Source organism: Enterobacter sp. WPR_3_1 (assembly GCF_003635055.1).
Taxonomy (GTDB): domain Bacteria; phylum Pseudomonadota; class Gammaproteobacteria; order Enterobacterales; family Enterobacteriaceae; genus Enterobacter; species Enterobacter ludwigii.
The window spans coordinates 3,742-115,301 of sequence record NZ_RBXU01000012.1 but is presented as its reverse complement, the minus strand read 5'-3'; the positions used below and the strand labels follow the sequence as shown (position 1 = coordinate 115,301).

The following is a 111,560-nucleotide window of genomic DNA, read 5'->3' as shown; positions in this document are numbered from 1 at the left end:
GGCTCAACACCGTCAACTTCCAGACCCGCCATGGTGATCTGGTTGGAAAGCGCTTCGCTATCAAGCGTGGTGTTCACCCATTCGCGTAACCACAGTTCACTGAATTTCATTGTTCTGTCCTGCCCTTATTTAAACTGTTTGAGGAAACGCAGATCGTTTTCGAAGAATGCACGCAAATCGGTCACGCCATAGCGCAGCATTGTCAGACGCTCCATGCCCATACCGAACGCAAAGCCGGAGTAGACTTCTGGATCGATACCCACGTTGCGCAGAACGTTTGGATGCACCATGCCGCAGCCCAGCACTTCCAGCCATTTGCCGTTTTTACCCATCACGTCAACTTCCGCAGACGGTTCAGTGAACGGGAAGTAGGACGGACGGAAACGAACCTGCAGGTCTTCCTCAAAGAAGTTGTTCAGGAAATCGTGCAGCGTACCTTTCAGGTTGGTAAAGCTGATGTTCTTATCAACAATCAGGCCTTCCATCTGATGGAACATCGGGGTATGGGTCTGATCGTAGTCGTTACGGTACACGCGGCCCGGTGCGATAATGCGGATCGGGGGTTCCTGTTCCTTCATGGTACGGATCTGAACGCCCGAGGTCTGAGTACGCAGCAGACGGGTGGCGTCGAACCAGAAAGTGTCGTGGTCAGCACGTGCCGGATGATGGCCTGGAATGTTGAGGGCGTCGAAGTTGTGGTAATCATCTTCGATTTCCGGGCCAGTCGCCACGGTAAAGCCGAGCTCACCGAAGAAACTTTCAATGCGATCAATGGTGCGGGTAACCGGATGCAGGCCACCGTTTTCAATACGGCGACCCGGCAGGGAGACATCGATAGTCTCTGCCGCCAGACGCGCATTCAGCACCGCGCTTTCCAGCTCAGCTTTGCGCGCGTTCAGTGCCTGTTGCACCTGCTCTTTGGCTTCGTTAATGACCGCACCCGCTGCCGGGCGTTCCTCTGGCGGCAGTTCACGCAGGGTTGTCATTTGAAGGGTCAAATGCCCTTTCTTACCGAGATATTCGACGCGGACATTGTCTAACGCGGCAACATCTGAGGCCTGATTAATGGCGGCTGTTGCACTGGCAACCAGCTCTGCGAGATGTGACATGATTTTCCTCATTATGTCGGTGCAGACACCGATTTGGTGGAGTTATTCTCTCGAATTTAGACACAAAAAAAGCCTCCATCAGGAGGCTTATCTGGCGCTGTTTTTCGTTTCATCTTTCACGCGCTAGCCTCCTGAATTCAGGTGCTAAAGTAAAAGAAGAAGCGGAAAATAGCAGCATTCATGCTTGCGTTACCTTGTGTGGTAAAAAACCGTTAAGACCTTATTGAAAAGGTTGCACGGGTAAAAGTCAATCTTCTGATGGTGTTAAATGAAAAGAGGGAGCGAAGCCCCCTCTTTCAACTGGCTTATGCCAGTGCTGCTTTCGCTTTTTCGACCAGAGCGGTGAACGCTACTTTGTCGAATACTGCGATGTCAGCCAGGATCTTACGGTCGATTTCAACAGAGGCTTTTTTCAGGCCGTTGATGAATTTGCTGTAAGAAATACCGTTCTGACGTGCTGCTGCGTTGATACGCGCAATCCACAGTTGACGGAACTGACGCTTACGTTGACGACGGTCACGGTAAGCGTACTGACCTGCTTTGATAACAGCCTGGAAGGCAACGCGGTATACGCGTGAACGCGCACCGTAGTAGCCTTTAGCTTGTTTCAAAATTTTCTTGTGACGTGCACGTGCAATTACACCACGTTTTACGCGAGCCATATGTGCTCTCCTGTATCTATATTCTTAGTAAAAAATTAAACGTTAACGGCTTATGCGTACGGCAGGCACGCGATAACCAGACCCAGATCGCCTTTAGAAACAAGGCCTTTTGGACGCAGGTGACGTTTACGCTTAGTAGATTTTTTGGTCAGAATATGACGCAGGTTTGCGTGCTTACGCTTAAATCCACCACCACCGGTTTTTTTGAAGCGCTTAGCAGCACCGCGTACGGTCTTAATTTTTGGCATCTTAATTACTTCCACTTCGCATTGTTAAATAAACGAAACATAGGCGAACAAAACCTATGAGACCCGAAGGCTCCACAGGTTTTGCTGCTTGAAGGCCTTACTGTTTCTTCTTAGGAGCGAGCACCATGATCATCTGGCGGCCTTCGATCTTCGTAGGGAAGGATTCGACTACTGCCAGTTCACTCAGATCGTCACGGACGCGGTTAAGCACTTCCATACCAATCTGTTGGTGGGCCATCTCACGACCGCGGAAACGCAGTGTGATCTTGGCCTTATCGCCATCTTCCAGAAAGCGAATCAGGCTGCGGAGTTTTACCTGATAATCGCCATCGTCGGTACCAGGACGGAATTTAATTTCCTTAACCTGGATAACTTTTTGCTTTTTCTTCTGTTCCTTAGAAGACTTACTCTTTTCATAAAGGAACTTGCCGTAGTCCATGATACGACAAACTGGCGGTTCGGCGTTAGGGCTGATTTCAACTAAATCTACTCCAGCTTCTTCAGCCTTTTCGATCGCTTCTCTCAGACTCACAATCCCCAGCTGCTCGCCTTCCAGACCTGTTAAGCGAACTTCCTGGGCGCGAATCTCGCCATTGATACGATTCGGACGTGCCGTTTGAACTCGTTTTCCGCCTTTAATACCTTATTCCTCCAGTTGTTGAAGACTGCGGCTGCGAATCTCTTGTTGCAGCTTCTCAATCACTTCACTTACGTCCAGGCTCCCCAGGTCTTTACCACGGCGGGTGCGAACGGCAACTTTGCCTGCTTCCACCTCTTTATCACCACAGACCAACATATACGGGACACGACGTAAAGTGTGCTCGCGGATTTTAAAGCCAATCTTCTCATTTCTCAAGTCTGCTTTTACGCGAATGCCCGCATTTTGTAGTTTCTGCGTCAATTCTTTAACGTATTCAGCCTGAGAATCGGTAATGTTCATCACCACGACCTGCACTGGCGCAAGCCAGGTTGGGAAGAAGCCGGCAAACTCTTCAGTCAGGATGCCGATGAAGCGCTCCAGAGAACCGAGGATTGCACGGTGAATCATAACCGGTACCTGACGTTCGTTGTCTTCGCCAACATAAGAGGCGCTTAAACGCTGCGGCAGGGAGAAGTCCAGCTGTACAGTACCGCACTGCCATGCGCGATCGAGGCAGTCATACAGGGTAAATTCAATTTTCGGACCGTAGAATGCGCCCTCGCCCAGCTGGTATTCGAACGGAATGCCGTTCTCTTCCAGCGCCACGGCGAGATCCGCTTCTGCGCGATCCCAGGTCTCATCGCTACCGATACGTTTTTCCGGACGCGTTGAGAGTTTGACAACGATCTTCTCGAAGCCAAAGGTGCTGTACATATCGTAGACCATACGAATACAGGCGTTAACTTCATCACGAACCTGATCTTCAGTACAGAAGATATGCGCATCATCCTGAGTAAAGCCACGAACACGCATCAGACCGTGCAATGCACCTGATGGCTCGTTACGGTGGCAGCTACCGAACTCTGCCATACGCAGCGGCAGATCGCGGTAGGATTTCAGACCCTGGTTGAAGATCTGAACGTGGCCAGGGCAGTTCATTGGCTTAATGCAGTATTCACGGTTCTCAGAAGAGGTGGTGAACATCGCATCTTTGTAGTTGTCCCAGTGGCCGGTTTTTTCCCACAGCACACGGTCCATCATGAACGGGCCTTTCACTTCCTGATACTGGTACTCTTTCAGCTTGGAGCGTACAAACGTTTCCAGTTCACGGAAGATAGTCCAGCCGTCATTGTGCCAGAACACCATACCCGGCGCTTCTTCCTGCATGTGGTACAGGTCAAGCTGCTTACCGATTTTACGGTGGTCACGTTTAGCCGCCTCTTCCAGGCGCTGCAGGTAGGCGTTAAGGGCTTTTTTATCGGCCCACGCGGTACCATAGATACGCTGCAACATCTTGTTGTTGCTATCGCCACGCCAGTAGGCGCCCGCGATTTTCATCAGCTTAAAGTGATGACAGAAGCGCATGTTCGGCACGTGCGGACCACGGCACATGTCGACGTATTCTTCGTGATGGTACAAGCCAGGCTTGTCATCATGAGAGATGTTTTCATCAAGAATAGAGACTTTATAGCTCTCGCCACGCTTCACGAAGGTTTCACGCGCTTCGTGCCAGCTGACTTTCTTCTTAATGACGTCATAGTTAGTTTCGGCGAGCTCGTGCATACGTTTTTCGAGCGCGTCGATATCTTCCTGAGTCAGGGTATGGTCAAGATCAACGTCATAGTAGAAACCGTTGTCGATAACCGGACCGATCGCCATTTTGGTGTTCGGCCACAGCTGTTTGATCGCATGACCTAACAGGTGCGCGCAGGAGTGACGAATGATCTCCAGACCTTCTTCGTCTTTCGCTGTGATGATAGACAGCTGCGCATCGCTTTCAATCAGGTCAGATGCATCAACCAGCTCACCATTAACACGGCCAGCGATGGTTGCTTTCGCGAGTCCAGGACCAATGTCCAGGGCAACATCCATTGGGCTTACAGCGTGGTCGTAATGGCGTTGGCTGCCATCAGGAAGAGTAATTACAGGCATTTTATATCCTTATTTGCAGTGATGCCCCACACATAAGAGCATATACAAAGAAAATAATCGTGATTTGACAATAGATTACGACACCATCTGACCAACAATCGTCAAATTGGCTCGCGATCATTCACCCGCCGAAAATCAGATAAATGCGGATTTACGGCAAGCCCTGCAATGGTAACACTAACAAAAGAGAGATTGCACCCTTTGCGGGCAGATTGCTGCGCTGGCACTTTCGCATGAATTTGCAGGGCGCATATCTCCGGTGCTCGCATTCCAGCGATGCTGGGCTACTCTTGAACAAGTCTTTAAACCCAAAGGTGCATACCATGAACGTATCAAGTAGAACGGTTGTGATATTGAACATCCTTTCAGCCACCGGTTTATTGTTGATTCTTGCAGAACGATTCCACTGGTTCTAACCGAAACGGAAGCAGGCATAACCTGATTCACCACTGGAGAAGGGGCATTTCCCCGCCCTGTTTGGTAGACTGTTCGCATCAACTTACAAGGATCAGGTTATGCCAACAAAACGATTTGCCGTAAAACACTGGAAAATGGTACTGGTGCTGATTGCCATCTGCGGCGCGATGCTGCTTCTGCGTTGGGCGGCAATGATTTGGGGCTGAACGTGAATATAAATAACTGCGCAGGGAATAACATCCTTATCCGTAATACCCTTTTGCGGGTATTCACCGCCAGGACGAAATACGGACGATAGGTTTACGTCAAATAGGTTTACCGCGAAAAAACCGGTACCACAAAATCCGGTTTTTTTGGCGCGTTGAATTAGCGTTTAAACGTCAATAACAACTCGGCAAAACCCATCAGGACCATTCACCTGCAACCAGTTTATGGACGTCAAAAGCATCATTCATAGACTGACCGGTGGACTGAGAGGCTGGCGCGATGTTAGACCCGGCTTCAACGTCAGCGGCTTTCGCAATGCCGATTTGGCTGTAGGTGTCACTGGCTGTCGGGGTGGTTTCATCAGCAGCAAATACGCCAAAAGACAGTGCGGAAAGCACCATCGCTGCTGCGGCAGTTTTGATTTTTTTCATAATGTTTTTTCTCTTTCTACATTTAATGCTAATAATGCTAAATACCTTAAGGCCGAATTCTGCCCGTGCTAAGAGTGTAGATCCAGATCACATTTTTGCCTAGCCTGTTACGTTATCAATTCGTGTCAAATAAGCCGCAAATTAATGAAAATGCATTATGAAGAAATTATGAAGATATCAGCAGACCAGATATTTCAAAACAGCGTTTAATATAAAACAGCACAGTTTCAAAAAATAAAAAACGGGCCGATAGCGTAATCGGCCCGAGAATATTACATTTTATAACCCAGTGAAACCGTGGTTCTGCGGTCGGTATGATCCGGAGCAGAATCAGGAGGAGAAGAGTTCCAGGTGACGTTGTAGGCCACTTTCAGGCCAAAGTGTTCGTTGATGGCCACGTTCAGCGCTGTTTCTGAGTTCAGCGTCGTATCGTCGGCACCAAACACAGACACCCCCTGGGTAAATTTGGTGTTGTCAGTCATCTGCCAGGCATAGGTGCCGGAAGCGTAACCGAGCGGTTGAGTTTTGGTTTCGCCGTCGGTGTACTCGTCGTAGCGCACACCTGGACCGAATTCAAAACGTAAACTGTGTACCGGACCGTTCAGGAACTGACGACCGTAACCGGCAGTGAACACATCACGCTGGCGATAGCCGTTGTAACGGTCAGTTAACCAGCTGGCCTGACCAAACAGGTAGTCAAAGTCGGTCATGTTGTAACGGCTACGTCCGCCAACCGCATATTTCTCGGAAGAGCGTTCGTCATTCGCGGAGGTGTTACTGGCATTTCCCCACAGAGACCAGGCGGTGGTATTACCGTACCAGGTCAGCGTACTGTCCGCCGTGAGAGAGGAGCTTTTCGTGTTACCGGATTGTGCAAGATAGCCAGCGTTCAGGTTACCTTCAAACGGTTTTTGCGCGGTGGCTGGATCGTCCATGACAGTAAAAACGGAATCATCTGCGGTCGCGTTCATTGCAGCAAACACGCCACCCGCCAGCATCAGTGCAGCGGGTACTGTCTTCAAAAGCTTCATTTTATTAAGGAGTCCGTACAACAAAAAAAGAGACCACACGGTCCCGGAAACTTTCTTAAGGATCAATGACAAGGCGTCCAGAGAAAGGTAACAAATTATAAAAAGCCGCAAATAACATAGCAATGATTTCTTATTTCATTTTTTGAATAAGAACGATCTCAAAAAGCGTTTTATTTTATATAAGCCGCAGCAGACTTTATGTCAGTATTCATATTTAAAATCATACTGTTATTTACATTGCCTTCCTGACAAATGGTGCCAGACTAAAAGGAACCCACGCTAAAAGGAGGTAATGATGGTTTCTATCTACACCCTGACGCTCTCCCCTTCCCTCGACTCCGCCACCCTGACGCCCCAGATTTACCCGGAAGGTAAATTGCGCTGCAGCGCCCCGGTGTTTGAGCCCGGCGGCGGCGGTATCAATGTGGCGCGAGCCATAACGCACCTCGGTGGAAAGGCGACAGCAATTTTCCCCGCAGGCGGCGCGACCGGTGAGCACCTGGTCTCTCTGCTGGCCGATGAACAGGTGGCCTCGCAGACCGTCGAGGCCAAAGACTGGACGCGGCAAAACCTGCATGTGCACGTGGAGTCCAGCGGCGAGCAATACCGTTTCGTCATGCCGGGTGCAAAACTCAGTGAAGATGAGTTTCGTCAGCTTGAAGAGAAGGTGCTGGCCATTGAGAGCGGTGCTCTGCTGGTGATAAGCGGCAGCCTGCCGCCCGGTGTCAGCACGGAAAAACTGACGGCGCTGATTCGGGCCGCGCAGCAACGCGGTATCCGCTGCATTGTCGACAGTAGCGGCGAGGCGCTGCAGGCAGCCCTGACGCCGGGAAATCTTGAGCTGGTTAAACCCAATCAGAAAGAGTTAAGCGCGCTGGTGAACCGCGAACTGAACCAGCCGGACGATGTCCTCACCGCCGCGCAGGAATTGGTTCACAGCGGCAAAGCGCGACGGGTCGTGGTCTCCCTTGGCCCGCAGGGTGCCCTGGCCGTGGACGAAACGGGGTCCGTTCAGGTTGTCCCGCCGCCGATGAAAAGCCAGAGTACCGTGGGCGCAGGTGATAGCATGGTTGGAGCTATGACCCTGAAACTGGCTCAGGGTGCTTCGCTACTGGAGATGACACGCTACGGCGTCGCAGCGGGTAGCGCTGCCACCATCAACCAGGGCACACGTCTCTGTTCGCTTAGCGACACGCAAAAAATCGTCGATTACCTGTCCCGAAATTAATCCCCCTTTTCCCCTTCTCTGTGAAGGGGAAATACGCGGCATAGTCGCCAAACGCAGCCTATCGACTATGCTAAGAAAACTTCCAAGATAACAATGAGGTGAATTATGAGCAGTGGTGACATCACCCGCTACGTCGTTACCATCAACATTCATCAAGCGTCGCTGACCGAACTTAATGAGCTCAACAACGCCTTTACCCGAGCCAATTTCCTGCTCACACTCACGGATGACGAGGGCAATATCCATGATTTAGGTACCCTGACGTTTGGCCTGATCAGCGCCCTGAGTAAAGAAGAGGTTCACGCTCTGGCGGCCAGTCTGGTCGAAAGCGTGACCGACAAAGCGGCAGAAATTGATCTTGATACCTGGGAAAACTGGCAGAAAAAAGAACAATAAGTGCCCTGCATGAATTTAAACCGCTCAGGTGTGCGTTAGTTCGTATTTTTTTACCGCAATTATGCGCTAACTTTATGATCTGGCAGACAACATGGGAGAGACAACATGTGGCAGGCTATCAGTCATCTTTTAAGTGAGCAACTGGGTGAAGGTGAAATTGAACTGCGGAACGAACTGCCAGGCGGAGAAATCCACGCCGCATGGCACTTACGCTACGCCGGGCGCGATCTCTTTGTTAAATGCGATGAGCGAGAGCTGCTTCCGATTTTCACCGCCGAAGCCGACCAACTGGAACTGTTGTCGCGCAGTAAAACGGTGACGGTCCCGCAGGTCTGGGCCGTGGGCAGCGACCGCGACTACAGTTTTCTGGTCATGGAATTTCTTCCTGCCCGCCCGTTAGACGCCCATAACGCCTTCATTCTCGGCCAACAGTTAGCGCGACTGCATCAATGGAGCGACCAGCCGCAGTTTGGTCTCGATTTTGACAACGACCTCTCCACCACCCCACAACCCAATGCCTGGCAACGACGCTGGTCGACATTCTTTGCTGAGCAACGCATTGGCTGGCAGCTGGAACTGGCTGCGGAGAAAGGTCTGGAGTTTGGCAATATCGATGCCATCGTCGAACACATTCAGCAGCGTCTGGCATCCCACCAGCCTCAGCCGTCTCTGCTGCACGGTGATTTGTGGTCAGATAACTGCGCGCTGGGTCCTGACGGCCCCTATATCTTCGACCCGGCCTGTTACTGGGGCGACAGGGAGTGTGACCTGGCGATGCTGCCACTGCACCCTGAGCAACCGCCGCAAATTTACGATGGTTACCAGTCCGTGCTGCCTCTGCCGCAGGGTTTTCTTGAGCGCCAGCCGGTGTATCAGCTCTACACACTGATGAACCGCGCCATTCTGTTTGGCGGAGAACATCTGGTCAATGCCCAGAGGGCACTTGAACGTGTGCTTGCCGCGTAATGGCGGGACGGGTGGCTATGTCGCCACCCTTATCGGTTACAGGAATCCCAACAGCGAAAAGAAGAAGTACCCCGCCACGATGATAATGACTGGCAGGATATACAGCGGGAAAATTTGCAGGAAAATGGTGTGACGCGGCACAACAATGCGGGACTCAATCTGCTCGCGGCTCATCCCTTCCGGGCCTTTCGCCTGTTCGAGAATCATCTGGTCTTCCACACCTTCGCGTAAAAAGCGCGTCTGACGGCTCATGCGTGCGCCAGAGGCCTGCAACGCCATACCAATAAAGATCAGCGCGTAGATCACCCAAAACCCGAGATTCAACTGCTGATGAAAATTCGGCGTCGGCGAATTGAACCAAAAGACATTCAGAAACGGCGTGTTAAAACGCATCATTTCAATCATGACATGAGCAAAATCAAGCATTACCGCATTAATACCTGGCTGTTTTTCACTGTGATCGTACATAAATTTGAGCACAGAGATCAGCGTCGAAATGACGGCTGGAATAAAAATTACCCAGCCAGCAATGCGTTTTAAGACAGCAATGCGTCCAGCTTGTTGATACGTCATCAGTTCCCCTTCATAAAGACGCGTTATTTCTGCCTAAGTCTACCTGCTGACCATCATTTTCGCCCGCTCTTTAAAGGCAATATGCTAAATTGCAGAGTGCACTTAGCATTTATCGTCTGTCGTACACCCTGGATAAGGAGACGTTGTGATGTCGACACCGCGCCAGATTCTTGCCGCAATTTTTGACATGGATGGATTACTGATCGATTCCGAACCGTTGTGGGATCGCGCCGAACTGGACGTTATCGCCAGCCTGGGCGTTGATATCAGCCGCCGTAATGAACTTCCGGATACGCTTGGTCTGCGCATCGATATGGTGGTGGACCTGTGGTATGCCCAGCAGCCGTGGGTGGGACCCGATCGCGACGAAGTGACCGCGCGCATTATCAGCCGCGCCATCTCACTGGTGGAAGAGAGCAAGCCCCTGCTGCCCGGCGTGCGTGAAGCCGTCGCGCTGTGTAAAGCGCAGGGGTTGAAAGTCGGCCTGGCGTCAGCTTCACCGCTGCATATGCTGGAAAAAGTGCTGACCATGTTTGAGCTGCGCGACAGCTTCGACGCGCTGGCCTCAGCGGAAACGTTGCCATACAGCAAGCCGCACCCGCAGGTCTATCTCGACTGTGCCGCTAAGCTCGGTCTTGATCCCCTCTGCTGTGTCGCGCTGGAAGATTCCGTTAACGGAATGGTGGCCTCGAAGGCCGCGCGGATGCGTTCGATTGTTGTTCCCGCGGAGGAAGGCCGACACGATCCCCGTTTTGCCCTTGCCGACGTAAAGCTGAACTCACTGGTTGAGCTGACGGCGCAGCAGCTGCGCGGCGAGTAACCCGCCCCTTTCAGGCAGCGTCAGGCTGCCTGCTTTAAAAACAAAACATCGTTTCATTTTGTTTGCTTTTCTTATCCCCCGCTTCTATCCTTAGCGTCAGAATGACAATAACCTTACTTCTGAGGCGCGTATGATACTGGATAACTTCACTCTGTCTGGAAAAGTGGCCATCGTCACCGGATGCGATACCGGTTTGGGACAAGCCATGGCCATTGCGCTGGCGCAGGCGGGATGCGACATCGTGGGTGTTAACCGCAAAGCGCCGGAGGAAACGGCTGCCTGCATTAGCGCACTCGGAAGGCGGTTCAGGGCGATTCGGGCCGACCTCAGTCAGCAGGAGAGTCTTCAGAACGTTGTTGACAGCGCGGTTGCTGAGATGGGGCGAGTCGATATTCTGGTGAACAATGCCGGGACCATACGCCGTGAAGATGCTCTCGCGTTCAGCGAAAAGGACTGGGACGACGTCATCAACCTGAATCTGAAATCGCTTTTTTTCCTCTCCCAGGCCGTGGCTAAACAGTTTATAGCGCAGGGCCAGGGCGGGAAAATCATTAATATCGCCTCGATGCTCTCATTCCAGGGTGGCATCCGCGTGCCCTCTTACACCGCGTCCAAAAGCGGCGTGTTGGGGATCACGCGTCTGCTGGCGAATGAATGGGCGACGCACGGCATCAATGTTAACGCCATCGCGCCAGGCTACATGGCGACCAACAACACTCAGCAACTGCGAGATGACCAGCAGCGCAGCCAGGAGATCCTCGACCGGATACCTGCCGGGCGCTGGGGAGTACCGGAAGACCTGCAGGGACCGGTGGTCTTTTTAGCCTCCGCCGCCTCGGATTACGTGAACGGTCATACGTTAGCCGTCGACGGGGGCTGGCTGGCGCGCTAGGCGCGTTTGTGACATACAGTTACACCGTCACCTCTTTCGTCTACTGTATAAAAACCCTATACTGTATGAATTGACAGTTTTGTGGGTTTTATCATGACGGCGGAAGGCCATCTGCTTTTTTCCATTGCGTGCGCAGTTTTTGCCAAAAACGCTGAACTTACCCCTGTGCTCGCACAGGGGGACTGGTGGCATATTGTCCCGTCCGCCGTGTTGACCTGTCTGCTGCCCGATATCGACCATCCAAAATCGTTTCTGGGACAGCGGCTAAAGTGGATATCAAAACCCATCGCCCGCGCGTTTGGTCACCGCGGGTTTACCCACAGCCTGCTGGCCGTATTCGGCCTGCTCACCCTGTTCTATTTAAAAGTCCCTGAGAGCTGGATAGTGCCCGCCGATGCTATCCAGGGAATGGTGCTGGGTTATTTAAGCCATATCCTTGCCGATATGCTGACGCCTGCGGGCGTGCCGCTGCTCTGGCCATGCCGCTGGCGTTTCCGTTTGCCCATTCTTGCGCCGCAGAAAGGTAATCAGCTTGAGCGTGTGTTGTGTATGGCGCTCTTTGCCTACGCCGTCTGGATGCCGCAAACCTTGCCCGAAAACAGTGCAGTGCGCTGGTCATCCCAGATGATCAATTCGCTGCAATTTCAGTTCAATCGTTTCATTAATCACCAGATTGAACACTAAGCACACAAATTATTTCCATTTGTCATAACCCATTCCATTTGGATATAAGCGCCACATCACACTTCTGATAACCTTGCGCCAACAGGATCGGTAAAAATCGACCGTATAATAAATCAGGAGAACGGGGATGAATTTTCCACTCATCGCGAACATTGTGGTGTTCGTTGTATTGCTATTGCTTCTCGCGCAGGCGCGCCACAAACAGTGGAGCCTCGCGAAGAAAGTGCTGGTTGGTCTGGCCATGGGTGTCGTGTTTGGTCTGGCGTTGCAGGCTATTTACGGCTCCGATAATCCAGTTCTGAAAGATTCTATTCAGTGGTTCAACATCGTCGGTAACGGCTATGTCCAGCTGCTGCAGATGATCGTTATGCCGCTGGTGTTTGCCTCTATTCTGAGCGCCGTTGCCCGTCTGCATAACGCCACCCAGTTGGGTAAAATCAGCTTCCTGACCATCGGTACGCTGCTGTTTACCACGCTGATTGCAGCTCTGGTCGGTGTGCTGGTCACCAACCTGTTCGGGCTGACCGCTGAAGGTCTGGTCCAGGGTACGGCTGAAACGGCGCGTCTTACCGCGATTCAGACCAACTACGTGGGTAAAGTCGCTGACCTGACGGTGCCACAGATGGTGCTCTCTTTCGTGCCGAAGAACCCGTTTGCTGACCTGACCGGTGCCAGCCCAACCTCCATTATCAGCGTGGTGATCTTTGCGGCCTTCCTCGGTGTGGCGGCGCTGAAGCTGCTGAAAGACGACGCGCCGAAAGGCGAGCGCGTGCTGGTGGCTATCGATACCCTGCAAAGCTGGGTAATGAAGCTGGTCCGTCTGGTGATGCAGTTGACCCCTTACGGTGTTCTGGCGCTGATGACCAAAGTGGTTGCCGGCTCTAACCTGCAGGACATCATTAAGCTGGGTAGCTTCGTCGTCGCCTCTTATCTGGGTCTGGGCATTATGTTCGTGGTGCACGGTATCCTGCTGGGCGTCAATGGCGTTAGCCCGCTGAAATACTTCCGTAAAGTGTGGCCGGTACTGACCTTTGCGTTCACCAGCCGTTCCAGCGCCGCGTCTATTCCGCTGAACGTTGAAGCGCAGACCCGTCGTCTGGGCGTACCGGAATCTATTGCCAGCTTCTCTGCCTCCTTTGGTGCCACCATTGGTCAGAACGGTTGCGCAGGTCTCTACCCTGCAATGCTGGCGGTAATGGTTGCTCCGACCGTGGGTATTAACCCACTGGATCCCGTTTGGATTGCCACGCTGGTCGGGATTGTTACCATCAGCTCCGCAGGCGTTGCGGGTGTTGGCGGTGGCGCAACCTTCGCCGCGCTGATTGTCCTGCCGGCCCTGGGTCTGCCGGTGACGCTGGTTGCCCTGCTGATCTCCGTTGAGCCGCTGATCGACATGGGTCGTACTGCGCTGAACGTGAGCGGTTCCATGACCGCCGGTACGTTGACCAGCCAGTGGCTGAAGCAGACCGATAAAACCATTCTGGAAAGTGAAGACGACGCTGAACTGGCGCACCGTTAATCACGGATGAATAAAAAAACCGCCTGATGGCGGTTTTTTTTTGGCTGTTATTCTTCAATCTCTTCATCCTGGCGGACCTGGTTCGCCCATCGCTGGGCCGACTCCGGCCCCGAAAACGCGGGCGAACGGCGGAAGTGTTCTCCCATCAGAACAAACGCTACGTATTTACCGCGCAGTTGCCAGACATCACGAAAACCATCCACCTTCAGGGCGTGTTCGGGCGGCGCGGGTTCGACGCGGGGCACGTAGCTAATGACAGGGCGGTTTTGTTGACGAAAAGGTTTCATAAGCGACGGGTTCACTAAAGCACATTCTGGAAGCAGGAAAATTCTATGATAGCCGATCCTCCCCCCACGCGTCGCGCCCTGCATCGCTCTGATAGCGCATTCCTTAACCAGGTCATCTGAAAACTCTTAGTTCGCCCGCCCTTTCGCCACATTGTTCTATAGTTAACAAGGTTTTTAGCAATGGATAAAGGAGAAGCGTGCAATGTCGAACAAAGATAAAACACATCAATCACCCATTCATGGCACTGAAGAATCTCAACCAGGCATGGACTCTCTGGCCCCAGCGGACGGCTCTCACCGCCCATCACCCGGCCCTTCCGCACCTGGCGAACAGCCTACCGCGCCGGGAAGTATGAAATCTCCGGATACCGGAAACGAGAAGCTGAAATCCCTTGAGTCCCACCGTAAAGGCGGCGAAGGTTTTGCACTTACCACCAACCAGGGCGTGCGCATTGCTGACGATCAAAACTCGCTGCGTGCGGGAACGCGCGGACCAACCCTGCTGGAAGACTTTATTCTGCGGGAAAAAATCACCCATTTTGACCATGAACGTATACCTGAGCGCATCGTTCACGCGCGTGGCTCCGCGGCACACGGCTACTTCCAGCCCTACAAAAGCCTCAAAGAGATAACCAAAGCGGATTTCCTTTCCGATCCGGACAAAATCACACCGGTCTTTGTCCGCTTTTCTACCGTGCAGGGCGGCGCGGGTTCGGCAGATACCGTGCGTGATATCCGCGGCTTCGCCACCAAATTTTATACCGAAGAGGGTATTTTCGATCTCGTCGGCAATAACACCCCGGTGTTCTTCATTCAGGATGCGCATAAATTTCCTGACTTTGTCCATGCGGTAAAACCGGAGCCCCACTGGGCCATACCGCAGGGACAAAGTGCGCATGACACCTTCTGGGATTATGTCTCACTGCAACCAGAAACGTTACACAACGTGATGTGGGCGATGTCAGACCGTGGCATTCCGCGCAGCTACCGCACGATGGAAGGGTTTGGTATTCATACCTTCAGGATGATCAACGCGGACGGGAAAGCCACATTCGTACGCTTCCACTGGAAGCCTGTGGCGGGCAAAGCCTCGCTGGTGTGGGATGAAGCCCAGAAGCTGACCGGGCGCGATCCGGACTTCCACCGTCGCGAACTGTGGGAGTCGATTGAAGCCGGTGACTTCCCGGAATATGAACTGGGGTTACAGCTGATCCCGGAAGAGGATGAGTTTAACTTCGATTTCGACCTTCTCGACCCGACAAAGCTGATCCCAGAGGAGCTGGTGCCGGTTCAGCTGGTGGGTAAAATGGTGCTCAACCGTAACCCGGACAATTTCTTTGCCGAAAATGAGCAGGTCGCGTTCCACCCGGGGCATATCGTTCCGGGGCTGGATTTCACGAACGATCCCCTCCTGCAGGGGCGGTTGTTCTCCTATACCGATACGCAGATCAGTCGCCTTGGCGGGCCCAACTTCCACGAAATTCCGATTAACCGTCCAACCTGCCCGTACCACAATTTCCAGCGCGACGGGATGCATCGCCAAGATATCGATACCAATCCGGCTAACTATGAGCCGAACTCCATCAACGATAACTGGCCGCGCGAAACGCCGCCTGGACCGAAACGCGGTGGTTTTGAGTCGTACCAGGAGCGCATCGATGGCAATAAAATCCGCGAGCGTAGCCCGTCATTCGGCGAGTATTATGCCCAACCTCGCCTGTTCTGGAACAGCCAGACGCCGATCGAGCAACAGCACATTATCGGCGGCTTTAGCTTTGAACTGAGCAAAGTGGTGCGGACTTATATCCGCGAGCGCGTGGTCGATCAGCTCGCCCATATCGATATTCAGCTTGCCCAGAGCGTGGCGGATAACCTTGGCATTACGCTGACGGACGAGCAACGCAATGCGGCCCCACCGAAAGACGTTAACGGACTGAAGAAAGATCCGTCCCTGAGTCTGTATGCGGTGCCGGGTGGCTCGATAAAAGGCCGGGTAGTGGCCATTCTGCTGAATGACAAAACCCGTGCCAGCGACGTGCTGGGGATTATGCAGGCGCTGAAAACCAAAGGCGTTCACGCCAAACTGCTCTATTCCCGCATGGGGGAAGTGACCGCCGACGACGGTTCAGTGCTGCCGGTTGCGGCCACCTTTGCCGGAGCACCATCGCTCACCGTTGATGCGGTGATTGTGCCGTGCGGCGACATCGACAGTCTGCTGAACAATGGCGATGCGATTTATTATCTGCTGGAAGCCTATAAGCACCTGAAGCCGATCGCCCTGTCCGGCGATGCGCGACAGTTTAAAGCGCACCTGAAGGTGGCTGAGCAAGGTGAAGATGGCATTGTCGAAGGCGATAACGTCGATGATGCGTTTATGACGAAGCTGTTCGATCTGCTCGCAGCGCACCGTGTGTGGTCACGCAGCAGTAAGATTGATCGTATACCGGCATAAGAAAAGCCGGGTCTGGCTTTGCCCGACCCGGCGCTGATTGGTATCGTTTACTCAGCCCGGCAGGCACCGCGCCTCCGGGCTATTTTCATACATCCTCAAAGGTGCCCAGACGGTACCCACGCTCGGCAATGGCGTATTTCAGCGATGCCGACGTCAGCACATCCAGTTCCGCCAGTCGCGGCCAGCAGTAGGCACTTTTACGCACAATGTTATCGACAAACGCCGGGTGTGCCATCACTTCCAGCGACCGTTCCCCGCGCGTGGCGGACTCATCCAGCACCTGCAGGAACAGCGCTTCGCTAATCTCGTCGCCGTAGAACGCGCTACTGAACCCGTCCGTTGTGGGCACAGAAGACAATGACAGCCCGTGCAGCGCCTGCACCTCACGATCCACGCGCATTGCCACGCCTTTGCGCTGTGCAAATTCCGCCACTGACGGGAAAAGTGCCGGGATCATATGCACGTGATGATGGCTGTCAATATGCGTGGGTTCACGGCCAAAGAGATCGACGAAACGGTTGAACTGACAGTCCAGCTCGCGGGTAATCTCCTCGAGCGGCAGCGTGCCCTGCTCTGCCTGCTCCCAAATCCATTTGCCCAGCTGTCCGTCCCGCGTCAGTCCTGGCATCGGTGAAAGCGGCATCCCGAGCGTCAATACAAAGTGCATGCCGACGCCCAGCGCTGGCACCTCGCGGCTGAGCTGCGCGGCGTGTTCAACCGCGTCACCATTAACCAGTGCCGTTGTTGAGGTCACCACACCCCGGCGGCAGGCTTCAATAATGCCGTAGTTTTGACCTTTTGAGAGACCAAAATCATCAGCATTGACGATCAGCAGGTTTTCCATCACACATCCTCTCAGTGCTGTTTGAATTTCAGCTTCTCAATCGTGGCGGCAAAATTAGGCAACCATTTTTCATGCGCCAGAATCATTTCGCTGGCCAGTTGCTCGGCATCACGATCGGAATGGACCAGCGGGCTGAGATTGAGCGCCAGAAGAACGTCATTGAGTTCACCGCTCAGCGCCGCGTTGCTGGCTGCCACTTCAAACCCTTTGATGGTGTGGATCAACCCCATCACTTTGTCGTCAAAGTGGGTAATCCGTGGATGCGGCCTGGCGCCATCACGTCCCAGAATGCAGGTCATCTCAACGGCCCAGTCAGCCGGGATGTTGTCGATATGACCGTGATGCGGCACATTGACGTAGTGCTCGGCCTGCTTGTCGTTGTAAATGGCGTTGATCACTTCACACGCCGCATCGGAATAATACGCTCCGCCGCGCAGCTCAAGCTCTTTCGGTTTCACGTTCAGGTTCGGATCTTTATACAAATCAAACAGCTGCTTTTCAACTTTCTGCACCACCTGAGCGCGTGCGCCACCCTTATAGTACTCACCCATCTCGATGGCCAGCATCTCTTTCTGTTTGAAGTAGTAAAGCAGGTATGAGCAAGGCAGCAGATTAAGCGAGCGGATCAGCCCTTCGCTGAACGGCAGGTCAAAGATGTTTTTCACTGACGCAGCGGTCAGGCGCCCGGAGGCTACGCCGTCAAGCAGTTCGCTAAAGCGAGACTGACCATTCACGATGACATCTTTGATAAACACCATATGGTTCAGGCCAAAGAGATCGATAGAAAGATCGTCGTTATCGGTCAACTCCAGCACATCGCTGATGAACATCTTCATGCCAATCGGAATATTACAGACGCCGATAAAGCGTTTGAAACCGGTGTGGCGATAGACCGCCTCGGTCACCATCCCGGCCGGGTTGGTGAAGTTAATCACCCACGCGTTGGGGCAGATCGCTTCCACATCGTTGATGATGTCAAAAATGACCGGAATGGTACGCAGCCCTTTGAACAGGCCGCCCGCGCCGTTGGTCTCCTGTCCCAGATAGCCGTGGCTCAGTGGAATACGTTCATCCATTTCACGCGCTTTGAGCTGACCAACGCGCAGCTGAGTCGTCACGAAGTCGGCATCCTGCAGCGCCAGGCGACGGTCGAGGGTTTTATGCACGGTCAATGGCACACCGGCTTTCGCGACCATCCGCTTGCAGAGCTCAAAAATGATATTCAGTTTCTCCTGACCTTCCTCAACGTCCACCAGCCATAATTCGCTGACCGGTAATTCATGATAACGTTTCAGGAAACCTTCGAGTAATTCCGGGGTATAACTGCTGCCGCCGCCAATGGTTACGACTTTTAATTTCTTCTGCATAATATCTCCCTTAGCATATCAGGTTAATCGCCTGCAAGGTGTAGCGTACTCTTCCCGCTCTGTGGGCAAGCAATCAAGGCAATATTTGTGGCGGGTAAATCCGCCGAAATTTAATTAATTACCGTCAGGTTCTTCCGGTAACTGTTCGGTGTGAACGAAGTCAATTTCTTAAAGGTCTTAATAAACAAGCTGGGGCTACTGTAGCCTGACTCATAAGCAATATCGGTAACCGAGTAGTTGGTTATTTCCAGCTGTTTTTTAGCAAAATTAATGCGGATTTCATTAATAATTTGCACTGGCGTTTTACGATAATAACGCTGAGTTGCTCGGGTCAGATATTCCTGTGATTTACCGGACAAAGCGACCATATTTTCCAGCGCATTTTCGCTGAATTGTCCTTTATCGTGCATCAGTTCAACCGTACTGCGCAGCCACTGCGGAATATCATCGCTTACCTGCTGCTCTTCACGATGATGGCGCAGACGGTTCATCACATAAAACGTCACCGTTTCAATAAACTCATCAAATTCATTCTCGCGAAAGTTAAGCGAGGCGATAACCGTTTCAATCCAGGTCATGAACTCGTTTTTGATGCGATAGACCTGCGAGGCCACAAAGCAGAACGGCACCAGCGGCAGATAGTGTTTCTCAAAGAAGCGTCTGCTGACACCTACGTTAAGAATGCGGGTTGCACCAAATTCATAAAAGCTCTGGTGATGGGACCCCATCGGCAGGAAGACGAAATCTCCCCGCTCAAGCAGGACGCGCTTGCCGTTGATTTCCTGGTAGTAGCGACCGGTCAGAACAATCGTGAACTCATAGTAGTCATGCTGATGCAGACCGCTCGCGCTCTCCGTCTTGTTGTAAATAATCACGTGAAAATTTTTGCCATTAAACAGTTGCTGTTCAAGTGCGGTTTTTATTTCCATCGCGCTGACCTCCTGCTGCAAATTCTGCCTTACTGCATCTTCTCGTGAAGCTCAATTAACTCGGCCACCAGTTCACGTGCCAGCATCGACGTCATCAGATGATCCTGCGCATGCACCAGCACCAGACTGACCTTCATCTTGCCTTCACCCTGGTCACTTTCGATAAGCTTTGTCTGCACCAGGTGCGCTTCGTTCAGCGCCGTACGGGACTGTGCCATCATGGTTTTCGCGGCTGCGAAATCACCCTGCTTGGCCTGCTTTAGCGCGGCATACGCCAGGCTACGCGCCTGCCCGGAATTGATGATAAGCCCCATCACCACCTCTTCCAGATCGTTCTCTGCGGTTTCTTCTGCGACAATACTGTCCAAATCTAACATTTTTAAGCTCCTTTTGGCTGGCGCGGGTTGCCCCGCGCCGTGCAATTTTAGAATTTCAGTGCGAGGGCGATATCCTCTTCGCTCTCTTCTTCATCGATAACGGTTGCAGCTTTGTTTGCTATCGCCACGAATGGCATATAGAGCAGTGTTGCAATCCCGAGGTTGAATATCGCCAGCAGGAAGGCAGCCACGCTACCGTTGGTGTTGAAGAACGCCCCCAGACCCGCCGGCATGGTCCACGGCGCAATGTTGGTGACGGGTGGGATAATGCCCAGGTAATAGGCCGTCAGGGTTATGGCCGCCAGCAGTGGCTGAACCAGAATGAACGGAATGAACATTACCGGGTTCATGATGATTGGCAGACCAAACAGAATCGGCTCGTTAATCTGGAAGATGCCTGACGGCAGCGCCAGCTTCGCAACCTGACGATGGTCAGCGCGACGAGAAACAATAAAGACCGCGATGATCAGACCCAGCGTCGCCCCGGTACCCCCCAGGAAGATATAAGAGTCAAGCATCGGCTTCGCCCACACATGGAAGGTTTTACCGGCTGCCAGCGCCGCGTCAACGGAGCCGTACTGCTGGTAAAGTGCAACGTTTTCCAGTGCCCATGGGGTCATGATACCGCTGTCGAGCGCCGCCAGTGCCAGTGAACCATGCACGCCAAAGAACCACAGCAGGGAGGTGAAAATCACATACGCCCAACCGACCACGCTACCCATTGACGCCAGCGGCGTTGAGATAGAGTCCATAATGATCTGGTGGAAGTTAGTGCCGCAATGAGAGAGCGCCCAGGCGATAATCCCCATGATGGAGAGAATAATGAAGCCTGGAATCAACGCGGAAAATGAACGAGAAACGGACGCCGGCACGCTATCCGGTAAACGGATAACCCAGTTGCGACGAATAATAAAGGTGAACATCTCCGCAACCACCAGACCGATTACGATACCGGAGATGATATTAGCGCCTCCCAGCCAGTTGGCCCCTACGGCATAGGCCTCACCGACGCTGTATGGCGTCACGGTCATAAAGGCGGCAATGGATAATAAACCTGCGGCCAGCGGATCCACTTTCCGTTCTTCCGCCAGTGCCATGCCAATAAAGAAAGGAGCCATCAGCGACATAATACCTAACGTACCGTTATATACGTTGCCGCCGATGGCTTTTAAACCATTAAGGGTTTCAATTGTGGAAGCGTCTAATCGAATTCCTAATGAATAAAAAAAGGAACCTTCACCAAAGCTCAGAAAAACGTTGTTAATTAAAACGAACATTGCCCCAGCCAGCGTCAACGGCATTAATCTAATAAAACCGTTTTTGATGGCATTAACGTGAGGCTGCTTTCCTATTTTAACAGCAAAAGGAAGGAGTACCTTTTCAAGTGAAGCGATGACTTTACTCATAGGAAAATACCCTTAAATGCCGCAACGCGGGTTACGGCGTATTGTGTGTGAAATAACTCTTTGACGGGAAAAATAAAAATTAATTAGCAGCTTTTTTAATTGCTGCAACAGCAGCTTTCAATACACCTAAACCATCAATCTTGCCGTACAATCCCGAATCGATCACTTCGACCGGTTTATTGGGTAACAGACGTTGAATTTCGGGCAACATATAGGCAATTTGCGGCCCCAGTAAAACGACGTCGGCTGTCTGGCCCTTTTCGCCCGCCAGCGTCTCCGGAAACGCTTCGATCACCACCGGGACTTCATACTTCTCAGCCTGAGCACGCATCTTTGACACCAGAAGCGAGGTTGACATGCCTGCTGAGCAGAACAGATAGATATGTTTCTTTTCCATAGTAACTTCCCTCTCGTATGACTACCTGCCATCGCGCTATCACTCGACTCGCTATCCTGGCAGACAGGTAGTTTGCTTACTGTTGTTTGTCGTTGGAGTGAGTATACGCAATGGTACAGACAGGAGATAATTCTGCACAGGGGCAAATTGTCTCTCATTGACCTGGCGTGTTGACTACCTTCACATTTCAGGCAAATAATTCGCGAGAAGAAATAAGATTTACGTATGTATAAAAAAACCGGCCCAACGGCCGGTTTGTTAACATACTCAGGCAAGAAGCGTTACTGCGCCTTAGGTGCCTGCGGATCGGTATCGTATTCAGTACAGGTCTGGTAACCGGAGTTGATCACATGACCGGTCTCATCCAACGCAACGAAGTAGGTCTCTGCCTTACCATCACGTTGACCCAGGATATAGGTCTGGCAGGTACCGCGTGCATGAATCATTGTCACTTCAGAAGAAGGCTTGCCGGCAATCGCAGCCACCTGCGAACGGGTCATGCCTTTTTTGACATCTTTCACTACGGGCTGTGTAAACTGATCTTTGGTGCGGTCGTAGGCCGTACACCCTGCCAGCATAGTCAGTACCGCCGCTGCGCTAAGAATTCCTGCTACGTTCTTGTTCATATTCCGTCCTCTTGTTTATCAGCGTGTTATCTAAGCATGGAATAAAAAGTACTATTGTTCAACTTTGTGAATTCCGCCAGACGAATTTCGGAAAATTCTAATAAAACAACGATAACCTGCTAAATCGCCGCAATTTAGCGCACTCGAAACTGTGATCCTTGTCGTTTCTCGTTCAAAGGGTTAGTTTTAACAGTTAACACAATCTGTTTATGTTCTGCATATGGAGGGCGTGATGGCTCTGCAACAAGAGATTATTCAGGCGCTGGGCGCAAAGCCCGCGGTAGACGCACAAGAAGAGATCCGCCGCAGCGTGGATTTTTTAAAGTCTTATTTAAAAACTCACTCGTTCCTGAAATCCCTGGTGCTGGGCATCAGCGGCGGTCAGGACTCTACCCTGGCCGGTAAACTCTGCCAGATGGCAATTTCAGAGCTCCGCGAAGAGACGGGTGATGACGCGCTGCAGTTTATTGCCGTGCGTCTTCCCTATGGCGTGCAGGCCGATGAACAGGATTGCCAGGATGCCATCGCCTTCATCCAGCCCGATCGTGTGCTCACCGTCAATATCAAAGGATCGGTGCTGGCCAGCGAGCAGGCGCTTCGCGAAGCAGGCATTGAGTTGAGCGATTTTGTCCGCGGCAATGAAAAAGCCCGTGAACGTATGAAAGCGCAATACAGCATTGCCGGGATGACCAAAGGCGTTGTGGTCGGTACCGATCATGCGGCAGAAGCCATCACGGGTTTCTTCACCAAGTATGGCGACGGCGGTACCGATATTAACCCGCTCTTCCGTCTGAACAAACGTCAGGGTAAGCAGCTCCTTGCCGCGCTGGGTTGCCCGGAGCACCTTTACAAGAAAGCGCCAACGGCAGATCTGGAAGACGATCGCCCCTCCCTGCCGGATGAAGCGGCCCTGGGTGTCACCTATGACAATATTGATGATTATCTGGAAGGCAAAAAACTGGATGAAGGTACCGCGAAGATCATTGAAAGCTGGTATCTGAAAACCGAGCACAAGCGTCGCCCACCGATCACCGTGTTCGATGATTTCTGGAAAAAGTAACACTCTGGCACCCTCTCTCTGGGGAGGGGGTGTTCGCCCGCACCGTCCGTTGCGCCCTCCGGCTCTTTTTTAACCAAACCGGCTCTGCTACACTGTATGCCTGAACAGTATATGGAGTAGTATGTGAGCAGGCGTCAATCCGCCCCGCGTCTTGAGTTTGAAGCGGCGGCTATCTACGAATATCCCGAACATCTTCGCCCCTGGCTTGAGGAACTGCCTAAACAGCCGGGCGTGTATATCTTTCACGGTGAGAGTGACACCCTTCCGCTCTACATTGGCAAAAGCGTAAATATTCGCAGCCGGGTTATGTCTCATCTGCGCACGCCAGACGAGGCGGCAATGCTGCGCCAGTCGCGACGCATCACCTGGTTTCGTACCGCCGGAGAGATGGGCGCGCTCTTACTGGAAGCGCGGCTGATCAAAGAGCAACAGCCGCTGTTCAATAAGCGCCTGCGCCGCAACCGGCAGCTCTGCTCCCTGCAGATAAACGCCGGTAAGCCGCAGGTTGTCTACGCACGGGAAGTCGATTTTTCTCACGCCCCCAATCTCTACGGGCTGTTCGCTAACAAACGGGCGGCTCTGCAGGCTCTGCAAACGCTGGCCGATGAATTACAGCTGTGCTACAGCCTGCTAGGCCTCGAAGCAACCACCCGCGGGCGGGCCTGTTTCCGCTCAGCGTTAAAGCGCTGCGCAGGGGCCTGCTGTGGGAAAGAAAGCATTGAGGAACACCACGCCCGGCTCCTCGCAGGGCTGGCGGCGCTTAGCGTTAACTGCTGGCCGTGGGAGGGTGCCGTTGCGCTAAAAGAAGTCGGTGACGCGATGACCCAGTATCACATCATCAACAACTGGCTCTGGCTGGGCGCTGTTGACGATGTAAACGATGCGGCAACCTTGCTGCGCACACCCGCCGGTTTCGACCACGATGGCTACAAAATTCTCTGCAAGCCCGTGTTAACCGGCAAGTATGAGGTCATTGAGCTTAGTGCCCCGGCAGCCAGTTAATTTCGCTGAATAATAAGGTGCCCTGAGCCTCCAGCAGGCGGAGAGTATGGACGCCCTCCTCCCAGCTGGCGCCCTGATCGGCCGTCAGCAACTTATCGCCAAGCTGCCACGCCCCGCTTAACACGAACGCGACGCCCCCGCGGGAGCCGAACGTGGTAAAGGTGCGGTCAGCGACACGCACTTTCGCCTGACAACGGTCACGCCGGGTCATGATGTTGAAATCCATCGACATCCGTCCTTCGGAAAGCAGCGCTTTCACCGGCTGATCGCCGGAAAAATGGTATGGCTGATGATGTTTCAGGGTATGGCAGAACGCCTGACCGGCATCCAGCGTTACCTCACCCCCTTCAAGCAAGGTAATCACCCGATCGACACCGGGAAAAGAGGAGAATTCGCCATTGCTGGCGATGGTCGCGATACTGGCACGCCAGTAAAAATCGCGCGTTGCGGGCGGAAAACAACAAATTTCCCGCGTCTCGCCTGCGCCATTGCGCCAGAGGCTGACCGGCATCTTACGGATATCAAAGAACTCCATCACCACTCCTGAAAGGCACAACCTGTGCCAGGGCAAGGATATCGCTATCGTTGCTGTCTTGTTTGTTATCGTTGGGTTTTCACAGACACAGTATCGGCAGCAAAGCGGGCAGGCCTTAGCGGAACGTTAATAAAAATTATAATGCCATGACTCTGCAAACATTCTCTGAAGCGACTACAGGAGAATACCGCTCTGGCGGCGGCAGACAAGAGGGCAGGAAAGAAAAACCGCCGGTCCTGTCCACAGCGTTAGCGCTTTTGTGGACAGGATCCCGGCGGTCTTAAGATGTTGAACCGATTATTCAGTTGGTGCTGGCATTTTACCTTCCATTGCTGGACGTTCTGTCAGACGCTTCTCAAAATTGGCATTAAATTGTTTTTTCTGTTCCGGCGTCAGAATGTTGTAGATCTTGTTCTGGGTTTCCATATGCGCCAGCATGCGGGCTTTATGCTGCTCAGCCATTTTGTCGATCTGCGCTTCGGCTTTTGCTTTATCGAAGCTGTCGCTGGCGATGATGTCATGCATCGCGCGGCGTTCGTCCAGTGACGGACGTTTCATCTGGTCGCGCTGGCTTTTCATGATGTCGCGGACCTGCTGTTTCTGTGCATCCGTCAGGTTCAGATCTTTAAACATCATCATCTCGTGGTGCATACCCGGCTTGCCTTTATGATGCATCATCATTTTGCCTTCGACAGGCGCGGCAGTGGTGGTGGTCGCGGTATCTGCAGCGAACGCCATGCTGGTAGCGCCCAGAGCCAGGGTAGAAGCAACAAACAGTGCAGTAAACTTACGCATAATTTATTTCCTTACTTTCAGTTATTCTTCGGCGCTATGCCGTGTTGACGAGATTAACTTTACGGGGTTTATCGTCAATTAATCAGAGCAACAGTAAAACAATGAAAGTGTAAAAAACAAATTACCGCCAAATGTGGAGGAATTAAGGATAAAGGATGGAGAGTTGCAACGAAAATATTCAAGATGATGATTTTCAAAGCAATTTAAAAAAGTATAGCGAAGTGAAGACCAATAATAAAGCAATTCACCAGGAATATTCTGCAATAGTTGTCATTGCGCTTTAATCGCTAAGAAAAATATTTTGACGTTCCCCTCTCAGGCAATGAGAGGGGAGATGTTCAGGACACTTTTTCCAGCATCAGCCCGGCGCGCAGGCCAAACGCTACTGATGGATTAGGGAACAGAACATATTCAGTGGTTTTCTGCACCTCGTAACGCTCGTCGCCATCTTCCGCCAGCAGAACGCCTTTGCGAAAAGGGGTGAAGTTCAGCGTGTGGGCGGCCATATGCAGCCGGAAGGCCTCGCTGCGGCGAGTGATCTGCTGTACGACCCGATAACGCACGACAGTCTGTTGCGTTGGCTCGGGTGCCAATCCCCCGAGCAGCGCGCGAAGCGCAAGATGTGTTGGCGCGAAGCGCGTGAGATCGTTCTGGCCAAACGGTAGCGCTTTTCCCAGTTCCAGCGTGCAGGCCAGCGCGCCGAAATGCTCACAGGTGAAATGGGTAAATGTGCCCCCCGGCGACTGATGAAACACCAGAGCCTCCAGCCCGGCGTCGCCCAGCCAGCTCAGAAACGCCTCATCCCACGGCTGGTTACGCTGGGGCAGAACACCAAAGCGCACATGATAAGAGGCGCGAATTGCCGTATGCAGGTCGAGATGCCAGCGCACGGGACCGGCCGCGGCGAAAAATGTGGCAACCACGTGCTCAAGCCACTGCGCCCGCGACGTTTCATCGCCCGGCACAAACTGTGACCAGCGGCCGCCAAACATGCGGTTAAGGTCGCTCTCAAGATAACGTTTGTTTTGCGCCAGCGCTGGCGGGTTGCCAAGCACCACCAGCAGACGGCACTGCAGGGTGATATCTCCCCGATACAACGCGCGAAGCAGCAGGTCGACAATTTCAACCGGCGCGGTTTCATTGCCATGGATGCCGGTTGAAAGCAGCAGCGATAACTCACTCTTCGCGGCCGGTGTCAGTTCAAGGACGCCGCGACCCAGCCACCGCCAGTGAAATGAGGGGCCCTCCCCCTCATGCTGTTCGGGGGTTTCATCGGCCAGTGTCAACGCCAGTAAATTTTCCATAGCCACTCCTTTAGCGCTGGAACGGATAAACCGATCCCAACTGCAGGATTGTTGTTAACGCGTCCAGTGCCTCACGCCCTTCACGCAGTAGCTGAGGGTCGACCAGATCGGCCTGCGTTAATCTGTCGCGATAGTAACGATCCACCCAGTCATTCAGGGAGTTAAACAGCGTCTCATTCATCATCACGGCCGGATTAACAGCCTGCATTTCGTTCTGCGTTAGCACTACGCGCAGGCGTAAACAGGCCGGACCGCCGCCGTTGGCCATGCTTTCGCGCAGGTCAAAGACGCGCAGTTCATCGATCGGGTTATCGGCCTTCACCAGTTCAGACAGATAACGCCACACCCCTTTATGGTCCTGCGACTCTTGCGGCAGCACCAGCATCATGCTGCCGTCCTCACGGCTCAACAGCTGGCTATTAAAGAGGTAAGTTTCAACCGCGTCCTGCACGCTGACCGCCTGGGTCGGCACCTGAATAGGCATAAACCCCGGCACCCGCTCATGCAGCGTAGCGAGCAGCTTCTCCTGATGGGCAAACGCCTGTTCATGGCAGAACAGCACCTGACGGTTAGAGACGGCAATGACGTCGTTGTGGAAAACCCCCTGGTCAATCACCTGCGGGTTCTGCTGAGCAAAAATCACCTGTGAGGGATTCACCTGGTTCAGCCGCGCGACGGCCTGGCTTGCCGCCAGCGTCTGGCGGGCGGGATAACGGACAGGTGCCGAATGGCCGCCCTCTTCTCGCCCGTAAATGAACAGCTGCACGCCGGGATCGCCATAATCCCCCCCAAGACGGTTATGGTTTGCCGCTCCTTCATCCCCGAACATGGCCACCTGTGGCAACGCCTGATGAACCTCAAAGTGGGCCTCATCACGGAAAATCGCACGCAGAACGCGCTCGGTCGTCTCCGCTTCAGTGGCACGGTGGAATTTGTTATTCAGGTTCGCCACCGTTAAATGCACTTTGCCATCCAGCGTATCGGCCGACGGTGCAACGGTAGCAGCGTTTGCCACCCACATCGACGAGGCAGAGCTCGCCGCTGAAAGCAGGTGCGGCGTCTGCGTACCCGCTTTTTCGATAACCTGCTCATCGCTGCCGCTAAAGCCGAGCTGACGTAACACCGCCACGTTCGGGCGCTCCTGCGGCGGGATCACCGCCTGCGGGAAACCGGCATCCGACAGGGCTTTCATTTTCAGCAGCCCCTGCTTCGCCGCCAGTTTCGGGTTAGAGACCTGAAAACGGTGCTTTGTCGAGGCTTCATTACCAAACGAGAGGCCGGCATAGTGGTGCGTTAGCCCCACCAGCCCGTCAAAGTTGACTTCACGCGCTTTCATGACGATCCCCCTGAGTAAAATCCAGCCCCGGACTCAGCGTTTCCGGCAGCGTCAGCGCAGGCGTTTCCAGGCTCGCCATCGGCCACGCGCAGTAATCTGCGGCATACCACGCGCTGGCGCGGTGGTTACCCGAAGCGCCTACCCCGCCAAACGGTGCCGTACTCGCCGCACCGGTAAGCGGTTTATTCCAGTTCACAATCCCGGCGCGTGCTTCGAGCAGCAGCTGATCAAATTTCTCACGATGCGGGGAAATCAGACCGCTCGACAGTCCATAGCGGGTGTGATTAGCCATCTCAATGGCGCTGTCAAAATCGTCATAACGCCAGACGCAGAGCAGCGGGCCAAAGACCTCTTCATCCGGCACGTTGCGTGCGCCACTCATCTCAACAATGCCCGGCGTCAGGAGCGATGTTCCGGGCTTGATTTGCTTTGGCTCAAGCAGGGTTTTCGCCCCGCGCGCCACGTGATCCTGCCAGGCTTTCAGCACGTTCAGCGCGGCCTGCTGGGAAATCAGCCCCCCAATAAACGGCTGTGGGTCGGCATCCCACTGCGCAGGCACCAGACGCGCGCTGATTTCCACCAGCCGCGCGAGGAAGGCGTCGCCCTGTGCACCCCGTTTCACCAGCAGACGACGCGCGCAGGTGCAGCGCTGTCCGGCGGTAATAAACGCTGACTGGAGGGTCAAATGCACCGCCGCGTCGATATCATCGGGATCTTCAACGATCAGCGGGTTGTTACCGCCCATCTCCAGCGCGAGAATTTTTTCCGGCTGCCCCGCCAGCTGGCGATGCAGTTGATAGCCTGTTCCGGCGCTGCCGGTAAACAGCAGGCCGTCGATATCACTCAACGCACTCAGCGCCTGGCCGGTTTCACGTCCCCCCTGCACCAGGTTGAGCACCCCGTGCGGCAGACCAGCCTGTTCCCAGAGCTTCACCACCACCTCACCGGTCAGTGGCGTTAACTCACTCGGCTTGAAAATCACGCTATTGCCCGCCAGCAGCGCGGGCACGATATGCCCGTTCGGCAGATGCCCCGGGAAGTTATAGGGGCCAAATACCGCCAGCACGCCGTGCGGACGGTGGCGCAGCGTGGCCGCGCCGTCAGGCATATCGGTATGTTGCTCACCGGTACGGGTATGGTACGCCTTCACCGAAATGGCGATTTTATTGATCATCGCCGTCACTTCCGTGGCCGCCTCCCAGCGCGGCTTGCTGGTTTCCTGAGAGATAACGCGCGTCAATTCGGCTTTATTGGCCTCCAGCAGTGATGCAAATTTCTCGACTATTCCCTGACGTACGGAGAACGGTTGTTTCGCCCATCCCGGGAAAGCGCGACGGGCGGCATGACAGGCCTGTTCGACCTGCCCGGCGCTGGCGTCATTTCCCTTCCAGAGCACTTCTTGTCCGACCGGATTGGTCTTTATGCGCGGCTCGCCTTCGCCCGTGACCCAGTCACCGTTGATCCATAAAGTCATGCTGTTTTCTCCTCAGGGCAGAGACGCACCAGGCGAACCGTGTCGCCGGCGTTACATTTCAGGGCATCCAGTTGCGCGGCCGTCAGCACCAGACGTTCACTTTTCGGGTTGGTTCGCACCAGCATGGCGCGGAAATTGTTGTACTGCTCGTTAGCCACCAGACATGCTGGCCACTCACCCGGTGCAGGCTGGCCTTCGGAAACCTCAACCAGCCGGCTTTTACGGATCGCGCGCACGCGGTCGATATCGCACTCCAGGGTGGGTCCGCCGTCAAAGATGTCCACATAGTTACGGTAGCGGAAACCCTCTTTTTCCAGCACCGCCCGGGCCGGCGCGGTTTGCGGGTGCACTTCGCCAATCACCGCCTGCGCCTGGGGGCTTAAGAAATGGGTATAGATGGGGTGTTTCGGCATCAGTTCGGCGATAAACGCTTTCTGCCCGGTGCCGCACAGATAGTCCGCGCGGCTGAACTCCATCGAGAAGAAGCGCTCGCCGAGGCTCTCCCAGAAAGGTGAATAGCCGGTGTCGTCGATTACGCCGCGCATCTCGGCGACGACCTTTTCGTTAAAACGATCGCGGAACGCGGCCATAAACATGAAGCGCGACTTGGAGAGCAGATAACCGTTGCCCTCTTTTCGCCACGCAGGATCGAGGAACAGCGTGCAAAGCTCGCTGGCTCCCGTGTGGTCATTACAGAGAAAAAGCGTGGGCAGCGCGTTATAGACGTTCAGCTCTTTTGAGGCGTGAACCATCGTACCGACACGGTAGTTGTACCACGGGTCGTTAAGCCCGACGGCCACTTCGATTGCGCAAATGCCGGCCACGGTACCGGTGTCGGTATCTTCGAGAACGAACACATAACCCTGTTCGCTTTTTGGCAACGTCCCCTGCCAGGTTTGCAGGGCGCGCTCAATGCGCGCCGACAGCGTTTTTTCATCGGCAGGAAGCGAGGTCAGCCCGCCTCCCGTCTTACCGGCAAGCTGCATGAGCCCGGCGATATCGCCGCGCTCAACGGGACGGATGACCATCATGATGACACCCCGGACTTCACATGTTCACAGGCCAGTGCAAAACGGTCTAAACCGGTTCTCACCTCTTCCTCGCTGACAATCAGCGCAGGGGCAAAACGCACCACGTTGGCACCGGCAATCAGTACCATCACGCCCATTTTTGCCGCTTCCTGTGAAATAAGTTTAGCTTTTCCGGCAAACTCAGGTGTGAGTTCGCAGCCAATTAACAGACCCAGACCGCGGATCTCTTTAAACAGTCCCGTCTTGCTGTTGATGGCGTTCAGGCGCTCAACAAACCAGTCATGACGTTGTTTAACGCCCTTGAGCACTTCCGGCGTGTTAATGATGTCGAGAACCTGTCCGGCCACGGCGGTAGCCAGCGGGTTACCCCCGTATGTTGTACCATGCGTACCCACGGTCATTACGCTGGCGAATATATCGGTGGTCAGCATGGCGCCAATCGGGAAGCCGCCGCCCAGCGCTTTCGCCGTAGAGAGCACGTCCGGCGTTACGCCGTAGTGCATATAGGCATACAGCTCACCGGTACGCCCCACACCCGTCTGGACTTCATCGAAAATCAGCACCGCGTGATGACGATCGCACAGCTCACGCAGCCCCTGCAGGAACGCTTTTTGCGCCGGAAGGACCCCGCCCTCACCCTGCATAGGTTCGACGATCACCGCACAGGTGGTGTCGTTGATAAGCTCGCTGGCGGACTGCAGATCGTTATACACGCCGTGACGAATATCCGGCGGCAGTGGCGCAAAATCCTGCGAGTATGACGGCTGACCGCCGGCGCTGACGGTAAAGAGCGTGCGGCCGTGGAACGCGTTTTTAAACGCCACAATGCCGCTCTTATGAACGCCAAATTTATCGTGTGCATATTTGCGCGCCAGCTTCAGGGCAGCTTCGTTTGCTTCCGCACCTGAGTTACAGAAAAAGACTTTTTCGGCAAACGTTGCGTCGATCAGTTTTTTCGCCAGTCGCAGAGCGGGCTCGTTGGTAAAACCGTTACCGGTATGCCAGAACTTCGCCGCCTGGTCGTTTAACGCCTGACGCAGTGCCGGGTGCGCGTGGCCCAACGCGTTTACCGCAATCCCGCCTGCAAAGTCGATATACTCTTTGCCCTGTTGATCCCACAGGCGTGAGCCTTCCCCCCGTACCGGAATAAAAGCCGCCGGAGCGTAAACCGGCATCATCCATTCATCGAAATTTTCACGCGTAATTGACAGAGACATAGCGACCTCATCCGGTAAATAAAAGGTTATTTAGATGTTAAATAATTGAGTGTTTGCACTGTGAATGTAGATTGCAGCCTTCGTGCCAGCCAGCGATAAAAATGCATAAAAGGGTTAGGGGTACAGAATATCAATAAGTTACGATATGGAGTTATTCACTGTTATTGCATAAAAAGTGAATATTTTTACGACAAGCGGCGCTTTGCCGCATGAAAATAAGAAAGAGTATGCAGAAGCCAAATATAATTCTGGAATTGTGATCGCTCGCGAAATTTATCGGTTCTTTACGCCCTGTTGGGGGGCAATGCGCGTCAAAATGGTGCAAATATTGCACCGTTGGCATGATCTGTCGCAGTTATTGGTCGAACCCCGTAACAGTTGACGCAAATTCTGCTACCATCCATGCACTATTCACCTTGCATTGGCAGCGACTATGAAATTTGTCTCTTTTAATATCAACGGCCTGCGTGCCCGCCCTCACCAGCTTGAAGCAATTGTTGAGCAACATCAGCCAGATGTGATCGGCCTGCAGGAGACAAAAGTTCACGACGATATGTTCCCCCTCGAAGAGGTGGCGAAGCTCGGTTACAACGTCTTCTATCACGGACAGAAAGGTCACTATGGCGTGGCGCTGCTGACCAAAGAGACGCCGGTTTCCGTACGTCGTGGCTTCCCGGGCGATGATGGCGAAGCGCAGCGTCGCATCATCATGGCGGAAATTCCTTCACCACTTGGCAATATCACGGTGATTAACGGGTATTTCCCGCAGGGTGAGAGCCGCGACCATGAGACAAAATTCCCGGCCAAAGCAAAGTTTTATCAGGATCTGCAGGATTACCTGACCACCGAACTGAAAAAAGAGAATCCGGTGCTGATCATGGGCGACATGAATATCAGCCCGACCGATCTCGATATCGGCATTGGAGAAGAGAACCGCAAACGCTGGTTGCGTACCGGTAAATGTTCTTTCCTGCCGGAAGAACGCGAGTGGATGGAACGCCTGCTCGGCTGGGGCCTGGTTGATACTTTCCGCACCGCCAACCCGGAAACGCAGGATCGCTTCTCGTGGTTTGACTACCGCTCAAAAGGCTTTGATGACAATCGCGGTCTGCGTATAGACCTGCTGCTGGCCAGCCCGCCGCTGGCGGAACGCTGCATCGAAACCGGCATCGACTATGATATCCGCAGCATGGAAAAACCGTCTGACCATGCGCCGGTCTGGGCGAAATTCAAACTGTAACCTCGTGTGAACACGCAAAAAATACTCCTGATGTGCGCCCTTCTGGGCGCATTTGTTCTGACCTTCGTCTTTCTTCCGCCGGGGACGCTCTCCCTGGAAACCATCAAAACGCACCAGCAGTCGCTCCTCTCGCACGTGGAACAGGCACCGTGGCAAAGCGCGTTTTTCTTTTTCGCCCTCTACGTGTTGGTCTCCGCCCTGTCGATACCCGGTGCGGCGATACTGACGCTGCTGGCGGGAGCGCTGTTTACGCTGTGGGAAGGTACCCTGCTGGTCTCGTTTGCTTCTACCCTCGGCGCCACGCTGGCGATGCTTGCCAGCCGTTATCTGCTGCGCGACTGGGTACAGCGGCGATTCACATCGCAGATGAATACGGTGAACGCCGGTATGGCGCGGGACGGTGCAGGGTATCTTTTTGCCCTGCGTCTGATGCCCTTGTTCCCGTTTTTTCTGGTGAATCTGCTCATGGGGCTGACACGTATTGCGGTCAGTCACTACTGGTGGGTGAGCCAGGTCGCCATGCTGCCTGCAACCATTATCTTTCTGAACGCCGGACGCGCGCTGGGGAAAGTGAATTCGCTTCGCGATATTTTATCGCCGGGACTGATATTCGCCTTTACACTACTGGGGTTATTGCCGCTGGCGACGCGCTGGCTGTTTTCCCGTTTTACCCCTTCATCAAAAAAGTGAGGCATTATGCGCCGTGTGCGTTTTTGCACGTTTCTGAGCGGTCTGCTGCTGGCAGCCCCGCTGTTTGCAGCGGACAACTGGCAGGCTATCCAACAACAAGCCAAAGGCCAGACCGTCTGGTTTAACGCCTGGGGCGGCGATCGGGCGGTAAACCGCTATCTCGAGTGGGTAAGCGGTGAGATGAAAACGCATTACGACATAACCCTTAAAATCGTCCCACTGGCGGATGCCGCCGATGCGGTCAAACGTATTCAAACAGAAGCCGCCGCAGGCCGGAAAACGAACGGGTCAGTCGACCTCTTATGGGTCAACGGTGAGAACTTCCGTACCCTGAAAGCCGCTAATCTGCTGCAAACCGGATGGGCGCAGACCTTGCCCAACTGGCGCTATGTCGATACCCGCAAACCGGTTATGGAGGATTTTGCTGTCCCCACCGATGGCGCGGAATCCCCGTGGGGCAGTGCGCAGCTCACCTTTATTGCCCGCCACGCAAGCCTGCCTGCGCCCCCAAACGATCCTCAGGCGTTGCTGGCGTATGCGCAGCAGCATCCGGGCAAAGTCAGCTACCCACGCCCGCCCGATTTTACCGGTACGGCATTTCTGGAACAGTTGCTCCTGAACCTCACCGCTCACCCGGAGGCGTTGCAAAAAGCCCCTGATAACACCTTTGCCCAGGTGACGGCTCCGCTGTGGCACTACCTGGACAAATTACACCCGCTGCTGTGGCGAAAGGGAGAGGACTTTCCTCCCTCGCCCGCCAGAATGGATACCTTGCTTGCCAGCGGTAGTCTCAATCTCTCCCTGACCTTTAACCCGGCACATGCGCAGCAAAAAGTGGCCAGCGGTGAACTGCCTGCCGACAGCTACAGCGTTGGTTTTGACAACGGAATGATAGGCAACGTCCATTTTGTGGCCATTCCGTCGAATGCCAGCGCAAGCGCAGGCGCGAAGGTGGTCGCCAATTTCCTCCTTTCACCGCAGGCGCAAATCCGCAAGGCCGACCCGGCCATCTGGGGAGACCCGAGCGTACTGGATGCGAAAACACTGCCCGAAAAAGAAGCGAAGCAGCTCGCTGCCCATACGCCGGCAGGGCTGCCAAAAATGCTTCCCGAGCCGCACGCTGCCTGGGTTAACGCGCTGGAGCAGGAATGGCTGCGTCGTTACGGCACCCGCTGAGCTGGCTCGTCTGGCTGGCGATGGCGGTCATCTACCTGCCGTTGCTTCCCGCCGCCGCCATACTGTTTGCCCCGGCATTCTCGCTGAACAACTGGCAGTTGCTGCTTAACGACCCGCAGCTGCCACAGGCAACGGTCGCCACGCTGGTCTCAACGCTTATCGCAACGCTGGGGTCGATGTTTATCGCCCTGGTGCTCGTGGCCCTCCTGTGGCCGGGCGAGCGCTGGCGACGGCTCAGCAGCCGGCTGCCGTGGCTGCTCGCCGTTCCTCATGTGGCCTTTGCCACCAGCGCTTTACTGCTGTTTGCCGAAGGAGGCCTGTTGTATCAGGTGTGTAGCGTCTGTACGCCGCCGCTTGACCGATACGGTGCAGGGCTGGGGCTGACGCTTGCGGTAAAAGAGAGCGCGTTTGTGCTGTGGGCCCTTTACGCCGTCCTGCCGGAAAAACGCCTTGCGCAGCAAAAGGTCGTGCTGCATACCTTCGGCTACGGGCGTTTTCAGGCGCTGAACTGGCTCATCCTTCCAACGATCGCGCCGGCTCTTGGCGCGGTGATGCTGGCGGTGCTGGCCTGGTCCCTGTCGGTTGTGGACGTGGCGATGGTGCTCGGGCCCGGCAATCCCCCGACGCTTGCCGTACTGGCGTGGCAGTGGCTCAGTCAGGGCGATGCGCAGCAGCAGACAAAGGGAACGCTGCTGTGCCTGCTTCTCCTTCTGCTGCTGGCCGCGCTTTCTGCACTGGGTTACGGCACATGGAGACTCTGGCGTCGCACGCTGCCGGATCTGAGCGGACGCCGTCGAATGTCGCTTATCGCACCACCAGCGCGTCTGCTCAGCGGATTTCTGCCCGCCTGCGGGGTACTTTGCGCGGTCGTGCTGCTCATGCTGGCGCAGCGGGACGACATCGGTGCGGTTGGCGCCAGCCTCTCCTTTGGCCTGCTCGCCAGCCTGATTTCGCTGGGGGTAATTGTTCTCTGGCTTGAGTGGGGACCGCAGCGAGGCACACAGTGGGTGTGGTTGCCGCTGGCGCTGCCGGCGCTGCCCCTCGTTACCGGACAATATGTTATCGCGTTGCGACTGGGTATCGACGGGCACTATGCCGCCGTGCTGTGGAGCCATCTGCTGTGGGTTTTACCGTGGATGTTGTTGGTCCTCCAGCCAGCCTGGCAGAGGATCGATCCCCGGCTGATCCTTACCGCCAGAACGCTCGGCTGGCGGCGGGGAAAAATCTTCTGCTGGCTGAAATGCCCCTTGCTGGTACGCCCGGCGCTGCTGGCTTTCGCGACCGGGTTTTCCGTCAGCATGGCGCAATACATGCCAACCCTCTGGCTGGGCGCAGGCCGTTTTGCGACGCTGACCACTGAAACCGTGGCGCTCAGCAGTGGAGGCAGCATTCCGCTTCTGGCTAACCGGGCGCTGGGGTTGCTGTTGGTCACGGGGAGCGTGTTTGCCCTCGCCGCCCTGCTATCCCGGCTCGCAAGCCGTTACCGACGAGGATTACGTTAATGCTGCAGGTCAGCAATCTCACCATTGAACCGCTTTTCCGCGAGGTCAATTTTTGTGTGCCACGCGGCGAAATAGTCACGCTGATGGGGCCTTCCGGCAGCGGAAAATCAACCCTTTTTGCCTGGATGGTGGGCGCACTGCCAGACGACTTTCAGGCTCAGGGCGAACTGTGGCTTGATGAACGTCGCTGCGACGGACTGCCCGTGGAGGCCCGCGGGTTGGGGATCCTCTTTCAGGATGCCCTGCTGTTTGACCATTTCAGCGTCGGCCAAAATTTGCTGCTGGCATTACCTGAACGGATTGTCGGACGAGCACGGCGGGAAGCAGTCGAGCAGGCGCTCGGTTCTGCCGGGCTTGCCGGGCATTACGCCAGCGATCCGGCGACCCTTTCCGGCGGCGAACGTGCCCGGGTCAGTCTGCTGCGTGCCCTGCTTGCAGAGCCGCAGGCGTTACTGCTGGATGAACCGTTCAGCCGTCTCGATAATGCGTTACGCGCCTCGTTTCGGGCATGGGTATTTGACACTACCCGCGCACGCAATATTCCGGTGGTTCTGGTCACGCATGACGACGAAGACGTGCCCCCGGGCGGCGAAGTGATTGAGATTTCTCGCTGGCAATAATGTGCTAACGCAATGTTTTACCTTTCAGGAGAGACGACAATGCCCCCCTCTTTTACTGACGTCAGGTTATTCGATGAAACGTGTTTCTCAACTGACCGCGCTGGCCATGCTGTGCGGCCTCGCTTCATTTTCCTCTCTGGCTGCTGATATGCCGCACGCCATGACGCTGTCTCAACTTCAGGCACAACACGGCGCGGTGATCGACACCCGCGCCAGCGCGTTTTACAACGGCTGGCCGCAAACGCTGAGCGCGCCCTCCGGGCATGAGCCCGCCGCACTTAACCTTTCCGCCTCCTGGCTTGGCGCGATGAGCGATGACCAGATTGCCGTCTGGGCCAGACAGCACCAGCTTACGCCGGCCATGACGATCGCGCTCTACGGTCGCGACGCCGATAATCAGGCGGTCAAAGCGCGGCTGGAAAAAGCCGGCTACCACCAGATTTCCGTGCTCAACGATGCCCTGCAGGTACCTGAGCGTCTGCAGCGTTTGCCGCACTTTGAACAACTCGTCTACCCGGAGTGGATCCACCAGCTTCAGCAGGGTAAACCCGTCGCTGCCGCGCCGACGGGCGACTGGAAAGTCATTGAAGCCGCATGGGGCGCGCCGAAGTTTTATCTGCTGAACCATATTCCCGGTGCCGGCTACATTGATACCAACGAAGTGGAAAGCGAACCGCTGTGGAATAAAGTTTCTGACGACACGCTAAAAGCGATGCTGGCGAAGCACGGGATCCGTCACGATACGACCGTCATTCTGTATGGCCGTGACGTATATGCCGCCGCCCGCGTGGCGCAGATCATGCTGTATGCGGGCGTGAAGGACGTCCGCATTCTTGATGGCGGCTGGAAAGCCTGGTCTGACGCGGGTCTGCCGGTTGAACGGGGAATGCCCAAAGACGTGAAGCCCGCCCCCGATTTTGGGGCACCGATCCCCGGCCAGCCGCAGTTGATGGTGGATATGGCGCAAGCACGCGGGATGCTGCATCGCCAGGACGCGTCGCTGGTCAGCATTCGTTCCTGGCCGGAGTTCATCGGCGAAACCAGCGGCTACAGCTACATCAAGCCAAAAGGTGAAATTGCCGGTGCCCGCTGGGGTCATGCCGGTAGCGACGCCACCCATATGGAAGATTTCCATAATCCGGATGGCACCATGCGCAGCGCTGACGACATCGCCGCCATGTGGAAAACCTGGAACATCCTGCCGGAACAGCACGTCGCGTTTTACTGCGGCACCGGCTGGCGTGCGTCCGAGACGTTTATGTACGCACGGGCGATGGGCTGGAAAAATGTCGCCGTCTATGACGGCGGCTGGTACGAGTGGAGCAGTCATCCACAGAACCCCGTCTCCAGCGGAAAACGCGGGCCAGAAAGTACACGCTAACGGGTAAGTGACTTCAGCGTCACATACCCGCTCCAGATGCGCGTTGTGGTGGTCAGCCAGCACAACGCGCCAAATATCCACGCCAGCACGCTGAAGTGCGCCGGAAAGAGGCAGCACAGCACAAACAGGGCGATCGTCTCCGTCCCCTCCGTTAACCCACCAATATAGTAAAACGACTTATGCGCGTAGCCGGGGTTGTCGATGTTGTGTTTCGCTGCCAGCGTGGCAAATGCCAGAAAACTGCTCCCGGTACCGATAAAGGCAAACAACAGCCAGCCAGCGGCAAGCGCATTCTCTGCGGGGGCCGCCAGCGCGAATCCGAAGGGAACCAGCGCGTAAAACAGAAAATCGAGGGCGATATCAAGAAATCCTCCCGCATCCGTCAGCCCGCGCCGGCGCGCCAGCGCACCGTCCAGACCATCCAGTAGGCGATTCAGCACGATGGCGACGAGCGCCGCCGGATACCAGCCGAGGGCCAGAAACGGTAAGGCCAGAACGCCTATGGCAAACCCGGTCAGGGTTAATCCGTCAGGCGTGATCCCCGGCTTATCCACTACTGACACCAGTCGGTTGAGCGTGGGTTTAATCCGCGGGTGCAGATGACGATCAAGCATGGGGATCCTCTTTAAACGTGGCACATAACCCCTGCGCCGGGATGTCCAGCGCGGCATTAAAGCGTGCAGAGAGATTCTGAAACGCAACCAGCGCCGTCATTTCGGCGATCGCGTCCTCGCTGAAATGGCGTGTGATCTCACTTTTGATTTCGTCATTCACACGGGGCGGCGTCGCGGTGACAGCCTCGGCATAGGCCAGCGCCGCACGCTCCTCTTCGCTAAAAAGAGCGGAATCACGCCACGCGTTGACGGCCTGAACCTTATCCAATGCGCCCGAGCGCTCCGCCAGGCGCAAACTGTTGGCATCGATACAAAAAGCACAGTGACAAAGCTGCGATACCCGGGTCATTAACAGCGAACGAAGCACCGGCGACAGGCGCGCGTGACGACGTTCGAGAAAACCGACGAACAATGCCACCAGCCAGAAAAGACGTGGCATCCTTCCCCACCAGCGCGTGGGGTTAAGCACAGCACCAAAGTGTTTTTTCTGCATGGCGGCAATCGGTTTAATGCTGACCGGAAGGGTGGCGATGGGATCTACCCAGGTGGACGTCTCTTTCACCTGATTCTCCTGATGGCTGGACTCTTAGAAAGGGCACGATAATATGGTGTTTTTCGCTAACAAGTATTGACGACCATGCTAAAAACAGTCGATGTCGTTGCGGCAATCATCGAAAAAGACAACAAAATTTTACTGGCCCAGCGCCCGGCTCATGCCGACCAGCCGGGCATGTGGGAATTCGCAGGCGGAAAAGTAGAAGCCGGTGAGACGCAGCCCGAGGCGCTTGTCCGCGAGCTGCACGAAGAGCTCGGCATCCACGCGCAGCCTGGTGAGTATGTGGCAAGCCATCAGCGTGAGGTGTCACAGCGGTTAATCAACCTTCACGCCTGGCACGTTCCGGCGTTCAGCGGCGCGCTGACGGCGCATTACCACAGTGCGCTGGTGTGGTGTACGCCCGAAGATGCATTTGGTTTCAACTTAGCGCCTGCGGACATCCCGCTGCTGGAGGCGTTTATTGTTTTACGCGACGCCAGACCAGCGGATTCGTGCTAATGGTGCGTTCATCACGCTGGCACTGCAACAGAATGCCGTCCGCTTTTACCACTGCCCCTTCCGAATAGTTCTGATCCTGATAGATGCAGCACTGGTTACACGGCTGCGCTCGCTGGCCGTTGGAGCTGAACACCTCCGGCGGCACATTCACGTCCACATCCGGGCGAATGCGGTCTGCCTGCGCGCCTGCGGTAAACATCAAACATAACGCGGCTATCACGTAACGGTTCATAGACTTATCTTCCTGTTGTGCCCTGATAAAGACTATAACGGTAAACCGGCGCAGAACCTTTAATTTATCTCGTCATCGCTTTTGGTTATGACGCAGCCCCGCTGATTAATTTCCCTTTCGGCATGCATTTCTGCTTGCTTCACAAAGCGGTACGGATGGTATAGTCAAAAAAACAACACAATTCGTATAAGCAATATACATAAAATAATATAAGGGGTTCTTATATCTATGGATCAGACACGCTCTCTGGAAACTTTCCTCTCTTATGTTCAACAGCGCGACCCGCATCAAAGTGAGTTTGCGCAGGCCGTACGTGAAGTCATGACCACGTTGTGGCCGTTCCTTGAAGAAAACCCACGTTATCGCCAGATGTCACTGCTTGAGCGCCTCGTGGAGCCGGAGCGCGTGATCCAGTTTCGCGTGACCTGGGTAGATGACCGTAATCAGGTCCAGGTTAACCGCGCGTGGCGCGTGCAGTTTAATTCCGCCATCGGCCCGTTTAAGGGCGGGATGCGTTTCCATCCTTCCGTGAATCTGTCGATTTTAAAATTCCTCGGCTTTGAGCAGACGTTTAAAAACGCCCTTACGACCCTGCCCATGGGCGGCGGGAAAGGCGGCAGTGATTTCGATCCGAAAGGCAAAAGCGAAGGCGAAGTGATGCGTTTCTGTCAGGCGCTGATGACCGAACTCTATCGTCATCTTGGTCCCGATACTGACGTTCCGGCGGGCGATATCGGCGTCGGTGCGCGTGAAGTGGGCTTTATGGCCGGCATGATGAAAAAGCTTTCGAATAATAGCGCCTGTGTCTTTACGGGCAAAGGGCTCTCCTTTGGCGGCAGCCTGATCCGTCCGGAAGCCACCGGCTACGGGCTGGTCTATTTTACCGAGGCGATGCTGAAGCGCCACGGCTTAGGGTTTGAAGGTATGCGCGTGGCGGTGTCCGGCTCCGGTAACGTGGCTCAGTACGCCATTGAGAAGGCGATGCAGTTTGGTGCCCGCGTGGTTACCGCGTCAGATTCACGCGGTACCGTGGTGGATGAAGCCGGTTTTACGGCCGAGAAGCTGTCTCGCCTGTGCGACATTAAAGCCAGCCGCGACGGCCGTCTGGCGGATTATGCCCGTGAATTTGGTCTGACCTGGCTCGAAGGCAAACAGCCGTGGGGCGTGCCGGTCGATATCGCCCTGCCATGTGCGACCCAGAACGAACTGGATACCGAGGCCGCACGCACCCTGATTACCAACGGCGTGAAGGCCGTGGCCGAAGGGGCGAATATGCCAACCACCATCGAAGCGACCGATCTGTTCCTTGAGGCTGGCGTGCTGTTTGCGCCGGGCAAAGCCGCGAACGCCGGTGGCGTGGCGACCTCTGGCCTGGAGATGGCGCAAAACGCCGCGCGCCTCGGCTGGAAGGCAGAGAAAGTGGATGCGCGTCTGCACCACATTATGCTGGATATTCACCACGCCTGCGTCGAGTACGGCGGTGAGGCATCGCAAACCAACTACGTGCGCGGAGCAAATATCGCCGGGTTCGTGAAGGTCGCGGATGCGATGATGGGGCAAGGGGTTATCTAAGCACGCTGTCGCCCTTTCCCGTCGGGAGAGGGCGACAACCGAAAGCACATCAGGCTGCGCTTTTTTTCTTTTTGAACGGTTTCTTCGGCGCACCACCCGGTGCAACCATCCCCCGGAACTGCTTCACCGGCGTATTACGCGCCTGGTTAATCAGCTCGTACAAGGTCCCCACCAGCGGCTGCATAAAGTCCTGATAGCGACACTGCTTTTCACTGATTTGCGTCAGCACAGATTCCCAGTGTGCCGTCATGTCCGGCCTTGCGGCCAGCTCAGGCAGTGAGTGGATCAATGCGCGCCCCGGTTCAGTCGAGTGGATATAGCGCCCTTTTTTCTCCAGAAAACCGCGCTTAAACAGCAGCTCGATAATGCCCGCACGGGTCGCTTCCGTGCCCAGTCCGTCGGTGGCACGCAAGATCTTCTTCAGATCCTTATCCTGAACAAAACGGGCGATCCCGGTCATTGCCGAGAGCAGTGTCGCATCGGTGAAGTGGCGCGGCGGTTGGGTCTGGCGTTCAACCACTTCGCCTTTCTCACACAGCAGCTCGTCATCTTTGGCGACCACCGGCAGCGGCGTGCCGTCATTCTCTTCGTCACGCTCTTTGTTGCCAAGCAGCGTGCGCCAGCCAGCCTCCGCCAGGAAACGCGCCTTGGCGATAAATTTTCCTTTGGCAATTTCCAGCTCAATCACGCATTTGCGGAACACGGCGTCCGGGCAGAACTGCATCAGGTACTGACGAGCAACCAGGTTATACACCTTCGCTTCGTTTTCCGTGAGGTTAACGTTGCTGGCGCGCGCCGTAGGGATAATCGCATGGTGGGCATCCACCTTTTTATCATCCCAGCAGCGGTTATGAATGTCCGGATTCACAACCGGTTGTGGCAGCAGATCCGGCGCGTGAACGGCAATGGCGTTCATCACCGAGTGACGGCCGGCAAAGTGCTCTTCCGGCAGATACCGGCTGTCCGAACGCGGATAGGTAATGAGTTTGTGGGTTTCGTAGAGCTTCTGGCAGATATCAAGGACGTTCTGCGCGCTCAGACCGAAGCGTTTCGCCGCTTCAATCTGCAGCGCGGAAAGCGAGAACGGCAGCGGCGCGGGTTCTGATTCCCGTTTATCGTTATAGCTGGTGACAATAGCAGGCTGACCGGTAATCCGGTTGACCACGTGCTCCGCCAGCGGACGGTGCAGCAACCGCCCCTCTTCATCCTGATACGATTCGCAGGCATCGCTTGGCTGCCAGACGGCGGTAAAGCGCTCGTCTTTTGGCGTGACGATATGCGCTTTAACCTCAAAGAAATCTTTAGCGACGAAATTCTCAATCTCTTCGTCACGACGCACCACCAGCCCCAGCACCGGCGTTTGCACACGCCCGACGGAGAGGACGCCCTGATAACCGGCATTACGCCCCAGAATGGTGTAGGCGCGGGTCATGTTGATCCCGTAAAGCCAGTCCGCACGAGCGCGGGCCAGCGCGGAAACGCACAGCGGAATAAATTCGCTGTTCGCGCGCAGACGTGAAATGGCCCGCTCCACGGCCTGCGGATTGAGGTCGTTAATCAGGCAGCGTTGGACCTGCTGGCGTTTTTCCGGCGCCAGCTCCAGATAGTCCAGCACCTCATCCACCAGCAGTTGCCCTTCCCTGTCCGGGTCACCTGCGTGGATGACTTCCGTCGCGTCATGCAAAAAACGTTTAATCACGTTGAGCTGTTTGGTGACGGAAGGCCGTGGCTGCAGGCGCCATTTTTCAGGGACGATGGGCAGGTCATTGAGGTTCCAGCGGGCATAGCGGCTGTCGTAGACATCCGGCTGCGCCTGCTCAAGCAGGTGACCGATACACCAGGTGACCACCTGCCCGTTACCGCATTCGATAAAGCCGTCGCCCTTGCGATGCGGCTTCGGCAGCACATCGGCAATGGCACGGGCCAGGCTCGGCTTTTCGGCAATAAACAACCGCATTGAATTAACGGATCTCAATCATCGGTCGGCCACCGCGCGCGGTCACCAGTTCACCGATCGCCGTCAGGGTAATACCAAACTCTGCGGCCGTCGCCTGAACGTCGGCTTCAGCGTCTGGCGTGACCGCCAGCAGCAAACCACCGGACGTTTGTGGATCGCACAGCAGATTGCGCCACGCTTCAGGCATTTCGCCCATCAGATGACCATAGCTGGCAAAGTTACGCTGGGTACCGCCCGGAACGGCGCCCGCTGCAATGTACTCCTCCACACCCGGCAGCTTCGGCACGTCCTGATACCAGACCTGCGCCTGTACGCCCGCGCCCTGACACACTTCGGAGAGGTGTCCGAGAAGGCCAAAACCGGTCACGTCGGTCATGGCTTTCACGCCGTCGATATTCGCAAAGGCCGCACCCGCGAGATTCATCTGGCACATGACCTCGGTTGCCAGCCCCTGGTGTTCCGGCTTCAGCAGCGATTTTTTCTCCGCAGTAGTGAGGACACCAATGCCCAGCGGTTTGGTGAGGAACAGCTTGCAGCCCGCCTGCGCGGTGCTGTTGCGTTTCACGCGCTCGGTGGGCACCACGCCCGTGACCGCGAGACCGAAGATCGGCTCCGGCGCATCGATAGAATGTCCCCCGGCCAGCGCGATCCCCGCCTGCTGGCAGGCAAAACGTCCCCCTTCGATCACCTCACGAGCAATTTCAGGAGCAAGGGTGTTAATCGGCCAGCCCAGAATGGCAATCGCCATAATCGGTTTGCCCCCCATGGCGAAAATATCGCTGATGGCGTTGGTGGCCGCAATACGCCCGAAATCGAACGGGTTGTCGACAATCGGCATAAAGAAGTCGGTGGTACTGATAATGCTGGTGCCGTTACCCAGATCATAAACTGCCGCATCGTCACGCGTTTCGTTACCGACAAGCAGGTTCGGGTCGACAAACTTCGCCTGTTCACTGTGGAGAATGGTCTCCAGCACTTTCGGGGAAATTTTACAACCGCAACCGGCTCCGTGGCTGTATTGCGTTAAACGAATGGTTTGCTCGCTCATGGACGTCTCCTGTCATCTCAATCGCGCTATGGTAGCGCTCATTCCATAAAGAGGTAAGTATGACTGTCTGAATTCTGCGGCAGATGCTCAGAATCCAGACAGTTTAGCGCGCGTTATCAGAAACGGCTGACGAAAGGCGTGGTGTCCGGCACATTAATGGTGGCGGAGGCTTTAAGCTGAGGCGTGCCGAGATAGAGGAAGCCGACAATTTTATCATGTTCACCACAGGCGAATCCGTCGCGAACCGGCTGGCTGTTGGTCAGCGGCCCTGTGCGCCAGATACCGTTAAACCCTTGCGCCACGGCGGCCATTTGCATTGCCATGACGGCACAGCCGGCAGACATTTCCTGCTCCCAGACCGGCACTTTGTGGTCGGCCTGACATTTCGCCACGACAGCGATGATCATCGGCGCACGGAATGGCGCACTGCGGGCTTTCTCAATACCCTTCTCATCCTGACCTGCGGCAACCGCCCCCTGCTCCAGTATCTGACTGAAACGATCGCGGCCTTCACCTTCAATCACAAAGAAGTGCCATGGCTGCAGCGTACCATGATCCGGTGCACGCAGGCCGGCACGCAGAATATTCTCCAGTTGCTCCCCAGCCGGCGCCGGCTCGGTGAGACGTGAAGCGCTACGGCGGTTAACAAGCAGTTCAAGTGCGTCCATTGGTTAACTCCTTTCTTGAAATTTACTCACAAAATTAACACGGCGGCAGATTTTGTTACAGCGTAGCAGGCGATTCCTGCTGACAAGTGACGGTTGGGTCATTACGATAACCGCACATTGCCGTCCCGTGGCGACGGAAACAGTCATTTTCTGGTTAGGGAGAATACATGCGAACCCTTTGGCGAATCATTGCCGGTTTCTTTAAATGGACGTGGCGACTGCTCAACTTCGTCCGCAACCTGGTGATGAATATCTTCTTCATCCTCCTGGTTCTGGTTTGCGCAGGCGTCTGGATGCATATCAGCAACGCAAATCAGGCGCAGCATTCGACTCGCGGGGCGCTGTTACTTGATATCACGGGCGTCATCGTCGATAAGCCGTCCACCAGCAATCGTCTGGGCGTTATTGGCCGTCAGCTGTTTGGCGCGACATCAGACCGTCTTCAGGAAAACTCCCTGTTCGATATCGTCGACACCATTCGTCAGGCAAAAGATGACCGCAACATTACCGGCATCGTGCTGGATCTGAAAGATTTTGCCGGCGGCGACCAGCCTTCAATGCAATACATTGGTAAAGCACTGCGCGAATTCCGCGACAGCGGCAAGCCGGTGATTGCGGTCGGGGACAGCTACAGCCAGGGGCAATATTATCTGGCCAGCTTCGCCAATAAAATCTGGCTCTCCCCGCAGGGTACGGTCGATCTGCATGGCTTTGCCACTAACGGTCTGTATTACAAATCGCTGCTCGACAAACTGAAAGTCACCACCCACGTCTTCCGCGTCGGAACCTATAAATCCGCCGTGGAGCCGTTTATTCGTGATGATATGTCCCCTGCGGCCCGTGAAGCGGACAGCCGCTGGATTGGTGAGCTGTGGCAGAACTATCTGAGCGCCGTGGCCGCTAACCGCCAGATAACCGCTGAACAGGTGTTCCCTGGCGCGCAGGGCGTGCTGGAGGGCCTGCGCAAGGTTGATGGTGATACCGCAAAATATGCGCTGGATAACAAACTGGTCGATGCGCTGGGCACCAGCGCGGATATCGAAAAATCACTGAGCAAACAGTTTGGCTGGAGCAAAGAGGATAAAAACTTCAGCGCTATCAGCATGTACGATTATGCGACCAAAAAGCCGGATGACAGCGGTGACAGTGTCGCAGTGGTCTTTGCTAATGGTGCCATCATGGACGGCGAGGAAACGCCGGGTAACGTGGGTGGCGATACCACCGCATCGCAAATCCGTGATGCTCGCCTTGATCCGAAAGTGAAGGCGATTGTACTGCGCGTAAACAGCCCTGGCGGCAGCGTCAGCGCTTCTGAAGTGATCCGCGCTGAACTTGCCGCGGCACGTGCAGCTGGCAAGCCGGTAGTGGTATCGATGGGTGGAATGGCGGCCTCGGGCGGTTACTGGATTTCAACCCCGGCTAACTACATCGTCGCCAACCCGAGCACGCTGACCGGCTCGATTGGCATCTTTGGGGTGATTAACACCGTGGAAAACAGCCTGGATTATCTGGGCGTCCATACCGATGGCGTTGCCACTTCACCGCTGGCGGATGTGTCGGTCACCAAATCGCTGCCGCCTGAAGTCTCTGAGATGATGCAGCTCAGTATCGAGAACGGCTATAAGCGCTTTATTACGCTGGTGGCAGAGTCCCGTAAAAAGACACCGCAACAGATCGACGACATTGCGCAGGGCCACGTCTGGACCGGCCAGGATGCGAAGAATAATGGTCTGGTAGACAGCCTGGGCGACTTTGATGACGCGGTGAAGAAAGCCGCCGAACTGGCGAAGCTCAAGCAGTGGCACGTTGAGTATTACCAGGACGAGCCGTCGTTCTTTGACCTGGTGATGAACAGCATGTCCGGCTCCGTGCGCGCCATGTTGCCTGAGGCGCTGCAGGCGTATCTGCCTGCGCCAGTCGCGACGGCGGCTAAAGCGATGAAAGCGGAAAGCGACAAACTGGCGGCCTTTAACGATCCACAAAGCCGTTACGCGTTTTGTCTGACCTGCGCAAACGTCCGTTAAACACCGTCCCCTCTTCCCGTGAAGAGGGGATTTTTTTCTTTTGAAGAACAAGAACTCACTACCATGCAGAAGAAATCGATTTATGTAGCCTACACTGGCGGTACCATCGGTATGCAGCGCTCTGAAAACGGCTATATCCCGGTCTCCGGCCACCTTCAGCGCCAGCTCGCGCTGATGCCTGAATTCCACCGTCCGGAAATGCCTGACTTCACCATCCACGAATACGAGCCGCTGATGGACTCCTCCGATATGACGCCGGAAGACTGGCAGCATATCGCGGACGACATTAAAGCCCATTACGACCAGTACGACGGCTTTGTGATCCTGCATGGTACCGACACAATGGCGTTTACCGCCTCGGCACTCTCCTTCATGCTGGAGAATCTGGGCAAACCCGTCATCGTCACCGGCTCGCAAATTCCGCTGGCGGAGCTGCGTTCTGACGGGCAGATCAACCTGCTCAACTCCCTGTATGTGGCAGCGAATTACCCGATTAACGAAGTGTCGCTGTTCTTCAACAACCGACTGTATCGCGGCAACCGGACCACGAAGGCGCACGCCGATGGCTTTGACGCTTTCGCCTCACCGAACCTGCAGCCGCTGCTGGAGGCGGGCATCCATATTCGTCGTCTGGGCACCCCGCCTGCGCCGAGCACGGCGGGCGAACTGATTGTTCATCCGATCACGCCGCAACCGATTGGCGTGGTAACGATTTACCCGGGTATCTCTGCAGATGTGGTGCGTAACTTCCTGCGCCAGCCGGTAAAAGCGCTGATCCTGCGCTCATACGGCGTGGGCAATGCCCCGCAGAACGGCGAGTTCCTGAAAGAGCTGCAGGAAGCGAGCGAGCGCGGGATCGTGGTGGTTAACCTGACGCAATGCATGTCCGGTAAAGTCAACATGGGCGGTTACGCCACCGGTAACGCCCTCGCGCATGCAGGCGTTATCAGCGGATTCGATATGACCGTTGAAGCCACGCTGACTAAACTTCACTATTTACTGAGTCAGGATCTGGACATTCAGTCCATCCGCAGCGCGATGATGCAAAACCTGCGCGGCGAACTGACGCCGGACGAATAAGGAGGCACCATGACGCAACGCGCCCTGTTACTGGTCGATTTGCAAAATGATTTCTGTGCGGGCGGCGCACTGGCCGTCGCTGAAGGTGACAGCACCGTAGACGTGGCGAATACGCTGATTGAGTGGTGCAAAACGCGGGGTGAGGCGGTTGTCGCAAGCCAGGACTGGCACCCGGCTGATCACGGCAGTTTTGCCAGCCAGCACGGCGTTGAGCCCTTCACTCAGGGTGAACTTGACGGCCTGGCACAAACCTTCTGGCCGGATCACTGCGTGCAGCAGACGGAAGGTGCGCAGCTGCATCCGCTGCTGAATCAGAAGGCCATCGACGCGGTGTTTCATAAAGGGGAAAACCCGTCTATCGACAGCTACAGCGCCTTCTTTGATAACGGACATCGCCAGAAAACGGCGCTGGACGGGTGGTTACGCCATCACGAAATCACCGAACTGATTGTGCTGGGTCTGGCGACGGATTACTGCGTGAAGTTCACCGTGCTGGACGCCCTCCAGCTAGGCTATACCGTCAGCGTCATCACCGACGGCTGTCGCGGGGTGAACATTCAACCGCAGGACAGCGCACAGGCGTTTATGGATATGGCCGCGGAAGGCGCCACCCTGTATACCCTGGAAGACTGGCTGGAAACGCACGCCTGACCTTCTCGCCGGGCAAGCCACAGTGCTGCCCGGCACGCCCCGTCTCATTCCCCATAAAGTGAACTCCCTCGCATCACCAGCGAAGCGGCAATGCTATTCTCTTCAGGCTGTTTTTTCGCCACGCCTTTTCCGTGGCGTGGTTATTTTTGTTAAGTCAAAGAGGAACTTGTATGAAACGTTTGCCTTTGCTGGCAGCATTACCCCTGCTTTGCGCGTCAGTTGCTTCCGCCACTCCCCTGATGTCTGTGGGATATTTTAACGGCGGTGGCGATGTCACCGCCGGTCCCGGTGGCGATATCAATACGCTCGACGTTCGTCAGATTACCCACCTGAACTACTCATTTGGTCTGGTCTATAACGATGAGAAAGACGAAACCCATGCTGCACTGAAAGATCCAGCGAAACTTCATCAGATCTGGCTGTCGCCAAAAGTCGCCGCCGATCTGGCGCTAATCCCGACGCTGCGTAAGCAAAATCCAAACCTGAAAGTGCTGCTCTCCGTGGGCGGATGGGGTGCGCGTGGCTTCTCCGGCGCAGCCGCGACCCAAGAGAGCCGTGCGGTGTTTATCCGCTCGGCTCAGGAGATTGTCGAAAAATATGCACTCGACGGCATCGATCTTGACTGGGAATACCCGGTAAATGGCGCATGGGGGCTGGTGGCCAGCACGCCAGCCGATCGCGATAACTTCACCGCACTGCTGAAAGAATTGCGCGCCGCCTTCGGCCATAAAAAGCTGGTCACCATCGCGGTGGGGGCAAATGCAGAAAGTCCGAAAAGCTGGGTGGATGTTAAGGCCATTGCCCCGCTGCTCGACTACATCAACCTGATGACCTACGACATGGCGTATGGCACACAGTATTTCAACGCCAATCTGTATGACTCCAGCGACTGGCCAACGGTGGCCGCCGCAGACAAATACAGCGTGGATTTTGTGGTGAACAACTATCTGGCGGCCGGGCTGAAGCCGCAGCAGATGAACCTCGGGATTGGTTTTTACGGCCGCGTGCCGAAACGCGCCGTGGAGCCCGGTATTGACTGGACAAAACCCGATGCGCAAAACCATCCGGTGACCCAGCCCTACTTTGGGCCTCAGGAAACCGGCTTGTTCGCGTCACTGGGTTACGACCTGACCAAAGATACGTATGTGAAGTACAACGATATTGTGAAAAAGCTCTTAAACGACCCGCAGAAGCGTTTTACCGAACACTGGGACGAACGGGCGCAAGTGCCGTGGCTTTCAGTGAATGCGGCGGACGGCAAGGCACTGTTTGCCCTTTCCTATGAGAACCCGCGTTCCGTCGCCATCAAAGCGGATTACATCAAGGAGAAAGGTCTCGCCGGGGCGATGTTCTGGGAGTACGGCGCGGATGACAATAACCAGTTAGCGAAACAGCTGGCGGAGTCGCTGGGAATTAAACCCAAAGAGTAAGGTAAGCACGCCCTCTCTCCAGAGAGAGGGCGCTGGCAGGACTGCCGCCCACCGTTACTGCATTTTTATCGTCGCGATCGGCTTTGGCGTGATACCAAAGTCCTCTTTCAGCTCGCGCTTGCTCTTCATCACCATCTGGCCTTGAGTGTCGATAGTCATGTGTTGCGCGTCGGTATTGTTACGCGCCTGCCAGAGCATCACCAGTTGCAGACTGTTCTCTTTTTGCTCCGGCGTGAGCGCGACACCGTCCGGCCATTTTCCCAGTTCAACAGCAGTCACCAGGCGTTGATACACCTCCGGCGTCATACCGCTAATCATGTCATCAATATTCACGATCTCTCCCTTTCAAAGGAATAATTTGCTGAATCGTTTTTTCAACCTTTGATCTGGTCACCGTTTTCATCATCGGTGAAGCTCATCGACGCTGAATTCACACAGAAACGCTCACCCGTCGGCTGAGGGCCATCCGGGAAGACGTGTCCAAGGTGAGCGTCACAGGTTCCGCAACGAATTTCAGTTCGCACCATGCCGTGCGACGTGTCGCTCAGGTAGCGGATCGCATCGTCGCTGACCGGCTCATAAAAGCTTGGCCAGCCACAGCCAGAATCGAACTTCGTTTGGGAATTGAACAACGGGGCATCACATACCAGACAGTGGTAGACACCGTCGCGCTTGTTGTGCAGTAAACGGCCGGTAAAAGGCGGTTCGGTTCCGTGATTTTGCGTCACGTAAAACTGCATTTCGGTGAGGTTTTTTTTCAAATCGTCAGGGTTACGTTGGTTCGACATATGCTTACATCTCGCTGTAGAAACAGACACCTTTTAACCCGGATTCTAACAAAACATTAACACCCTTGCGTGCACTTTTGTTCTAAACTTATGTGTCGCGAAAAGGCGGTCAGGCAATTGTGATCATGTTCACATTTTTATCCTGCGAGGACTTTAAAATGCCGCGCGCAGCCCCCATGTGGTTGCTAGCTCAAAGGGAAAGTGAGGCGAGTCAGTCGCACAAACGTTAGTCACAGGATTGATTTGTCGCAATGATTGACACGATTCCGCTTGACGCTGCGTAAGGTTTTTGTAATTTTACAGGCAACCTTTTATTCACTAACAAATAGCTGGTGGAATATATGACTATCAAAGTAGGTATCAACGGTTTTGGCCGTATCGGCCGTATTGTTTTCCGTGCTGCTCAGAAACGTTCTGACATCGAAATCGTTGGTATCAACGATCTCCTGGACGCTGAATACATGGCGTACATGCTGAAGTACGACTCAACTCACGGTCGTTTCGACGGCACCGTTGAAGTGAAAGACGGCCACCTGGTTGTTAATGGCAAAACCATCCGCGTTACTGCTGAGAAAGACCCAGCTAACCTGAAATGGAACGAAATCGGTGTTGATGTTGTAGCTGAAGCTACCGGTATCTTCCTGACCGACGAAACTGCGCGTAAACACATCACCGCGGGTGCGAAAAAAGTTGTTCTGACCGGTCCTTCTAAAGACAACACCCCAATGTTCGTTCGTGGTGCAAACTTCGAAACTTACGCTGGCCAGGACATCGTTTCTAACGCATCCTGCACCACCAACTGCCTGGCACCGCTGGCTAAAGTAATCAACGACAACTTCGGCATCGTCGAAGGTCTGATGACTACCGTTCACGCGACCACAGCGACTCAGAAAACTGTTGACGGCCCGTCTCACAAAGACTGGCGTGGCGGCCGTGGCGCGGCTCAGAACATCATCCCATCCTCTACCGGTGCAGCTAAAGCTGTAGGTAAAGTACTGCCAGAACTGAATGGCAAACTGACTGGTATGGCGTTCCGCGTTCCAACTCCTAACGTATCCGTTGTTGACCTGACCGTTCGTCTGGAAAAAGCTGCTTCTTATGAAGAAATTAAGAAAGCAATCAAAGCTGCTTCCGAAGGCGCAATGAAAGGCGTTCTGGGCTACACCGAAGACGACGTTGTATCTACCGATTTCAACGGCGAAGTGTGCACTTCCGTGTTCGATGCTAAAGCAGGTATCGCACTGAACGACAACTTCGTGAAACTGGTTTCCTGGTACGACAACGAAACCGGCTACTCCAACAAAGTACTGGATCTGATCGCTCACATCTCCAAATAAGTTGAGATGAGTTCTTGATCCAAAAAGGCGACTTCGGTCGCCTTTTTTATTGTTTTTAGACAGAGGATTGCTTAATGATTAATAAAATTTTTGCACTTCCGGTAGTCGAACAACTTACCCCTGTGCTCTCCCGCCGCCAGATTGATGGTGCGGATATCATCGTCGTTGACCACCCGCGCGTAAAAGCCTCCGTGGCGCTGAACGGCGCACACCTGCTCTCCTGGAAACCGGAAGGCGAAACGGAAGCACTGTGGCTGAGCGACGCGACCTCCTTTAAAAAAGGGGATGCGATTCGCGGCGGCGTGCCTATTTGCTGGCCGTGGTTTGGTCCTTCCGCTGAGAAAGGCCTGCCTTCTCACGGTTTTGCCCGTAACCAGCAGTGGACGCTGAAAGCGCACAATGAAGACGATAACGGTGCGGTACTGACCTTTGAGCTGCAGGCGAATGAGGAAACCCACGCCCTGTGGCCGCATGATTTCACCCTGTACGCACGCTTCAAGCTGGGCAAAACCTGCGAAATCGAACTGGAAGCGCACGGTGAATTTGAAACCACCTCCGCCCTGCACACCTATTTCAACGTTGGTGACATCAGCGCCGTGAAGGTGAGCGGCCTTGGCGATACCTTTATCGACAAAGTGGATAACGCGAAAGAAGGAAAACTGAGCGACGGCATTCAGACGTTCCCGGACCGTACTGACCGCGTTTACCTGCATCCGGAAGCGTGCAACGTGATCCACGACAGCGCCCTGAACCGTGGTATCGAAGTGGTACACCACCATCACAGCAACGTGGTGGGCTGGAACCCAGGCCCGGCACTTTCTGTCAGTATGGCCGACGTGCGTGATGACGGTTACAAAACCTTCGTCTGTGTGGAAACGGCGTGCGTCACTGCGCCACAAAAAACCAGCGAAGAAAAACCGTCTCGCTTAGGGCAGACAATCAGTATTGTGAAGCGCTAATACGCTACCGCCCCTCTTCCTGTAAAGGAGAGGGGCATGCGTCAGGATTAAACGACATCCAGCGGGCGTTTATGGGTGGGTGGCGGGAAAGCATTATCCAGTTTGTGACGTTCTTCCGCGGTGAGGGTTATCTCCAGCGCTCCAGCGTTGGCGTTAACATGCTCAATCGAGGCCGCTTTCGGTATGGCAATAACACCCTGATGGCGGATAACCCACGCCAGCAGAATTTGGGCGGCAGTGGCGCGGTGGTTATGCGCGATGGCATTCACGACCGGATGGTTCATCAGCCCCGAACGCAGGCGACCGGCCTGAGCCAGCGGGCAGTAAGCCATCACCGGCATCGCTTGTTGCTGACACCAGGGAAGCAGATCAAATTCAATTCCCCGTGACGCCAGATGATAAAGCACCTGATTAGTGGCACAGGCGGAACCGCCCTCTTCGCGCCACAGCGCCTGCATATCTTCATAATCCAGGTTTGAGACGCCCCAGCGGCCAATTTTTCCCTGCTGCTGGAGTCTTTCCATCAGCGTAATGGTTTCATCCAGGCCATAGTTACCGCGCCAGTGCAGAAGGTAGAGATCGGTATGGTCTGTCCCGAGACGTCGCAGACTGGCATCACACGCCGCCTGGCCTTTCAGACCGCCAGCGTTCCACGGGTAGACTTTTGATACCAGAAAAACGTTGTCGCGCTGGCCCTTAATGGCCTCCCCGACCACCTCTTCCGCTCCGCCTTCGGCATACATTTCAGCGGTATCAATTAACGTTAACCCCAGATCAATGCCCGCCCGCAGTGCATTCACTTCGGATTTACGCTGGCTGGCTTTTTCTCCCATATACCAGGTACCCTGTCCAATAGCCGGAAGTGGACGCCCTGCGGAAAAGGTCACGGTTTTTACGCTCATATCATCCCCTCTTTTTCGTTGCACCACACCAATGCAAACGGGGCGCAAGCGCCCCGTTTTGATGCAATGACTGCACTGTTTTAATGCACAATCAGAACTTGTAGGACACACCGACTGAGAATATGCCCGCCCAGGACTTATCAACCATCGGGCTGTCTTTCACTTCATCGCTCAGACGCTCATAGCGCCCGGTACCGTAGACGTTCCAGTCACCGAGGAAGTTATAGCTCGCCGTCAGCTCAAGGTACGGATCCCAGCCGTCGTCCGCACTGTAGCTCTTCAGACCGCTACGACGGGATTCGTTCTTAGAAACACCATAGTAGTAGTCGTTGTAGTTCTCACTGTTATATTGCACACCGATACCCGGGGTTAGCGTTAACGCACCGTTGGTGTAGCGATAGAGCCAGGCCAGATCCCAGATAAAACCGTTGCTGTTATCCAGCGTATCCCCCGCAAGTGCGGTACGCAGGAAGCCATATTCGGTGTTATGCACATAAGAGAGTCCCGCCATCATGGTGCTCTTACGCTTGTCGAGCTGGCGAAGCGCATGGCTGTCGCTGTCACCCGGCTTGAAGTGCGTAGGATCGTAGTAAGCCATGATGGAGAGCTTGTCGGCCGTATCATTCCAGAGATAGTAGCCACCGCCCAGACCGCGGAACCAGAAGTTATCGCCTTCATAGGTGACAACCGGAACTGGATAAACATCACGATCATACTGTTTGTATGGGCTGTTAATCACGCCAACGCCCGCGCCAACAGTCCACTGACTTTCCGCCGCCTGTGCGGTGCTAGCAGCGGTTGCGGCAAGTACGCCCAATGCCAGAAGTTTGAGTTTGGTCACAATCCATTCTTTCCTGTAGTCAAATAATCAGCGAGAGAAGTTTAACCGCCATTGTCGTACATCCCAAAATTTTTTGCCTGCTAATCAGTCTGATTAACCCGTTATTTTCAACTTTTCAGGTGACAGCCTGCTTTCATTTATATGACTACTGAATGAAAAACGTGCTTTTACCCTAAAACAGCAGGGGAAATTTTTGGATGAGTTATTGATATGTCATTGAAATTAGATTTTATCGGCATGCAAGTTTTGCAAATGCCATCTACGCTTTAAATTAAGAAGAGTTTTTTCTGAACACCCTGCGGTTCTTAGCGTCTGACCTGGCACACAGGTTGCTGCTCTGGCAGTGAGGTGCGAGAGATTCTCTTCCGGGAGCCTCCACTACTCATACGAACGGCTCTTATCCTGTGCTAAAAAACGAAAGGACGGCATGCCATGAATATATTCGATCACTATCGCCAGCGTTATGAAGCTGCCAAGGACGAAGAGTTCACACTGCAGGAGTTTCTTACCATTTGTCGGCAAGATCGCAGTGCCTATGCCAATGCGGCAGAACGGCTATTAATGGCTATTGGTGAGCCAAACATGGTTGATACTGCCCTGGAACCTCGGCTTTCCCGTCTCTTTTCGAATCGGGTGGTCGCCCGATACCCGGCGTTTGAAGAGTTCTATGGTATGGAAGATGCCATCGAACAGATTGTCTCCTACCTGAAGCATGCCGCCCAGGGTCTGGAAGAGAAGAAACAGATCCTTTATTTACTCGGCCCTGTGGGTGGGGGTAAATCATCACTGGCTGAACGTCTGAAATCACTGATGCAGCGCGTCCCTATCTATGTGCTGAGCGCTAACGGTGAACGCAGCCCGGTGAATGACCATCCGCTGTGCCTGTTTAATCCGCAGGAAGATGCGCAAATTCTGGATAAAGAGTTTGGTATTCCGCGGCGCTATCTTGGCACCATCATGTCGCCATGGGCGGCAAAACGCCTGCACGAGTTTGGTGGGGATATCACCAAATTCCGCGTCGTCAAGGTGTGGCCATCCATTCTGGAACAGATTGCTATCGCCAAAACTGAACCGGGGGATGAGAACAACCAGGATATCTCCGCCCTGGTGGGTAAAGTCGATATTCGTAAGCTGGAAAACTACGCGCAAAACGACCCGGATGCCTACGGTTACTCGGGTGCGCTGTGCCGCGCCAACCAGGGGATTATGGAGTTCGTCGAGATGTTTAAAGCACCGATTAAAGTGCTGCATCCGCTGCTGACGGCCACCCAGGAAGGGAACTACAACGGTACGGAAGGTATTTCCGCCCTGCCGTTTAACGGCATTATCCTCGCGCACTCAAACGAATCTGAGTGGGTCTCCTTCCGTAATAACAAAAACAATGAGGCGTTCCTTGACCGTGTCTACATCGTCAAAGTGCCTTATTGCCTGCGGATCTCCGAAGAGATCAAAATTTACGAGAAACTGCTTAACCACAGTGAGCTGGTACACGCACCTTGCGCACCAGGCACTCTGGAAACGCTGTCACGCTTCTCCATTCTTTCGCGCCTGAAAGAGCCGGAAAACTCCAGCATCTACTCGAAAATGCGTGTGTATGACGGGGAAAGCCTGAAAGATACCGACCCGAAAGCGAAGTCTTATCAGGAGTACCGCGACTACGCCGGTGTGGACGAAGGGATGAACGGTCTGTCCACGCGTTTCGCCTTTAAGATCCTCTCCCGCGTGTTTAACTTCGACCATGCGGAAGTGGCGGCCAACCCGGTTCATCTGTTCTACGTGCTGGAGCAGCAAATTGAACGCGAGCAGTTCCCGCAGGAACAGGCTGAACGCTACCTTGAGTTCCTGAAAGGCTACCTGATCCCGAAATATGCGGAGTTCATCGGCAAAGAGATCCAGACCGCCTACCTGGAGTCTTATTCAGAGTACGGGCAGAACATTTTTGACCGTTATGTCACCTATGCTGACTTCTGGATCCAGGATCAGGAGTACCGCGACCCGGATACCGGCCAGCTGTTCGACCGGGAATCCCTGAACGCAGAGCTGGAAAAAATCGAGAAGCCGGCCGGGATCAGTAACCCGAAAGACTTCCGTAACGAGATTGTGAACTTCGTCCTGCGCGCCAGAGCGCATAACAACGGACGTAATCCAAACTGGACCAGCTACGAGAAACTGCGCACGGTAATCGAGAAGAAAATGTTCTCCAATACCGAAGAGCTGTTGCCGGTGATTTCGTTTAACACCAAAACGTCAACCGATGAGCAGAAAAAGCACGACGATTTTGTCGACCGTATGATGGAGAAAGGCTACACCCGCAAACAGGTTCGCCTGCTCTGCGAATGGTATCTGCGCGTACGTAAATCGTCTTAATACAAGTACAAGTGCCCGGTAGCGCATACGCCTGCCGGGCTACAAAAATGTCCGGCACGTCCGGACACTGCAAGTTGGCAAATGCAGTACGGGGGATATATGACCTGGTTTATTGACCGTCGTCTTAACGGCAAAAACAAGAGCACGGTAAATCGCCAGCGCTTCTTGCGCCGTTATAAAGCGCAAATTAAACAGTCGATCTCCGAGGCCATCAATAAACGCTCGGTGACCGACGTCGACAGCGGCGAATCTGTCTCCATCCCCACCGATGACATCAGCGAACCGATGTTTCATCAGGGACGTGGCGGCCTGCGCCATCGCGTACACCCAGGTAATGACCACTTCGTGCAGAACGACAGAATCGAGCGCCCGCAAGGCGGCGGGGGCGGTTCAGGAAGCGGTCAGGGACAGGCCAGCCAGGACGGTGAAGGACAGGATGAGTTTGTCTTCCAGATTTCAAAAGATGAGTATCTCGACCTGCTGTTTGAGGATCTGGCGCTGCCGAATCTGAAAAAGAACCAGCATCGTCAGCTTAACGAGTACAAAACCCATCGCGCGGGATATACCGCAAACGGCGTGCCCGCCAACATCAGCGTGGTCCGTTCGCTGCAGAACTCTCTGGCGCGACGCACGGCCATGACGGCAGGTAAACGGCGCGAACTCCGCGAGCTGGAGAGCAGCCTGAAGGTGGTGGAAAATACTGAACCAGCGCAACTGCTGGAAGAGGAACGCCTGCGCAAAGAGATAGCCGAACTCCGGGCTAAAATAGACCGGGTACCGTTTATCGACACCTTCGACCTGCGCTACAAGAATTACGAAAAACGCCCCGAACCGTCGAGCCAGGCGGTCATGTTCTGTCTGATGGATGTCTCCGGCTCGATGGACCAGGCCACCAAGGATATGGCGAAGCGTTTTTATATCCTGCTCTATCTGTTCCTGAGCAGAACCTATAAGAACGTGGAAGTGGTCTATATTCGCCACCACACTCAGGCGAAAGAGGTGGATGAACATGAGTTCTTCTACTCGCAGGAGACCGGTGGCACCATCGTGTCGAGCGCTCTGAAACTGATGGATGAAGTGGTGAAAGAGCGTTACGACCCTGCGCAGTGGAACATCTATGCCGCGCAGGCATCAGATGGCGATAACTGGGCAGATGACTCCCCGCTGTGTCACGATATTCTGGCGAAGAAAATTCTGCCGGTGGTGCGTTACTACAGCTATATCGAAATTACCCGCCGTGCTCACCAGACGCTGTGGCGTGAGTATGAACATCTGCAATCGATGTTTGATAACTTTGCCATGCAGCATATCCGCGATCAGGATGATATCTATCCGGTGTTCAGGGAATTGTTCCATAAACAAAGTTCAACAACAAGTTAATCATCATTAATCAGCCAGTTATTTATACTAACTGGCTGATCTTTTGGCTTTCAGGGTAATTTGCCTGTAAAGGGCAAGCGGATTATTTAATACCTCAACAATCCCATGTTTGACTAAAATTCTTTCTTCCGATATTGGCACACCCCTACCAGGGTTATATGTTTGTTGGATAAGCTATACGATAAACTAAGGATAAGCATATCCGGAGAAGGAAGAACAACAGGCGAATAAAAATTGCCCAAAGCAGGAACGTATTGCTGACCTACCAAAACCGAACATTGAATCCACCTTACCTCCAGTGTTAGAGTCATCAACTCGCGGCCATTTACACATAATTTTAAGCGTTAAGCCCCGTAGGGCCTTTTCACAGATGCGTTATGCAGCCATTGAAAATATTTCTCCACCGACGGCAGAACAACTTACCCAACTCCAGGGCGCGCCAGAGTTTACTGACGCACAGGTGGCCTACCTCGCAGTACTGAGTGGTAGCAATCACTACAGGTAATATACGGGTGGAGAGCCTCCTCGTGGATGGGAATGCATATACTATTTTTATGGATGTCGCGCTGACTTTTAGCCAAAATGAAAAGAAATTGGTACCACGCTAACTAACACCAGATAAGTATTCAAGGAGTCTTTAATGTTTCGATGGATAAAAAAAGCAAACAGATCTAAAAACTATTTTTTGAAAAGGATCAAACTTAAGTTAAAACTTAACTTATTGAGTATGATTGCCGCTCAGGGGCGTACTTCTCGAACGAGACATGGGTCGGGCACAAACCATCTGATTATCCCCTTCATTGGTAAAGGGATTGGTGATGCTATTGTCATTGGTGGTGTGATTGAGACTCTGGTAAGAAACAATTTTCAGGTCTCTGTTATTGCAGATAAAAGGACGCACTTTCTCTTCAAAGAATGGCACAATTTAGAAGCTCTTTACTTTTATGAACCTAACAACAAAAAAATGCTAATCAAGGTGTTAAGGGAACTTCCACCTTTTGTATTTGTTGACTCGCATGAAATAACTCATTCAAATGTCGAAACATTTAATTTAATCAGACTAATAAAACCACACAAAACAATCGGTTTTACCAGGAAGTATCGTATCTATGACGAAGTAATTAACATTAGCTGCCCTTTGTCACATATAAGCACAAGATACATTGATTTCCTGAAGCATCTGGGGATATCGGCACAGAACTATGATTACACAGTGATCATACCTGACGACGATGTACAAAAAGCAAAGGATTTTCTTAAGAAAACCACTGATAAAAAAACGGTTGCGTTCATTCCTTACGGCAGTGTGAGTGAACGTTTCTTCTCAACAGGGCAGATTGAGGCCATTACCAGTCACATGGCTAAATATAAAGATACTTTTCACTTAATCATTCTTGGCGAACAACATAAAATAAAGCCTATTCCCGATTCAGATCATGTCACTAAGAGCTCATTGCCCTCATTCTTTTCGGCTGCACAAATTATAAAAGAGAGTGCACTCGTCATTTCTCCAGATACATCATTCGTGCATGTATCCAGAGCATTTAAGAAAAAACTAATTTGCCTCTATCCATTTAAAATGCTTGTCGCTCAGGCAGATAATGCTGATGTCTGGGGACCAAACTATGAATCAGCTATCCAGGTTAGACTGAAAGAGCGCCGCGTGATGGATACCGATGTTCGGCCTATACTGAATATTATTGACGAGCAATTGAAGAGTATCGCCGATAATAGTTCGAGATAAAGAAATCACATCTGTAATTTTTCTCGCTTCTCAGGACTTTCACTTTATGAAACCTGAGAAGCTTCATGCCTGTTAAGCGTTTTTAAATCTTTCTCCGATCTCACCAGCAAATTGCAGCTGGATATAATCTCTTCTGATGCCGACACTAATCAGCGGGAAAAACAATCGCCCAACAGCAACGTCTATCCCAACGGCGAAATATTCTGTGCTAAGGTTAAACGCTGCGTATTGGTATTTAACAGGTAAATCGCTATGTCTGATGACGTTAAGGGAACAACAACCCACCAGCAACTCATTACGTTGTTAACCCAGCAGGGCGCACGATTTCGCGTCATGGAGCATGACGCCGTGGGGAAATGCGAAGCGGTGAGTGAGATCCGCGGAACCGATCTGGGGCAAGGGGCAAAAGCACTGGTCTGTAAGGTGAAGGGAAACGGCGTAAAAAAACACGTTCTGGCGATCCTCGCCGCCGATCTGCAGGCCGATTTAAGCCAGCTTGCCAGCCATTTTGGGGGGATAAAAGCGTCTCTCGCAAGCCCTGCCGAAGTCGATACCCTGACCGCCTGCGTTTTTGGCGCCATTCCGCCTTTTAGCTTCCATCCCGATCTGGCACTGGTGGCCGACCCGCTCCTGTTCGAGCGTTTCGATGAAATCGCGTTTAACGCCGGTCTGCTGGAAAAATCCGTGATTATGGATACGCAGGATTATTTGCGTATCGCCCGTCCTGAGCTGGTGACGTTCCATAAAGCGTAATCGTGTAGGCTGGCATCACGTCAGCCTTTTTTTTCCAGAAAAATAACTGACGCGACCAGGATAATGGCAACAGCGAAAAACGATGAAGAGATGATCAGCGTTTCGACAAACATGTGATCGTACATTTTTGCGCCCCTTTTTCGATGCCTGCCCCTGTTTTATCCCCCGTAAATGACAGGGTTATGACAGCAGTAAAATCTTTTTAAAAACTGTCTTCAGCCGTGTTTCCGCGTAAAGTAAGCAGGCTTACTCTTTTGGCAAGGATTCCTTATGTTTGACCCGACTCTGCTCATTCTTCTGGCCCTCGCTGCGCTGGGCTTTGTCAGCCATAACACCACCGTCGCTATCTCAATTCTGGTGCTGATCATTGTGCGCGTGACCCCATTAAACACCTTTTTCCCGTGGATAGAAAAACAAGGTCTCACCATCGGGATCATCATTCTGACCATTGGGGTGATGGCACCTATCGCCAGCGGTACGCTGCCTGCCTCGACGCTGCTGCACTCGTTTGTAAACTGGAAATCGCTGATAGCGATAGCGGTAGGCGTTTTTGTCTCGTGGCTGGGCGGGCGTGGCGTTACGCTGATGAGCAGCCAGCCCTCGCTGGTGGCCGGTCTGCTGGTGGGAACCGTGCTCGGTGTGGCGCTCTTTCGTGGCGTTCCGGTGGGTCCGCTGATTGCGGCCGGGCTGGTCTCACTGTTTATCGGGAAGTCATAGTCAGGCTGGCTATATACCGCGCTGGCGTCTGCCCCAGCCCCTTCTTAAACATCGTGATAAACGCGGTGGTGGAGTCGTACCCCAGCGACTGTGCCACCTGCTGTACCGACTTTCCCCCAATCAACAGCTGTAACGCCACAATAAGCTGCAGCTGATGCCGCCAACGGCGAAAGCTCAGGCCCGTCTCTTTCACCACCAGGCGCGCCAGATTGCGCTCACTCATGGCAAAGTGGCTCGCCCATTGCGCCAGCGTCTGCCAGGCGGCAGGCTCTTCCGCCATCTTCTCGCTCATCAGCCGGATTTTTGGATGAGGCGAAACGGGCAGTTGCAAATGTTCCTGACGCTGCAGCGGTAGCTCGTCAAAAAGAACATCCACCAGACGCGATGTGGCAGCAAGCGAAAGCGCTTCACGTGATTTTTCCGCCAGCGATAAGATCAGTTCCCGCACCAGAGGGGAGATCTTCAGGGTGCAGCAGCGATCGGGCAAACTTACCGCTCCAGGTTCAATAAACAAAAAGCAAAGCTGGGCACCCGGCGTGGCCTTATTGCTGTGCGGCATCTGGCCAGGGATCCACACGGCATACTGGGGCGGTACCATCAGCATGGCGTTTTCCACTTCGCAGGTAATGGCTCCCCCCAGCGCCAGAATCAGCTGTCCCTTACGGTGTTGGTGTCGCGGAATATATTGTTCCTCCGCCACCACGCGGATGCGAAACGCGACAGCCGCATCATGCTGGCTATCGGGATCGTAGCCGTCCAGTCCGAGACCAATCATCAGGTTGTCCGATATTAGCGATAAACTGTCATTTTAGCCTGATTTCAACCGTGGAGAAAATCGGTATTGTGTGCGCTCGCTTGAACGTATGAGAACACAATGACTACTGCAATTCGGGTTTCAGGAAAACAGGGCGCGCTGCTGATCGCAGGTATCCTGATGATTGCCACTACGCTTCGCGTCACCTTTACCGGAGCAGCACCGCTGCTCGATACCATTCGTCTCGATTATGGCTTGAGTACGGCGCAAACCGGTCTGCTGACCACCCTGCCTCTGCTGGCTTTCGCCCTTATCTCCCCGCTCGCCGCAGGTGTTGCCCGGCGTATCGGCATGGAGCGCAGCCTGTTTATCGCCCTGCTGCTGATTTGCGTCGGCATTGCTGTGCGCTCCCTGCCTTCCGCCCCCCTGCTTTTCATCGGTACGGCGGTGATTGGTTGCGGTATCGCACTGGGCAATGTGCTTTTGCCTGGGTTAATTAAACGTGACTTCCCGGGACAGGTTGCCAGACTCACCGGTGCGTATTCCCTGACGATGGGGATCTCCGCGGCGTTAGGTTCCGCACTGATTGTTCCGCTGGCGCAGGGGGAAGCCGGCTGGCATGGCGCCCTGCTAATGCTGATGGCCTTTCCGTTGGCTGCACTACTGCTCTGGCTGCCACAGTGGCGTCAGAAACACGTTGCGACGGTGACCGGTGCAGGCGCGTTACATAACCGCGCCATCTGGCGCTCTGCCCTCGCCTGGCAGGTCACCCTTTTTCTGGGGATTAACTCGCTGATTTACTATGTCATCATCGGCTGGCTACCGGCGATCCTGCTCAGCCACGGGTATAGCGAAGCCCAGGCGGGTTCTGTGCACGGACTCTTACAGCTGGCCACCGCCGTTCCGGGTCTCGCTGTGCCGCTGATCCTCCATCGTCTGAAGGATCAGCGAGCAATCGCCGGCGTCGTGGCGCTGTTGTGCGCGATAAGCGCAGCAGGATTGTGGTTTGCGCCGGGAATGGCGGTCATGTGGACGCTGGTGTTTGGTTTTGGTACCGGGGCAACGATGATCCTTGGCCTGACCTTCATCGGGCTGCGCGCCAGCTCTGCGCATCAGGCCGCGGCCTTGTCCGGCATGGCACAGTCGGTTGGCTATCTGCTGGCCGCCTGTGGCCCGCCGTTGATGGGCAAAATTCACGATGCTGCCGGTGACTGGCGGTATCCGCTTCTGGCCTGTGCACTGGCCGCCGTGATCATGGCCGTTTGCGGTATGCTTGCCGGGCGTGACCGGGAGGTCACGCCCCGTTAGTAGAATGGCAGACCACCAGGTCTGCCTTTTTTATCCGCGCGCCGCGCGCAGCATTGCCTGTACCAGCACCACCGGTCGACCTTCCAGCGCGGCACGTTCATGCTGGAATAAAGTGATCACGAAGAACGGATGGGTCAGTAGCTCCGCGGCGCGAATTTCACCCTGCTCGTCCCAGCCGGTGACGCGCATTTCGCCGCTCTCCAGCTCCCGTGCAAATTCCGGCGACACACCGTAATTGCAGTGATATCCCTCCACGATTTCCGGTTTGCCATAGGCTTTGGCGATGAGCGTATTGTTGCGCAGCTCAATTGCATCGGTTTTTTCCACCAGCGAGCAGGTTAATGGCGCAATCACCATTGTGCCTTCGGTATCCGTTTCGGCGTGCGCCGCATCGTGCCAGCCCAGCACATTACGGGCGTACTCAATCAGCGCATGCTGGAACCCGCCGCAGGTGCCGAGGAAGGGAATGCTGTTTTCGCGTGCGTAGCGTGCAGCGATAAAGGCCGCCGCTGTGTTTTTGTACGGGCTTGCGGGAACCAGCCAGATAGCGTCATAACCTACCAGATCTTCCGGGCTGGTCAGTTCCGTGGTCGCGAGCCAGTCATAATCAGCGGTGAGGTCAAGAACGGCAGCGGCGTCGTCAATTGCCAGCGGGATCGCCTGGTGCGCAATAACATCGGGATTGTAATCGCCAACCAGCGCAATGCGCAGTGTGGTTTTAGCCGGGAGGTGTTCCATGAAAGGTTCCTTATGCCTGAGTATTAGCAGATAACATAAGGAACCTCAGACTACCGATCTTCTGCAATTATCACAATACCTTAAATTGGGTGGGTAAAGACAAAGTGCTAGAGTAATACGCAGAACGTTTTGCCGCAGCTGAGGAGAAAAGATGATCCAGTGTAAACGCGTATACGAACAGGCAAGCCCGGACGATGGTTATCGGGTGCTGGTAGACAGACTCTGGCCGCGTGGCGTGAAGAAAACCGATCTCGCGTATGATGAATGGTGTAAAACGCTCACCCCGTCCAACGATTTACGCAAGGCGTTTCATAGCGAAACCCTTGATTTCAACGCCTTCAGCAAGGCGTACCGGGAAGAGCTGGCGCAGCACAAGGACGAGGGGTTGCGTCTTGCGGCGCTGGCCAGCAAGCAGACCTTAACCCTTCTCTATGGCGCGAAAGATAAGGAACACAATCACGCCCTGGTGTTAGCCGACTGGCTGCGTAATGTCTAGTCAGTCGATCATCAGTTCATCAAGGATTTGCGGCGCCGTATCCGGGGTAAGCGGCATCAGATGTTCGGCGCGAATAAACGCAAAGCCGTGCTGATTGTCAAACGCGAAGACATCACCAGTCACCAGCCAAAGCGCGCGATCCGAGGTGGTGGGTAACTGCGTCATGACGCCATTGACCGGGTTAACGAAACGCTGACCGGGCTGACACAGGCCAAACAGTTCAACAGATTTACCAATATTACGACGGCCGGACGCCGTGCGGGCACCGATGATCATCGCCATGCTGCCCGGTTTAAGCTGAAACATACTTCTCTCACGATAACGGTAGCCATCGAAAGGCTAAGAATAATCCTAAAGAGAAGTGTACCGCAGCCACTATCCCGCTGTCACCTGGCAGGTTGCGGATGATCGCGACGATAAAGCGCCCATTCATCGATCACTTCGCCGCCAGGCAACTTGCACTCCGTGCGAACCCCTTGCGGGCTCTGAACCGGGACCTGTTCCCCGCCTTTATTCAGGCAGTAGACGGAGGCGGGATTAGCCATCCCGATAACATGGGGCGGTTTCGGGGCATCAGGCGGGGATGTTTTGGAGGTACAGGCGGCCAGCGGTAACGCCAGTGCCAGAAGCAGTAATCTCATCTCATTGATCCTTTTAACTTCATCAGATTTTAAGGGTAACGGGTCATCGCCGCTTTCTCCACGATTTCTCCATCTTAACTGCACTTTTCCACACTACAGTGGCACGTGTTCTCAATGACCAGAGAACATCATTCCGTAATCAAGATGTCTTTGCCCCGGTCTCAACATCGGGGCTTTTTTTCTCCCCCGCTCCCCTGTGATGAATATTAATATTTTTATATTCATGTTTTACTATGCCCGAAGTCGAAAAATTCAGCATAACATGCAGATGCAGACGTCTTCTGCATGGGAGTGAGCCTACGTCATGTCGGATATTATCCTTGCCCGTGTTTCAGAAACGCTCTCCACTGAGCAGTCCCTTGAAAGTCTCGTCCGCCAGCTGCTGGAGATGCTGGAGATTGTGACTGAGATGGAGTCCACCTACCTGACGAAGGTCGATATCAATGCGCGGCTGCAGCATATCCTCTACGCCCGCAACAGCAAGCAGATGCAGATCCCAGAGGGGCTGAGCGTTCCCTGGGGCGACACGTTGTGTAAGCGCGCCATTGAGAGTGGTACGTTGTTCAGTAACGAGGTGGCTGAGCGCTGGCCGGATTGCGATGCCGCGAAAGCCCTTGGCATTACAACCTACATGAGTATCCCTATTCATCTTGCGGATGGTTCACTCTATGGCACGCTCTGCGCCACCAGCACGGAAAAGAAACATCCCAGCGATCGCGGTGAACAAGTTCTGAAATTATTCGCCGGGTTGATTGCCCAGTATATTCAGAAAGAGTCACTGGTGATCCAGCTTCGGGAAGCCAATGCGGCACTCATTGCGCACTCTTATACCGATGCCCTTACCGGATTACCAAACCGCCGCGCCATCTTCGAAGAGCTGACGACCCTGTTTTCGCTGGCAAAGCACCTTAAACGCAACGCCATCATCGCGTTTATCGACCTTGATGATTTCAAGCTGATTAACGACCGTTACGGGCATGAATCAGGCGATCGGTTCCTGATTGAAGTGGGTAAACGTCTGACTGAAGAAAAACAGGCGGACGAAATAATTGGCAGGCTGGGCGGTGATGAGTTTCTGGTGGCCTCGCTTAGCCAAACCAACAGTACGGGTGAGAGCACACAGATTAACCTGCTTAAAACGCGCCTCGACGCCCGTATTGCAGGAGAATACTGGCTGGGGAGCGTGAACATTATTTATCCTGGCGCCAGCTTCGGTGTGATTGAAGTTGACCCCACCGTGACCGATCCGGACAGTGCGTTACGCGCGGCTGATGTCGCGATGTATCAGCATAAGAAAGGAAAAAGCAAAACGCGCTTTCTCGCGATGGATTAACCCCGTACACTCTACGGCGTTATAAAAACCGAAACAGGTGATGGTATGAGAATAGGGATCCTCTTCCCGGTCGTTATTTTTATAACGGCGGTAGTGTTTTTGGCCTGGTTTTTTGTCGGTGGTTACGCTGCTCCGGGGGCATAAATGAGAAAAACAACCCTCATTATGCTGATCGTGGCAATCGTGGCTGTTGCAGGCTCGCAGCTAGGCTGGTGGTAAACCCACCACGTAAAAAGGCCGCCATATGGCAGCCTTTTTCAACATTTATCAGGCTTAGCTTTTGATTTTTCTGTAGATAAACAGAACAACCAGCGCACCGATCACCGCGACAGCGAAGCTGCCGAAGTTAAAGCCATCGACCTTACCAAAGCCGAACAGCGTACTGATCCAACCGCCCACCACTGCACCGATAATCCCCAGTATTACGGTGACGATAAACCCACCGCCATCTTTGCCCGGCATAATCCACTTCGCCAGAATACCTGCAATAAGCCCAAAGATAATCCAGGATAAAATTCCCATAAGTTTCCTCTCCGTATGGTTTTTGTCATTAAATCAACGACACAAGAAAGGATAGCACAGGATTTCAGAAAGGAAATTTGTGATAAGCATCACAGTGAGAGAGTGCGCGTTTATTCATCAACAGCACCACAAGAAATGTGGGGTTGCATCTTTTGTTGAGAAAGATTATCTTTCTCAACACTGAATAGTTGAACGAAACACTCAGGTATTCAGTACGACATTGCTCACATTGCTTCCAGTATTTCTTGCCCACTCTAGAGTGGGCTTTTTTTTGCCTACACCGCGACAAAAGCGTGCCGGTTTCGCCCTGCACGTTTTGCCTGATAGAGCGCCTGGTCGGCGGCTATAATGATGTTCTGCTGGCTGCCCGCGATCTCCACGGCACGCGCAGTGGAGATCCCGACGCTAACCGTGACCCGCCCGAAGGGACTGAAAGCATGTTCAATATGCAGCGAAAAGACATTGCGAATGATCGTCTGACCGAGGCGGAGCGCTTCCTGGATATCCGTGTCAGGCAGGATCAGTGCAAACTCTTCCCCGCCATAGCGCGCCACAACCTGGTTGTCCCGGTTGAGGCTCTCCCTGAGGCTATTTCCCAGCAGGGTTAAACAGCGGTCCCCTTCGGGATGACCATAGTTATCGTTGTATTTTTTGAAGTAGTCCACATCGACAATCAACACCGAAATCGGGGCGTCGCTGGCCGCACAGGCCGCAATTTCTGACAGAATTTTTTCATCAAAAATGCGTCGGTTGAAAAGCCCTGTTAGCGCATCTTCAGACGCAATAATCTTCAGCGCCCTGTTATCCCGTGTTTTTCTGGATAAATCGGAATAGAGGAAACAGGACGCCGCAATGAGTATCGCGGTAAAAACCAAAATGAGTACAGAAAGCTGGAGAGCCTGCTTGCGCCAGGGGGCGAGCGCTTCTTGCGTACTGACCGCCACGGTGGTGACGAGCCCGTAGCGCTTGTTCTTCTCGAAAGCATAAATGCGTTCGATTTTATCAAACCGTGAGACAGAGCTGGCGATACCCGCGTTTTGTACCTTGAGGTATGTCCTGAAGAGAGGCGAATCCGAAACAATCGCGCCAATGTAATTATTTTTAAACGGATGACGTACCAGCAACACGCCTGACTGGGTTGTTAAGCCGATCACGCCTGAGTGACCAATATTGATCTGCCCGTATAACGCCAGAAAATTTTCGATACCCAGCGTAACCACAACGACACCGTTAAACGCGCCGGTAGGGGTTTCCAGCCGACGACTAATGGTTATGACCCATTTACCATTCGTTCTGCTGACCACCGGCTGGCCAATAAAAATCTGCTGGCTCTTATTTTCTTTGTGGTAGATAAAAAACGACCTGTCCACCCCTTTACGGGGCCCGGAAAAACTTTCATGCAGTGCCGTAAAAATATTCCCTTGCGCATCGTAAACAACCACATTATTTATCTGGATAAGAAGATTATCCTGATTGCTTATCATCCGCTGGATATTTTTGGCCTGTTGTGGGGTCATGCCATAAATTTTGATTATGTCGGAAACCGAAGTAATCAACATTTCACTTTGGCGCATGATCCCTTCGCTGTACACGTCTAAGGTATGGCTCAGGTTGGCAACGCTGGTGTTTATTTGCTGGATTGACTGCTGCCTGGACGTGGTAATTTGGACGGCAAGCGACAGCGAAATGATCAATGAGACAATGATGACGGTAATAGTTGTTGTGTAAAAAGTATTTTTCACATGCACGAGCTCTTCCACCTTATCACGCCTGACATCCCTGGCTGACAACTAGAGTCACTGTAACAAAGCTCAGGATAAGAGGAAAATGAATTGCACTTAAGCATACAACAGAAATCTGATGATATTTCGCTTTTCGCAAACGGGCATCAGATATTATTACTGGGGCCCCTTTCACAGAAAAAAATCTCTTACAGACTGACCTTCTCCAGGGGCTTAGATAAGATGACTTTAATAAATTCTTTATACGAGACCGGTTTACCAAAATAGTATCCCTGCAACAGGGTAATCTGATTACGGTTGAGGTAGTCCAGTTGCTCCTTCGTTTCTACCCCTTCAGCCACGATATGCAGTGAGAGTTTTTTCGCCAGGTCAATCACACAGTCCAGCAGGATCGTAGAGTCTTTCGCCTCTGATACCCGGTTCACGAAACTTTTATCGATTTTAATATAATCAATCGCCAGCGCGTGCAGACAGGAGAGTCCGGAATACCCGGTCCCAAAGTCATCAAGCGCAATGACGAAACCGGCGTTATGTAACGCATTGAGATTTTCCACCAGATGAGGATTATCGATCAGCGGTTCACGCTCGGTCACTTCGAGAACCAGTTTGACCTCTTTACCATAAAAGCCTTTTCCAAAGACCCGGCAGTCAGCGATAAAAGAAGGCGCATTGATGTGTCTGGCGCTGATGTTCACCCCGATGTGAAATCCGTCCGGCAACTTAGGCAAAAGCGGCTTAAGCTCGGTCACCACTTTCGCCATTAAACTTTTGGTCAGCGGAATTATCAGACCGCTGCGCTCGGCAATCGGAATAAAAACATCCGGTGGGATAAAGCCTGATTTTGGGTGCTTCCACCTTGCCAGCACTTCCACGCCATACAAACCGCCGGTATCGCCATTCACGATCGGCTGATAGTACGGAACGATCTCGCCGTGGATGATGGCTTTACGCAGATCGTCTTCAAACGAGCTGCTTTTCCCCCTGTAGCGACGGATAAGAATGCCAACAGCTACAGATAACGCAAGGATAAGCAGTATGAGGCTCCATCCCTGATGCAGTAAACGCGTCAGGCTGAAAAAGGCGGGAGGCTGCCAGGCCATGCTAAACGGAAAATGTGCCGATGCTGTTAAGGAACCCGCCCACTTCACGGGGGGCCAGCCGGTCACATCGCCCGCGCCGGCTATTGCTTTATCGCCAACAACCAGCCTCAGTCCCGTGTTGTTTGCTGCACTCGCAATAACATCCCGCAAATGCGCGTCGCTAACGCTTACGATAACGCGCCCTTTCGCGACGGGCATCTGAAAAAGTAACACCGGAATGCCGTTCACCAGGCGATTACCGGGGAGCAGCATCAATCCTTTGTTGGGCAGCGTCTGCGGGCGAAGAATCAATACGCCGTTTCCGGGAAGGGAGGTACAGACGATCCTACCCTGCTGCTCAATCATAATGGCGCGAAGATGCGGTTTCAGCGCAGCTTCCGAACCCAGTTCACGCTGTCCGGTGTCGGTACACCCTGCAGCGGCGACCCGTTTTGCGGTATCTGCAGCACTGACAGCCTCAGCAAGAATGGCCTCAATTTTACGCGTGCTTGCGGCGGCGGTTTCGGCATAATTTGACCGGGCCATATGCCACAACTGCCAGTTAATGATCAGCATGCCACTCAGAAACACAAATAAGGCACACAGAATGGGGAGCATAACGTTGCGCACGATTTTTTCCTTAAGAGAAAAACGCTCATTTATGACCTGTATAAGGCGATCGCCTGGCAAACTCTGCGCTGCTTAAAGCAATGTGAAAAGTTTAGTTAAGATTTATCTTAAAAAACTGGTACTTCCGCATGAGTTACTCTGACTGAATAAGATAAACCTCCGTTATTATCAGGCTTGTGCCTTGCCCTGGCTGTGTTAAGATTTGTGCAATCAGGGAGCGAACGGGACCACTGGAAAATGAAAAAGATCATTGCCGTTGCTATCATTTCAACGTTGCTGGTCGCCCTCTCTCTCTACGCGGTTAATGCGGTTATCGTGGCCCAGCAAAAGAGCAAACAGCTCGAGGTTTCCCATTCCCTTTTGCAATATTCAGAAGTCCTCTCTCAAAGTGTGGCGCAGGCGCTCAAAAGCATTACGACACAGGGTTGTGATAAAAACAGTCTCGATAGTTACAGGCAGATAAAGTTAGATAGCCTCTATTTCGGGGATATCGGTTTTATTGAAAAGGGGAAAATAGCCTGTACTGCTTTTTGGGGTAAACTCGCCACTCCCGTTGCCCTTCCTGCAGAGCTGCATAAAACGCCACGGGGTTTTCTTCTGGCACAGTTTTCCAGAAAAGATTTTTTTACAGGCAATGCGGCAATTTATAATAACGTGATTATATTCACCTCCCGCTATGCTTACGATAAGTTCACGCCGATTACGGCGAACTATTCACTGAGTACGACGACCAAAGATTTCGGCAGAACATTTTTCTCAGCCTCCCCGGTGATAAAAGAACAGAGCTGGCTGCATTCGAATCTGTTTACCTTAACCCTGACGCAGTGCAGCGCCGTATGGGATTTGTGTGTGATCGTGAAGCATCACAACGCAGGGCTGGCTTCGTTGTCGCTGGTGGTGTTTACCCTTCTCACGGCAATTTCGGCTTTCATCTGGATAGCGATCACGCTGTTTTTCTTCCGCATCTATGAAGATCGGTTCTCACTGGAGCGCACGCTGGTTAACGCGGTAAAAGCCAATACCATCAGCGTTAACTACCAACCCATTATTCGAATCCAGGATAAAAAAATGGTGGGCGTTGAAGTTCTGTCGAGATGGCGCGATAACAATCATGGAGAGGTCTCGCCTGAGCTCTTTATTCCCTTAATTAAGAAAATTGGCCTGTATCAAAAGTATTATATCAATATCATCGAAAAATCCCTGGCAGAAATCGCCTCGCTGGCGATTAAACATCAGCTGGTGATTTCATTAAACATTGGTCGAACCGAGATTGAGGACGGGCAATTCATTAAGATTCTGTGTCGTGAGTGTTTAGTGAACAGCATTCCACTCTCCTTGATAAAAGTCGAACTCTCTGAAAAGGCGGTTTCCACTGCGGATGTTCTCGAAGGGTTCTGTCAGGCGTTAAAATCACTGGGTGTGAGAATATCAATTGACGATTTTGGAGTACAAAACTCTAACCTCGCCCGCATATCGCTTCTGGAATACGATGAGATCAAAATAGACAAATCGCTGGTAGATGGTATTAATGAGCATTATAAACAGAATATATTCGTCATCTTTAGTGACGCCCTCGCCAGACTGAATAAAACGCTCGTCTTTGAAGGTGTGGAAAGCGAAACGCAATATCGCTTTATCGCAGACCGGTATCCTGATGCCCTGATTCAGGGATGGTATTTCTCTAAATCACTGACCATTGATGAACTGACGCAGCAACTTAACAACGATAAGCAAAAACCAGCGCGTTAACGTGTCAACATTGACGACGTGACGGCTCTGCATAGCGTCCAGTTATAATTCACGACGTTGAGTTTTAGTTCTTCGCAAACCTCACCGTAACGCTGCATGCGGCGCTCACGGAAAAACGCCCTCAGCGATTCAGGCAGACAGTCTGCCTGGTAGCGCAACAGCGTAGTGTGCCAGAACGGCGCTGGTAAAGGGGTATTGCCATGGCGTAAGCGCAACGCCTCTTGCCAGTCCGTGGTTAACAGACGTTCACAAAACGCCTGCCGCTGCTTCACGGCAAGTGTATCGGGTATGCCTGCAAGCAAGAGCTGGTTGGGCAATGCCACCAGCCTGAGTTCCCGAACCGTGATACCCAGACCGGCAAAAGGGATCCATGCGTCGATAAGCTGATGCGTCTTCGCCGGTAACGGTGCATTCTCGTCGTAGAAAGGGAGCGTTATGGGTACGAAGGTGAAATGGAAGCCGGATGGCGGCTGGAGGTCTACTAACGAGTCGTGGCGGGTCAACGCCCGCAGTTCCCGAAACAACATGTCGACAGACGCGGCCATTTCCGGCTGGAAACCTGTTGCCAGTGCGAGCTTTTGCGTAGCATAAAACGGCTCCCTTACCGCTCCGATACCGTCCCGCTTTTCCCAGAGTGCCAGCGTCTTAGCGTTGGTGTCGTGGTAATGTTTTTCCAGATCAGACGTTTCCATTTCTTTCCTAAAAACATATAGTCGTCACATTCAGACCGTAGATTACCCTGAAGCACACTCTCATTTGGTTAAAACGTGAAAAATTCTCTGTTGTTTCCGCTGGTACTCTTTTTCCTGATCGTTATTTTCGCCCTGCTCATCGGTAAACCCTCAACGCACATCCCGGATAAAAAATGCATGTGGTCCGATAGCGTGATGCTGAGCTGTTTAGCAAAGCATCAGCACAACGGTTTTTGAGGCGGACTATTCATTTCCCCACTGATTGAGGAAGTTCGCAATATCATCAATGCGCGCGCTACGGATGCCGGCTTCACTCGCCATCTCTTGCTGGGCTTCCTCGCTGATCTCTTCATTGTTCGATAAACGGGTGAGCAGCAACTGGAAATAACAGGCAAGAGGATCGCGCTCTGCCTCACTTACCGGCTCCGCGGCTTCCGACGCGTATTCATCGACGATGTCATAATATTTAAGTGGAATTTCATTGTGCATAAACAGTCTCTTCTATGACCTTTAAGGGTAATGCCTGAGTATATCGGACGGCACTCTTAGACCAAAGCCTTGTTAATCAACGCAACCACAATGCAATCAATGCAGCCAGCGCCGGTAAAGCCTGAACATAGAGTATTTTTCGGCTGGCGGTCATGGCACCGTAAATGCCCGCAATCAACACGCAGGTCAAAAAGAAGAAGACCACAGGAACACCGCTTTCACCAAGCCACAGTCCCCAGAGCAGTCCCGCTGCCAGAAAACCGTTATACAACCCCTGATTTGCGGCCAGCACACGGGTGTCGCGTGCAAAATCAGGGCTGAGATTAAATGCCTTGTGGCCTGTTTTTGTGTTCCACAGGAACATTTCCAGCACAAGTATGTAGAGATGAATTAATGCAACAATAGCGACAAGGATCGTAGCTAACATCTTGCAGTCTCCCGCAGGCAGAGGAAAAAAACGGGGACCTTCTGGCCCCCGTTCACGTTTAACCCAGAATCTGGATGACATATTCGCGATGATCGTGTCGCCAGACTCTGAACATTTTAGCATCTTCTATAGCGTTAACGATCGGGCCAGCGACTTCAACCATTTATATGGTGCATCAACGTGACACCGGAACGTACATTAACTCAAAACGCTGCCGTTCCATACATCTCCGAGATTTATTACCCGGTCATTATTGTATGCACCAGAGGCATTCAGGTTTTTCAGCGGGCTCCAGTCATTGTTCCAGGGGATAAACATGGTTGCTTTAGGGTATTTCTGAAGAATAACACTCACTAAGTTTGCATAATCAAACTGGCCGTTAATTGTTGATGGCCCCACTTCTGCAAAGGCAAACGGCTTATTCAATGCCACCATTTCATCGTAACCGTTTACAGTGGCAGGATTGTCTGTATACAAGTCCAGGCCAGTAATATCAACATACTCTGCGCCAGGGTAATAAGATGTCTTATAATCCCGGTTTGCATCAGGAGAGAAGACCCAGAGTAAATTGTTTAACCCTTTCGTTTTAACGAAATAGTTAAAGATATCCTGATACAGGCGTCGATACAGATCCATACGTACAGTATCGTTTGTATTCTCACCGGTTGCCCCCCACCAGAACCACTCGCCATTCATCTCATGCAAGGGTCGATAAAAGACGGTGACACCTTTCTCATTCAGTTGCTGTAGGCCCTGAGCGACCTTATCAAGCATTGCCAGCCAGCGCCCACGCGCCGGTGTTCCAGACTGTAAGATTGCAGAAAATTCATCATTACTCACAGGATGCTTGAGAGCCCCCTTTCCATCACCAGGATTATTCCCCGCAAAACAAGGGTTTGGTAAATGGTGACTGATCGCAACCAGTCCGCCTTTTTTCCAGTGGTCGATCAGATCGGCATTACAACCAAAATCGATCAAACTGGCTTCCTCTCCAGGGGTACAGGCATCCCAGCCACGGGCATAGTCAGCGCTATAAATAGCCGGGAATTTCCCGGTCAGGGCCTGCAGGTCTTTTCCTTGTTGCAGGGAAAAAGCATCGACGCCGCCGATATTGCTATAGCCACCAAAAATACCTGAAATGAGCTTTTTACCCTGTCGATCGGACAGACCACTCAACCACTGATAAATCATTTTCGCATTATTATCTGCAGACTGATTTGCGGGTACTACAGTAAAAGTACTCATTTATAGAATATCCTTACGTCTCGATTGGAAAATACATGGCAATGAATGACCATGCGTGTTTGCTACGTACACAATAAAACCGACATTACCCGGCTTTATTTTTTCGTACAGTTTGTCTGGCTTTTCCCACTACCGCGGAAAGTGCCAGCACAGCAATACCGTTTGATTAAATAACTTGCTGCGACAGGGATATTTATATCAGCCGCCTGCTTAAAATGATGCTAATTCACGTTGTGCTATCTCCCGTAATACGAGTGATATTCCGCACACCAGAAAGTTATGCTGACAACAGAATTAATGAGGGTTTCACCGTAATCGTCGTACCCGATAAGTTAGATCAGGTATTCATGAGCGCGGCACCGGGTGAGGCCGGACACCATAACAATGAATTTAGTGAGACGTGGAATTAAGATATACAAGAAATTTTGGGGCATACATCGCCGAATCAGACGACGAAAGCGCATGATGGCCCGGTAAAGCGTGGACGGTAAATGCTATTGAAGGGAGGGGTTTTGATAACCGTACGAAGTCGAATAATAAAAAACGGGAACCCATCGGCTCCCGTTCTTGTTTAACCCAGCAAGTGGATTACATGTTCGCGATAATCGCGTCGCCAAACTCTGAGCATTTCAGCAGCTTAGCGCCTTCCATCAAACGTTCGAAATCGTACGTTACGGTTTTGGCGTTAATCGCGCCTTCCATACCTTTAACGATCAGGTCTGCCGCTTCGAACCATTCCATATGACGGAGCAGTATTTCACGAAATAATTAATAATGCATTGATTTTTAAGTAAAAAAAATTTAAAGCAATGCTTTCGCCATACATTTTTAGCCACAGGCTAACCAGTTGATTGTATTCAATTATTTTTGGGTTTTGATAACTACTTTTCGGTTGAAGTAATTATTCTCCTCTTAATTACGGGAAATCAAAAAGGTTTTTTAAACCCCTCATGTGACTCATAAAAATCAGATGGTTAGAGTATTTTTTTCCTAACATATCCATTTGTTTCACGTCAGGTATTACGGGGATGGTGAGTGTTTATGTAAGGAACGAAATTGCTTACCAATCGCCCATAGTCCGCACTTAAAGTTATATTGAAAACTTTGCTTAGCTCCTTCCAGTTTCGCAACTCACCGCTTTACGCCTCTCTACCCGATCAGCATAATCGTCACGAATCCATCGTAAGACTTAACCAGCGCGCTGATTTTTCTCCCTGCCCTATACTTTCAGTCTGATATCTAGCTGGAGGTTTCTATGTGTGGACGTTTTGCACAAGCCCAAACCCGTGAAGAATATCTGATGTACTTGGCCGATGAAGCCGATCGCGACATCGCATACGACCCTGAGCCTATTGGACGTTACAACGTGGCGCCAGGTACCAAAGTTCTGCTGCTGAGCGAGCGAGACGAGCAGTTGCATCTTGATCCGGTCCTGTGGTCATACGCACCCGGGTGGTGGGATAAGCCGCCACTGATTAACGCGCGCGTCGAGACGGCGGCCACCAGCAGAATGTTCAAGCCTCTCTGGCAACATGGCCGGGCTATCTGCTTTGCGGATGGATGGTTTGAATGGAAGAAGGAAGGCGACAAGAAACAGCCCTACTTCATTCACCGGGCCGACGGTCAGCCGATATTCATGGCGGCGATCGGCAGCACGCCATTCGAACGCGGTGATGAAGCGGAGGGTTTTCTAATCGTAACGTCTGCAGCTGACAAAGGCCTACTCGATATTCACGACCGCCGGCCACTAGTGCTGTCGCCGGAAGCAGCACGCGAATGGATGCGCCAGGATATAACCGGGAAAGACGCTGAAGAGATAGTCGCCGACGGTGTAGTGCCGGCTGAGAAATTTATCTGGCACGCCGTGACGCGTGACGTGGGTAATGTCAAGAACCAAGGGCCGGAGCTAATCGAGGCAATAAGATAAAAGGTCAAAATAGACAAGGAACGCCCGAAATGAGCGAAAAACGGTTGTTTACGACACACTATAGGTCAGGTTGATTTCTTGACTCTCATTAGCCATATGAAGCATCATTTATTGTATAGAAAGTCACAGAAAATCTGCTCCCAATAACTGCTTAGTAAAGATATAGTATCAAAGCTAGGCACAGCTTAATCTGTGCTGAAGGTAAAACGACAAATAAATGGAGAGAATGTTTAACCCAAACCTTCACTTCTTTAGCCATGGAAATAAATTTACGTTAGGGGAAGAGATATGTCAGAAGGGTATATCCAGAGTTTTAAGCTTAAAGTTCATGAAAGCAACGGAATAGAATATGAAAATTTGTTTTCAAAAGTTATGTCGTATTATCGCCCAGGATTCGATAAAGTAAAACCTCATGGTAACATAGGTGACAGAGGTAATGATGGGTGGGTGTCTGATTCTGGCATTTACTATCAAGTATACGCCCCAGAGGATCTACCTAACAATGAAAAGAAATCCCTTGATAAAATGAAGGATGATTTCAAAAAGCTTTACTTGTATTGGAATACTATTTCTACCGTCAGGGAGTTTTATTTTGTTATCAATGATAAATATAACGGCATTCCACCATACTTAAACAAGGCAATCGCCGAGATAAAAAGTGAATATGGTTTAATTAATGCGATGGTGATTGGTGCAACGATCCTTGAGGGATTTTTTTTAACGCTCAGTAATGAGCAAAAAAATTATATATGTGGACAATCGACTCGTAATCAGTTCTCAACAGAGCAATACCTTGTTGAGCGTGTTACAAGACAAATGTATCTTCAAGATTGGTATAACATTAGCGATAACCTTATTGCTAACGCTATGCAATCAGAAGTTGTAGATGGATTTTATGATGCCTGCCAAACCGTTCTTGCAACACAAATGCCAGGCCGACTTCCCAATCTTGATTTCTCAATGAATGAGCTTGCTAACCATGCGCATAACCTTTGCGAACATATAACTGATATGAATTTTGCAAGTAACATAAATGGTTTTTGGAGAAGGGATATGAGTTGGAAGAAGATCAGAATAGATCAAGATAAATTTCATGAAAAGGATGCAAAATACGAATGTTGGAGAAGAGAATTATTTCGCCTACACTATAATTTAGCTCACGCTTTAAATCTTTTCTCTCTAGAGGTCAGAAAGTCAATTAACCCTGATTTCTTTTATGGTTTCAAATTCGGAATAAACGATAGCATGGGCACCTATAATAATTTACAATCTATGTACCTTATTCCTAACTCGTACTGCTCAAATTATCAAGAGTTATTTGGCAGCGATTAATATTTAATTAACGCCACCCTCCGGGGTGGCTTTATTAAAAATCACTTCATTAATAAAAATAAACAATTAGCACAACAATATCATCATGGAACTCGAATAATTTTGATAAAAAATAATTATCCGACTCCTTTCTCGCTCAATATTATCAAAAATTACTTTCCTTAACTAAATTACTGCAATGATCGCCTGCTTTTTACAGAAAGCTGACCAAGAAATCAGGAAAATTTATCGAACTCTAAGCAGATCTGAATATCTCGTCGTATATCGAGGCGACAGCATTTCTCGCTTCATCTGCCACTGTTGCTGAATGCCCTGGCCTGCAAAGTACAGCGTTCCTTTACCGTCTTTCGCATTCAGATGATCCAGCACCTCCATCAACCTTTCGCTACCTGCCCTCGGGGCGTTCTCGTCGAACAGGTTGAGCTGAGCTACACCTTGGCTGAAAAAGTCCCCAAGCATGATTCCTGCCTTCTGGTACCGGTGACCATCCTTCCAGATTCTGTCCAGGCACTTTACCGCAGCGTTGATGATATCGCGTGAATCCTGAGTTGGTGTAAGAAGCTTCATTGATGCGCTATTACCGTAATACGGTTCATTCAACGCAAAGGGAGAGGTCTTAACGAACGCCGAGATAAACCGGCAATACTGATGCTCACCGCGTAGCTTTTCAGCACCACGTGCCGCATAACTACAAATAGCCTGGCGCATCTGTTCGTACTCGGTGACGCGTTCGCCAAATGATCGGCTGCATACGATTTCCTGCTTTGCTGGCGCAAACTCTTCCAGCTCAAGACAAGGCTCGCCGCGCAACTCCCGGACGGTTCGCTCAAGTACTACGTTAAAGTGTTTACGGATAATCCATGTGCTTTGTTCTGAGAGGTCCATAGCTGTTTTAATGCCCATGGCGTTAAGCTTCTTACTGATGCGGCGGCCAACGCCCCAGACGTCCTCGACTGGAACCAGCGAAAGCAGTCGTCGCTGGCGGTCGATGTTCGATAAATCAACTACTCCGCCAGTCTGGTGCTGCCATTTCTTGGCGGCGTGGTTTGCCAGCTTTGCGAGTGTTTTTGTCTGCGCAATGCCAACCCCGACAGTCAGATGCGTACGCTTCAGAACTGTCGCGCGGATCTCTTTGCCGAAGTCAGTCAGGTTCCGGCAGTTCCTAACGCCCGTCAGGTCACAAAAAGCTTCATCGATACTGTAAATTTCGACGCGGGGGCTCATTTCCTCAAGCGTCGACATTACCCGGTTCGACATATCAGCATACAGCTCATAGTTGCTGCTGAAGCAGACAACGCCAGCGCGCCGGAAAAGATCCTTTTGCTTGAAGAACGGCTCCCCCATAGTAATTCCAGCCGCCTTGGCCTCAGCGCTTCGGGCTATCACGCAGCCATCGTTATTCGAGAGAACAACAACCGGCCGGCCTCTTAAATCGGGCCTGAACACCGTCTCGCATGATGCGTAGAACGAATTCACATCACAGAGCGCGAACATGTTCAGCTCGCCGATTTAACGATGAAAGTTACGACGCCGAACACATCGAGCGTGTCCTCGCTGCCGACGATAATCGGCGAATAAGCGCTGTTCATCGGATTGAGTTGAACGGTCGGGCGGAGCTGCAAACGCTTGACTGTGAACTCCCCTTCTACCGCGGCGATTACGATATCTCCGTGTTCAGCAGTACGAGAGCTATCCACCACCAGCAGATCACCGTCGCTAATACCGGCCTCGATCATTGAGTCGCCTGCGGCTTTTACGAAATACGTCGAGCTCGGGTGTGAAACCAGTAACTCATTGAGATCGATACGCTGTTCTACGTAGTCAGCTGCCGGGCTGGGAAAGCCGCATTGCACTAAGTCGCTGAAAAGTGGAAGCGCGATAATTTCTCGCAATTCTGCAGGCCTGATAAATTCCATTACGCGTACCTCAAATACTGTTTTTATATACAGTAGTTTTCTTTTTGAGGGTTCGCAATACACCGGATTCCATATGGCTGTACAAAGCTTCACCGCTTCGTTTCTAAGTTTCTCTCACGATTCGATTTGTTGCTTTTGTAAATTTTACAGCACTGGGTCTAAATGAGCAGAATTAAGACGACTTTGAAGCGGGAAACCTTTTATACAAGGTGCAGACAGCCAAAGCGTAAATGATTGCAACCTTTTTCCGATCCACTCCGTTGGCGATCAATCTGCCAGCCTGAGACCATTGATCTGGGGTTAATTTTGCACGCCTTCCGCCTATTCACCCTTTTCTCTTGCCACTTCTAACACCGCACGGGTTCGCTCCACAATAAACTCTCTTTCCATTTCCGCCAGTGCTGACATGATGTGAAATATAAAACGCCCCATTGGGCTGGATGTATCCATGCTGTCTGTGAGGCTCTTGAAGTGAATGCCACGCTGACGGAGTTCGCCCATCAGTTGTTCTAATTTCCGCTAATGCGAACCTCCAGACCATATTCCTACACAACTAACGCATCTTTTCACGGAGGATTTTCATCAGCTTTTTGAGTGCAGCCTATGCGCCATCGCCCCGCTCGTTCTTTATTCAAAAGTTCGCTCACATTCTTTGCGTACGATAACATGTTGCTAGAAAGTCAGTTTTTTTTCATTTCAAGTTATCTTTGCATAATTAGTTTCAGTATTAACCACACGTTGACTTCTGATAAAAAACATAATAACTCCGGACAGCTTAAAATTAATCAACTTTCAGATCCGAAATTAAGTTGAAATCTTGGGTCATCAAAAAAAACAACCATTAAACCGAAGGCAAACACATTTAAAATATGCGGTTTAGAAAATAAAGTAACTTTAAAGCACACACCACAACATTTAATTCTCCCAGTATATTACTGGCAATAATCATCATAAGCAGTTAAAAGAGCCTGCATCGATTTTATATACTTCATATATTCAATGACAATAGGGAACCTATCGGCTCCCAATCTCATTACACTCTGTTCCCAAATTTTATATTCGAGATATTAGGGATATTTTCTCCATTTATTCCACACAACTATTTTATTTATAACTCGTTATTTTCAAGCTTCCTCGCCAAGAACCTGATCTGTTTAGCCATTTCTTTTAGATAAGCAACATCTAAAGGAACTTCAAGTTTAGAATAACTTTCTGCAGCTTGCGTTCCTGCATAGTTAATGAAAACTCTACTATCTGACTTTTGCCAAGTCAGATAAAGTGCAGACGCATCCATTTTAAAAGCATGCCCTTTATTGTTTCTGGATGTTACATTGAAATTCCCATCCGGAAATTCTATATAAATTCCTTTTTGAGTCTTCATCTTTTTGCTCTCCTATGAATGTAGCAATACAAAAAATTATGATTACAGACCTATATATGGTTAAGCAGTAACAATCAATAAATCCAAGTATGCAAAAACCCTTGTTCCTCGATATCAGTGTACTGTCATTCCTACTATACGGGCGGTAGGAACGTTAGTTGGTAACATACCAACGCAGGTTTTACTAAGTTTACCTTTATTCATTCCTTCCAGCATGCATTTCTTGTTCTACCCGACGTGTTTTGGATTTGTATAAAGAATCGGCAGGCATCTCGACGCGAACGGAGACAAATTGGTCGCGGGGAATATCGACAGGATCGCCATTGCTAATACCCTTCAGTTCGTTCCTGGCGAACGCTGGCGCTTGCGGGTGTGTGCGGTGATAGGTTTTCACCAACACAGAACCGTCAGCATTAACCTCATAATCAAGCCATAGCAGAGGCTGCTTGTTACGGTCGGTAGGAATATCAAAACCACCATCGATACCGCCCCAGGCAGCGTCCGAATTGAGAGCCTCACATCCTTCGACAAGGTATTGCCCAATGCCCAGACGGGTGACTTTAACGCCTTCTGATTCGTCGTTAGTTTCGAAAGAACCGTCAGCAAATAACTTCACCACTGGCGATGCTGCCTTCAGCGTGCCATCGCTGGTCTTTGTGGTGTTCTGCGTTGAGTAAAGGGTGTGTGTTGTGGAAAAACCAACGTTCGAAAGCCCCGCAACAGTCCCTGTCCCCTGGCGATACTTAAGCCCCTGAGACGTTGAAGCTAATTGCCATGCCGTATAGCCACCACCGGTCGCATCATGCCAGCCACGAAGAGTTAACATGCTGGTGTATGTATCTGCACCGCTGCCACCTCCCCATCCATTTCCACCCGCCTGGATACCAAAGGACATACCCAGCGGGTATTGACTAATCAAATCATACGAAGCGAGGGGCCTGAAATCGCGATGGTATTGAGCCATCACTGGCGCAATATCTATGCTCGATGCTAACGGTGCAAACTTATTATCAACGTCTCGTGTTGCGCTGTTTCCTAAGCCGAGGTTTGTGCGAACGTCTTCTGGCTTCGTTGCCCCGGTCCCGCCGTCAGCGATTGCAAGCGCACCGTTACTCCCTTTCTGCGCCAGTTTGCCGATGCCGGGGATCGTTACAGGGGTGCCGTTGATGGTAACGGTGATGCTCTGGTTTGCTGAGGTGGTGGCGAACGTCTCCCACGCGCCAATGTTCTCGTCATACTCTTTAATGAGCTGTGACATGGCCTGTGCCAGGCCGTCGACCGAGATATTGTCTGACACAAGGATTCCATACTTCTGGCCGCTCAGCGCCGGGGAAGCAGCTGGCGTAACCGTCAATGACGTGGCGCTGTTCACGGCTGAAATCTGGAACATCTGGACCGGGTTAGACATGACGATAATCGTCTGGCCAGCGCGAACCTGGCTGGCCGGTGCCGTCCAGTTTGTGCCAGTGCCGGTTGCGGTATTTCCGTTAATAGCGATAGTGCCAGTATTATAAAGCATAGGTACCTCTTAATTAATTGATCGCTATAAACGATCAATAACTAAATATTGATTCGCACAAACGATCTGAATAATTAATGTTTATTTGTGAATATGTGCATTCCACTAATTAATGGAATGTAAAAATGAAAAAGAACTATTTATCGATGCTTATAGGCGTGACGTTATTGTCAATATCATCACTGTCTGTAGCTTCAGAAGCGGGACACACATCCAATCCTGGATATGGCGATGGTGGAACAGCACAGAAACGCCAGATTGACGCCTGTGTTAACGCGAATACATCCACTGTCACGTCTTACGATAATGTCTCACACGTTAAGCCATGTACTGGTGGCGTCTCTTACAAAGACAGAGAACTCCCGGCCCAAAAAATTAAAGCACCATTCAAGTAAAATAAATAAAGCCCCATCAGGGGCTTTATTTTTATGACGAGGAAAATGAACCTGAACCACGTGCAATCTGCAACACCGGCGATAGAATCTCTTTCTTCGATGCGTTAGTTCCTCCCGACATATCATTTACGCTTATTGATGCAGTCACTACCTGTTTCGTAATACCGCTTTTCGCAAAAATCACCGGGACCGCTACAGCGTTGGTTGTATTCCGGGTTGAACAGGTTACCCACTGATAATCCTTTGTGGTTCCGTCGATGGTCACTGATATCCGCGCAGTGGCATCGTCGCCAGATACGCCATATATCAATACAACCGCTGATACAATTACTGTCTTGGGCTTGCTGGTTCCGGTTGTATCCGTATAAGTCAGATTGGTCGTTACACCTCCTGAGCCTGATTTGGATTTATCCAGACCGACACCTGCGTTAACCACATCACCGACAAAATTCTCAGCCTCCACTGTCCCCCTGAAGGAACCACTGGTTGCCGTCACTTTCCCGGTAAACTCCCCGTTCGTGGCGTATACCGTTCCACGCACGGTGACATTATTGAACACGGCATAACCGGATTTGTTTATGTGCCAGCCAACGTTTCCGGTTCCATCCCAGGTTGTCGACTGGATGTAGTTGCCGAGTTTGAGGTTGCCGATTGTCCCGTCACCAATGAGCGTTTCCCGGATGATGGTCTGCCCGTTCTGAATAACAAACGGAAGCGTAACCGTGGCTCCGGCGTACTGGGTCACAGCAAAACGGTCAGCCAGAAAAACAACCTGCGACTGCATGCCACCAGGGGTATTCTCAACCCCGATCCCCATCCCTGCTGCGTAATACTGACCATTGCTCGATAACCCGACCTTGATGGTGTACATCGCTTTCAGATCGCCGTTGACGTTGGCAATTGCCTCGGCGTTGGTGGTGATAGCTGCTGTATGCCCGTTGACGGTCGCCGTGATGCTGTTTACCTGCGTGGCCATAGCCTGCTGGTAATCCGAAAACGTCTGGTTCAGGCTGTTGATGGAAGCCTTATTGCCGTTCACGTCCGTCTGCAGGTTCAGCAGCGAGCGGGATGTTGCCTCCCTGTCGTTGACAATCACCTCATCAATACGGTCCAGCTGCGCGCTGTTACCGGCGACCGTTGCGGATAGCCTTTTGCGTGTGGCGACCTGCGCCAGCCCGTTCTGGATAATGGCAATAGCTGAGTTCTTGACCCCGCCCGTCATGCCATCCATAGACACACTGATGCTGTCGATTCGCTGGCCCAGCGCGGTATCAGCCGTCGCAACGGTCTGCTCAAGCTGACTGAGTGAAGACGAAACATTCCCGACCGTGCTGGAAAGCTCATTAACGCTGGTCTGAACCTTCCCGACATCCTGGGCATTTTTGGCGATATCCTTCGCCTGCTGCTCCAGTTCGTCGTTGGCCTGTTTGATATCGTTAGCCATGTCAGCAATTTTTTCATTGCTGTCCACCGCGTTCTCGATCAGGTCCTTGAACGTATCCGACTCTTTCATATCCTCCAGAATGTCATTGGTTATTTCGCTGACATCTATCGAGGACGTGCCCATGACCCAGTCGGTCCAGTCCCCGGCGTTACCGATACGGTCAATCAGGCGCGCGCGGTACCACTGGCGAACGCCGGACGGCATGGGGCCATGCTGATAATCTGCAGCCGGGTACGGCACCAGGACCAGCAGTTCAGGATTGGCGTAGTCGGCAGTTGTGGCGCGCTGAATCTCTGTATAGGCCGTGTCGCCAGAGCCATCCGGAAATTTCCAGGTCAGGTCGATATGCCAGACTACATCTTCGGTCGCCAGAAAGTTGAGCGGAGTACCCGGTTTTCCCGTTTTACCGGAGAGATAAGTTGTTTCACCGTACCCCCATGGTGACGACGTATCCTGCGCATTCAGCGCCCGGACGCGCACGTCATAGCTGCCCGAATAAATGCCCTGAACCGAGAAACCCTGCGCGCTGGTAACCGGAACGTTTATCCAGTCCCCGTTGTCCTTACGCCACTGGGCAACGTACCGGATTGCGCCCTCTACCTTATCCCATGACACGTCCAGGCTTGCTACCGTCAGCCCCTGTGAAACATGATCGCTCTCAGTCACCACGATATTCTTCGGCGCTGACAGGACGCTTATCGGCGTGACGGTGATCGGGGGCGACTCGACCCGAACGCCGTCATCGATGTAACGGTATTTGTTTGGATCGTGCTGAACGGCCGTAATAGTGAAACCGCCTGTGCTGTCGTCGTTAGCTGCAATTGAAGTGACCCGGAAATACTGTATTGCGAGGTTATCACTGTCTATCGCCCAGACAGCACCCGCCACAGGTGCCTGACTAAATGCGGTGGCCACCGTCACCGTTTTTTTATCTGCGCTCACCGCGCTGATTGTGCGCGTCTGGGCTTTTCCGTCAGGCAGGTTAACCACCAGTCGGTCTTTCGCCGCGTAGTCTATTTCTCGATCCAGCGTAATCTGGCGGCCATTGACCGCCCTGATGCGTCCCCCGTTCTCCTTGCCGGAACGGAAAGGATCGGCGACACCGATAATTTCAGCAGGCAGCGGGATGTAGCCATCCAGCCCCACGCCAAATGATACGGTACCGTCTTTGGCATTGGAGAGTAGTACCCAGCGCCCGCGCCGGTGCGCTTCACTTTGCGAGGTGCAGCCGATTGCGGTCAGGGACGTCTGCCGGACGTCATAACGCTCTACAAGCGCCGAATCGTAGACCCCCTCAACGGTATCGCTGTAATGGTTCTGCGGATCGGACCAGGACACCAGGCAGGAGCTGTAGCGATTCTTGTATGAGCCGCCCGCATAAGTAAACAGCCCATCGATAACGTTTGAGGCGTTATAAACCCAGTCAACATCGTCCTGCGGGACGTCTGCCTGGACATAAATCTGATCGTTGCCCCAGAACGTTATGCCACGAAATACCGCGGCGAGATCGTTAAGTACCTGCCAGGCGTCCTCCTGGCTCTGAATGAAAACGTTGCAGGTGAAACGCGGTTCGGTGCCACCGGCACCGTCGGAAACCATTTCGTCGCAATACTGGGCTATTGAGTACAGCGCCCACTTATCCACCATGGATGCATCCACGCGCGTGCCCATGCCGTAAATTTCATCCAGAACCAGATCGTAAAATATCCAGGCGGGGTTATTGGACCAGGCCATTTTAAACCCGCCTGACCATGAGCCAGAATAGGTTCGGGTTATCGGATCATAGTTATCCGGAACCTTTATCAGCTTGCCCTTTATCTTACAGGTCACCTTCGGTGCGCTGCCGTTGAACTGGCTGCTGTCCACTTCGACATACAGTAGCGCCGTCAGAGGATAACGAAGCTTGCTGTCGATGACTTCCGCATACGAAAACACCTTGAAGGCGTTAACCAGTTTCGAATTTGATCCGCTGGCATCAGCCGTAATACGTCTGACCCTGACAGACCAGCCGGATGTGGATTTTGGCAGATCGATACGGTGGTCACGCTGATATTCCGTCGTGGTCTTTCCGTCAAACTTGCCGTTTACAACCGTTTTCCAGGCGCCACCGTCTGTTGATAAATCGATCGCATACTCGGTGACCGTGCCCACCATATCGCCGTTATCTTTATAGAGATACTGGACCGGAACGCTTAGCTTAATACGAATGGCATCCAGGGAAAGATTGGTAAACTGGCGTGTCCAGGGCGACGTGGTGGTGACAGTGGTGCCCACCGCCAGCTCGTTATCTACCTGGGGCATCCCGGCGATGTAAGTCTGGTCCTGTGTGCCCTTGCGGAACTCCCATTTCACGCCGCTGAAGTTGTACTCCCCGCTGTCGTTTGCCAGCGGCGTATCGTTGAGAAAAATGTTCTGTGCGGTCAGGTCGCCCTGTATTTCTCCCTCAGAAACGGCAATGAGCATTTTTAATTTTGCGACCGACAGCAGATCGTCAGGCTGCTCAACTGGAGTATGCGCGCTACCCCCGCCCCCTTTGGCACCCTGCAGGATGGTTTCTTGTTCAAGAAGCTGCATTTTTTCACCCATAAAAAAAGGTGCCGAAGCACCTTTAAGTTAATGGCCGCTGGCCTACTGCTGATCGCTCGAGTACATACCAGCGCTGACTATCGCTCCCCCTGCCTCGATCAGACCGTAAGCCAGGGGGACAGGATGCCCCATAGCGACGGTATTGACCGGCGCCCCGAAGGCATAGTTAGGCGTGTTATCCGTGCTTGAGGATTTACCCGCGCCGAAGGATGGCTGGGGCGTGAGCATCTGGACAACGCCGCCCAGCATCATTGATACCCCGACCCCGGTCAAAATTGACGTGGCGCTGATGGCTGTTGCACTCATCGCCGCCCCCCAGGCTGCCATACTCGCACCAGCGGTAAAGAATGCAGCGACCAGCGCAACGGCACCAACAACTATCTGAAGGACGCCAGAGTTTTTGGCCCCCTCATAAATGGGCACGATCCGGTATACGCTTCCCCCGCAGGTCATATCGAACTCTTCCAGCCCGATATTGTTATCCCCGTTGAAAAAGGCGAAACGGATCCCCTTCATATGGGCTTCCGACATGTATTTTTTGAAGCCGGGAACCTGCGAACATACTGCCCTGAGCATTTCACGCAGATCGGCAACATCAAACTGAACGCGGGCCCCGAATTTTTTAGCCATCTTACCGTCGAGAATAAGCGTTTTAAGCATTCATGTTGTCCTTATGCCTGACCACCCGGACCGTTCTGTCGCGATAATATTTCCCATACGGCGTACGCGAAGAAAGGTGCCCGAACAGATGATGAAGAATGATGTTGTCACCCAGATATACAGCGGCGTGATTGGTCACCGATGCCTGCACACTCATCATGATGATGTCCCCGGGCTGCATAGCACCGGCGTCAATCTCAACGAACCCCTCACGCTCCCAGTTGTCATCGTAGAGCCGCTCTTTGCCGCTCTCCCACCATTCGTAAGGCACTGAATAGTTCCCGAGGCCAATATCATATTCACGCTGATAATATTCCCGGATCAGCGACCAGCAGTCCGCGTAACCCAGCAACCATTGCCGCCCGGCATAATCCCGGTCTTCACGCGGGGAAATCGTACAAAAATCACCGTCCGGCCAGGACATGATCCCCCACTCAATACCCGACCAGTCACACTGGATGCGGTCCAGCTCGGAGGGCACCAGCCGGACCACATCCGGATGGGAGTGAATGACCATAATGATTTCACCGAGCGCGCGGGCAGCAAGCTGGTCTTCCGGAGAGAGCGTGAATGTTTCCTCCGGTTTATCCGCGATGTTGCGACAGGGAATAAAGATTTGCTGCTGCCCTGACTGAACAATCAGGCCACAGGCTTCTTTGGGGTATTCACCAGCGACGTGCTGACGGATAGCATCCAGCAATTTTTCACGCATTATCATTTCCCCTGCAGGTTGGCGGCCGGAAAGCCCCCGAATGGCAGCGGCGCGTCCGGACCGTGACGATCCTGACAATCCTGCCGGCGGCCGCCACAAACGTCTTTCGACGGGTCATCGGTCGGCGTACCGTCTTTGGTAAAGTATTTCGTGCCGTTGTAATCGCATCCAGTCCCGCTTCGGTACCAGCCCCGCATACACCAGGTGCAGACAGGCGTAATCTGCCGTGTCGGCAGCTGCAGGCTCTGAATATCGAAAGGAGAGCACAGCTCGAAATCAACCTGTACACGCGTCTCTGCGGTTTTGGCATTGACGTAAAAGAGCTGTACGCGCTCATCGGCAGGGCTGGCCCCCGGATTACCGTTTTTCCAGTTGGCGGCATCGAGATACTTCGAAAGCGTGGTATGGATTTTTACTTTCGCCCGGACCATGTCGTCATACTCCAGGCATAGCGCCGTGACATAGTTCCCGACGTTCCCGACTGAGAGCGTGGGCGTCGGCTGGGACCCGGTACTTGATAACTCCATACCCTTCAGTTCATAAGGATGAGGATCGTACTGGTTGCCCTGCCAGATTATGGCGGGCAGGTTCTCAGCGGCGAAGGCTGCCCACCCCTCCTCCTGGATATTGTGCGCATGAAACCGCAGCACCTGATCCATACCGAATTCGGTGCCGTCGATCTCAATCAGCTGAATAACGCTGCCGGGCTCAAGCTGTTGTATATCTCCGGTAAAACTCATATTACCCCCATAAAAAAAGCCGCCCGGAGGCAGCTTTCAATGTTCTCGATATTCTCAGGGCGCAAACGCCTGTTCAAAAGTGAAGGCCACCGTGGCTTTTTTCCCGGTAGGGAATGAAACGCTGAACGAATCGGCCTTCATTCTGAACAGCTTTTTTTCACCCCATGGCGTGGTCCACCAGAACGATTTAGTAACGTGAGACATCAGAAAAGCACGCAGCGCAGCCGCCTCATGTCTGGTGCCCGTCCAGTCCAGGTTCCACGTTTCCTGTTTGTCGTTGATCCCCATCCCCGCTATCTGTTTGTAGCCATCCCCGAACTGGGCCTGCAGCGTTCGGGCCGTTTCAGTGCCCTGCGCGGTTTTTCGCGTGCGCCAGGTAAACGTGTCTGTCACGGTGTCCTCCTCGAATAAAGCACGCCGCCTGCGGACATTTCTTTTTTCAGTCGCTCGGTGATTGTCTGTTGAACAATCGCCTGCAGCTGTTTCGCCGTCCCCGTGGCGTTCGCCTGATTTATGCTCCCGTCACTCCCCTGCTGGCTGATGTTCACAGGGGCATAAACACTGATCCCGCCCATGCCAGCCCCGGCTGCGCTCCCGCCGCCGACCAGACCACCCGAGGCATACCCGCGCATCAGGCGATAGAGATTCGCCACGCCGATGCGACTGGTTGACTCTTTGGTGAAGACGAATTCCCCGCGGTGAACGATACCGGCTGGCTCGTACTTGCCGCCGTGCCCGGTAAAACCTCCCACGTCAAAACCCTGTGGCCGGTATGACGGGACCGCGAATGACTGACCTGCAGAGGAGGCTTTCGCCCCGCCGCTCACCCAGCCCATTGCGCTCTGGATGGTGTAAGCCACCAGCAGCTGGTTGATAACGGACACAATCATTTTGAGGATCGAGCTGGTGAAGTCCCGGAAACTCGCCTTCCCGGTTGTTGTCAGGCTGGTAAGCTGGCCCGCCAGCCCGCTGAACGTTGCCTGCGAAATCTGCTGAACGGAGCTGAAAACGTTTGTCGCTGAATCCTGATATTCGGCCCAGCCCTGTTTCGCACCGGCCAGCCAGTTTGCGCGCAGGGCATCTTCAGCCTCGAACGTCGCCCTTTGCTCTTCCAGAACCTTTTGCTGCGCCTGAGGGTTATATGAATAGCTCTCGCTGAGACGTTGCAGGGTGGTTTGTCGCCCGGCCTCGCGGGTAGATAGCCCATCAGACTGAGCCTGTAAACCCGCCCTGGCGGCTTTTTGCTGCTGCTCAAACTTCACGGCCTGGTCGGTCAGCTGGTTGAGCTTTTGCTGCCTGGCAACCTTATCCCCCAGGTCGGCCAGCTGCCGCTTGTACTCGAGCGTTTCTTCCTTGTGCGCAAGCAGGGATTTTTCCTGCGCCGTAAGCTGACGACGACCAGCCGCCTCCTGCAGAACGGCGAACTGATTTTCAGTCTGCCAGAGATCCTGCCGCTGTTTGCTTATGACGTCGTTTACGCTGGTATGCTGCTCGAGCGTTTTAAGCTGGGCCTGAAGGGTGAGAAGTTCAGCCTGCGCTTTTTCTTCAGCTTTGTCCCCGGCTGGCGTTGAATAGCTTTTGCCTTTCGGCGTTTTGGGATCCTTCCACTGCTTTTCAATCCCGACGCGTGCTGCCGCTATGTCCTTTTCAGTCCACAACGTGGCGATGCCGTCTTTCGCATCCTGGCGGTTTTTAGCAATAAGCTGATTGAGTTTTTTCTCCGCAAGGGCACGTTTTTCTGCCGCCGTCGCCCCGGATTCAACCATCTGATTAAATTGCTGCTGGGTCCGGACGGCCTGTGTCTGCTGTTCCGTCCGCATTTTTTCCCTGGCAGCTGCCAGCCCTTCCTGGGCATATTGCTTATCGGCAAGATCGTAAGCCTGCTTCTTAAACTCTACCTGCTGGCGCGCGTTTCTCAGCCTTTCCGCATCTGCCTTTTGCAGAACGTTGTTACCGGCATAGTCCGGATCAACCTTGAGATTGCCGGACAGTGCACGGTATTCTTTCTCAGCTGCCTGCCATTCAGCAAAAGAGTCCTGGCGCTTCATCGCGGTGTCAGGATTACGCCCTATGCCCAGCATCGCATCCCACGCGCCTGAGGCCGCATTCTTCACCCAGTTCCAGGCTTTTTCGAGGGAGCCAAGATTTTCCTCAACCGCCCCGGCCCGCTGAATGACCGCATCAGAATATGCGCGCATGGCAAGCTCTGATGCTTTCTGCGTATCTCCCATCGCCTGAGCAGAGGCAATCTGTTCATACTGCGTGGCCGTCAGAAAATGCAGCGAATCGTTGAGCGTTGTGACTGCATTAACCGGATCATCCTTCAGGCGTTTAAACTGGTTGATGGTTTCGTCGACGGCCTGCCCGGTGGCCTGCTGCAGCCTGGCAGCAACATTGCTCACCATGCTGACATCATTACCGCTAAACGCACCACTTCCGACAACCTGCGCCAGCACACCTGCCGCAGCATGCTGTGTGATGCCATTACCTGCCAGTGAGCGCGCCAGTGCCTGTAGCTGTCCGGACGTTTTCCCGGCGTAATTCCCGGTCAGGATCAGCTGCCTGTTAAATTCCTCGGACTCTTTGCTGCCGTCATACCAGGCTTTACCCAGCCCGTAAACCGCCGCGGCAATACCACCAACCATGCCGGCGATCCCAAGCCCGCGCAGCGACAGCAGCTGGTCTATCCATCCTGCCCGGTTCGCCAGCGTGATCCCGGAGCCGCGCAGTGCACCGAAGTTACCGCGCATGACCTCGCCGATCAGTATCCCCAGTTCCTGCCGCGCTGCGGCACTTTGCAGGCCCAGACCGTGCGTGGCCACTTTGGCAGCCTCGAGCTTGCGGATATAGACCTCAGCCGCATCGCTTGCACCAACCTGCGCCGCCTTCATGCGCAGCAACTCGGTACCGGAGAGTTTTTGCTCTGCGACCTGTTGCTTCAGCTGACTGAGGAATCGGGTACGCGCGGCGGCCGATTTTTCCTCTACGATCTGCAGCTCTTTTTGCCTGGCCGTGGTGCGGGAAATCAGGGCGAGATAATCCTGCTGGGTGATATTGCCCTGTGCCCTTGCCGCACGAAAGCGCGCCTGCACGTTCGCAAGCGACTGCGTTTCACCATTGAGCTGGCGAACGCCGTCAATCTGGCGGAAAAAGGATGCCGCCAGTTCATCCTGACGGCGGGCAAGCGCTGCGGCCTGTCCGTCATTTTCCCGCATACGCTGATTAAGCTCGGTCACGCGGCGGTGAGTTTCATCAACGGACTTAGAAACGTTCTGCCAGTCTTTGGCCAGCCCTTCCGTTGCAGCAGACTGTCGGGCTTTCATATCTGCGGCAGCCGCCGCGCCAGCGTCGCCCACGCTCTTTAATGCCGCGCTCTGACGGTCCGCTGCACGCTGCATTCGCGCCTGAACTTTATCAGACTCATCCGCCATTCCTGTCAGTTGCCCTTTGATTCGGGCGACCTGCTCGCTGAAGGTGGCGCGGTCAACATCCAGCTTAATAACCAGATCGCTAATCTGCTGGGCCATATCGGATACCTCCTGTGATCCCCTCGGCGGCGGTCATCAGCGTGTCATCATCCGGCTCATCATCGCTGATGACGCTATCCGAAGGAGAAAGCAGGCTGAAATGTGCGGGGGTAAGTTCCGGATCGCGGAAGAAAAGAGTGGAGATGGAATAAAGCAGCTCTGAGAAATGCGCATCGAGCTGCGCGTCCTGAAAATAATGATCCCGGTAGAACTGGTGCCAGTCGCCCAGCTCACTGGAGGTCATTCCAGCCAGCATGGCGCGCCAGTCGGGTCGCCCGAACTCGCGCGCCAGATTCAGGACAAACTTCAGCTCGCTGGCAAGGGCTTTTCCGCCGTAACGGTTTCTGCGCTTTCGGCCTCCGTTGAGCCATCTGGATCTGCAGCGTTGTCTTCATCAACCGGAACGAGCATGCCGGAGAGCAGCTTTATTTCCATTTCTGCTTTACCGATCGCCTCCGGTGGCCAGCCGCTCAGCACCTGCTGATATAACGTTTCCACATCCGTGCCGGCCGGATCGTTATGCCACAAAGACATCGCGATCAAACGCGCACCGCAGCGAATATTTGAGCCAATCAGCCTGGCCGTCATTTCCTGATCGCTGATGCCCTCGCTGTCAGCACTGACGGCCCTTTCCTCTGCGGCCATAAACGTCAGGAACTCAATACGCTGAAGCGCCGACAGCTCGAAGATGGTCAGGGATTCTGTTTGCCAGGTGAACTTCTCTTTTTTCAGAAACATGCGTCCTTCCTTACGCTGCAGTTACGGTGACTTTGCAGACCGCAACGAAATTACCGTCGCTGGTCATTACAATAATGTCAGCGGTGCCTGCCGCCACGCCGGTGACGGTGATCGCGTTGCCGCTAACGGTGACCGTTGCTTTTGCCCCGTCAGAGGTTGCCACGCGGAACGAGGTATCAGAGGCGCTGGCAGGATTAACCGTCACATTGAGCGTTGTGGTTGCACCGACGGCCACGCTTGCCGTGGCTTTATCGAGCGTGACGCCGGTGACGGGGATATTCGGGCTCCCGCTTTCTTCAGCCAGCTCCGGCTTGCCGGTGTTGGTGATTTTCGCTGTGCGGGTAATAACCTCTTTTGCCGGGATGGCTTTACCCAGGCTGCTGCACCAGCCGCGGAAAACGTCGACGGTACCGTTCGGGTATTTGATTTTGTAATAGCGTACTGAGCCATCAATAAACCATGCGACCAGGTCTTTTTGCCCTTCTTCACCCGGCTTCCAGGCGAGGGTGAAAGAGGTGTCGCCAGCAGATTTTGCCCCCTGAGCGGTCGCGTTCCAGTCGGCGTCCTCGTCGTCGAGGTAGGTGTCGTCATACGATTCGGCGGTCATTTCGCCAGGCGTGAGTTCTTTGATTTTCGCCAGGCGATTCCAGTCGATATCAGAGAGTGGGTTGGCGAAAGCGTTACCCGTTCCGGTGTACAGCCAGAGCGTGGTACCGGCACCTTTTACAGGAGAGAGTGGATTAGGTGTTGGCATGTTTTCCTCACATTTCGTAAGTGATTGAATATTTCATATCGGCGGAAGTCCACAACCCCATCGCATCATCGCGCTGATAATCGAAGCCTTGTGGAACCATGAGCGTTAACAGTGAATCGAGACCGGGTACGTCAGCGAGGGCAGGATAAATATGGCTTTCCATCCATTCATCCAGTTCGGAATCTGGTACCTGCGAGGACAGGAAGATCTCAATATGTAACGTTGCCGCCCACATATCGGCATCAAGTTCTTCGCCGGTATACTCCGCATCGGTCAGATAGACCGCAACGGCAGGAAAATCCTCCTCCTCAATGACAGCAGGACGCCCGTCAAAAAACATGACGTCGTTCCCGATGGCCTCTTCAAGCACATCAATAATTTTCTGGCGAATGAGAGTGTGTTTCATCGTGTCAGATGCAACCTCAGTTGTTGCCTGAGGGCATAGCCAAGTTGTTTTGGCATTTCCTCTTCAAGCATGCGTTTCTTTTCTGCTTCGAAAGCAGTTGTGAGGGGCGCGGACAATGGAATTTTGACCACGTCGATGGGATAACGACTTTTTCCTGCAATTCGCTTCATGACGTGCCAGCGGCCGTTCGCCAGGCGCTGGATAAAGGCGTCACGAAAAACATAACGGCCAATTCTTAACACGCTACTTTTTCGAACCAGCGGGCCCTTTCGATTCGTCGCCCTGACCTGCGCGGCACCGAGTTTGATGGCGGGAAGATTGCCCCGGTTAACCTTAATTCGGGCCGCTGAGTGCCCTGACGCCGAGGCTTTGTTGATTCGCACCCTTTGTCGGACCAGCTTTACGGGTATCCCCGAAACGCGGTTATCACCGGCTACCGTTTCTTTCGCCACCCTTCGGACGGCAACCGAGACGCCATTAGCAGCAACCCGGTTCACAGCCCATGCGCTGGCATTGGGAACCATATTTCTGTCCAGGCTATCCAGGTTAGCGATAGCCTGCTCAAGACCTTTTATCGGCATGAATGCTCCTTAACGACGCCGCGAACCGCCGGGAGGTGATCCACTACCCAGCCAAACATGGCAGGACCCGCAATCATCCGGACCAACGCGATCAACCCAAAATTCACGCCCGTTAACCTTCAGCGTATCCAGCCTTTCCAGCCCGCTAACATCCGATGTGTTCACAAACAACGTCGGCCTGGTTCCATCAATTCGGATCCCCACTTCGGCGTAACCAATGTTCTCTGGATCGTCAAAGACCCCCCGGAGCGTGACGCCGGATAAAGATCCTGAGGTTATCCTTGCCTCTGCGCCCATCACTCCACGTATAGTGGTATCCGCGCGCGCCATCGCTTCATCAAAAAGATTGTCGAAATCAGCCATTAGGCCCCCTGTCAGATTTCCCGGGCCAGCTCCCGAGATATCAGGTCGTTAGCCTCTACGTCAGTCACGCGGATAACGACACCAGGCTCGACAATAGACACAGACTCGTTACGCGTGGCGTGAAGCGCGTTTATGTGCAAGGTCACCAGCGTTTCAACCGCCACCAGCGCGCCGATCTCTGTTGATGCAGGATTTTCGGTAATCGAGCCAGAAGTGTTATCCGCGCCAGGCTGGCTCGACGTGCTGGTAACAGCACTACTGGCCGCTTCCGCTCCCTCTTCTCCGTCTTCGTCGAGTTCCTCTTCGAGCTCAGAAATACGTAACGTAAGCTCCTGGATCGTGCCTGTGACGTTGACCTCACGATCAAGCTTTACGCCCAGCTCTTTCAGTCGGGCGATAAGGGTTTCTTTTTCTGTCATGGGAAATACTCCAGAAATGTGGCCCGACAGGGCCACTTGGGAAAGTTATGCCAGCTTGACTGAAACGAACGCGTCAGGATCTGGCAGCAGCATCAGCGGAGCTGACTGAATCATGGTGAACTCACGTGCCGGGTCGCCCGTTTGCACCCAGTTTTTCGGGTAGCGCGTTGAAGCATTAATGCCTTCGCGCTGGGCATCTGCATCCAGAATGCAGCCATAGGTACGCAGGCCGCGCGCCTGGGTATTTCCCAGCACCATTGTCAGGTCTGGCAGAGCGTTCTTTTTGACGTCATTTTCAACAAGCTGGCCTGCGTAAACGACAATGGCCACATCTCCGTACATGCCCTTATAAGAAACGGCTTCACCCAGGTCTTTCAGAGCGGTTTCCAGTTCGGAGTTAGAGCCGCGACGTGTATCCAATTTTTCCTTCACCGCGTCGAAAGAGCGGAACAATGCCCAGCCCTTCGGATCGAACACAATAATGTTGATTGTGCCGCTGGCGTTGAGCGCGTACGCCTCAATATCATCGGTCGGGTCGTACGTTTTTTTGTCGCGAGAGGACCAGGCAGCTGCACCCGCCTGGATGATGTTGTTACCGGCACTGCGGCCCATATCGACTTCTACTGGCTCAAATGCTTCTCCGCTCATGGTGTATTTCCCATAGAGCACAGCTTCAATTGCTTGCTTCTCTTCCACCTGTGCAATCGCCAGCTCTTCATCTTTCATGTTTTGAAGGATGATGCGGCGGCGGCGATAGGCAGGGTCAGCCAGATTTTGTGGGTCTTCATCAGGCAGGCGGCGAAGAGTCATCAGCGGGTTAACTTCATGCTTAGGCTATATGAGTCAACCTTGAAAGAATGTGAATGATTTATATAGAGATTTCATTCATAATTTATGGATGAATTTATGAAGTGCAATACAAGGTGCAATACACAAACGAATGCGTGCTTTTGAGACTGAAATATTGCTACATTCAAACTCACTCTTGATGAATGGTTGAAAAATGGCCAAGATGACAAATAATGCGATAAACAACTTAGCAGACATCATTGAATTTCTGTTCAAAAACAAAAATGAGTCTTCAACATATTGGTTTCGTGGGCATAGTGACTATAGATATGAGTTACAACCTGCCTTATTTAGAACCATTCACAAGGGTAGAAAAGTTTATTACGAAGAGGCTACAATCATTGAAGAAATGGTAAGGCGTTTTCCTTCTATTAGGAATGAGCACACATCTACTTTAGAACTTTTGACATATGCGCAGCATTATGGTCTTCCAACACGACTTCTTGATTGGTCCGAAAACCTTTTAGTGGCGCTTTATTTTTGTTGTAAAGAAAAAAGTAAAATTGATGGCGAAATATTCATACTTAATGTTGATGACATTCATAAATATAGAAATTCATCACTCAATGATATTGAGCAACTTGTGAATGCAAGTTTCGAAATCGAAGCCTATAAGATTATGTTAGAAAGATGTTCGAAGTATCATAAATACTTCTTAGCAAAAGTACCTCCTAAATTAAAAGGTACTCCTTATACAGATCTAACAGAACTGACTGACGTAGAGTTACTATTACACTTCTCGCAAGAAGATGAATCACCTATAGAGATGGACCTAGGTTCCGAGCATATTAAAGCAGTAGATTTATACACCTATTATGCCCCGATGTTGAATAGCCGTCTAGTTGCTCAAAAGGGATGCTTTACCGTTCATGGCGGAAAAATAATAAATAATAAAGAAATAATTAAGACATCCGACCTTACAAGTTTACTAAGAACTGGCGCATTACAAAAAATCCGTATACCTTCAGAAACGAAGGGAACCATCTTAAAAGAATTGGATTTATGTGGCATCAACGAGCACACTTTATTCCCCGAAATAGAACATCAGATTGAGCATATTAAAAGTCGTTCATTACTTCTCAATTCAAAATAAGCGACAGCCGCCTTTAAAAGATAAGATAATCGAAAATATTTTAAAGGCGACACAGCAATCTTCGTATATTTATTAGCCTTACCCCCCAACAAATATATTCTTCCTGAAATCCCTCAATATACTTGGAAGCCGTGTCAGGTATCTCATCTGCAATAATACATGCACGATTTATCGCTTTACTGACCTCCCTTTTAATGGAGTCCAGATACCGCTTTTCCATACCAGAAAACTGTCGACTAATAGCAAGTGGGAGACTATCCATGATTGCTCCAACTTCTCCAGCTAATTTCGACAAGGCATAAGTCGCGAATGCGGTGTCAATCACCTCCCCTTTTTCACGCGCATCTTAAAGCTGATCTTCGACGTAGATCCCGGCTGAAATAATAGCACCGCCAATCCGGCGCTTTCCGTAAAGCAGAGGTACCGGGTAACCCTGGGCAGCTGTGTTCGTTACACCTCCAAACGCATACGAGGCTTTGTTATCGGCACTCTGCTTACTGGATAGGCCAGCCGGTTGTGGAGAAAGCATCTGGGCCACACCACCTAATGTCATTGCTGCACCGGCCGAAAACATCAGGTTACTGGCTGCTATGCTCAGTCCCGGCATCCAGATAGAAGCAATCACCAGCACCGCCCCCAGAATTGTCTGTACCAGACCCGCTTTCTTACTCCCAATCACAACGGGAACAATTCGAATCTCTCTCCCCATGTGCTGGAAACTGAGATCCTGTTCTCCAATGTTCCGCTCACCGACATAAACCGCGTAGGTGAGTCCTCGGGATTTGCTACTGTTCAGGTATTTTTCGAACCCCGGGATGGTGGCATTTAAAGCTCTGACAGCTTCTCTCGTATTCCGGATGACTCGGTGGTGTATTTTCCCAAACAGTTTTCCAAGAGCGCCTCCCAGACTGATGGTTGTCATGACTTCTGCACATGGATTCATAGTCGCCTCACTAATTTTTGAAGAAAGGAAACGGTTAAGCTGTTTTTAGATCAAAATAGCACTTACCATTTCCTTTCTTTTTGGGTGGCATTTTCATTAAAAACAAATAGTTACACCGAAGAAGAACAGAAACAGCAAATCGCATAAAATTTTCTTAAATAGCAAGAATCTGCGAGGTCGCCGCCCCGTATTAAGCCAAACTGCCCGAAAGGACCCGCGCACCTTCCCGGGCCAATCGGGCTAGCTCAACTAGCCGACAAGTTTGCTTTTGCCGTCCAGGGCCTGTCGGCGAATTCGTTCAGCCTTAAGGCGAAGTGATGCATCTGGTTTAACGGGCACAGGGACCTGACATGTTTCAGAGCTGCGAGGAATGTTATTGATCCACTCGATAACTTCGCTCAGATACCATGCCTTACGCCCTTCAGTGACCTGTACACGCACCGGAAACTCGCCTCGGGTTTCGAGGTTGAGCAATGTACGGCGGCTTAGTGTGGTGAGTTCTATCACCTGATTCATATCAACCAGGCGCTCACTGACTTTCATCTTGTCTGCAAGCTCCTGCAGCTCGTTCACTACCGGATCCGGATAGAGAGCATCGGCGGTTGCCATGAGACTATTGTCTTTAACTTTCATCTTTTTCTCCTCACACGTGCGCCAGAGGTTGCACAGAAATACCCGAACCAACAAAGGCGGCAATCTTTGCCGAGAGAGTTGTAACCTCTTCCGGCCAGTTGAGTGCATCGACATTCAGCACACCAGTCTTGTAGACCTGCGCCTGCGTCTGGCTTGCAGTATCAACAGCGAAGCACGACACATAGACCGCCTGCCCTACATGAGCCCCGTCCCAAACAACAAGAGCGCCGTCAGTGGCATCCTGCATAAGGGGTGTCAGCGCTGGGATCACGCCCTTGCCACCAGCGAAGATACCCAAGGTTGATACCAGCGCCTCAGTGCCGGCCACCAGCTCAGTATAATTTGTAGTCATGATTGCTCCTCAGGCCACACGAACGGTGACAAATCGGTTAATACGGGCAGGAATTGGCTGCGGCGCGGAATGGGTCTGGACATATTCAATTGCCGGATCACCAGGTACGATGTAATTCTTGGGCGCAAGTTCTGCTTTGGTGATGCCCATGCGGATGAGTTCGGGATCCTGAATTCCACCATAAGCCACAATGCCCTGTAGCGCAGTGTTACCCAGCACCATCAAATCAGGGTCAAGGAAATATTTCTCTGTGCCGTCTTCGTCGGTATATCGACCGCTGTAAACGACGATTGCAACATCGCCCATATAGCCCTTAAAGCTCACTGAATCGCCCAGGTCTTTCAGTGCTGTTTCAAGCTGGGCATTAGAGCCGCGACGTGTATCGAGTACATCTTTGATCGCTTTGAATGAGCGGTATTTCTTCCAGACATTCCCGCCCATAATGATGATATTAGTAACGCCTTCGCTCAGTTCTGAGTAGGTTTCAATGTCGTCATTTGGGTCAAATGTCGCTTTGTCTTTACCTGACCATGCAGCGCCACCTGCCTGAGTGATCATGTTCTGGGATTTGATATTCCAATCCAGTTCGTAGCGTTCGATCCCTTCTCCTTCAATGATATTTTTCCCGGTAGTAACTGCCTGAACAGCCAGCCATTCAATACGCGCCCGGATAGAAATGGATTGCTTCAGAATAGCCTGTTTGACTTTAATATTTCGGGCATCGAGCGAGCTGTATTGCTCAGGGGTTACTCCCGCCGGACGAACGGCCAGTTTATTCGGATCAATGCTGCTTTTGGGCTTCATGTAACCCGGACGGATAGATTTCGATTCATAACCCTCATCGCGTGCCACTTTACTGCCTACCATTGGCGAACAGAATGCTGCGATCGGAATATTAGGGTCGTCAATAGTGTCCAGTATGATATCGCGGGTTTCGAACGTTACCGCACGGGTAAAGAATAAATCTGTGAACAGTGTTTTGAGTTGCTTCTGAATATCCTCGGCACCAACAACCCGAACAAGTGCCGCTGGCGTGTATAAACCTGACATATATTACCTCATAAAAAATTCAGATAGGGTCCGTTGCAGGGATAATGCTATCACTGAAAAAGTTGTATTAGATGTATGCAATGGTGTGCAAGAGAGTGCAATAGTGTATAAAGTTAACGTGATACAATTTCACAACACATTAAATCTGTTATCGTAAACCTCGTTATTCCCTCCAGATAACACCATGTATAAAAATCGGTAATTGCCAAAGCGGGCCTGAGTGCGGCCCGCTTTTTTATGCATTTATTTAATCTGATTTTTAGTCTCAAATTCATTAATTGCATGTAACCAGTAACTCAGTGTAGATGAGGTATCGCAAATGTAGCCATTAACGCTATTGCTTGGTTTTGAACCTCGTCTGATTTTATCGAGCGATGACAGATACACATCGTTAATGGCTGGCTCAATGAAGGCTGATTCAACCTCTGACAATTCCCCCCGCGCCTTCTGTTTCTGAATCCTCTTACGTTCCTCCTGAACATAGTCCTTCAGGTGTGTTATCTGCCCTGTGATTTCTGGGTCTGATTTAAAGCGCGGATACTGTTCGTTAAGCGCCTGTTCGATTACTTCGAGGCGGTTTTTGATCTCTATTAGCCGATTCATAAAATATTACCCATTCAGTGAAATTATTGTTGCTATAGCGGATAGTAACGTTCCTATATAGGCAGATATGTATAATAAAAAGATCAGGGATTTAATCCATTTTCCACAATTGTCTTGTTTTGCAATCACATTGATTATGGAAAGAAAGCATACAAAAAACCCCAGAGTAGAAATTACGGCAACAAATGTTAAGCCCCAATACATTAACCCATGCACTTGTTCTTTTTTTACTACAGCAGCCGCCATTACCAAACACTGAATAATGGCTAATGCCAAAGTGCCAGAAGATTTTTCAGCTACCGAATGGAAGCTATTAAAAAACCGAACAAATGATTCATCAACTACAGTTCGTGTTGTTCCTTCCTTCATAATCCCCACTTCCTCCCCACTTTGTTAGCTTCCCACTTACAACCCACCAGCTTTTTTGGCTACCCCTACCAAAACCAGTACTGACGCGGGTTAGAGCGTTTTTACCCACTTTGTCCAAGTATATAGGCGCAAAGTGGGGAAAACATAGGGACTCCCCCAGCCCTCCCCACTTACTACCCACTTTCTAACCCACTTCTCTTAACGATTGTATAGTTAATACGTCACCATTCGGGATAATCAATCCATCATCAACCAACTTTTGAACCCAGCGGCTAAAGTGCTTAGTATCACTGCCCATCGCTTTCAAATCATCGCGCAGAACAGCCCTGGTACAAGGCTCACCTTGCATTGTTCTACTTCGGATAGCTTGCCATAGAGCCATATGATTACCTGTTAACTTCGCTATCCCTACCAACTCAGGATCTACTCCTTTTGCCTCTCTAGGAACATCATTAACCACCAGCGAAGAAATAAGTTCGCCATCACGATCCGTAAACAGTTCCACCGGGCGCAAATCGAATGCGGCCTGTTTAGGCTCCTCCGCATCCTTCATCTTCGTACAGGTCAGAATTATCGCTCCGCCGTCACCTTCGCGGCGAATGTTAAATTCTGCATCCAGAGCTGCCCTGAAAGCACTGGAACCTCGTGCGCCTTTGGTATCGTCTTTTCCTGAATGATGTACCACCAGCAACGTGGCGCCAGTCTCACGCTTGATGACGTCGCAGCCTTCGATAAACGCCCCCATATCACGAGCATCGTTTTCATCATTACCACCGAAGCACCGTGCCAGCGTATCGACGACAATCAGGCGAATCGGCTGGCCCGTTCTGGACTTAACATCACGCGCAGCTTTGATCATCTCCTGCATTTCCTCACGGCGAACCGGGAAAACCGGACGGTTGACCAGATAGAGGTTATTCAGTTTCACACCATGCTTTTTCTCCCACGCCTTTATTCTCCGCGGGACGCCAATACCACCTTCACCCACTACGTACATCACGGCGCCAGCTGATACTGACTTTCCAGCCCACTTCATTCCGGCTGCAACGTGGCAAGCCCAGGACACCGCCAGAAAACTTTTATACGAACCGCTAGGGCCGTATATGCTGCTCAGGCTATTAGAGGGGAGATAACTCTTTAACGTATAATCCTGCTCCTGATCGTACCCATCAGATCCCACGCTTAACGGTAAACTGTGCCGCAATGACACCTCCCTCGCAGAGACTTCAATTTGTTCGCGCAGACGGGAAAGATATTCTCTCCAGTCCTCCGGCTCCTGGTCGGGAATACCTTTGTACAATTTGGCATCCTGCACACCAGCCAGAGCCAGTTTATCGGCAATATTATTAATCTGGATAGACTCAATATTCCCGGCCAGATATATGCGCGCGGCACGACGGCCGTCATCCACAATGCGCAGGTTATCGAGCTCTGCCAGCTGTTTTGGCCCAAGGTAAACGGGAGGGACAGTGTCTTCGGCGATCTGTTTACCAAGCCCCTCTTCCCATCCCCTAGCATGTGCGTATGCATCAGACCCGGCAAAGATAACTGCCTCAGTGAATTTTTCCTTTGGCTGATGTTTCAGGTTCGGTGCGTTTTTCATTTCAGCCCCTTGTCCCATCCGTCAGATCCAACACTCAGCGGCAGAGAAGATCGCAGAGCAGCGATTTTTTTACGCCCATTTTCTTTTACGGCCTCCTGCCACTCTCGGCTTTCCTCAGGGAGGTAGATAAATTCATTTCGGAACCGGTACTCAGAAAAAACACACTCATGGGAGTATCCATCCCGGACATACGTAATTCGGCTATCCGTTACGTCTGTGACAGTAATTTTTTCCCCGCGAGAATCTTTCCAGCGGCTGTTAAGCTCGATTTTTGGTTGAGCGATGCCCTCAGGCTGTGCCCGATTGAATTTTTTCACCATGAAATTTATTCCTTGTTGGTAGCAGTTAAACCGTATGCACCAGCTGCCTGACGAACTGCCTGGATAAAACCTTCCGCTGTGGCCACGATTTCATTCGGACGAAGGCGGCGCTCTGTAACCTGACCGTTTTTGACCGTCACCAGTACGCGGATCTCGTAATCTGCGGGTAAGTCGGACTTATGCATGACGCACCTCCACTGGCACGGCATCCGCGCTGTAAGGATCGCTACCCAGAATGCTCCAAAGGATTTGGTTTTCAGGGTCCATAAACGACACAGAAAGCGGGCTTTCGGTTCGGATTTTTGCGGCAAAGGTTAACTTCCAGCCGCAGAAGGCTTTACGGGCAGTATCTTCGGTCTCGGCGACGGTGCGCAAAACTACGGGTGTGCAGGCGTGGCCATTTGGAGTGCCAAGGAATAGCCATGTAAATTTGGGGTGAGTTTGGGTATGCTGTGTTCCAGCCATAATCGTTACTCCAGTTAACGGTTTGGTTAGACGCCTCGGTACTGCTCCAACAGACCGAGGCGTTGTCTTAAGTCACATCATCATGCTAATGTATGTACCTATTCATCCAATGCTATGTAATAGGTACACACATGTCAACAGCTATTCAACGCGATAAACAGCCAAAGGGAACAGGTAAGGCACCTGCATTTCAGATCCGAATAAATCCTGAACTTAAAGAACAAATGAATGAAGTTGCATTAAGATCGGGAATGAGTTTAGGCAATTGGCTAAAAGAACTTGCTAGAAAAGAACTTCGTGAACAAGGGATAGAACCGAAAGGATAACAAAGATGGTTACTTTAGATTCAATAAGAAAATCTCTTTTAAAAATAGAACAACAACCCATTGAAGATGGTATTCGTGGAGAATCCATTGCGTTAATACATTTTGAGGAAATTGGTCAACCTTTCATACATGTTCATCAGGAAGATTGGTCAAAACCACAAAAGCTGGTTGCTATAAATGGTAAACGACCTGATTTTTATTTATTACCACTTGATGTGAATTTTATAATGGTTGATGTTAAATATCATTCAATCGGTGTAGACCAACGATTCACGTTAGAGCATGATGAAATCGAGAAATACAATAACCTCTTAGACTATACAGTCAACACCCAAAAAATAGCCCGTGAGAAAGTCCAACTAAAGTTATTCATAATACCCAAAGAACATAATGGTCAATCATATTCTGTAATTGATTTTCAAGAATATTTGTCTGACACACACTTACATGACATCAATATTAAATATGATAATAAAACACATAAAGTGCGATATGTTGATTTAAAAAACAAGTTAACAAAAATAATGACGATAAATGACCCTTATTGACTTGAATGAAAAAGAAGGGGAACCCCCTTCTTACTCTATTACCGAGAGTTTATGAAGCCTTTCACGGATAACTTCGCATACATTATCCATATTCTTTAAAACTTCGTTAATATTCACCTCTGCATCTTTCCAATAGCGCATGCCATCTTCATTGAGGCATGCATGCTCATACTCAATCGACTCTTTTCGGCAACATCGTTGAAATTCGCGAATGAAAGTGTAAATCCCCACAGGTATAAACGGTCTATTTGATTCAACATGTGTCACCAATAAATTAAATGCTTCTTTAAATTTTTGCAAACGTCTTAACTTTCTCGCCTCTAATGTTTCTTGTTTGTCAATGTAATCTAGAGGTGGTCGTAAATTCACTACACTTTCTTTTAATTCAAACATTGCCCCCCATATATTACTATAGGCTGAAAACTCTTTATCAAATTGATTTTTTGTCACATAAACAGAATTCTCAAGTTTGCTTTTCAAGCCCGCATTTGTTGCATCTATATTAGCTTGCAGCTCTTTATTCCTTGCATCCTGGGTCGCTTTATACCTCTCGAAATATAATTTACCAACATAAGCCACAACACCTGTAATAACAACTGACACCCCACCTAACATGTTGATGATTTTATCGAAGAAATCCATAATCCCCCCATTAAAATTTCTAGATCCTGTATTGTATTTTATCGTCTCTTCAACTGTAATATGTTTAGCTATTCCACTCTCCTCGAATCCATTCTTGAATCTCGGATAGCCGGTAAGCAACAGCTGTAGCTCCAATCTTGATTCGTTTAGGGAACTTTCCTTCCTTCTCCAGTTTCCAGCGAGTGCTGTTCGCAAGAGTAGTTAGTTCCCGACACTCTTTCTCACGAATCATACGGTCAATGTTAGGAATGTACTCGAGACCCTTTTTATCAACAACTGCCATTTTTTTCATGTTAACCAGCCTTTTGTTTGAGGATTGTCACTTTTGACTCAGCACCTGAGATGCTATTGAGGTATGTCGCCCAGAGATCTAACGCATCCAGTTTCTTCGCCATGAATTTACTTCGGTTGTAAATACCCGCCACACCAGGTAATACATGGCCTAATAGCTGCTCCACGACATGAAACTCAACGCCCAAATCATTCAGATGTGTTGAAAGCGTTCTCCTGAGGTCATGTAGAGACCATTGCTTTTCGTGGCCCAGCCGCTTACCAATTTTTCCACCAATTTTGCTTACGCTTTCCCTGATACGCAGACTACCCAGCACATAGCCGGAATGCTTTGTTTCCTCGTAGACGTCCGTTATCCACTGCCTCAGACCTTCGGGTACTGGCCTTACGATTTCCATTCCATTTTTTGAATGCTCTTTTGGAACGGACCATACCCAGTTTTTTTGATCCCATTCCTTCCATTCTGATAACCGGGCCTCACTCATGCGGCATCCGAAAACCGTGCACAGAACAAACATTTTCCTGGCATATTCGGACATCAACTTGATATCAGGTTCAACAAAGATAGCTTTCCAGAGCTGCCCTAACTCGGCCTCATTAAGAACCCGATCACGCTTACCTGCCGCCTGGCCAACATCGGTCATGCGCAAGTCCTTTAGTGCATCGCAGGTTGCGTACTGGCGAACCCGGCAAAAACGAAGTGCCAGTTTTGTGTCAGAAAATACATACGCCGCCATAACTGGCGCATTACGTTTAATCCGGTCAAAACAGTCGAGCCATTCATAGAGGTGTGTGTCGTTCACAGGCAGATGACCGATAAAGGGAAAAACGTGTTTACGAAATCGCCCCAGAGTTACAGCATGGGTTTTGCGACGAACCTTGCAGTAATTTTCGTACCAGTAACAGAGAGCGTCCTGAACAGTAACCGGCTTAAGACGCTCCTCGGACTGAATCTTTATCTGTATACGTGGATCTCGTTTCTCTGCAAGCCACGCCCGGCACTCATCCCGCTTCTCCCTGGCTTGTTTTAGCGACATATCAGGATACTTACCTAGCGTTAACCAGACCGGGGCAGTCAGACCACCAGCTAACCTGTAGAAGAAAACAAAACTCACAGCCCCCTTCTTACTCACACGAACGGAAAGACCCTTCCCATCCGCTACAGTGATCTGCTTTTCTCTGGATTTTCCCAGATACCCCTTAAGCGCCTTGTCGCTCAATTTGTTCTCACCAGCCATTTTTTGCCCCCAAAAAGCAATACAAGCTGCAATACAGAGGTGATTGCAACGCACAGAAAACGAGGAAAATCCAGTGAAAGCGCAAGAAATATTTAACCATATTTATCAAACAATTAAGTGCAAAAACCAGCAACTATACGAAAGCCTCAGAAAGCCATGCTAAGTGCTTAGGCTTCACATAGCCAGGCGTAAATTCCGACGTGCTGCCGCCACGGGAACGGATCACTTTCCCGGAGACAATCGGCGACACGTAAAGAGCCATGTTGACCAGGCCAGGAATTTGCGACAGGTAGACTTTTTCTGTACTGAAGGGATAAGTTTCGCGAAAGAAGATGCGCAGGAAGAGCGGATCGAACTTGAATTTCTTCTCATTGACCGCCAGAAGCTGGGCTGTTGTGTACACTGACATAGAATTTTCCCGTAAAAAAAGCCGCATATGCGGCTTTTATGAAAGTTGAGGGTGATTAAACGATGCTGATCGCAGTACCGGCGAACGCGTTACGCTTGATATTTTCGTCGGTAACGGCAGATGGCCAGAGCACATCTTCGATGCGGAACGAACCGGATTTATAAAATGCCAGTTCTGCACTGCTCTGGTCAGCAGTAACCGCCAGAATGCCGGTTGCTGCACCTGCATTCTCGCCGTCCCAGACAGTGAGCTTGCCTGACGTAGCATCGAGCATGAGCGGGGTCATTGCCGGGGTGGATGCTGTCAGTTCGCCCGGTGCATACGCAGTGTGTGCCGGATCGCTGTTACCGAGCGGCTGGTGATGAGTAAATACTTCAGTGTTTGCCATGTTAGCCTCTTAAACGGGGGTGTTTAACAAATCGTCGCCGGCTTCAGCAGAGACATTCCCTGCAGAAAGAGCGCCTGGTGCGGTTTCCATCAGACGATCCAGCGCCGTATCGGTACGCGCCTGGGCGCTTTGCGGCGCCGCGGCCAGAATACGCTGTGCACTCTCGACCGTCATGCCCGGCGTTTCGGCCAGCGCGCGGGCCTGTGATTCGCGACCTTTTGCCTCTTCGCAGTTCAGAATACCCATGATGCGACCGTTCTCGGCGGCTACGGCTGCCGAAACCTGAGCGCTGAGGTCTGCCGGGGCCGTTAAAGCCGCGGTTGTTGTGTCAACGGTGGTGACCTGCTCAGTTGGTGCAGAAGTCTGTGTAGCTGTCTGGTCAGCTGGCTGATTGGTCGCTGCAGATGCAGAAGGTGATGGCATAGTTCCTCCAGTGGTTGTTTTTTTGCGTCTGTCGAGTGCTTCACGCATCACGCCGAGCGCATCGGTATTGTTAACAAGTTCATCCGCCAGACCGTTATCCACGGACTCCTGGCCTGAGAAGACAGCCGCTTCGGTGTCCAGTACGGCCTGCACTGACATGCCGGTATAAGCGGAAACCTTTTCGGCAAACATCTGACGAGTGGCATCGATACGCGTCTGAAAATCAGCGCGAACGTCCTTCGGTAGTTTTTCGTAAGGATTGCCGTCGACTTTGTGATCGCCGCTGTAAATCAGCGTGACCTCAACGCCGTTAGTTTTCAGTGCAGCGCCATAATTACTGTGCGCCATCATGACGCCGATAGATCCGGTTCTGGCCGTTTGTGTGACAAGCCGTCGTGATGCAGAACTGGCAATAAGCTGCCCTGCGCTGCAGTTCATATCGTTCGCCAGCGCCCAGACGGGCTTGATATCCCGCATCCGGGCAATAATATCGGCACAGTCAAAAGCCCCGGACACCATCCCGCCCGGTGTGTCCATATCCAGCAGGATACCGTCCACGCCGGGATCGCTGATTGCCTGCTGCAGGCGGGCAATGATCCCGTTATAGCCCGTCATACCGGAATAAGGCTGCAGTGACCGGGTTTTGCTGACCAGCGTGCCGGAAACGGGAAGCACCGCGATCCCGTTTGTTACCTGATAGCTCCGCGCTGGCCGGGGCCCCATTTCCTCATCATCGCCAAACAGCGCCAGCGGCTCTGCAATTTGTTCTGCACCGAGCGTGACGCCAGAAGCGGGATCCGTCAGACGGGTGATACCCAGCTGGCCTGCCAGCGCGCAAAAGAAAACCCG

The 111,560-nt window shown here is 52.4% G+C and carries 122 protein-coding genes, 5 pseudogenes and 1 other annotated feature (1 of these 128 running past the window's edge); of the genes and pseudogenes, 43 read left to right on the top strand and 84 right to left on the bottom strand.

Annotation, left to right across the window (positions count from 1 at the left end):
- The 7 genes from pheT to thrS form a co-directional block, all read right to left on the bottom strand.
- Window positions 1-110 carry the 5' portion of a phenylalanine--tRNA ligase subunit beta gene (gene pheT, locus BJ887_RS17170; RefSeq protein WP_121340185.1) on the bottom strand. Its footprint begins 2,278 nt before the window's first position, so 110 of the gene's 2,388 nt are visible here — the first part of the coding sequence; the start codon lies at window positions 108-110; its stop codon lies off the left edge, out of view.
- A 15-nt stretch (window positions 111-125) separates the two neighbouring features.
- Window positions 126-1,109, bottom strand: a complete 984-nt coding sequence (gene pheS, locus BJ887_RS17165; protein ID WP_020884406.1) for a phenylalanine--tRNA ligase subunit alpha — start codon at window positions 1,107-1,109, stop codon at window positions 126-128.
- Between the two features lie 62 nt (window positions 1,110-1,171).
- Window positions 1,172-1,296: a sequence feature (Phe leader region), on the bottom strand.
- Window positions 1,247-1,291: a pheST operon leader peptide PheM gene (gene pheM / locus BJ887_RS17160; RefSeq protein ID WP_001386830.1), complete on the bottom strand. Its 45-nt coding sequence runs from the start codon at window positions 1,289-1,291 to the stop codon at window positions 1,247-1,249. It overlaps the preceding feature by 45 nt.
- Window positions 1,297-1,414: 118 nt before the next feature.
- Window positions 1,415-1,771: a 50S ribosomal protein L20 gene (gene rplT, locus BJ887_RS17155; RefSeq protein ID WP_000124850.1), complete on the bottom strand. Its 357-nt coding sequence runs from the start codon at window positions 1,769-1,771 to the stop codon at window positions 1,415-1,417.
- Window positions 1,772-1,821: 50 nt separating this feature from the next.
- Window positions 1,822-2,019, bottom strand: a complete 198-nt coding sequence (gene rpmI, locus BJ887_RS17150; protein ID WP_003030583.1) for a 50S ribosomal protein L35 — start codon at window positions 2,017-2,019, stop codon at window positions 1,822-1,824.
- Window positions 2,020-2,116: 97 nt separating this feature from the next.
- Entirely contained in the window at window positions 2,117-2,659 is a 543-nt protein-coding gene (infC, locus tag BJ887_RS17145) for a translation initiation factor IF-3 (RefSeq protein ID WP_023616141.1), read from the bottom strand.
- A 3-nt stretch (window positions 2,660-2,662) separates the two neighbouring features.
- A complete protein-coding gene (gene thrS, locus BJ887_RS17140) occupies window positions 2,663-4,591 on the bottom strand; it encodes a threonine--tRNA ligase (protein ID WP_014169692.1) in 1,929 nt (642 codons plus the stop codon).
- Window positions 4,592-4,734: 143 nt separating this feature from the next.
- Here thrS and yncL point away from each other — a divergent pair, with 143 nt between their 5' ends.
- Together yncL and yniD are read left to right on the top strand one after the other, a co-directional pair.
- Window positions 4,735-5,007, top strand: a complete 273-nt coding sequence (gene yncL / locus BJ887_RS23365) for a stress response membrane protein YncL (RefSeq protein WP_071820427.1) — start codon at window positions 4,735-4,737, stop codon at window positions 5,005-5,007.
- A gap of 99 nt (window positions 5,008-5,106) precedes the next feature.
- Window positions 5,107-5,214, top strand: a complete 108-nt coding sequence (gene yniD / locus BJ887_RS17130) for a small membrane protein YniD (RefSeq protein WP_008500658.1) — start codon at window positions 5,107-5,109, stop codon at window positions 5,212-5,214.
- 198 nt (window positions 5,215-5,412) lie between these two features.
- Here the strand turns inward: yniD and BJ887_RS17125 are convergent, their stop codons facing one another.
- Window positions 5,413-5,646 carry a hypothetical protein gene (locus tag BJ887_RS17125; RefSeq protein ID WP_121340184.1) on the bottom strand — a complete coding sequence of 78 codons (234 nt, stop codon included), beginning with the start codon at window positions 5,644-5,646 and terminating at the stop codon, window positions 5,413-5,415.
- Window positions 5,647-5,918: 272 nt separating this feature from the next.
- Window positions 5,919-6,677 carry a YdiY family protein gene (locus BJ887_RS17120; protein ID WP_025204400.1) on the bottom strand — a complete coding sequence of 253 codons (759 nt, stop codon included), beginning with the start codon at window positions 6,675-6,677 and terminating at the stop codon, window positions 5,919-5,921.
- Between the two features lie 295 nt (window positions 6,678-6,972).
- On the opposite strand from BJ887_RS17120, the gene pfkB reads away from it, so the two are divergent.
- From pfkB to BJ887_RS17105, 3 genes are all read left to right on the top strand, one after another.
- The gene (gene pfkB / locus BJ887_RS17115; RefSeq protein WP_032681207.1) at window positions 6,973-7,905 is read left to right on the top strand and encodes a 6-phosphofructokinase II; all 933 of its coding nucleotides are present in this window, start codon (window positions 6,973-6,975) and stop codon (window positions 7,903-7,905) included.
- Window positions 7,906-8,010: 105 nt separating this feature from the next.
- On the top strand, window positions 8,011-8,301 hold the full coding sequence (ghoS, locus tag BJ887_RS17110; RefSeq protein WP_050736661.1) for a type V toxin-antitoxin system endoribonuclease antitoxin GhoS: 291 nt from the start codon (window positions 8,011-8,013) through the stop codon (window positions 8,299-8,301).
- A gap of 105 nt (window positions 8,302-8,406) precedes the next feature.
- The gene (locus BJ887_RS17105; RefSeq protein ID WP_014169687.1) at window positions 8,407-9,267 is read left to right on the top strand and encodes a fructosamine kinase family protein; all 861 of its coding nucleotides are present in this window, start codon (window positions 8,407-8,409) and stop codon (window positions 9,265-9,267) included.
- A gap of 36 nt (window positions 9,268-9,303) precedes the next feature.
- Here BJ887_RS17105 and BJ887_RS17100 read toward each other — a convergent pair whose 3' ends face one another.
- Entirely contained in the window at window positions 9,304-9,840 is a 537-nt protein-coding gene (locus tag BJ887_RS17100; protein WP_014169686.1) for a YniB family protein, read from the bottom strand.
- A gap of 148 nt (window positions 9,841-9,988) precedes the next feature.
- Between BJ887_RS17100 and hxpB the strand changes: the two genes are divergently transcribed.
- From hxpB to BJ887_RS17080, 4 genes are all read left to right on the top strand, one after another.
- On the top strand, window positions 9,989-10,660 hold the full coding sequence (gene hxpB / locus BJ887_RS17095) for a hexitol phosphatase HxpB (RefSeq protein WP_044867678.1): 672 nt from the start codon (window positions 9,989-9,991) through the stop codon (window positions 10,658-10,660).
- Window positions 10,661-10,790: 130 nt separating this feature from the next.
- On the top strand, window positions 10,791-11,552 hold the full coding sequence (gene kduD / locus BJ887_RS17090; RefSeq protein WP_014169683.1) for a 2-dehydro-3-deoxy-D-gluconate 5-dehydrogenase KduD: 762 nt from the start codon (window positions 10,791-10,793) through the stop codon (window positions 11,550-11,552).
- A 93-nt stretch (window positions 11,553-11,645) separates the two neighbouring features.
- Complete coding sequence (locus BJ887_RS17085) at window positions 11,646-12,236, top strand: metal-dependent hydrolase (RefSeq protein WP_020884412.1); 591 nt, start codon at window positions 11,646-11,648, stop codon at window positions 12,234-12,236.
- Window positions 12,237-12,363: 127 nt separating this feature from the next.
- Window positions 12,364-13,755 (top strand): L-cystine transporter, encoded by a 1,392-nt coding sequence (locus tag BJ887_RS17080; protein ID WP_014169681.1) that lies wholly within the window; start codon window positions 12,364-12,366, stop codon window positions 13,753-13,755.
- A 47-nt stretch (window positions 13,756-13,802) separates the two neighbouring features.
- Here the strand turns inward: BJ887_RS17080 and cedA are convergent, their stop codons facing one another.
- Entirely contained in the window at window positions 13,803-14,057 is a 255-nt protein-coding gene (gene cedA / locus BJ887_RS17075) for a cell division activator CedA (RefSeq protein WP_071605472.1), read from the bottom strand.
- A gap of 187 nt (window positions 14,058-14,244) precedes the next feature.
- Here cedA and katE point away from each other — a divergent pair, with 187 nt between their 5' ends.
- Complete coding sequence (gene katE / locus BJ887_RS17070; protein WP_020884413.1) at window positions 14,245-16,494, top strand: catalase HPII; 2,250 nt, start codon at window positions 14,245-14,247, stop codon at window positions 16,492-16,494.
- 85 nt (window positions 16,495-16,579) lie between these two features.
- On the opposite strand, the gene chbG is transcribed toward katE, so the two are convergent.
- The 7 genes from chbG to osmE form a co-directional block, all read right to left on the bottom strand.
- Entirely contained in the window at window positions 16,580-17,338 is a 759-nt protein-coding gene (gene chbG / locus BJ887_RS17065) for a chitin disaccharide deacetylase (protein ID WP_059305970.1), read from the bottom strand.
- Between the two features lie 11 nt (window positions 17,339-17,349).
- The gene (locus BJ887_RS17060; protein WP_106503955.1) at window positions 17,350-18,705 is read right to left on the bottom strand and encodes a 6-phospho-beta-glucosidase; all 1,356 of its coding nucleotides are present in this window, start codon (window positions 18,703-18,705) and stop codon (window positions 17,350-17,352) included.
- Window positions 18,706-18,815: 110 nt separating this feature from the next.
- On the bottom strand, window positions 18,816-19,655 hold the full coding sequence (gene chbR / locus BJ887_RS17055; protein WP_014169676.1) for a transcriptional regulator ChbR: 840 nt from the start codon (window positions 19,653-19,655) through the stop codon (window positions 18,816-18,818).
- A gap of 8 nt (window positions 19,656-19,663) precedes the next feature.
- Window positions 19,664-20,011: a PTS N,N'-diacetylchitobiose transporter subunit IIA gene (gene chbA / locus BJ887_RS17050; protein ID WP_032681213.1), complete on the bottom strand. Its 348-nt coding sequence runs from the start codon at window positions 20,009-20,011 to the stop codon at window positions 19,664-19,666.
- Window positions 20,012-20,058: 47 nt separating this feature from the next.
- Window positions 20,059-21,417, bottom strand: coding sequence for a PTS N,N'-diacetylchitobiose transporter subunit IIC (gene chbC / locus BJ887_RS17045; protein ID WP_121340183.1), 1,359 nt, complete (start codon window positions 21,415-21,417; stop codon window positions 20,059-20,061).
- Between the two features lie 79 nt (window positions 21,418-21,496).
- The gene (chbB, locus tag BJ887_RS17040) at window positions 21,497-21,814 is read right to left on the bottom strand and encodes a PTS N,N'-diacetylchitobiose transporter subunit IIB (protein WP_008500676.1); all 318 of its coding nucleotides are present in this window, start codon (window positions 21,812-21,814) and stop codon (window positions 21,497-21,499) included.
- A gap of 281 nt (window positions 21,815-22,095) precedes the next feature.
- The gene (gene osmE, locus BJ887_RS17035; protein ID WP_014169673.1) at window positions 22,096-22,440 is read right to left on the bottom strand and encodes an osmotically-inducible lipoprotein OsmE; all 345 of its coding nucleotides are present in this window, start codon (window positions 22,438-22,440) and stop codon (window positions 22,096-22,098) included.
- 232 nt (window positions 22,441-22,672) lie between these two features.
- Here osmE and nadE point away from each other — a divergent pair, with 232 nt between their 5' ends.
- Both nadE and cho read left to right on the top strand, forming a co-directional pair.
- Window positions 22,673-23,500, top strand: a complete 828-nt coding sequence (gene nadE / locus BJ887_RS17030) for an ammonia-dependent NAD(+) synthetase (protein ID WP_020884418.1) — start codon at window positions 22,673-22,675, stop codon at window positions 23,498-23,500.
- Window positions 23,501-23,623: 123 nt separating this feature from the next.
- Window positions 23,624-24,502: an excinuclease Cho gene (gene cho / locus BJ887_RS17025; RefSeq protein ID WP_014169671.1), complete on the top strand. Its 879-nt coding sequence runs from the start codon at window positions 23,624-23,626 to the stop codon at window positions 24,500-24,502.
- On the opposite strand, the gene ves is transcribed toward cho, so the two are convergent.
- From ves to BJ887_RS16990, 7 genes are all read right to left on the bottom strand, one after another.
- Window positions 24,480-25,037: an environmental stress-induced protein Ves gene (gene ves / locus BJ887_RS17020; RefSeq protein WP_020884419.1), complete on the bottom strand. Its 558-nt coding sequence runs from the start codon at window positions 25,035-25,037 to the stop codon at window positions 24,480-24,482. The genes cho and ves overlap by 23 nt on opposite strands.
- Window positions 25,038-25,334: 297 nt before the next feature.
- A complete protein-coding gene (spy, locus tag BJ887_RS17015; RefSeq protein WP_020884420.1) occupies window positions 25,335-25,832 on the bottom strand; it encodes an ATP-independent periplasmic protein-refolding chaperone Spy in 498 nt (165 codons plus the stop codon).
- A 338-nt stretch (window positions 25,833-26,170) separates the two neighbouring features.
- On the bottom strand, window positions 26,171-27,136 hold the full coding sequence (astE, locus tag BJ887_RS17010; RefSeq protein WP_059305971.1) for a succinylglutamate desuccinylase: 966 nt from the start codon (window positions 27,134-27,136) through the stop codon (window positions 26,171-26,173).
- Window positions 27,137-27,146: 10 nt separating this feature from the next.
- Complete coding sequence (gene astB / locus BJ887_RS17005) at window positions 27,147-28,472, bottom strand: N-succinylarginine dihydrolase (RefSeq protein WP_025204409.1); 1,326 nt, start codon at window positions 28,470-28,472, stop codon at window positions 27,147-27,149.
- The gene (astD, locus tag BJ887_RS17000) at window positions 28,459-29,946 is read right to left on the bottom strand and encodes a succinylglutamate-semialdehyde dehydrogenase (RefSeq protein ID WP_121340182.1); all 1,488 of its coding nucleotides are present in this window, start codon (window positions 29,944-29,946) and stop codon (window positions 28,459-28,461) included. The genes astB and astD overlap by 14 nt, the downstream gene beginning before the upstream one ends.
- On the bottom strand, window positions 29,943-30,977 hold the full coding sequence (astA, locus tag BJ887_RS16995) for an arginine N-succinyltransferase (RefSeq protein ID WP_014169664.1): 1,035 nt from the start codon (window positions 30,975-30,977) through the stop codon (window positions 29,943-29,945). The genes astD and astA overlap by 4 nt, the downstream gene beginning before the upstream one ends.
- Window positions 30,974-32,194, bottom strand: coding sequence for an aspartate aminotransferase family protein (locus BJ887_RS16990; protein ID WP_121340181.1), 1,221 nt, complete (start codon window positions 32,192-32,194; stop codon window positions 30,974-30,976). Before BJ887_RS16990 ends, astA begins: the two co-directional genes overlap by 4 nt.
- A gap of 433 nt (window positions 32,195-32,627) precedes the next feature.
- Here BJ887_RS16990 and xthA point away from each other — a divergent pair, with 433 nt between their 5' ends.
- From xthA to BJ887_RS16960, 6 genes are all read left to right on the top strand, one after another.
- Window positions 32,628-33,434 carry an exodeoxyribonuclease III gene (gene xthA / locus BJ887_RS16985; RefSeq protein WP_020884424.1) on the top strand — a complete coding sequence of 269 codons (807 nt, stop codon included), beginning with the start codon at window positions 32,628-32,630 and terminating at the stop codon, window positions 33,432-33,434.
- Between the two features lie 6 nt (window positions 33,435-33,440).
- Entirely contained in the window at window positions 33,441-34,124 is a 684-nt protein-coding gene (locus BJ887_RS16980; RefSeq protein ID WP_121340180.1) for a TVP38/TMEM64 family protein, read from the top strand.
- 15 nt (window positions 34,125-34,139) lie between these two features.
- Window positions 34,140-35,300 carry an ABC transporter substrate-binding protein gene (locus BJ887_RS16975; RefSeq protein ID WP_380025843.1) on the top strand — a complete coding sequence of 387 codons (1,161 nt, stop codon included), beginning with the start codon at window positions 34,140-34,142 and terminating at the stop codon, window positions 35,298-35,300.
- Window positions 35,273-36,802: a thiamine ABC transporter permease gene (locus BJ887_RS16970; protein ID WP_121340178.1), complete on the top strand. Its 1,530-nt coding sequence runs from the start codon at window positions 35,273-35,275 to the stop codon at window positions 36,800-36,802. The genes BJ887_RS16975 and BJ887_RS16970 overlap by 28 nt, the downstream gene beginning before the upstream one ends.
- Window positions 36,802-37,422: an ATP-binding cassette domain-containing protein gene (locus tag BJ887_RS16965; RefSeq protein ID WP_032681219.1), complete on the top strand. Its 621-nt coding sequence runs from the start codon at window positions 36,802-36,804 to the stop codon at window positions 37,420-37,422. The genes BJ887_RS16970 and BJ887_RS16965 overlap by 1 nt, the downstream gene beginning before the upstream one ends.
- Before the next feature lie 73 nt (window positions 37,423-37,495).
- Window positions 37,496-38,803: a rhodanese-like domain-containing protein gene (locus tag BJ887_RS16960; protein WP_121340177.1), complete on the top strand. Its 1,308-nt coding sequence runs from the start codon at window positions 37,496-37,498 to the stop codon at window positions 38,801-38,803.
- Here BJ887_RS16960 and BJ887_RS16955 read toward each other — a convergent pair.
- Both BJ887_RS16955 and BJ887_RS16950 read right to left on the bottom strand, forming a co-directional pair.
- Window positions 38,800-39,417 carry a CDP-alcohol phosphatidyltransferase family protein gene (locus BJ887_RS16955; RefSeq protein ID WP_121340176.1) on the bottom strand — a complete coding sequence of 206 codons (618 nt, stop codon included), beginning with the start codon at window positions 39,415-39,417 and terminating at the stop codon, window positions 38,800-38,802. The two genes, BJ887_RS16960 and BJ887_RS16955, sit on opposite strands and share 4 nt — an antisense overlap.
- Window positions 39,410-39,979, bottom strand: a complete 570-nt coding sequence (locus BJ887_RS16950; protein ID WP_121340175.1) for a carboxymuconolactone decarboxylase family protein — start codon at window positions 39,977-39,979, stop codon at window positions 39,410-39,412. The genes BJ887_RS16955 and BJ887_RS16950 overlap by 8 nt, the downstream gene beginning before the upstream one ends.
- A 75-nt stretch (window positions 39,980-40,054) precedes the next feature.
- Here BJ887_RS16950 and BJ887_RS16945 point away from each other — a divergent pair, with 75 nt between their 5' ends.
- The gene (locus BJ887_RS16945; protein WP_025204417.1) at window positions 40,055-40,471 is read left to right on the top strand and encodes a pyrimidine (deoxy)nucleoside triphosphate diphosphatase; all 417 of its coding nucleotides are present in this window, start codon (window positions 40,055-40,057) and stop codon (window positions 40,469-40,471) included.
- On the opposite strand, the gene BJ887_RS16940 is transcribed toward BJ887_RS16945, so the two are convergent.
- Entirely contained in the window at window positions 40,431-40,703 is a 273-nt protein-coding gene (locus BJ887_RS16940; RefSeq protein ID WP_020884433.1) for a YnjH family protein, read from the bottom strand. The two genes, BJ887_RS16945 and BJ887_RS16940, sit on opposite strands and share 41 nt — an antisense overlap.
- 228 nt (window positions 40,704-40,931) lie before the next feature.
- Between BJ887_RS16940 and gdhA the strand changes: the two genes are divergently transcribed.
- Window positions 40,932-42,275 (top strand): NADP-specific glutamate dehydrogenase, encoded by a 1,344-nt coding sequence (gdhA, locus tag BJ887_RS16935; RefSeq protein WP_121340174.1) that lies wholly within the window; start codon window positions 40,932-40,934, stop codon window positions 42,273-42,275.
- 49 nt (window positions 42,276-42,324) lie between these two features.
- Here gdhA and BJ887_RS16930 read toward each other — a convergent pair whose 3' ends face one another.
- The 3 genes from BJ887_RS16930 to BJ887_RS16920 form a co-directional block, all read right to left on the bottom strand.
- Entirely contained in the window at window positions 42,325-44,232 is a 1,908-nt protein-coding gene (locus BJ887_RS16930; RefSeq protein WP_020884435.1) for a DNA topoisomerase III, read from the bottom strand.
- Between the two features lie 4 nt (window positions 44,233-44,236).
- Window positions 44,237-45,280 (bottom strand): selenide, water dikinase SelD, encoded by a 1,044-nt coding sequence (gene selD / locus BJ887_RS16925; RefSeq protein ID WP_020884436.1) that lies wholly within the window; start codon window positions 45,278-45,280, stop codon window positions 44,237-44,239.
- 116 nt (window positions 45,281-45,396) lie between these two features.
- A complete protein-coding gene (locus BJ887_RS16920; protein WP_014169648.1) occupies window positions 45,397-45,948 on the bottom strand; it encodes an NAD(P)H nitroreductase in 552 nt (183 codons plus the stop codon).
- Window positions 45,949-46,115: 167 nt separating this feature from the next.
- Between BJ887_RS16920 and sppA the strand changes: the two genes are divergently transcribed.
- The 4 genes from sppA (at window position 46,116) to BJ887_RS16895 (ending at window position 51,133) form a co-directional block, all read left to right on the top strand.
- Window positions 46,116-47,972: a signal peptide peptidase SppA gene (gene sppA / locus BJ887_RS16910; RefSeq protein WP_121340173.1), complete on the top strand. Its 1,857-nt coding sequence runs from the start codon at window positions 46,116-46,118 to the stop codon at window positions 47,970-47,972.
- Window positions 47,973-48,035: 63 nt separating this feature from the next.
- On the top strand, window positions 48,036-49,052 hold the full coding sequence (gene ansA / locus BJ887_RS16905; protein WP_020884438.1) for an asparaginase: 1,017 nt from the start codon (window positions 48,036-48,038) through the stop codon (window positions 49,050-49,052).
- A gap of 9 nt (window positions 49,053-49,061) precedes the next feature.
- Window positions 49,062-49,703, top strand: coding sequence for a bifunctional nicotinamidase/pyrazinamidase (gene pncA / locus BJ887_RS16900; protein WP_020884439.1), 642 nt, complete (start codon window positions 49,062-49,064; stop codon window positions 49,701-49,703).
- 170 nt (window positions 49,704-49,873) lie between these two features.
- Window positions 49,874-51,133, top strand: coding sequence for a glycoside hydrolase family 18 protein (locus BJ887_RS16895; RefSeq protein ID WP_020884440.1), 1,260 nt, complete (start codon window positions 49,874-49,876; stop codon window positions 51,131-51,133).
- 54 nt (window positions 51,134-51,187) lie between these two features.
- On the opposite strand, the gene BJ887_RS16890 is transcribed toward BJ887_RS16895, so the two are convergent.
- On the bottom strand, window positions 51,188-51,451 hold the full coding sequence (locus tag BJ887_RS16890; protein ID WP_153852331.1) for a YeaC family protein: 264 nt from the start codon (window positions 51,449-51,451) through the stop codon (window positions 51,188-51,190).
- A gap of 56 nt (window positions 51,452-51,507) precedes the next feature.
- Window positions 51,508-51,921, bottom strand: a complete 414-nt coding sequence (msrB, locus tag BJ887_RS16885) for a peptide-methionine (R)-S-oxide reductase MsrB (RefSeq protein WP_020884441.1) — start codon at window positions 51,919-51,921, stop codon at window positions 51,508-51,510.
- A gap of 341 nt (window positions 51,922-52,262) precedes the next feature.
- Here msrB and gapA point away from each other — a divergent pair, with 341 nt between their 5' ends.
- Complete coding sequence (gene gapA / locus BJ887_RS16880; RefSeq protein ID WP_020884442.1) at window positions 52,263-53,258, top strand: glyceraldehyde-3-phosphate dehydrogenase; 996 nt, start codon at window positions 52,263-52,265, stop codon at window positions 53,256-53,258.
- 74 nt (window positions 53,259-53,332) lie between these two features.
- Window positions 53,333-54,217: a D-hexose-6-phosphate mutarotase gene (locus tag BJ887_RS16875; RefSeq protein WP_121340172.1), complete on the top strand. Its 885-nt coding sequence runs from the start codon at window positions 53,333-53,335 to the stop codon at window positions 54,215-54,217.
- 47 nt (window positions 54,218-54,264) lie between these two features.
- Here BJ887_RS16875 and BJ887_RS16870 read toward each other — a convergent pair whose 3' ends face one another.
- Together BJ887_RS16870 and BJ887_RS16865 are read right to left on the bottom strand one after the other, a co-directional pair.
- Window positions 54,265-55,119 carry an aldo/keto reductase gene (locus tag BJ887_RS16870; protein WP_121340171.1) on the bottom strand — a complete coding sequence of 285 codons (855 nt, stop codon included), beginning with the start codon at window positions 55,117-55,119 and terminating at the stop codon, window positions 54,265-54,267.
- A 91-nt stretch (window positions 55,120-55,210) separates the two neighbouring features.
- Window positions 55,211-55,960, bottom strand: coding sequence for a MipA/OmpV family protein (locus BJ887_RS16865; RefSeq protein WP_121340170.1), 750 nt, complete (start codon window positions 55,958-55,960; stop codon window positions 55,211-55,213).
- Between the two features lie 432 nt (window positions 55,961-56,392).
- Here BJ887_RS16865 and yeaG point away from each other — a divergent pair, with 432 nt between their 5' ends.
- The 4 genes from yeaG to BJ887_RS16845 all read left to right on the top strand — a co-directional run bounded on the left by yeaG (window position 56,393) and on the right by BJ887_RS16845 (window position 62,204).
- Window positions 56,393-58,327 carry a protein kinase YeaG gene (yeaG, locus tag BJ887_RS16860; protein ID WP_014169637.1) on the top strand — a complete coding sequence of 645 codons (1,935 nt, stop codon included), beginning with the start codon at window positions 56,393-56,395 and terminating at the stop codon, window positions 58,325-58,327.
- Between the two features lie 99 nt (window positions 58,328-58,426).
- Complete coding sequence (locus tag BJ887_RS16855) at window positions 58,427-59,707, top strand: YeaH/YhbH family protein (protein WP_049022945.1); 1,281 nt, start codon at window positions 58,427-58,429, stop codon at window positions 59,705-59,707.
- Window positions 59,708-60,347: 640 nt separating this feature from the next.
- Entirely contained in the window at window positions 60,348-61,451 is a 1,104-nt protein-coding gene (locus BJ887_RS16850) for a glycosyltransferase family 9 protein (RefSeq protein ID WP_121340169.1), read from the top strand.
- Window positions 61,452-61,703: 252 nt separating this feature from the next.
- Window positions 61,704-62,204 carry a YbaK/prolyl-tRNA synthetase associated domain-containing protein gene (locus tag BJ887_RS16845; protein WP_014169635.1) on the top strand — a complete coding sequence of 167 codons (501 nt, stop codon included), beginning with the start codon at window positions 61,704-61,706 and terminating at the stop codon, window positions 62,202-62,204.
- Window positions 62,205-62,224: 20 nt separating this feature from the next.
- Here BJ887_RS16845 and yoaI read toward each other — a convergent pair whose 3' ends face one another.
- Entirely contained in the window at window positions 62,225-62,329 is a 105-nt protein-coding gene (gene yoaI, locus BJ887_RS23195) for a small membrane protein YoaI (RefSeq protein ID WP_014169634.1), read from the bottom strand.
- A gap of 145 nt (window positions 62,330-62,474) precedes the next feature.
- Between yoaI and BJ887_RS16840 the strand changes: the two genes are divergently transcribed.
- Window positions 62,475-62,921, top strand: coding sequence for a DUF441 domain-containing protein (locus tag BJ887_RS16840; protein ID WP_014169633.1), 447 nt, complete (start codon window positions 62,475-62,477; stop codon window positions 62,919-62,921).
- On the opposite strand, the gene BJ887_RS16835 is transcribed toward BJ887_RS16840, so the two are convergent.
- Window positions 62,905-63,696, bottom strand: coding sequence for a helix-turn-helix transcriptional regulator (locus tag BJ887_RS16835; protein WP_020884444.1), 792 nt, complete (start codon window positions 63,694-63,696; stop codon window positions 62,905-62,907). The two genes, BJ887_RS16840 and BJ887_RS16835, sit on opposite strands and share 17 nt — an antisense overlap.
- 99 nt (window positions 63,697-63,795) lie before the next feature.
- Between BJ887_RS16835 and BJ887_RS16830 the strand changes: the two genes are divergently transcribed.
- The gene (locus BJ887_RS16830) at window positions 63,796-64,983 is read left to right on the top strand and encodes a CynX/NimT family MFS transporter (protein ID WP_014169631.1); all 1,188 of its coding nucleotides are present in this window, start codon (window positions 63,796-63,798) and stop codon (window positions 64,981-64,983) included.
- A 30-nt stretch (window positions 64,984-65,013) separates the two neighbouring features.
- Here BJ887_RS16830 and BJ887_RS16825 read toward each other — a convergent pair whose 3' ends face one another.
- Entirely contained in the window at window positions 65,014-65,721 is a 708-nt protein-coding gene (locus tag BJ887_RS16825) for a CTP synthase (RefSeq protein WP_014169630.1), read from the bottom strand.
- A gap of 151 nt (window positions 65,722-65,872) precedes the next feature.
- Between BJ887_RS16825 and BJ887_RS16820 the strand changes: the two genes are divergently transcribed.
- Window positions 65,873-66,217 carry a DUF488 domain-containing protein gene (locus tag BJ887_RS16820; protein WP_014169629.1) on the top strand — a complete coding sequence of 115 codons (345 nt, stop codon included), beginning with the start codon at window positions 65,873-65,875 and terminating at the stop codon, window positions 66,215-66,217.
- Here BJ887_RS16820 and BJ887_RS16815 read toward each other — a convergent pair whose 3' ends face one another.
- Together BJ887_RS16815 and BJ887_RS16810 are read right to left on the bottom strand one after the other, a co-directional pair.
- On the bottom strand, window positions 66,218-66,523 hold the full coding sequence (locus BJ887_RS16815) for a hypothetical protein (RefSeq protein WP_020884446.1): 306 nt from the start codon (window positions 66,521-66,523) through the stop codon (window positions 66,218-66,220). It lies immediately after the preceding gene.
- 80 nt (window positions 66,524-66,603) lie between these two features.
- Window positions 66,604-66,858, bottom strand: a complete 255-nt coding sequence (locus BJ887_RS16810; RefSeq protein WP_020884447.1) for a DUF333 domain-containing protein — start codon at window positions 66,856-66,858, stop codon at window positions 66,604-66,606.
- A 304-nt stretch (window positions 66,859-67,162) separates the two neighbouring features.
- On the opposite strand from BJ887_RS16810, the gene BJ887_RS16805 reads away from it, so the two are divergent.
- The 3 genes from BJ887_RS16805 to yoaJ are packed head-to-tail and all read left to right on the top strand — an operon-like array spanning window position 67,163 to window position 68,410.
- Window positions 67,163-68,191: a sensor domain-containing diguanylate cyclase gene (locus BJ887_RS16805; RefSeq protein WP_121340168.1), complete on the top strand. Its 1,029-nt coding sequence runs from the start codon at window positions 67,163-67,165 to the stop codon at window positions 68,189-68,191.
- Between the two features lie 45 nt (window positions 68,192-68,236).
- On the top strand, window positions 68,237-68,335 hold the full coding sequence (locus BJ887_RS16800; protein ID WP_014883431.1) for a YoaK family small membrane protein: 99 nt from the start codon (window positions 68,237-68,239) through the stop codon (window positions 68,333-68,335).
- On the top strand, window positions 68,336-68,410 hold the full coding sequence (gene yoaJ, locus BJ887_RS23360) for a protein YoaJ (protein WP_071605476.1): 75 nt from the start codon (window positions 68,336-68,338) through the stop codon (window positions 68,408-68,410).
- A gap of 54 nt (window positions 68,411-68,464) precedes the next feature.
- On the opposite strand, the gene BJ887_RS16790 is transcribed toward yoaJ, so the two are convergent.
- From BJ887_RS16790 to BJ887_RS16775, 3 genes are all read right to left on the bottom strand, one after another.
- Window positions 68,465-68,713, bottom strand: coding sequence for a GlsB/YeaQ/YmgE family stress response membrane protein (locus tag BJ887_RS16790; protein ID WP_006174788.1), 249 nt, complete (start codon window positions 68,711-68,713; stop codon window positions 68,465-68,467).
- A 275-nt stretch (window positions 68,714-68,988) separates the two neighbouring features.
- Window positions 68,989-70,461: a sensor domain-containing diguanylate cyclase gene (locus tag BJ887_RS16780; RefSeq protein WP_121340239.1), complete on the bottom strand. Its 1,473-nt coding sequence runs from the start codon at window positions 70,459-70,461 to the stop codon at window positions 68,989-68,991.
- Window positions 70,462-70,643: 182 nt separating this feature from the next.
- Entirely contained in the window at window positions 70,644-72,164 is a 1,521-nt protein-coding gene (locus BJ887_RS16775) for a cyclic diguanylate phosphodiesterase (protein ID WP_121340166.1), read from the bottom strand.
- Window positions 72,165-72,401: 237 nt separating this feature from the next.
- Here BJ887_RS16775 and BJ887_RS16770 point away from each other — a divergent pair, with 237 nt between their 5' ends.
- Window positions 72,402-73,913: a cyclic diguanylate phosphodiesterase gene (locus BJ887_RS16770; RefSeq protein WP_121340165.1), complete on the top strand. Its 1,512-nt coding sequence runs from the start codon at window positions 72,402-72,404 to the stop codon at window positions 73,911-73,913.
- On the opposite strand, the gene BJ887_RS16765 is transcribed toward BJ887_RS16770, so the two are convergent.
- The 5 genes and pseudogenes from BJ887_RS16765 to BJ887_RS16740 all read right to left on the bottom strand — a co-directional run.
- Entirely contained in the window at window positions 73,910-74,605 is a 696-nt protein-coding gene (locus tag BJ887_RS16765) for a hypothetical protein (protein ID WP_121340164.1), read from the bottom strand. The two genes, BJ887_RS16770 and BJ887_RS16765, sit on opposite strands and share 4 nt — an antisense overlap.
- A gap of 243 nt (window positions 74,606-74,848) precedes the next feature.
- Complete coding sequence (locus BJ887_RS16760) at window positions 74,849-75,094, bottom strand: YmjA family protein (protein ID WP_014169620.1); 246 nt, start codon at window positions 75,092-75,094, stop codon at window positions 74,849-74,851.
- 76 nt (window positions 75,095-75,170) lie between these two features.
- Window positions 75,171-75,521, bottom strand: a complete 351-nt coding sequence (locus BJ887_RS16755) for a DUF1304 domain-containing protein (RefSeq protein ID WP_020884453.1) — start codon at window positions 75,519-75,521, stop codon at window positions 75,171-75,173.
- A 198-nt stretch (window positions 75,522-75,719) separates the two neighbouring features.
- Window positions 75,720-76,766 carry a glycosyl hydrolase gene (locus BJ887_RS16750; RefSeq protein WP_121340163.1) on the bottom strand — a complete coding sequence of 349 codons (1,047 nt, stop codon included), beginning with the start codon at window positions 76,764-76,766 and terminating at the stop codon, window positions 75,720-75,722.
- A gap of 588 nt (window positions 76,767-77,354) precedes the next feature.
- A pseudogene (locus BJ887_RS16740) lies at window positions 77,355-77,534 on the bottom strand (NADP-dependent isocitrate dehydrogenase); the annotation flags it as partial.
- Between the two features lie 487 nt (window positions 77,535-78,021).
- Here BJ887_RS16740 and BJ887_RS16735 point away from each other — a divergent pair.
- Both BJ887_RS16735 and BJ887_RS16730 read left to right on the top strand, forming a co-directional pair.
- Window positions 78,022-78,693, top strand: coding sequence for an SOS response-associated peptidase (locus BJ887_RS16735; protein ID WP_121340161.1), 672 nt, complete (start codon window positions 78,022-78,024; stop codon window positions 78,691-78,693).
- A 288-nt stretch (window positions 78,694-78,981) separates the two neighbouring features.
- The gene (locus BJ887_RS16730; protein ID WP_121340160.1) at window positions 78,982-80,025 is read left to right on the top strand and encodes a hypothetical protein; all 1,044 of its coding nucleotides are present in this window, start codon (window positions 78,982-78,984) and stop codon (window positions 80,023-80,025) included.
- 225 nt (window positions 80,026-80,250) lie between these two features.
- On the opposite strand, the gene BJ887_RS16725 is transcribed toward BJ887_RS16730, so the two are convergent.
- The 5 genes and pseudogenes from BJ887_RS16725 to BJ887_RS16705 all read right to left on the bottom strand — a co-directional run bounded on the left by BJ887_RS16725 (window position 80,251) and on the right by BJ887_RS16705 (window position 84,841).
- On the bottom strand, window positions 80,251-81,519 hold the full coding sequence (locus tag BJ887_RS16725; protein WP_121340159.1) for a Y-family DNA polymerase: 1,269 nt from the start codon (window positions 81,517-81,519) through the stop codon (window positions 80,251-80,253).
- 2 nt (window positions 81,520-81,521) lie between these two features.
- The gene (locus BJ887_RS16720) at window positions 81,522-81,941 is read right to left on the bottom strand and encodes a translesion error-prone DNA polymerase V autoproteolytic subunit (RefSeq protein ID WP_062935978.1); all 420 of its coding nucleotides are present in this window, start codon (window positions 81,939-81,941) and stop codon (window positions 81,522-81,524) included.
- Between the two features lie 172 nt (window positions 81,942-82,113).
- Window positions 82,114-82,445, bottom strand: a pseudogene (locus BJ887_RS16715) (recombinase family protein); the annotation flags it as partial.
- A 604-nt stretch (window positions 82,446-83,049) separates the two neighbouring features.
- Window positions 83,050-83,322: a hypothetical protein gene (locus tag BJ887_RS16710; RefSeq protein WP_121340158.1), complete on the bottom strand. Its 273-nt coding sequence runs from the start codon at window positions 83,320-83,322 to the stop codon at window positions 83,050-83,052.
- Window positions 83,323-83,518: 196 nt separating this feature from the next.
- The gene (locus BJ887_RS16705) at window positions 83,519-84,841 is read right to left on the bottom strand and encodes a phage tail protein (protein ID WP_121340157.1); all 1,323 of its coding nucleotides are present in this window, start codon (window positions 84,839-84,841) and stop codon (window positions 83,519-83,521) included.
- A gap of 125 nt (window positions 84,842-84,966) precedes the next feature.
- Here BJ887_RS16705 and BJ887_RS23190 point away from each other — a divergent pair, with 125 nt between their 5' ends.
- On the top strand, window positions 84,967-85,236 hold the full coding sequence (locus tag BJ887_RS23190) for a hypothetical protein (protein ID WP_176261259.1): 270 nt from the start codon (window positions 84,967-84,969) through the stop codon (window positions 85,234-85,236).
- Window positions 85,237-85,267: 31 nt separating this feature from the next.
- On the opposite strand, the gene BJ887_RS16700 is transcribed toward BJ887_RS23190, so the two are convergent.
- The 14 genes and pseudogenes from BJ887_RS16700 to BJ887_RS16635 all read right to left on the bottom strand — a co-directional run.
- The gene (locus tag BJ887_RS16700; RefSeq protein ID WP_121340156.1) at window positions 85,268-89,266 is read right to left on the bottom strand and encodes a DUF1983 domain-containing protein; all 3,999 of its coding nucleotides are present in this window, start codon (window positions 89,264-89,266) and stop codon (window positions 85,268-85,270) included.
- 42 nt (window positions 89,267-89,308) lie between these two features.
- On the bottom strand, window positions 89,309-89,926 hold the full coding sequence (locus tag BJ887_RS16695) for a tail assembly protein (protein ID WP_121340155.1): 618 nt from the start codon (window positions 89,924-89,926) through the stop codon (window positions 89,309-89,311).
- On the bottom strand, window positions 89,919-90,638 hold the full coding sequence (locus BJ887_RS16690) for a C40 family peptidase (protein WP_020690727.1): 720 nt from the start codon (window positions 90,636-90,638) through the stop codon (window positions 89,919-89,921). The genes BJ887_RS16695 and BJ887_RS16690 overlap by 8 nt, the downstream gene beginning before the upstream one ends.
- A gap of 2 nt (window positions 90,639-90,640) precedes the next feature.
- On the bottom strand, window positions 90,641-91,378 hold the full coding sequence (locus tag BJ887_RS16685) for a phage minor tail protein L (RefSeq protein ID WP_047357277.1): 738 nt from the start codon (window positions 91,376-91,378) through the stop codon (window positions 90,641-90,643).
- Window positions 91,379-91,432: 54 nt separating this feature from the next.
- Complete coding sequence (locus tag BJ887_RS16680) at window positions 91,433-91,771, bottom strand: phage tail protein (RefSeq protein ID WP_121340154.1); 339 nt, start codon at window positions 91,769-91,771, stop codon at window positions 91,433-91,435.
- Window positions 91,768-94,905 (bottom strand): phage tail tape measure protein, encoded by a 3,138-nt coding sequence (locus tag BJ887_RS16675; protein WP_121340153.1) that lies wholly within the window; start codon window positions 94,903-94,905, stop codon window positions 91,768-91,770. Before BJ887_RS16675 ends, BJ887_RS16680 begins: the two co-directional genes overlap by 4 nt.
- Entirely contained in the window at window positions 94,889-95,161 is a 273-nt protein-coding gene (locus BJ887_RS16670) for a phage tail assembly protein T (protein ID WP_020690724.1), read from the bottom strand. The genes BJ887_RS16675 and BJ887_RS16670 overlap by 17 nt, the downstream gene beginning before the upstream one ends.
- A gap of 50 nt (window positions 95,162-95,211) precedes the next feature.
- The gene (gpG, locus tag BJ887_RS16665) at window positions 95,212-95,643 is read right to left on the bottom strand and encodes a phage tail assembly chaperone G (protein ID WP_059310190.1); all 432 of its coding nucleotides are present in this window, start codon (window positions 95,641-95,643) and stop codon (window positions 95,212-95,214) included.
- A gap of 10 nt (window positions 95,644-95,653) precedes the next feature.
- Window positions 95,654-96,397: a phage tail protein gene (locus BJ887_RS16660; RefSeq protein WP_121340152.1), complete on the bottom strand. Its 744-nt coding sequence runs from the start codon at window positions 96,395-96,397 to the stop codon at window positions 95,654-95,656.
- A gap of 7 nt (window positions 96,398-96,404) precedes the next feature.
- Window positions 96,405-96,803: a phage minor tail U family protein gene (locus tag BJ887_RS16655; protein WP_121340151.1), complete on the bottom strand. Its 399-nt coding sequence runs from the start codon at window positions 96,801-96,803 to the stop codon at window positions 96,405-96,407.
- Window positions 96,800-97,378, bottom strand: coding sequence for a phage tail protein (locus tag BJ887_RS16650; RefSeq protein WP_032637982.1), 579 nt, complete (start codon window positions 97,376-97,378; stop codon window positions 96,800-96,802). Before BJ887_RS16650 ends, BJ887_RS16655 begins: the two co-directional genes overlap by 4 nt.
- 15 nt (window positions 97,379-97,393) lie before the next feature.
- Window positions 97,394-97,747, bottom strand: coding sequence for a head-tail joining protein (locus tag BJ887_RS16645; protein WP_040017195.1), 354 nt, complete (start codon window positions 97,745-97,747; stop codon window positions 97,394-97,396).
- An 11-nt stretch (window positions 97,748-97,758) separates the two neighbouring features.
- On the bottom strand, window positions 97,759-98,166 hold the full coding sequence (gene gpFI, locus BJ887_RS16640; RefSeq protein ID WP_040017194.1) for a DNA-packaging protein FI: 408 nt from the start codon (window positions 98,164-98,166) through the stop codon (window positions 97,759-97,761).
- Between the two features lie 45 nt (window positions 98,167-98,211).
- Window positions 98,212-99,000 (bottom strand): annotated as a pseudogene (locus tag BJ887_RS16635) (major capsid protein); the annotation flags it as partial.
- A gap of 169 nt (window positions 99,001-99,169) precedes the next feature.
- Here BJ887_RS16635 and BJ887_RS16630 point away from each other — a divergent pair.
- Window positions 99,170-100,108 carry an FRG domain-containing protein gene (locus BJ887_RS16630; RefSeq protein ID WP_121340149.1) on the top strand — a complete coding sequence of 313 codons (939 nt, stop codon included), beginning with the start codon at window positions 99,170-99,172 and terminating at the stop codon, window positions 100,106-100,108.
- 40 nt (window positions 100,109-100,148) lie between these two features.
- Here the strand turns inward: BJ887_RS16630 and BJ887_RS23355 are convergent.
- From BJ887_RS23355 to BJ887_RS16575, 11 genes and pseudogenes are all read right to left on the bottom strand, one after another.
- A pseudogene (locus BJ887_RS23355) lies at window positions 100,149-100,439 on the bottom strand (terminase small subunit); the annotation flags it as partial.
- Between the two features lie 15 nt (window positions 100,440-100,454).
- A complete protein-coding gene (locus BJ887_RS16620) occupies window positions 100,455-101,030 on the bottom strand; it encodes a tail assembly protein (RefSeq protein WP_121340147.1) in 576 nt (191 codons plus the stop codon).
- Window positions 101,031-101,300: 270 nt separating this feature from the next.
- The gene (locus BJ887_RS16615) at window positions 101,301-101,684 is read right to left on the bottom strand and encodes an AlpA family phage regulatory protein (protein ID WP_121340146.1); all 384 of its coding nucleotides are present in this window, start codon (window positions 101,682-101,684) and stop codon (window positions 101,301-101,303) included.
- Window positions 101,685-101,694: 10 nt separating this feature from the next.
- Entirely contained in the window at window positions 101,695-102,036 is a 342-nt protein-coding gene (locus BJ887_RS16610) for a head decoration protein (protein WP_121340145.1), read from the bottom strand.
- A gap of 9 nt (window positions 102,037-102,045) precedes the next feature.
- Window positions 102,046-103,086: a major capsid protein gene (locus BJ887_RS16605; RefSeq protein WP_121340144.1), complete on the bottom strand. Its 1,041-nt coding sequence runs from the start codon at window positions 103,084-103,086 to the stop codon at window positions 102,046-102,048.
- A gap of 243 nt (window positions 103,087-103,329) precedes the next feature.
- A complete protein-coding gene (locus BJ887_RS16600) occupies window positions 103,330-103,689 on the bottom strand; it encodes a hypothetical protein (protein ID WP_121340143.1) in 360 nt (119 codons plus the stop codon).
- A 6-nt stretch (window positions 103,690-103,695) separates the two neighbouring features.
- Window positions 103,696-104,058: a hypothetical protein gene (locus BJ887_RS16595; protein ID WP_121340142.1), complete on the bottom strand. Its 363-nt coding sequence runs from the start codon at window positions 104,056-104,058 to the stop codon at window positions 103,696-103,698.
- Between the two features lie 184 nt (window positions 104,059-104,242).
- The gene (locus BJ887_RS16590; protein WP_121340141.1) at window positions 104,243-105,661 is read right to left on the bottom strand and encodes a helicase RepA family protein; all 1,419 of its coding nucleotides are present in this window, start codon (window positions 105,659-105,661) and stop codon (window positions 104,243-104,245) included.
- Complete coding sequence (locus tag BJ887_RS16585; RefSeq protein WP_121340140.1) at window positions 105,658-105,981, bottom strand: DUF4222 domain-containing protein; 324 nt, start codon at window positions 105,979-105,981, stop codon at window positions 105,658-105,660. Before BJ887_RS16585 ends, BJ887_RS16590 begins: the two co-directional genes overlap by 4 nt.
- Before the next feature lie 5 nt (window positions 105,982-105,986).
- Window positions 105,987-106,166 carry a hypothetical protein gene (locus tag BJ887_RS16580; protein WP_121340139.1) on the bottom strand — a complete coding sequence of 60 codons (180 nt, stop codon included), beginning with the start codon at window positions 106,164-106,166 and terminating at the stop codon, window positions 105,987-105,989.
- Window positions 106,159-106,446, bottom strand: coding sequence for a host cell division inhibitor Icd-like protein (locus BJ887_RS16575; RefSeq protein WP_121340237.1), 288 nt, complete (start codon window positions 106,444-106,446; stop codon window positions 106,159-106,161). Before BJ887_RS16575 ends, BJ887_RS16580 begins: the two co-directional genes overlap by 8 nt.
- 131 nt (window positions 106,447-106,577) lie before the next feature.
- Here BJ887_RS16575 and BJ887_RS16570 point away from each other — a divergent pair, with 131 nt between their 5' ends.
- Window positions 106,578-106,772 (top strand): toxin-antitoxin system HicB family antitoxin, encoded by a 195-nt coding sequence (locus BJ887_RS16570; RefSeq protein ID WP_121340238.1) that lies wholly within the window; start codon window positions 106,578-106,580, stop codon window positions 106,770-106,772.
- Between the two features lie 5 nt (window positions 106,773-106,777).
- Window positions 106,778-107,320 (top strand): hypothetical protein, encoded by a 543-nt coding sequence (locus tag BJ887_RS16565; protein WP_121340138.1) that lies wholly within the window; start codon window positions 106,778-106,780, stop codon window positions 107,318-107,320.
- Window positions 107,321-107,350: 30 nt separating this feature from the next.
- Here the strand turns inward: BJ887_RS16565 and BJ887_RS16560 are convergent, their stop codons facing one another.
- From BJ887_RS16560 to BJ887_RS16535, 6 genes and pseudogenes are all read right to left on the bottom strand, one after another.
- Complete coding sequence (locus tag BJ887_RS16560; protein ID WP_121340137.1) at window positions 107,351-107,962, bottom strand: hypothetical protein; 612 nt, start codon at window positions 107,960-107,962, stop codon at window positions 107,351-107,353.
- Between the two features lie 64 nt (window positions 107,963-108,026).
- Complete coding sequence (locus BJ887_RS16555) at window positions 108,027-108,254, bottom strand: AlpA family transcriptional regulator (protein ID WP_121340136.1); 228 nt, start codon at window positions 108,252-108,254, stop codon at window positions 108,027-108,029.
- A 1-nt stretch (window position 108,255) separates the two neighbouring features.
- Window positions 108,256-109,491, bottom strand: coding sequence for a tyrosine-type recombinase/integrase (locus BJ887_RS16550; protein WP_121340135.1), 1,236 nt, complete (start codon window positions 109,489-109,491; stop codon window positions 108,256-108,258).
- Window positions 109,492-109,654: 163 nt separating this feature from the next.
- Window positions 109,655-109,900 (bottom strand): annotated as a pseudogene (locus BJ887_RS16545) (major capsid protein); the annotation flags it as partial.
- A 55-nt stretch (window positions 109,901-109,955) separates the two neighbouring features.
- A complete protein-coding gene (locus BJ887_RS16540; RefSeq protein WP_121340134.1) occupies window positions 109,956-110,288 on the bottom strand; it encodes a head decoration protein in 333 nt (110 codons plus the stop codon).
- 9 nt (window positions 110,289-110,297) lie between these two features.
- On the bottom strand, window positions 110,298-111,560 hold a 1,263-nt coding region (locus BJ887_RS16535), incomplete at its 5' end, for a S49 family peptidase (protein ID WP_229216853.1).

Excerpts from the sequence above, each read along its gene's own strand:
- pheS (WP_020884406.1), bottom strand. The coding sequence starts at position 1,109 with ATGTCACATCTCGCAGAGCTGGTTGCCAGTGCAACAGCCGCCATTAAT.
- rplT (WP_000124850.1), bottom strand. The coding sequence starts at position 1,771 with ATGGCTCGCGTAAAACGTGGTGTAATTGCACGTGCACGTCACAAGAAA.
- rpmI (WP_003030583.1), bottom strand. The coding sequence starts at position 2,019 with ATGCCAAAAATTAAGACCGTACGCGGTGCTGCTAAGCGCTTCAAAAAA.
- thrS (WP_014169692.1), bottom strand. The coding sequence starts at position 4,591 with ATGCCTGTAATTACTCTTCCTGATGGCAGCCAACGCCATTACGACCAC.
- yncL (WP_071820427.1), top strand. The coding sequence starts at position 4,735 with ATGCGGATTTACGGCAAGCCCTGCAATGGTAACACTAACAAAAGAGAG.
- yniD (WP_008500658.1), top strand. The coding sequence starts at position 5,107 with ATGCCAACAAAACGATTTGCCGTAAAACACTGGAAAATGGTACTGGTG.
- BJ887_RS17125 (WP_121340184.1), bottom strand. The coding sequence starts at position 5,646 with ATGAAAAAAATCAAAACTGCCGCAGCAGCGATGGTGCTTTCCGCACTG.
- BJ887_RS17120 (WP_025204400.1), bottom strand. The coding sequence starts at position 6,677 with ATGAAGCTTTTGAAGACAGTACCCGCTGCACTGATGCTGGCGGGTGGC.
- pfkB (WP_032681207.1), top strand. The coding sequence starts at position 6,973 with ATGGTTTCTATCTACACCCTGACGCTCTCCCCTTCCCTCGACTCCGCC.
- ghoS (WP_050736661.1), top strand. The coding sequence starts at position 8,011 with ATGAGCAGTGGTGACATCACCCGCTACGTCGTTACCATCAACATTCAT.
- BJ887_RS17105 (WP_014169687.1), top strand. The coding sequence starts at position 8,407 with ATGTGGCAGGCTATCAGTCATCTTTTAAGTGAGCAACTGGGTGAAGGT.
- BJ887_RS17100 (WP_014169686.1), bottom strand. The coding sequence starts at position 9,840 with ATGACGTATCAACAAGCTGGACGCATTGCTGTCTTAAAACGCATTGCT.
- hxpB (WP_044867678.1), top strand. The coding sequence starts at position 9,989 with ATGTCGACACCGCGCCAGATTCTTGCCGCAATTTTTGACATGGATGGA.
- kduD (WP_014169683.1), top strand. The coding sequence starts at position 10,791 with ATGATACTGGATAACTTCACTCTGTCTGGAAAAGTGGCCATCGTCACC.
- BJ887_RS17085 (WP_020884412.1), top strand. The coding sequence starts at position 11,646 with ATGACGGCGGAAGGCCATCTGCTTTTTTCCATTGCGTGCGCAGTTTTT.
- BJ887_RS17080 (WP_014169681.1), top strand. The coding sequence starts at position 12,364 with ATGAATTTTCCACTCATCGCGAACATTGTGGTGTTCGTTGTATTGCTA.
- katE (WP_020884413.1), top strand. The coding sequence starts at position 14,245 with ATGTCGAACAAAGATAAAACACATCAATCACCCATTCATGGCACTGAA.
- chbG (WP_059305970.1), bottom strand. The coding sequence starts at position 17,338 with ATGGAAAACCTGCTGATCGTCAATGCTGATGATTTTGGTCTCTCAAAA.
- BJ887_RS17060 (WP_106503955.1), bottom strand. The coding sequence starts at position 18,705 with ATGCAGAAGAAATTAAAAGTCGTAACCATTGGCGGCGGCAGCAGTTAT.
- chbA (WP_032681213.1), bottom strand. The coding sequence starts at position 20,011 with ATGTTAGATTTGGACAGTATTGTCGCAGAAGAAACCGCAGAGAACGAT.
- chbC (WP_121340183.1), bottom strand. The coding sequence starts at position 21,417 with ATGAGTAAAGTCATCGCTTCACTTGAAAAGGTACTCCTTCCTTTTGCT.
- chbB (WP_008500676.1), bottom strand. The coding sequence starts at position 21,814 with ATGGAAAAGAAACATATCTATCTGTTCTGCTCAGCAGGCATGTCAACC.
- osmE (WP_014169673.1), bottom strand. The coding sequence starts at position 22,440 with ATGAACAAGAACGTAGCAGGAATTCTTAGCGCAGCGGCGGTACTGACT.
- nadE (WP_020884418.1), top strand. The coding sequence starts at position 22,673 with ATGGCTCTGCAACAAGAGATTATTCAGGCGCTGGGCGCAAAGCCCGCG.
- ves (WP_020884419.1), bottom strand. The coding sequence starts at position 25,037 with ATGGAGTTCTTTGATATCCGTAAGATGCCGGTCAGCCTCTGGCGCAAT.
- spy (WP_020884420.1), bottom strand. The coding sequence starts at position 25,832 with ATGCGTAAGTTTACTGCACTGTTTGTTGCTTCTACCCTGGCTCTGGGC.
- astE (WP_059305971.1), bottom strand. The coding sequence starts at position 27,136 with ATGGAAAATTTACTGGCGTTGACACTGGCCGATGAAACCCCCGAACAG.
- astB (WP_025204409.1), bottom strand. The coding sequence starts at position 28,472 with ATGAAAGCGCGTGAAGTCAACTTTGACGGGCTGGTGGGGCTAACGCAC.
- astD (WP_121340182.1), bottom strand. The coding sequence starts at position 29,946 with ATGACTTTATGGATCAACGGTGACTGGGTCACGGGCGAAGGCGAGCCG.
- astA (WP_014169664.1), bottom strand. The coding sequence starts at position 30,977 with ATGATGGTCATCCGTCCCGTTGAGCGCGGCGATATCGCCGGGCTCATG.
- BJ887_RS16990 (WP_121340181.1), bottom strand. The coding sequence starts at position 32,194 with ATGTCTCTGTCAATTACGCGTGAAAATTTCGATGAATGGATGATGCCG.
- xthA (WP_020884424.1), top strand. The coding sequence starts at position 32,628 with ATGAAATTTGTCTCTTTTAATATCAACGGCCTGCGTGCCCGCCCTCAC.
- BJ887_RS16970 (WP_121340178.1), top strand. The coding sequence starts at position 35,273 with ATGGCTGCGTCGTTACGGCACCCGCTGAGCTGGCTCGTCTGGCTGGCG.
- BJ887_RS16965 (WP_032681219.1), top strand. The coding sequence starts at position 36,802 with ATGCTGCAGGTCAGCAATCTCACCATTGAACCGCTTTTCCGCGAGGTC.
- BJ887_RS16960 (WP_121340177.1), top strand. The coding sequence starts at position 37,496 with ATGAAACGTGTTTCTCAACTGACCGCGCTGGCCATGCTGTGCGGCCTC.
- BJ887_RS16955 (WP_121340176.1), bottom strand. The coding sequence starts at position 39,417 with ATGCTTGATCGTCATCTGCACCCGCGGATTAAACCCACGCTCAACCGA.
- BJ887_RS16945 (WP_025204417.1), top strand. The coding sequence starts at position 40,055 with ATGCTAAAAACAGTCGATGTCGTTGCGGCAATCATCGAAAAAGACAAC.
- BJ887_RS16940 (WP_020884433.1), bottom strand. The coding sequence starts at position 40,703 with ATGAACCGTTACGTGATAGCCGCGTTATGTTTGATGTTTACCGCAGGC.
- gdhA (WP_121340174.1), top strand. The coding sequence starts at position 40,932 with ATGGATCAGACACGCTCTCTGGAAACTTTCCTCTCTTATGTTCAACAG.
- BJ887_RS16930 (WP_020884435.1), bottom strand. The coding sequence starts at position 44,232 with ATGCGGTTGTTTATTGCCGAAAAGCCGAGCCTGGCCCGTGCCATTGCC.
- selD (WP_020884436.1), bottom strand. The coding sequence starts at position 45,280 with ATGAGCGAGCAAACCATTCGTTTAACGCAATACAGCCACGGAGCCGGT.
- BJ887_RS16920 (WP_014169648.1), bottom strand. The coding sequence starts at position 45,948 with ATGGACGCACTTGAACTGCTTGTTAACCGCCGTAGCGCTTCACGTCTC.
- sppA (WP_121340173.1), top strand. The coding sequence starts at position 46,116 with ATGCGAACCCTTTGGCGAATCATTGCCGGTTTCTTTAAATGGACGTGG.
- ansA (WP_020884438.1), top strand. The coding sequence starts at position 48,036 with ATGCAGAAGAAATCGATTTATGTAGCCTACACTGGCGGTACCATCGGT.
- pncA (WP_020884439.1), top strand. The coding sequence starts at position 49,062 with ATGACGCAACGCGCCCTGTTACTGGTCGATTTGCAAAATGATTTCTGT.
- BJ887_RS16895 (WP_020884440.1), top strand. The coding sequence starts at position 49,874 with ATGAAACGTTTGCCTTTGCTGGCAGCATTACCCCTGCTTTGCGCGTCA.
- BJ887_RS16890 (WP_153852331.1), bottom strand. The coding sequence starts at position 51,451 with ATGATTAGCGGTATGACGCCGGAGGTGTATCAACGCCTGGTGACTGCT.
- msrB (WP_020884441.1), bottom strand. The coding sequence starts at position 51,921 with ATGTCGAACCAACGTAACCCTGACGATTTGAAAAAAAACCTCACCGAA.
- gapA (WP_020884442.1), top strand. The coding sequence starts at position 52,263 with ATGACTATCAAAGTAGGTATCAACGGTTTTGGCCGTATCGGCCGTATT.
- BJ887_RS16875 (WP_121340172.1), top strand. The coding sequence starts at position 53,333 with ATGATTAATAAAATTTTTGCACTTCCGGTAGTCGAACAACTTACCCCT.
- BJ887_RS16870 (WP_121340171.1), bottom strand. The coding sequence starts at position 55,119 with ATGAGCGTAAAAACCGTGACCTTTTCCGCAGGGCGTCCACTTCCGGCT.
- yeaG (WP_014169637.1), top strand. The coding sequence starts at position 56,393 with ATGAATATATTCGATCACTATCGCCAGCGTTATGAAGCTGCCAAGGAC.
- BJ887_RS16855 (WP_049022945.1), top strand. The coding sequence starts at position 58,427 with ATGACCTGGTTTATTGACCGTCGTCTTAACGGCAAAAACAAGAGCACG.
- BJ887_RS16850 (WP_121340169.1), top strand. The coding sequence starts at position 60,348 with ATGTTTCGATGGATAAAAAAAGCAAACAGATCTAAAAACTATTTTTTG.
- BJ887_RS16845 (WP_014169635.1), top strand. The coding sequence starts at position 61,704 with ATGTCTGATGACGTTAAGGGAACAACAACCCACCAGCAACTCATTACG.
- yoaI (WP_014169634.1), bottom strand. The coding sequence starts at position 62,329 with ATGTACGATCACATGTTTGTCGAAACGCTGATCATCTCTTCATCGTTT.
- BJ887_RS16840 (WP_014169633.1), top strand. The coding sequence starts at position 62,475 with ATGTTTGACCCGACTCTGCTCATTCTTCTGGCCCTCGCTGCGCTGGGC.
- BJ887_RS16835 (WP_020884444.1), bottom strand. The coding sequence starts at position 63,696 with ATGATTGGTCTCGGACTGGACGGCTACGATCCCGATAGCCAGCATGAT.
- BJ887_RS16830 (WP_014169631.1), top strand. The coding sequence starts at position 63,796 with ATGACTACTGCAATTCGGGTTTCAGGAAAACAGGGCGCGCTGCTGATC.
- BJ887_RS16825 (WP_014169630.1), bottom strand. The coding sequence starts at position 65,721 with ATGGAACACCTCCCGGCTAAAACCACACTGCGCATTGCGCTGGTTGGC.
- BJ887_RS16820 (WP_014169629.1), top strand. The coding sequence starts at position 65,873 with ATGATCCAGTGTAAACGCGTATACGAACAGGCAAGCCCGGACGATGGT.
- BJ887_RS16815 (WP_020884446.1), bottom strand. The coding sequence starts at position 66,523 with ATGTTTCAGCTTAAACCGGGCAGCATGGCGATGATCATCGGTGCCCGC.
- BJ887_RS16810 (WP_020884447.1), bottom strand. The coding sequence starts at position 66,858 with ATGAGATTACTGCTTCTGGCACTGGCGTTACCGCTGGCCGCCTGTACC.
- BJ887_RS16805 (WP_121340168.1), top strand. The coding sequence starts at position 67,163 with ATGTCGGATATTATCCTTGCCCGTGTTTCAGAAACGCTCTCCACTGAG.
- BJ887_RS16800 (WP_014883431.1), top strand. The coding sequence starts at position 68,237 with ATGAGAATAGGGATCCTCTTCCCGGTCGTTATTTTTATAACGGCGGTA.
- BJ887_RS16790 (WP_006174788.1), bottom strand. The coding sequence starts at position 68,713 with ATGGGAATTTTATCCTGGATTATCTTTGGGCTTATTGCAGGTATTCTG.
- BJ887_RS16770 (WP_121340165.1), top strand. The coding sequence starts at position 72,402 with ATGAAAAAGATCATTGCCGTTGCTATCATTTCAACGTTGCTGGTCGCC.
- BJ887_RS16765 (WP_121340164.1), bottom strand. The coding sequence starts at position 74,605 with ATGGAAACGTCTGATCTGGAAAAACATTACCACGACACCAACGCTAAG.
- BJ887_RS16760 (WP_014169620.1), bottom strand. The coding sequence starts at position 75,094 with ATGCACAATGAAATTCCACTTAAATATTATGACATCGTCGATGAATAC.
- BJ887_RS16755 (WP_020884453.1), bottom strand. The coding sequence starts at position 75,521 with ATGTTAGCTACGATCCTTGTCGCTATTGTTGCATTAATTCATCTCTAC.
- BJ887_RS16750 (WP_121340163.1), bottom strand. The coding sequence starts at position 76,766 with ATGAGTACTTTTACTGTAGTACCCGCAAATCAGTCTGCAGATAATAAT.
- BJ887_RS16735 (WP_121340161.1), top strand. The coding sequence starts at position 78,022 with ATGTGTGGACGTTTTGCACAAGCCCAAACCCGTGAAGAATATCTGATG.
- BJ887_RS16730 (WP_121340160.1), top strand. The coding sequence starts at position 78,982 with ATGTCAGAAGGGTATATCCAGAGTTTTAAGCTTAAAGTTCATGAAAGC.
- BJ887_RS16725 (WP_121340159.1), bottom strand. The coding sequence starts at position 81,519 with ATGTTCGCGCTCTGTGATGTGAATTCGTTCTACGCATCATGCGAGACG.
- BJ887_RS16720 (WP_062935978.1), bottom strand. The coding sequence starts at position 81,941 with ATGGAATTTATCAGGCCTGCAGAATTGCGAGAAATTATCGCGCTTCCA.
- BJ887_RS16710 (WP_121340158.1), bottom strand. The coding sequence starts at position 83,322 with ATGAAGACTCAAAAAGGAATTTATATAGAATTTCCGGATGGGAATTTC.
- BJ887_RS16705 (WP_121340157.1), bottom strand. The coding sequence starts at position 84,841 with ATGCTTTATAATACTGGCACTATCGCTATTAACGGAAATACCGCAACC.
- BJ887_RS23190 (WP_176261259.1), top strand. The coding sequence starts at position 84,967 with ATGAAAAAGAACTATTTATCGATGCTTATAGGCGTGACGTTATTGTCA.
- BJ887_RS16700 (WP_121340156.1), bottom strand. The coding sequence starts at position 89,266 with ATGGGTGAAAAAATGCAGCTTCTTGAACAAGAAACCATCCTGCAGGGT.
- BJ887_RS16695 (WP_121340155.1), bottom strand. The coding sequence starts at position 89,926 with ATGCTTAAAACGCTTATTCTCGACGGTAAGATGGCTAAAAAATTCGGG.
- BJ887_RS16690 (WP_020690727.1), bottom strand. The coding sequence starts at position 90,638 with ATGCGTGAAAAATTGCTGGATGCTATCCGTCAGCACGTCGCTGGTGAA.
- BJ887_RS16685 (WP_047357277.1), bottom strand. The coding sequence starts at position 91,378 with ATGAGTTTTACCGGAGATATACAACAGCTTGAGCCCGGCAGCGTTATT.
- BJ887_RS16675 (WP_121340153.1), bottom strand. The coding sequence starts at position 94,905 with ATGGCCCAGCAGATTAGCGATCTGGTTATTAAGCTGGATGTTGACCGC.
- BJ887_RS16670 (WP_020690724.1), bottom strand. The coding sequence starts at position 95,161 with ATGCTGGCTGGAATGACCTCCAGTGAGCTGGGCGACTGGCACCAGTTC.
- gpG (WP_059310190.1), bottom strand. The coding sequence starts at position 95,643 with ATGTTTCTGAAAAAAGAGAAGTTCACCTGGCAAACAGAATCCCTGACC.
- BJ887_RS16660 (WP_121340152.1), bottom strand. The coding sequence starts at position 96,397 with ATGCCAACACCTAATCCACTCTCTCCTGTAAAAGGTGCCGGTACCACG.
- BJ887_RS16655 (WP_121340151.1), bottom strand. The coding sequence starts at position 96,803 with ATGAAACACACTCTCATTCGCCAGAAAATTATTGATGTGCTTGAAGAG.
- BJ887_RS16645 (WP_040017195.1), bottom strand. The coding sequence starts at position 97,747 with ATGGCTGATTTCGACAATCTTTTTGATGAAGCGATGGCGCGCGCGGAT.
- gpFI (WP_040017194.1), bottom strand. The coding sequence starts at position 98,166 with ATGACAGAAAAAGAAACCCTTATCGCCCGACTGAAAGAGCTGGGCGTA.
- BJ887_RS16630 (WP_121340149.1), top strand. The coding sequence starts at position 99,170 with ATGGCCAAGATGACAAATAATGCGATAAACAACTTAGCAGACATCATT.
- BJ887_RS16620 (WP_121340147.1), bottom strand. The coding sequence starts at position 101,030 with ATGACAACCATCAGTCTGGGAGGCGCTCTTGGAAAACTGTTTGGGAAA.
- BJ887_RS16615 (WP_121340146.1), bottom strand. The coding sequence starts at position 101,684 with ATGAAAGTTAAAGACAATAGTCTCATGGCAACCGCCGATGCTCTCTAT.
- BJ887_RS16610 (WP_121340145.1), bottom strand. The coding sequence starts at position 102,036 with ATGACTACAAATTATACTGAGCTGGTGGCCGGCACTGAGGCGCTGGTA.
- BJ887_RS16605 (WP_121340144.1), bottom strand. The coding sequence starts at position 103,086 with ATGTCAGGTTTATACACGCCAGCGGCACTTGTTCGGGTTGTTGGTGCC.
- BJ887_RS16600 (WP_121340143.1), bottom strand. The coding sequence starts at position 103,689 with ATGAATCGGCTAATAGAGATCAAAAACCGCCTCGAAGTAATCGAACAG.
- BJ887_RS16595 (WP_121340142.1), bottom strand. The coding sequence starts at position 104,058 with ATGAAGGAAGGAACAACACGAACTGTAGTTGATGAATCATTTGTTCGG.
- BJ887_RS16590 (WP_121340141.1), bottom strand. The coding sequence starts at position 105,661 with ATGAAAAACGCACCGAACCTGAAACATCAGCCAAAGGAAAAATTCACT.
- BJ887_RS16585 (WP_121340140.1), bottom strand. The coding sequence starts at position 105,981 with ATGGTGAAAAAATTCAATCGGGCACAGCCTGAGGGCATCGCTCAACCA.
- BJ887_RS16580 (WP_121340139.1), bottom strand. The coding sequence starts at position 106,166 with ATGCATAAGTCCGACTTACCCGCAGATTACGAGATCCGCGTACTGGTG.
- BJ887_RS16575 (WP_121340237.1), bottom strand. The coding sequence starts at position 106,446 with ATGGCTGGAACACAGCATACCCAAACTCACCCCAAATTTACATGGCTA.
- BJ887_RS16570 (WP_121340238.1), top strand. The coding sequence starts at position 106,578 with ATGTCAACAGCTATTCAACGCGATAAACAGCCAAAGGGAACAGGTAAG.
- BJ887_RS16565 (WP_121340138.1), top strand. The coding sequence starts at position 106,778 with ATGGTTACTTTAGATTCAATAAGAAAATCTCTTTTAAAAATAGAACAA.
- BJ887_RS16560 (WP_121340137.1), bottom strand. The coding sequence starts at position 107,962 with ATGGATTTCTTCGATAAAATCATCAACATGTTAGGTGGGGTGTCAGTT.
- BJ887_RS16555 (WP_121340136.1), bottom strand. The coding sequence starts at position 108,254 with ATGAAAAAAATGGCAGTTGTTGATAAAAAGGGTCTCGAGTACATTCCT.
- BJ887_RS16550 (WP_121340135.1), bottom strand. The coding sequence starts at position 109,491 with ATGGCTGGTGAGAACAAATTGAGCGACAAGGCGCTTAAGGGGTATCTG.
- BJ887_RS16540 (WP_121340134.1), bottom strand. The coding sequence starts at position 110,288 with ATGGCAAACACTGAAGTATTTACTCATCACCAGCCGCTCGGTAACAGC.